This window comes from Bdellovibrio reynosensis (genome assembly GCF_022814725.1).
Taxonomy (GTDB): Bacteria; Bdellovibrionota; Bdellovibrionia; order Bdellovibrionales; family Bdellovibrionaceae; genus Bdellovibrio; species Bdellovibrio reynosensis.
In genome coordinates this window covers 920,092-1,035,200 of record NZ_CP093442.1, presented here as the reverse complement: position 1 = coordinate 1,035,200, position 115,109 = coordinate 920,092, and the positions used below count along the sequence as shown (strand labels likewise).

At 42.0% G+C, this 115,109-nt stretch carries 109 protein-coding genes, 3 tRNA genes, 3 rRNA genes and 1 pseudogene (1 of these 116 running past the window's edge); 76 read left to right on the top strand and 40 right to left on the bottom strand.

The window, feature by feature from the left end; genetic code table 11:
• Positions 1-67: 67 nt before the first annotated feature.
• The 3 genes from pstC to pstB are packed head-to-tail and all read left to right on the top strand — an operon-like array spanning position 68 to position 2,675.
• Positions 68-943: a phosphate ABC transporter permease subunit PstC gene (gene pstC, locus MNR06_RS04820; protein WP_243539330.1), complete on the top strand. Its 876-nt coding sequence runs from the start codon at positions 68-70 to the stop codon at positions 941-943.
• 59 nt (positions 944-1,002) lie between these two features.
• Complete coding sequence (gene pstA / locus MNR06_RS04815; protein ID WP_407933207.1) at positions 1,003-1,902, top strand: phosphate ABC transporter permease PstA; 900 nt, start codon at positions 1,003-1,005, stop codon at positions 1,900-1,902.
• A 5-nt stretch (positions 1,903-1,907) separates the two neighbouring features.
• Positions 1,908-2,675, top strand: a complete 768-nt coding sequence (gene pstB / locus MNR06_RS04810; RefSeq protein ID WP_243539326.1) for a phosphate ABC transporter ATP-binding protein PstB — start codon at positions 1,908-1,910, stop codon at positions 2,673-2,675.
• 75 nt (positions 2,676-2,750) lie between these two features.
• On the opposite strand, the gene MNR06_RS04805 is transcribed toward pstB, so the two are convergent.
• Genes MNR06_RS04805 through MNR06_RS04795 form a run of 3 tightly spaced genes read right to left on the bottom strand, consistent with a single transcriptional unit; the run spans position 2,751 to position 4,604 of the window.
• Complete coding sequence (locus MNR06_RS04805; protein ID WP_243539311.1) at positions 2,751-3,233, bottom strand: hypothetical protein; 483 nt, start codon at positions 3,231-3,233, stop codon at positions 2,751-2,753.
• Between the two features lie 56 nt (positions 3,234-3,289).
• Positions 3,290-4,240, bottom strand: coding sequence for a hypothetical protein (locus MNR06_RS04800; protein ID WP_243539300.1), 951 nt, complete (start codon positions 4,238-4,240; stop codon positions 3,290-3,292).
• Positions 4,227-4,604 carry a hypothetical protein gene (locus MNR06_RS04795; protein ID WP_243539290.1) on the bottom strand — a complete coding sequence of 126 codons (378 nt, stop codon included), beginning with the start codon at positions 4,602-4,604 and terminating at the stop codon, positions 4,227-4,229. The genes MNR06_RS04800 and MNR06_RS04795 overlap by 14 nt, the downstream gene beginning before the upstream one ends.
• Positions 4,605-4,702: 98 nt before the next feature.
• On the opposite strand from MNR06_RS04795, the gene MNR06_RS04790 reads away from it, so the two are divergent.
• The 5 genes from MNR06_RS04790 (at position 4,703) to MNR06_RS04770 (ending at position 9,587) form a co-directional block, all read left to right on the top strand.
• Positions 4,703-5,014, top strand: coding sequence for a GNAT family protein (locus MNR06_RS04790; protein WP_243539287.1), 312 nt, complete (start codon positions 4,703-4,705; stop codon positions 5,012-5,014).
• Positions 5,015-5,023: 9 nt separating this feature from the next.
• The gene (locus MNR06_RS04785; protein WP_243539283.1) at positions 5,024-6,094 is read left to right on the top strand and encodes an NAD-dependent epimerase/dehydratase family protein; all 1,071 of its coding nucleotides are present in this window, start codon (positions 5,024-5,026) and stop codon (positions 6,092-6,094) included.
• A 29-nt stretch (positions 6,095-6,123) separates the two neighbouring features.
• Positions 6,124-6,954, top strand: coding sequence for a glycosyltransferase family 17 protein (locus MNR06_RS04780; protein ID WP_243539281.1), 831 nt, complete (start codon positions 6,124-6,126; stop codon positions 6,952-6,954).
• Between the two features lie 99 nt (positions 6,955-7,053).
• Entirely contained in the window at positions 7,054-8,400 is a 1,347-nt protein-coding gene (locus MNR06_RS04775) for an exopolysaccharide biosynthesis polyprenyl glycosylphosphotransferase (RefSeq protein ID WP_243539279.1), read from the top strand.
• A complete protein-coding gene (locus tag MNR06_RS04770; RefSeq protein WP_243539262.1) occupies positions 8,400-9,587 on the top strand; it encodes an O-antigen ligase family protein in 1,188 nt (395 codons plus the stop codon). The genes MNR06_RS04775 and MNR06_RS04770 overlap by 1 nt, the downstream gene beginning before the upstream one ends.
• On the opposite strand, the gene MNR06_RS04765 is transcribed toward MNR06_RS04770, so the two are convergent.
• Complete coding sequence (locus MNR06_RS04765; RefSeq protein ID WP_243539260.1) at positions 9,584-10,630, bottom strand: O-antigen ligase family protein; 1,047 nt, start codon at positions 10,628-10,630, stop codon at positions 9,584-9,586. The two genes, MNR06_RS04770 and MNR06_RS04765, sit on opposite strands and share 4 nt — an antisense overlap.
• A 311-nt stretch (positions 10,631-10,941) precedes the next feature.
• On the opposite strand from MNR06_RS04765, the gene MNR06_RS04760 reads away from it, so the two are divergent.
• From MNR06_RS04760 to MNR06_RS04740, 5 genes are all read left to right on the top strand, one after another.
• On the top strand, positions 10,942-12,168 hold the full coding sequence (locus MNR06_RS04760; RefSeq protein WP_243539258.1) for an MATE family efflux transporter: 1,227 nt from the start codon (positions 10,942-10,944) through the stop codon (positions 12,166-12,168).
• Positions 12,169-12,321: 153 nt separating this feature from the next.
• Positions 12,322-13,332 carry a UDP-N-acetylglucosamine 4,6-dehydratase (inverting) gene (pseB, locus tag MNR06_RS04755; RefSeq protein WP_243539256.1) on the top strand — a complete coding sequence of 337 codons (1,011 nt, stop codon included), beginning with the start codon at positions 12,322-12,324 and terminating at the stop codon, positions 13,330-13,332.
• Position 13,333: 1 nt separating this feature from the next.
• Entirely contained in the window at positions 13,334-14,491 is a 1,158-nt protein-coding gene (pseC, locus tag MNR06_RS04750; protein ID WP_243539254.1) for a UDP-4-amino-4,6-dideoxy-N-acetyl-beta-L-altrosamine transaminase, read from the top strand.
• On the top strand, positions 14,481-15,209 hold the full coding sequence (locus MNR06_RS04745; protein ID WP_243539252.1) for a glycosyltransferase family protein: 729 nt from the start codon (positions 14,481-14,483) through the stop codon (positions 15,207-15,209). Before pseC ends, MNR06_RS04745 begins: the two co-directional genes overlap by 11 nt.
• Before the next feature lie 3 nt (positions 15,210-15,212).
• The gene (locus MNR06_RS04740; protein WP_243539251.1) at positions 15,213-15,644 is read left to right on the top strand and encodes a GNAT family N-acetyltransferase; all 432 of its coding nucleotides are present in this window, start codon (positions 15,213-15,215) and stop codon (positions 15,642-15,644) included.
• Here the strand turns inward: MNR06_RS04740 and pseG are convergent.
• Entirely contained in the window at positions 15,624-16,643 is a 1,020-nt protein-coding gene (gene pseG / locus MNR06_RS04735) for a UDP-2,4-diacetamido-2,4,6-trideoxy-beta-L-altropyranose hydrolase (protein WP_407933198.1), read from the bottom strand. The genes MNR06_RS04740 and pseG overlap by 21 nt on opposite strands.
• 30 nt (positions 16,644-16,673) lie before the next feature.
• Between pseG and pseI the strand changes: the two genes are divergently transcribed.
• Positions 16,674-17,741: a pseudaminic acid synthase gene (gene pseI, locus MNR06_RS04730; protein ID WP_243539247.1), complete on the top strand. Its 1,068-nt coding sequence runs from the start codon at positions 16,674-16,676 to the stop codon at positions 17,739-17,741.
• 39 nt (positions 17,742-17,780) lie between these two features.
• Here pseI and MNR06_RS04725 read toward each other — a convergent pair whose 3' ends face one another.
• Positions 17,781-19,286 carry a capsular polysaccharide export protein, LipB/KpsS family gene (locus MNR06_RS04725; protein ID WP_243539245.1) on the bottom strand — a complete coding sequence of 502 codons (1,506 nt, stop codon included), beginning with the start codon at positions 19,284-19,286 and terminating at the stop codon, positions 17,781-17,783.
• Between the two features lie 416 nt (positions 19,287-19,702).
• Between MNR06_RS04725 and MNR06_RS04720 the strand changes: the two genes are divergently transcribed.
• From MNR06_RS04720 to MNR06_RS04670, 11 genes are all read left to right on the top strand, one after another.
• Positions 19,703-21,007, top strand: coding sequence for a nucleotide sugar dehydrogenase (locus tag MNR06_RS04720; protein ID WP_243539243.1), 1,305 nt, complete (start codon positions 19,703-19,705; stop codon positions 21,005-21,007).
• Positions 21,008-21,066: 59 nt separating this feature from the next.
• On the top strand, positions 21,067-22,182 hold the full coding sequence (gene wecB, locus MNR06_RS04715; protein WP_243539241.1) for a non-hydrolyzing UDP-N-acetylglucosamine 2-epimerase: 1,116 nt from the start codon (positions 21,067-21,069) through the stop codon (positions 22,180-22,182).
• A 119-nt stretch (positions 22,183-22,301) separates the two neighbouring features.
• Entirely contained in the window at positions 22,302-23,192 is an 891-nt protein-coding gene (locus tag MNR06_RS04710) for a Gfo/Idh/MocA family oxidoreductase (RefSeq protein WP_243539239.1), read from the top strand.
• Positions 23,193-23,204: 12 nt separating this feature from the next.
• Positions 23,205-23,783: an acyltransferase gene (locus MNR06_RS04705; protein ID WP_243539237.1), complete on the top strand. Its 579-nt coding sequence runs from the start codon at positions 23,205-23,207 to the stop codon at positions 23,781-23,783.
• A gap of 23 nt (positions 23,784-23,806) precedes the next feature.
• A complete protein-coding gene (locus MNR06_RS04700) occupies positions 23,807-25,195 on the top strand; it encodes a class I adenylate-forming enzyme family protein (RefSeq protein ID WP_243539236.1) in 1,389 nt (462 codons plus the stop codon).
• A gap of 20 nt (positions 25,196-25,215) precedes the next feature.
• Entirely contained in the window at positions 25,216-25,890 is a 675-nt protein-coding gene (locus tag MNR06_RS04695) for a 2-phosphosulfolactate phosphatase (protein WP_243539227.1), read from the top strand.
• A complete protein-coding gene (locus MNR06_RS04690) occupies positions 25,877-26,644 on the top strand; it encodes a phosphosulfolactate synthase (protein ID WP_243539225.1) in 768 nt (255 codons plus the stop codon). Before MNR06_RS04695 ends, MNR06_RS04690 begins: the two co-directional genes overlap by 14 nt.
• Entirely contained in the window at positions 26,635-27,042 is a 408-nt protein-coding gene (locus MNR06_RS04685) for a VOC family protein (protein ID WP_243539223.1), read from the top strand. The genes MNR06_RS04690 and MNR06_RS04685 overlap by 10 nt, the downstream gene beginning before the upstream one ends.
• Positions 27,043-27,172: 130 nt before the next feature.
• Positions 27,173-27,421, top strand: coding sequence for an acyl carrier protein (locus MNR06_RS04680; RefSeq protein WP_243539221.1), 249 nt, complete (start codon positions 27,173-27,175; stop codon positions 27,419-27,421).
• Positions 27,411-28,412: a hypothetical protein gene (locus tag MNR06_RS04675; protein ID WP_243539219.1), complete on the top strand. Its 1,002-nt coding sequence runs from the start codon at positions 27,411-27,413 to the stop codon at positions 28,410-28,412. Before MNR06_RS04680 ends, MNR06_RS04675 begins: the two co-directional genes overlap by 11 nt.
• On the top strand, positions 28,402-29,547 hold the full coding sequence (locus MNR06_RS04670) for an MBOAT family O-acyltransferase (protein WP_243539217.1): 1,146 nt from the start codon (positions 28,402-28,404) through the stop codon (positions 29,545-29,547). The genes MNR06_RS04675 and MNR06_RS04670 overlap by 11 nt, the downstream gene beginning before the upstream one ends.
• Positions 29,548-29,566: 19 nt before the next feature.
• Here MNR06_RS04670 and MNR06_RS04665 read toward each other — a convergent pair whose 3' ends face one another.
• The gene (locus MNR06_RS04665; protein WP_243539216.1) at positions 29,567-31,951 is read right to left on the bottom strand and encodes a hypothetical protein; all 2,385 of its coding nucleotides are present in this window, start codon (positions 31,949-31,951) and stop codon (positions 29,567-29,569) included.
• A 116-nt stretch (positions 31,952-32,067) separates the two neighbouring features.
• On the opposite strand from MNR06_RS04665, the gene hisH reads away from it, so the two are divergent.
• From hisH to MNR06_RS04635, 6 genes are read left to right on the top strand one after another with little or no spacing between them, the layout of a single operon-like run.
• Positions 32,068-32,673 (top strand): imidazole glycerol phosphate synthase subunit HisH, encoded by a 606-nt coding sequence (gene hisH, locus MNR06_RS04660; protein ID WP_243539214.1) that lies wholly within the window; start codon positions 32,068-32,070, stop codon positions 32,671-32,673.
• Positions 32,670-33,431, top strand: a complete 762-nt coding sequence (locus tag MNR06_RS04655) for a HisA/HisF-related TIM barrel protein (protein ID WP_243539212.1) — start codon at positions 32,670-32,672, stop codon at positions 33,429-33,431. Before hisH ends, MNR06_RS04655 begins: the two co-directional genes overlap by 4 nt.
• A 1-nt stretch (position 33,432) precedes the next feature.
• On the top strand, positions 33,433-34,350 hold the full coding sequence (locus tag MNR06_RS04650; RefSeq protein ID WP_243539209.1) for a lysylphosphatidylglycerol synthase domain-containing protein: 918 nt from the start codon (positions 33,433-33,435) through the stop codon (positions 34,348-34,350).
• The gene (locus MNR06_RS04645; protein WP_407933197.1) at positions 34,343-35,482 is read left to right on the top strand and encodes an N-acetyl sugar amidotransferase; all 1,140 of its coding nucleotides are present in this window, start codon (positions 34,343-34,345) and stop codon (positions 35,480-35,482) included. Before MNR06_RS04650 ends, MNR06_RS04645 begins: the two co-directional genes overlap by 8 nt.
• Positions 35,483-35,508: 26 nt before the next feature.
• Positions 35,509-36,456: a glycosyltransferase family 2 protein gene (locus MNR06_RS04640; protein ID WP_243539204.1), complete on the top strand. Its 948-nt coding sequence runs from the start codon at positions 35,509-35,511 to the stop codon at positions 36,454-36,456.
• Positions 36,457-37,707 (top strand): lipopolysaccharide biosynthesis protein, encoded by a 1,251-nt coding sequence (locus tag MNR06_RS04635; RefSeq protein ID WP_243539203.1) that lies wholly within the window; start codon positions 36,457-36,459, stop codon positions 37,705-37,707.
• On the opposite strand, the gene MNR06_RS04630 is transcribed toward MNR06_RS04635, so the two are convergent.
• The 5 genes from MNR06_RS04630 to wecB (MNR06_RS04610) all read right to left on the bottom strand — a co-directional run bounded on the left by MNR06_RS04630 (position 37,676) and on the right by wecB (MNR06_RS04610) (position 43,543).
• Positions 37,676-38,821 carry a glycosyltransferase gene (locus tag MNR06_RS04630; protein WP_243539200.1) on the bottom strand — a complete coding sequence of 382 codons (1,146 nt, stop codon included), beginning with the start codon at positions 38,819-38,821 and terminating at the stop codon, positions 37,676-37,678. The genes MNR06_RS04635 and MNR06_RS04630 overlap by 32 nt on opposite strands.
• Entirely contained in the window at positions 38,808-39,923 is a 1,116-nt protein-coding gene (locus tag MNR06_RS04625; RefSeq protein WP_243539198.1) for a glycosyltransferase, read from the bottom strand. The genes MNR06_RS04630 and MNR06_RS04625 overlap by 14 nt, the downstream gene beginning before the upstream one ends.
• Positions 39,920-41,158, bottom strand: coding sequence for a glycosyltransferase family protein (locus MNR06_RS04620; RefSeq protein WP_243539196.1), 1,239 nt, complete (start codon positions 41,156-41,158; stop codon positions 39,920-39,922). Before MNR06_RS04620 ends, MNR06_RS04625 begins: the two co-directional genes overlap by 4 nt.
• 70 nt (positions 41,159-41,228) lie before the next feature.
• Positions 41,229-42,470 carry a glycosyltransferase family 4 protein gene (locus MNR06_RS04615; RefSeq protein WP_243539194.1) on the bottom strand — a complete coding sequence of 414 codons (1,242 nt, stop codon included), beginning with the start codon at positions 42,468-42,470 and terminating at the stop codon, positions 41,229-41,231.
• Positions 42,470-43,543, bottom strand: a complete 1,074-nt coding sequence (wecB, locus tag MNR06_RS04610; RefSeq protein WP_243540778.1) for a non-hydrolyzing UDP-N-acetylglucosamine 2-epimerase — start codon at positions 43,541-43,543, stop codon at positions 42,470-42,472. The genes MNR06_RS04615 and wecB (MNR06_RS04610) overlap by 1 nt, the downstream gene beginning before the upstream one ends.
• A 218-nt stretch (positions 43,544-43,761) precedes the next feature.
• On the opposite strand from wecB (MNR06_RS04610), the gene galE reads away from it, so the two are divergent.
• Together galE and MNR06_RS04600 are read left to right on the top strand one after the other, a co-directional pair.
• Positions 43,762-44,739 carry a UDP-glucose 4-epimerase GalE gene (gene galE / locus MNR06_RS04605; protein WP_243539192.1) on the top strand — a complete coding sequence of 326 codons (978 nt, stop codon included), beginning with the start codon at positions 43,762-43,764 and terminating at the stop codon, positions 44,737-44,739.
• A 21-nt stretch (positions 44,740-44,760) separates the two neighbouring features.
• Entirely contained in the window at positions 44,761-45,588 is an 828-nt protein-coding gene (locus MNR06_RS04600) for a class I SAM-dependent methyltransferase (protein WP_243539190.1), read from the top strand.
• Positions 45,589-45,594: 6 nt separating this feature from the next.
• Here the strand turns inward: MNR06_RS04600 and MNR06_RS04595 are convergent, their stop codons facing one another.
• A complete protein-coding gene (locus tag MNR06_RS04595) occupies positions 45,595-46,314 on the bottom strand; it encodes a hypothetical protein (RefSeq protein WP_243539188.1) in 720 nt (239 codons plus the stop codon).
• A gap of 28 nt (positions 46,315-46,342) precedes the next feature.
• Here MNR06_RS04595 and MNR06_RS04590 point away from each other — a divergent pair, with 28 nt between their 5' ends.
• Positions 46,343-46,951, top strand: a complete 609-nt coding sequence (locus MNR06_RS04590) for a hypothetical protein (RefSeq protein WP_243539186.1) — start codon at positions 46,343-46,345, stop codon at positions 46,949-46,951.
• Positions 46,938-47,975 carry a hypothetical protein gene (locus MNR06_RS04585; RefSeq protein ID WP_243539184.1) on the top strand — a complete coding sequence of 346 codons (1,038 nt, stop codon included), beginning with the start codon at positions 46,938-46,940 and terminating at the stop codon, positions 47,973-47,975. Before MNR06_RS04590 ends, MNR06_RS04585 begins: the two co-directional genes overlap by 14 nt.
• A 51-nt stretch (positions 47,976-48,026) precedes the next feature.
• On the opposite strand, the gene MNR06_RS04580 is transcribed toward MNR06_RS04585, so the two are convergent.
• Both MNR06_RS04580 and MNR06_RS04575 read right to left on the bottom strand, forming a co-directional pair.
• Entirely contained in the window at positions 48,027-54,095 is a 6,069-nt protein-coding gene (locus tag MNR06_RS04580) for a choice-of-anchor D domain-containing protein (RefSeq protein WP_243539182.1), read from the bottom strand.
• A 150-nt stretch (positions 54,096-54,245) separates the two neighbouring features.
• A complete protein-coding gene (locus tag MNR06_RS04575) occupies positions 54,246-54,710 on the bottom strand; it encodes a hypothetical protein (RefSeq protein WP_243539180.1) in 465 nt (154 codons plus the stop codon).
• A 232-nt stretch (positions 54,711-54,942) separates the two neighbouring features.
• Between MNR06_RS04575 and cysK the strand changes: the two genes are divergently transcribed.
• The 3 genes from cysK to MNR06_RS04560 all read left to right on the top strand — a co-directional run bounded on the left by cysK (position 54,943) and on the right by MNR06_RS04560 (position 58,977).
• The gene (gene cysK / locus MNR06_RS04570; protein WP_243539177.1) at positions 54,943-55,932 is read left to right on the top strand and encodes a cysteine synthase A; all 990 of its coding nucleotides are present in this window, start codon (positions 54,943-54,945) and stop codon (positions 55,930-55,932) included.
• A 4-nt stretch (positions 55,933-55,936) separates the two neighbouring features.
• Positions 55,937-56,707, top strand: coding sequence for an endonuclease/exonuclease/phosphatase family protein (locus tag MNR06_RS04565; protein WP_243539175.1), 771 nt, complete (start codon positions 55,937-55,939; stop codon positions 56,705-56,707).
• 203 nt (positions 56,708-56,910) lie between these two features.
• On the top strand, positions 56,911-58,977 hold the full coding sequence (locus MNR06_RS04560; protein WP_243539173.1) for a sodium-translocating pyrophosphatase: 2,067 nt from the start codon (positions 56,911-56,913) through the stop codon (positions 58,975-58,977).
• Between the two features lie 121 nt (positions 58,978-59,098).
• Here the strand turns inward: MNR06_RS04560 and MNR06_RS04555 are convergent, their stop codons facing one another.
• Positions 59,099-59,386, bottom strand: a complete 288-nt coding sequence (locus MNR06_RS04555) for an XRE family transcriptional regulator (protein ID WP_243539163.1) — start codon at positions 59,384-59,386, stop codon at positions 59,099-59,101.
• Positions 59,383-59,649, bottom strand: a pseudogene (locus tag MNR06_RS04550) (type II toxin-antitoxin system RelE/ParE family toxin); the annotation flags it as partial. The pseudogene MNR06_RS04550 and the gene MNR06_RS04555, both read right to left, overlap by 4 nt.
• Before the next feature lie 275 nt (positions 59,650-59,924).
• On the opposite strand from MNR06_RS04550, the gene MNR06_RS04545 reads away from it, so the two are divergent.
• Positions 59,925-60,476, top strand: coding sequence for a hypothetical protein (locus tag MNR06_RS04545; RefSeq protein ID WP_243539152.1), 552 nt, complete (start codon positions 59,925-59,927; stop codon positions 60,474-60,476).
• Here MNR06_RS04545 and MNR06_RS04540 read toward each other — a convergent pair.
• Positions 60,473-60,745, bottom strand: coding sequence for a TMEM165/GDT1 family protein (locus MNR06_RS04540; RefSeq protein WP_243539150.1), 273 nt, complete (start codon positions 60,743-60,745; stop codon positions 60,473-60,475). The genes MNR06_RS04545 and MNR06_RS04540 overlap by 4 nt on opposite strands.
• Positions 60,746-60,833: 88 nt before the next feature.
• Between MNR06_RS04540 and MNR06_RS04535 the strand changes: the two genes are divergently transcribed.
• From MNR06_RS04535 to MNR06_RS04525, 3 genes are all read left to right on the top strand, one after another.
• Positions 60,834-61,403: an exopolysaccharide biosynthesis protein gene (locus tag MNR06_RS04535; protein ID WP_243539148.1), complete on the top strand. Its 570-nt coding sequence runs from the start codon at positions 60,834-60,836 to the stop codon at positions 61,401-61,403.
• A 72-nt stretch (positions 61,404-61,475) separates the two neighbouring features.
• On the top strand, positions 61,476-61,856 hold the full coding sequence (locus tag MNR06_RS04530; protein ID WP_243539127.1) for a cysteine rich repeat-containing protein: 381 nt from the start codon (positions 61,476-61,478) through the stop codon (positions 61,854-61,856).
• 41 nt (positions 61,857-61,897) lie between these two features.
• Positions 61,898-63,121, top strand: a complete 1,224-nt coding sequence (locus MNR06_RS04525; RefSeq protein ID WP_243539125.1) for a permease — start codon at positions 61,898-61,900, stop codon at positions 63,119-63,121.
• Here the strand turns inward: MNR06_RS04525 and tsaA are convergent.
• The 4 genes from tsaA to MNR06_RS04505 are packed head-to-tail and all read right to left on the bottom strand — an operon-like array spanning position 63,093 to position 67,589.
• Positions 63,093-63,872, bottom strand: coding sequence for a tRNA (N6-threonylcarbamoyladenosine(37)-N6)-methyltransferase TrmO (gene tsaA / locus MNR06_RS04520; RefSeq protein WP_243539123.1), 780 nt, complete (start codon positions 63,870-63,872; stop codon positions 63,093-63,095). The genes MNR06_RS04525 and tsaA overlap by 29 nt on opposite strands.
• On the bottom strand, positions 63,854-64,636 hold the full coding sequence (locus tag MNR06_RS04515) for an RNA methyltransferase (RefSeq protein ID WP_243539121.1): 783 nt from the start codon (positions 64,634-64,636) through the stop codon (positions 63,854-63,856). Before MNR06_RS04515 ends, tsaA begins: the two co-directional genes overlap by 19 nt.
• Positions 64,636-66,702: a methionine--tRNA ligase gene (gene metG, locus MNR06_RS04510; RefSeq protein ID WP_243539113.1), complete on the bottom strand. Its 2,067-nt coding sequence runs from the start codon at positions 66,700-66,702 to the stop codon at positions 64,636-64,638. The genes MNR06_RS04515 and metG overlap by 1 nt, the downstream gene beginning before the upstream one ends.
• A gap of 11 nt (positions 66,703-66,713) precedes the next feature.
• Positions 66,714-67,589, bottom strand: coding sequence for a carbonic anhydrase (locus MNR06_RS04505; RefSeq protein ID WP_243539111.1), 876 nt, complete (start codon positions 67,587-67,589; stop codon positions 66,714-66,716).
• A 122-nt stretch (positions 67,590-67,711) separates the two neighbouring features.
• Here MNR06_RS04505 and MNR06_RS04500 point away from each other — a divergent pair, with 122 nt between their 5' ends.
• Entirely contained in the window at positions 67,712-68,704 is a 993-nt protein-coding gene (locus MNR06_RS04500) for an aminotransferase class IV (protein WP_243539109.1), read from the top strand.
• A gap of 40 nt (positions 68,705-68,744) precedes the next feature.
• Here the strand turns inward: MNR06_RS04500 and mreB are convergent, their stop codons facing one another.
• Entirely contained in the window at positions 68,745-69,788 is a 1,044-nt protein-coding gene (gene mreB / locus MNR06_RS04495; RefSeq protein ID WP_243539107.1) for a rod shape-determining protein, read from the bottom strand.
• A 1-nt stretch (position 69,789) separates the two neighbouring features.
• Entirely contained in the window at positions 69,790-70,404 is a 615-nt protein-coding gene (locus MNR06_RS04490) for a hypothetical protein (protein ID WP_243539105.1), read from the bottom strand.
• Between MNR06_RS04490 and MNR06_RS04485 the strand changes: the two genes are divergently transcribed.
• From MNR06_RS04485 to MNR06_RS04475, 3 genes are all read left to right on the top strand, one after another.
• Positions 70,403-71,254, top strand: coding sequence for a glycosyltransferase family 2 protein (locus MNR06_RS04485; RefSeq protein WP_243539103.1), 852 nt, complete (start codon positions 70,403-70,405; stop codon positions 71,252-71,254). The genes MNR06_RS04490 and MNR06_RS04485 overlap by 2 nt on opposite strands.
• Positions 71,229-72,203 (top strand): hypothetical protein, encoded by a 975-nt coding sequence (locus MNR06_RS04480; protein WP_243539102.1) that lies wholly within the window; start codon positions 71,229-71,231, stop codon positions 72,201-72,203. The genes MNR06_RS04485 and MNR06_RS04480 overlap by 26 nt, the downstream gene beginning before the upstream one ends.
• An 82-nt stretch (positions 72,204-72,285) precedes the next feature.
• Positions 72,286-72,361: transfer RNA gene (locus tag MNR06_RS04475), tRNA-His, on the top strand.
• Positions 72,362-72,551: 190 nt separating this feature from the next.
• Here MNR06_RS04475 and MNR06_RS04470 read toward each other — a convergent pair.
• The 3 genes from MNR06_RS04470 to MNR06_RS04460 all read right to left on the bottom strand — a co-directional run bounded on the left by MNR06_RS04470 (position 72,552) and on the right by MNR06_RS04460 (position 75,003).
• Complete coding sequence (locus tag MNR06_RS04470) at positions 72,552-73,160, bottom strand: YiiX/YebB-like N1pC/P60 family cysteine hydrolase (protein ID WP_243539100.1); 609 nt, start codon at positions 73,158-73,160, stop codon at positions 72,552-72,554.
• A gap of 143 nt (positions 73,161-73,303) precedes the next feature.
• Complete coding sequence (locus MNR06_RS04465) at positions 73,304-74,026, bottom strand: SGNH/GDSL hydrolase family protein (RefSeq protein WP_243539098.1); 723 nt, start codon at positions 74,024-74,026, stop codon at positions 73,304-73,306.
• A gap of 98 nt (positions 74,027-74,124) precedes the next feature.
• Entirely contained in the window at positions 74,125-75,003 is an 879-nt protein-coding gene (locus tag MNR06_RS04460) for a hypothetical protein (RefSeq protein ID WP_243539096.1), read from the bottom strand.
• A 62-nt stretch (positions 75,004-75,065) separates the two neighbouring features.
• Between MNR06_RS04460 and MNR06_RS04455 the strand changes: the two genes are divergently transcribed.
• A complete protein-coding gene (locus MNR06_RS04455) occupies positions 75,066-75,830 on the top strand; it encodes a substrate-binding periplasmic protein (RefSeq protein WP_243539094.1) in 765 nt (254 codons plus the stop codon).
• Positions 75,831-75,913: 83 nt separating this feature from the next.
• Positions 75,914-77,137 (top strand): PQQ-dependent sugar dehydrogenase, encoded by a 1,224-nt coding sequence (locus tag MNR06_RS04450; RefSeq protein WP_243539092.1) that lies wholly within the window; start codon positions 75,914-75,916, stop codon positions 77,135-77,137.
• A gap of 32 nt (positions 77,138-77,169) precedes the next feature.
• On the opposite strand, the gene MNR06_RS04445 is transcribed toward MNR06_RS04450, so the two are convergent.
• Positions 77,170-78,174 carry a hypothetical protein gene (locus MNR06_RS04445; protein WP_243539091.1) on the bottom strand — a complete coding sequence of 335 codons (1,005 nt, stop codon included), beginning with the start codon at positions 78,172-78,174 and terminating at the stop codon, positions 77,170-77,172.
• A gap of 298 nt (positions 78,175-78,472) precedes the next feature.
• Between MNR06_RS04445 and MNR06_RS04440 the strand changes: the two genes are divergently transcribed.
• From MNR06_RS04440 to MNR06_RS04400, 9 genes are all read left to right on the top strand, one after another.
• Entirely contained in the window at positions 78,473-79,207 is a 735-nt protein-coding gene (locus tag MNR06_RS04440; protein WP_243539088.1) for a hypothetical protein, read from the top strand.
• Positions 79,208-80,099: 892 nt separating this feature from the next.
• Positions 80,100-81,613 (top strand): 16S ribosomal RNA (locus tag MNR06_RS04435).
• A gap of 158 nt (positions 81,614-81,771) precedes the next feature.
• Positions 81,772-81,848, top strand: a tRNA-Ile gene (locus MNR06_RS04430).
• Between the two features lie 178 nt (positions 81,849-82,026).
• A 23S ribosomal RNA gene (locus MNR06_RS04425) occupies positions 82,027-84,967 on the top strand.
• 278 nt (positions 84,968-85,245) lie between these two features.
• Positions 85,246-85,362 (top strand): 5S ribosomal RNA (gene rrf, locus MNR06_RS04420).
• Together the 16S, 23S and 5S rRNA genes with 1 tRNA gene alongside form the textbook arrangement of a ribosomal RNA operon.
• 363 nt (positions 85,363-85,725) lie before the next feature.
• On the top strand, positions 85,726-86,469 hold the full coding sequence (locus tag MNR06_RS04415) for a complement resistance protein TraT (RefSeq protein WP_243539086.1): 744 nt from the start codon (positions 85,726-85,728) through the stop codon (positions 86,467-86,469).
• A 452-nt stretch (positions 86,470-86,921) separates the two neighbouring features.
• Complete coding sequence (locus MNR06_RS04410) at positions 86,922-87,359, top strand: DMT family transporter (RefSeq protein ID WP_243539084.1); 438 nt, start codon at positions 86,922-86,924, stop codon at positions 87,357-87,359.
• A 155-nt stretch (positions 87,360-87,514) separates the two neighbouring features.
• Positions 87,515-88,138 (top strand): NADPH-dependent FMN reductase, encoded by a 624-nt coding sequence (locus tag MNR06_RS04405; RefSeq protein ID WP_243539075.1) that lies wholly within the window; start codon positions 87,515-87,517, stop codon positions 88,136-88,138.
• A 62-nt stretch (positions 88,139-88,200) separates the two neighbouring features.
• The gene (locus MNR06_RS04400) at positions 88,201-88,512 is read left to right on the top strand and encodes a hypothetical protein (RefSeq protein ID WP_243539073.1); all 312 of its coding nucleotides are present in this window, start codon (positions 88,201-88,203) and stop codon (positions 88,510-88,512) included.
• Here the strand turns inward: MNR06_RS04400 and MNR06_RS04395 are convergent.
• Positions 88,490-89,128, bottom strand: coding sequence for a chalcone isomerase family protein (locus MNR06_RS04395; RefSeq protein ID WP_243539066.1), 639 nt, complete (start codon positions 89,126-89,128; stop codon positions 88,490-88,492). The genes MNR06_RS04400 and MNR06_RS04395 overlap by 23 nt on opposite strands.
• 113 nt (positions 89,129-89,241) lie before the next feature.
• Here MNR06_RS04395 and MNR06_RS04390 point away from each other — a divergent pair, with 113 nt between their 5' ends.
• Positions 89,242-90,603, top strand: coding sequence for an HD-GYP domain-containing protein (locus MNR06_RS04390; protein ID WP_243539064.1), 1,362 nt, complete (start codon positions 89,242-89,244; stop codon positions 90,601-90,603).
• A gap of 204 nt (positions 90,604-90,807) precedes the next feature.
• Here MNR06_RS04390 and MNR06_RS04385 read toward each other — a convergent pair whose 3' ends face one another.
• Positions 90,808-91,437: a L,D-transpeptidase family protein gene (locus MNR06_RS04385; RefSeq protein WP_243539062.1), complete on the bottom strand. Its 630-nt coding sequence runs from the start codon at positions 91,435-91,437 to the stop codon at positions 90,808-90,810.
• Between the two features lie 166 nt (positions 91,438-91,603).
• Here MNR06_RS04385 and MNR06_RS04380 point away from each other — a divergent pair, with 166 nt between their 5' ends.
• The 7 genes from MNR06_RS04380 (at position 91,604) to MNR06_RS04350 (ending at position 96,928) form a co-directional block, all read left to right on the top strand.
• On the top strand, positions 91,604-92,086 hold the full coding sequence (locus tag MNR06_RS04380; protein WP_243539059.1) for an organic solvent tolerance protein: 483 nt from the start codon (positions 91,604-91,606) through the stop codon (positions 92,084-92,086).
• Positions 92,087-92,101: 15 nt separating this feature from the next.
• A complete protein-coding gene (locus MNR06_RS04375; RefSeq protein WP_243539058.1) occupies positions 92,102-92,479 on the top strand; it encodes a RidA family protein in 378 nt (125 codons plus the stop codon).
• Positions 92,457-93,041 (top strand): YdcF family protein, encoded by a 585-nt coding sequence (locus MNR06_RS04370; protein ID WP_243539056.1) that lies wholly within the window; start codon positions 92,457-92,459, stop codon positions 93,039-93,041. Before MNR06_RS04375 ends, MNR06_RS04370 begins: the two co-directional genes overlap by 23 nt.
• 72 nt (positions 93,042-93,113) lie before the next feature.
• Positions 93,114-93,938 (top strand): MlaE family ABC transporter permease, encoded by an 825-nt coding sequence (locus MNR06_RS04365; protein ID WP_243539049.1) that lies wholly within the window; start codon positions 93,114-93,116, stop codon positions 93,936-93,938.
• Entirely contained in the window at positions 93,938-94,648 is a 711-nt protein-coding gene (locus MNR06_RS04360; RefSeq protein ID WP_243539047.1) for a cell division ATP-binding protein FtsE, read from the top strand. The genes MNR06_RS04365 and MNR06_RS04360 overlap by 1 nt, the downstream gene beginning before the upstream one ends.
• On the top strand, positions 94,645-95,598 hold the full coding sequence (locus MNR06_RS04355) for an MlaD family protein (protein ID WP_243539045.1): 954 nt from the start codon (positions 94,645-94,647) through the stop codon (positions 95,596-95,598). Before MNR06_RS04360 ends, MNR06_RS04355 begins: the two co-directional genes overlap by 4 nt.
• 79 nt (positions 95,599-95,677) lie before the next feature.
• Positions 95,678-96,928, top strand: coding sequence for an FtsX-like permease family protein (locus tag MNR06_RS04350; protein ID WP_243539032.1), 1,251 nt, complete (start codon positions 95,678-95,680; stop codon positions 96,926-96,928).
• On the opposite strand, the gene MNR06_RS04345 is transcribed toward MNR06_RS04350, so the two are convergent.
• A complete protein-coding gene (locus MNR06_RS04345; protein WP_243539030.1) occupies positions 96,929-97,750 on the bottom strand; it encodes a 2,3,4,5-tetrahydropyridine-2,6-dicarboxylate N-succinyltransferase in 822 nt (273 codons plus the stop codon).
• Between the two features lie 20 nt (positions 97,751-97,770).
• Positions 97,771-98,421, bottom strand: a complete 651-nt coding sequence (locus MNR06_RS04340) for a M14 family zinc carboxypeptidase (RefSeq protein WP_243539028.1) — start codon at positions 98,419-98,421, stop codon at positions 97,771-97,773.
• A 44-nt stretch (positions 98,422-98,465) separates the two neighbouring features.
• On the opposite strand from MNR06_RS04340, the gene lysA reads away from it, so the two are divergent.
• Positions 98,466-99,641 (top strand): diaminopimelate decarboxylase, encoded by a 1,176-nt coding sequence (gene lysA / locus MNR06_RS04335; RefSeq protein ID WP_243539026.1) that lies wholly within the window; start codon positions 98,466-98,468, stop codon positions 99,639-99,641.
• Here lysA and murI read toward each other — a convergent pair.
• From murI to MNR06_RS04320, 3 genes are read right to left on the bottom strand one after another with little or no spacing between them, the layout of a single operon-like run.
• Positions 99,638-100,444: a glutamate racemase gene (gene murI, locus MNR06_RS04330; protein WP_243539024.1), complete on the bottom strand. Its 807-nt coding sequence runs from the start codon at positions 100,442-100,444 to the stop codon at positions 99,638-99,640. The genes lysA and murI overlap by 4 nt on opposite strands.
• A gap of 2 nt (positions 100,445-100,446) precedes the next feature.
• Positions 100,447-101,496 (bottom strand): guanosine monophosphate reductase, encoded by a 1,050-nt coding sequence (locus MNR06_RS04325; RefSeq protein ID WP_243539022.1) that lies wholly within the window; start codon positions 101,494-101,496, stop codon positions 100,447-100,449.
• Positions 101,480-102,160 carry a hypothetical protein gene (locus MNR06_RS04320; protein WP_243539020.1) on the bottom strand — a complete coding sequence of 227 codons (681 nt, stop codon included), beginning with the start codon at positions 102,158-102,160 and terminating at the stop codon, positions 101,480-101,482. Before MNR06_RS04320 ends, MNR06_RS04325 begins: the two co-directional genes overlap by 17 nt.
• Before the next feature lie 109 nt (positions 102,161-102,269).
• On the opposite strand from MNR06_RS04320, the gene MNR06_RS04315 reads away from it, so the two are divergent.
• Complete coding sequence (locus MNR06_RS04315) at positions 102,270-103,169, top strand: NmrA family NAD(P)-binding protein (protein ID WP_243539018.1); 900 nt, start codon at positions 102,270-102,272, stop codon at positions 103,167-103,169.
• A gap of 14 nt (positions 103,170-103,183) precedes the next feature.
• Positions 103,184-103,813: a UdgX family uracil-DNA binding protein gene (locus MNR06_RS04310; protein ID WP_243539016.1), complete on the top strand. Its 630-nt coding sequence runs from the start codon at positions 103,184-103,186 to the stop codon at positions 103,811-103,813.
• A gap of 25 nt (positions 103,814-103,838) precedes the next feature.
• Here the strand turns inward: MNR06_RS04310 and MNR06_RS04305 are convergent, their stop codons facing one another.
• The gene (locus MNR06_RS04305) at positions 103,839-105,077 is read right to left on the bottom strand and encodes a hypothetical protein (RefSeq protein WP_243539014.1); all 1,239 of its coding nucleotides are present in this window, start codon (positions 105,075-105,077) and stop codon (positions 103,839-103,841) included.
• 334 nt (positions 105,078-105,411) lie between these two features.
• Here MNR06_RS04305 and MNR06_RS04300 point away from each other — a divergent pair, with 334 nt between their 5' ends.
• Together MNR06_RS04300 and MNR06_RS04295 are read left to right on the top strand one after the other, a co-directional pair.
• Positions 105,412-106,563: a cytochrome-c peroxidase gene (locus MNR06_RS04300; RefSeq protein WP_243539012.1), complete on the top strand. Its 1,152-nt coding sequence runs from the start codon at positions 105,412-105,414 to the stop codon at positions 106,561-106,563.
• A gap of 136 nt (positions 106,564-106,699) precedes the next feature.
• A complete protein-coding gene (locus MNR06_RS04295) occupies positions 106,700-107,305 on the top strand; it encodes a hypothetical protein (protein ID WP_243539003.1) in 606 nt (201 codons plus the stop codon).
• On the opposite strand, the gene MNR06_RS04290 is transcribed toward MNR06_RS04295, so the two are convergent.
• Complete coding sequence (locus tag MNR06_RS04290; RefSeq protein WP_243539001.1) at positions 107,302-108,168, bottom strand: S1 family peptidase; 867 nt, start codon at positions 108,166-108,168, stop codon at positions 107,302-107,304. The two genes, MNR06_RS04295 and MNR06_RS04290, sit on opposite strands and share 4 nt — an antisense overlap.
• Before the next feature lie 443 nt (positions 108,169-108,611).
• Here MNR06_RS04290 and MNR06_RS04285 point away from each other — a divergent pair, with 443 nt between their 5' ends.
• Both MNR06_RS04285 and MNR06_RS04280 read left to right on the top strand, forming a co-directional pair.
• Positions 108,612-109,433: an SGNH/GDSL hydrolase family protein gene (locus MNR06_RS04285; RefSeq protein ID WP_243538999.1), complete on the top strand. Its 822-nt coding sequence runs from the start codon at positions 108,612-108,614 to the stop codon at positions 109,431-109,433.
• Between the two features lie 81 nt (positions 109,434-109,514).
• Positions 109,515-109,606: transfer RNA gene (locus tag MNR06_RS04280), tRNA-Leu, on the top strand.
• 173 nt (positions 109,607-109,779) lie between these two features.
• Here the strand turns inward: MNR06_RS04280 and MNR06_RS04275 are convergent.
• Genes MNR06_RS04275 through MNR06_RS04265 form a run of 3 tightly spaced genes read right to left on the bottom strand, consistent with a single transcriptional unit; the run spans position 109,780 to position 111,805 of the window.
• Positions 109,780-110,214, bottom strand: coding sequence for a GNAT family N-acetyltransferase (locus MNR06_RS04275; protein WP_407933196.1), 435 nt, complete (start codon positions 110,212-110,214; stop codon positions 109,780-109,782).
• 41 nt (positions 110,215-110,255) lie between these two features.
• On the bottom strand, positions 110,256-110,930 hold the full coding sequence (locus MNR06_RS04270) for an RluA family pseudouridine synthase (protein ID WP_243538987.1): 675 nt from the start codon (positions 110,928-110,930) through the stop codon (positions 110,256-110,258).
• Positions 110,927-111,805, bottom strand: coding sequence for a GmrSD restriction endonuclease domain-containing protein (locus MNR06_RS04265; protein ID WP_243538985.1), 879 nt, complete (start codon positions 111,803-111,805; stop codon positions 110,927-110,929). The genes MNR06_RS04270 and MNR06_RS04265 overlap by 4 nt, the downstream gene beginning before the upstream one ends.
• Before the next feature lie 244 nt (positions 111,806-112,049).
• On the opposite strand from MNR06_RS04265, the gene MNR06_RS04260 reads away from it, so the two are divergent.
• The 4 genes from MNR06_RS04260 to MNR06_RS04245 form a co-directional block, all read left to right on the top strand.
• Positions 112,050-112,229: a hypothetical protein gene (locus tag MNR06_RS04260; protein ID WP_243538984.1), complete on the top strand. Its 180-nt coding sequence runs from the start codon at positions 112,050-112,052 to the stop codon at positions 112,227-112,229.
• A gap of 145 nt (positions 112,230-112,374) precedes the next feature.
• Entirely contained in the window at positions 112,375-113,022 is a 648-nt protein-coding gene (locus tag MNR06_RS04255) for a TetR/AcrR family transcriptional regulator (RefSeq protein ID WP_243538982.1), read from the top strand.
• A complete protein-coding gene (locus MNR06_RS04250) occupies positions 113,019-114,449 on the top strand; it encodes a TolC family protein (protein WP_243538980.1) in 1,431 nt (476 codons plus the stop codon). Before MNR06_RS04255 ends, MNR06_RS04250 begins: the two co-directional genes overlap by 4 nt.
• Before the next feature lie 2 nt (positions 114,450-114,451).
• Positions 114,452-115,109: the start of an efflux RND transporter permease subunit gene (locus MNR06_RS04245; RefSeq protein WP_243538978.1), read on the top strand. It continues 2,444 nt past the right edge of the window; the window shows 658 of its 3,102 coding nt (coding positions 1-658); the start codon lies at positions 114,452-114,454; the stop codon falls past the right edge of the window.

Here is a 115,109-nt window from a genome sequence, read left to right as displayed (position 1 = left end):
TCTCGTGAGTAAAAACCAAATTAAAAAACTTTCTGAATTTACATCCGCCGACCACCCTGTTCGGCGGATGCGTCGTTTAAGAGAACGCGCTATTGAAGCCGTTCTTTTTTTAGCGGCTGCTTCCTCTGTTCTTGTGACAGTGGGAATCGTCGGTATTTTAGTGACCGAAAGCTTGCCCTTTTTCTCGCACGTTTCGATCAAAGAATTTTTGACGGGGACAGAGTGGACTCCGCTTTTTGAAAATCCTAAGTATGGGATCATGCCTTTGCTGGCTGGCACCTTCTTGTCGACTATCATCGCATTGATTGTCGCAATCCCGCTAGGCACGGTGGCTGCAGCTTTTTTAAGTGAGTATGTGGGACCGAAAGCAAGGGAAGTTCTAAAACCCATGCTTGAACTTTTAGCGGCCGTACCGACTGTGATTTACGGTTATTTTGCTTTGCTATTTGTTACGCCTCTTTTGCAAAAAGTTATTCCAGAGCTGAGCGGATTTAACGTCTTAAGTGCAGGACTAGTTATCGGTGTGATGATTGTTCCCTATGTTAGCAGTCTTAGTGAAGATGCTATGCGCTCAGTGCCAAACCATTTACGTGAAGCTTCGTTTGCAGTAGGTGCTTCGCGGATGCAGACAGCTTTTAAAGTTGTTATCCCAGCGGCTTTTTCAGGGATCACGTCAGCTTACATCTTAGGTATTTCACGGGCGTTAGGTGAAACCATGGTGGTGGCGATTGCGGCTGGTATGCAGCCTAATTTAACTTTGAATCCCACGGAACCTGCGGCAACGATCACGGCTTTTATCGTGCAAGTAAGCTTAGGCGATCTTCCCCATGGGTCCATAGGCTATCAATCGATTTATGTCGCGGGTTTAAGCCTTTTAGTTCTTACTTTATGTTTTAATATCATTGGTCTTTATCTGCGTAAGAAATTTCAGGAGAAAGAGTAGTGGATTTGTCTCAAGAAATTTCAACTCCAAAAGCCTACAGCAAACCTGCGGTGGATGATATTTTAGCGAGTATCAAAAAGCGCAAATTCTGGGATTTTGTGTTTGCGATGTTAGGTCTGCTTTCTTTGCTTTTCGCTTTAGTCACCTTGCTTGCCTTGATCGTGGATCTTGCGTCAACGGGTGTGCCTCGTATCAATGCTGCTTTCTTTACAAACTTCCCGTCGCGCTTTGCTGAAAGAGCAGGGATTTTATCAGCATGGGTGGGGTCGTTCTGTATTATGATTACGACAGCTCTATGCGCGATTCCTTTAGGGGTTGCCGCCGGAGTTTACTTAGAAGAGTATTCAAAGAAAAACTGGGTGTCCCAATTAATTGAACTTAACATCATTAATCTAGCGGGGATTCCGTCGATCACTTACGGATTAATGGCATTAGGTTTGTTCGTTTATAAATTAAAATTAGGCCAAAGTATTCTGACGGCCGGTCTGACGTTAGGCCTTCTGGTATTACCGATCATCATCGTAACAACTCGTGAGGCGATTCGTACGATTCCAAATACGATTCGCGAGGCGAGCTATGCTTTGGGTGCAAGTAAGTGGCAGACCATTCGTTATCATATCCTTCCGTATTCTTCCGGGGGGATTTTAACGGGTGTGATTATCTCTTTATCTCGCGCGATTGGTGAAACAGCCCCGCTCATTACGATTGGTGCTTTAACCTTTATTGCTTTCTTACCTACACCTCCGGTGGAAGGGCATTTCCCGTATATTAACTTTACTTGGCTTTCGGATCCTTTCACCGTAATGCCTATTCAGATGTTTAACTGGCTTTCTCGACCTCAACCAGAATTCCACGTGAATGCGGCGGCTACCGGTGTGGTTTTGTTGTTGATGACTCTAATTATGAACGGTGGGGCGATTTACTTACGTTCCCGTTTCCGTAAGAAAATGAAGTGGTAATAGCTATGGAATTACAACTGCGCGCAGAAGTTAAAAATTTAGTGTTTTCTTACGGAGAAAAACAAGTTCTTAACGGCGTTACTTTGCCTATTTACGAACACCGTGTGACGGCTTTAATCGGTCCTTCTGGTTGCGGTAAAACGACACTTCTTCGTTGTTTTAATCGCATGCATGATCTTTACGCTAATGCGATTTATAAAGGTGAAATCCTTTTACATCCAGATCAGCGAAATATCTTAAGTAAAGATATTGATCCGATGGAAGTGCGTATGCGCATCGGAATGGTTTTTCAAAAACCAAATCCATTTCCAAAAAGCATTTTTGAAAACGTCGCTTACGGCCTCACCGTGCGCGGGGTGAAAAAGAAAAGTTTTATCGAAGAACGTGTTGAGCGTTCTTTGCAACAAGCAGGTCTTTGGACAGAAGTGAAGGACCGTTTGCATTCTTCAGCGACGGCATTATCAGGTGGGCAGCAGCAACGTCTTTGTATTGCCCGAGCTTTGGCGACAGAGCCTGAAATCTTGTTATTAGATGAACCTACTTCAGCCCTTGATCCTATTTCTACTCGTCATATTGAAGAGCTTATCCAAGATCTTCGTAAAGATGTGACAATTGCGATCGTCACCCACAGTCTGCATCAAGCAGCCCGTGTTTCTGATTTTACTGCATTCATGTATTTGGGTGATTTGATTGAATTCGGTGCCAGTGACCAGATCTTCACCAATCCTAAGGATCAGCGAACCGAAAACTACATCACAGGTCGCTTCGGCTAGCCCGCTATCGATGAAAACCTCCCATCCTCCGCCTTGCCTATGGGCGGTTTTGATCGATAGCTCGTTCTCAGTTTTTTAGCCTGGCGGGTTGATAAAGCCTGAAATTTTCTTTTCGATGAAATCAGGCTCCATGTCTTTGCTGCACTTTTTGCACGGGGACGTTTCGGGGATGTCTAATCTTTCTTTTTCGCCGTTATGTGGGTATTCGTATTCTTTTCCCCGTTGTAAAAGAAGATTTGCTTCAGTTCCGCATTCACACACGTAGGGTGCATAGAAGGATTCAACAGTCGCAGTCTTTGGTAAAAATCCATGAACCATATTGATTTGATTGATGATCACAAACGGGCAGCGGGATAGTTGCAGTTTGCAACCCGCGGGTATTTTCATCGTCCAACTAATCCAATTTTTTACGCCGATAGAATTAATGAACGTCACTTTGTCCATATCAACAACGACTTCCGTGGCGTTTTTAATCACGTAATCGTAAAGACCGGTTTTTTCGCTAATAGGGCCTTCAAGGAAAAATTCGTATTTGCTGCCAGTAGTCTTTACTTGCATGGATGTACCTCAAGAAAAAGGGTAAGTTCTTTTCCTTAGGCAATCAAATAAAAATCTTAAAGTATAAATCTTAATGAAAGCCTGCCGTAAGCAGCGTTTCCGATTTTGGTTTCCTCATCGGGGCTTACTTCATAGTTTTCAGCCTCAAAGAACGCTCGATCAAAGGCGTAACCTAACTCTAGATCAGCAAAGATGGTTTGGCTGACTGGGGATTTTAAGCCAACAAAGACTTTTTTATCGTCATAAAAAAGCCGTTCTTCTTTATCTTCGCGACCATAAAGGTAATACGTGCTTTGTGAAAAGTTAAAGCCCGTATAAAGCTTCGCAAACGGAGTTACTGCATAACTAGTGGAAACTTTTAAAATCCACGGAACCAGCGTGAATACTTCTAAAGAATACTTTTCTGCGTAAGTCCAGTTGATAGAAGCAAACGGAATCCCAAGGACTGCGCGAAACTCTTTTGACGGAGTGTAAAAGTAGGCAAATCCTGGCAATGGAATATTATTTAAAATCGGACGATTGTTAGAATAGTCCACAAGCAAAAGCCACTTACCCGCAGGATCATCTGACGGAACAGAATAAAAGCCAGTGACTCCAAGGGTACTGACATCAGCAGATTCAAACGGACGATCACTGGCTGATCCGTAGCGAGCAAAAACGGACCACATTCTTTGTTCATCCACGACGCGCGTATAGCCGGCGCCGATTTTTACATCATAAAGATGCGCAAAAGAACTTTGTTGAGGCGTAATTGAAAACTGCGAAAAGTTAGCAGTGACTGTGTAAGATTCTAAATCCGTTTTGTAAACCGGTGCAGAAAGATCTAAAGATTCAATTTTTGTCTGGGCTGTTGCTAACGGAAAATCAGACGCTTCATAGAAAATTCCAGAAAGCCCCAAGAAAGTTTTCTGCTGCTTTGGCGGCGTGAGACCCGTAGTCAGTTCAAAAGCTTGACCGTTTAAAGTAAAAACCAACAAGAAAAATGCGAGATACTTATTTAGATTCATTGGCTGGTTCGATTCTTACGACGCGGGCGCAGTTTTGGCAAATTTCACTAATAGGCCATTGCAGTTCCGCTTTTTGAACGACGATTTTGTTTTGGCAATGGGGGCAGTGTGTTTCCCCAGATAAAACCTGTCCCTGGCTTTGGTAACTACGATAAGCAAAGAAAAGTCCAAGCCCGAAAAACAAAGGTACTGTGACAAAGTGGAAGATAGGAATCAAAACGCTTACTAAAGCGATTCCCCAAAATAGGAACAATTTTTTTAAAGCCACTTGTGTGCGCTGGCGTGGTGAAAAATACTCGACTTCAACTTCGCCGGGGTTACGGCGCTCATCGCTGACATTAGAAAGAATTTTGATCTTTTCCATAGGGGGATTGTGAACTTGCAAAGCCGGGGCTGCAAGATATAGCAAGATGCTGACCACGTGCGTGATGACCTGATTATCTGCTCTGTTAGGCTTAAAGGATGAAAGCACTTCACGCCGATAAATATTTTGTTCGCGAATCGTTATTCAACCTGGTTGAATTGTCACTACTAGCTCGTCTTTATGAAGAGCACTGCACGCCCTCGGCGCAAAGTGGAAATTTAAATAAGGATTCCTTAGCGCAAACGCTTTTAAAAATGAAAGCAACCGAAAATGCCGGCGAACTTCGCGTGGCTATTTATGAAGCAGATCCAGTGGGTTTTTACTGGAAGGTGGGCGGTAAGGTCCTTGCTCATTGGGTGCATCCTGAACATCGCAATCAAGGCGTTGAAGATGCGCTCATCTCAAGATAAAAAACTTCTGTGGCGCTAAAAGAATTTTATAAAGGGAAAAGAGTTTTTCTAACCTATCCGACAAGCTTTTTAGGAGCGTGGACGGCTTATTCCTTAAAATATCTTGGCGCGGAAGTTTTTGGTTTTGCTAGCAAAGCCGCAGTCTCGCCAAATCTTTTTGATCTGACAAATCTAGGAAATGAAATCTCAATGACCTATGGGGACTTTCGTGACCTGCAAAGCCTAAAGCAGGCAGTGGAATTTTCCCAAGCTGATATATTCATTCACTTGGGTGAAAGCAGATCATTAAATGACGCGAAGGCCTTTGCCCACGACTGTTTTTCAGAATCCGTCCTAAGCACCATTAATATCATGGAACTTTTGCGTGAAACGGCCACGGTAAGAAGCATGGTAGTGGTTAGCTCTGACAAAGTTTATAAAGTTAAAAACAATGAACCTTTTTTAGAATCTGACCCCGTAGCCAGTGGCGACATATTGCCAACGGCAAGGCTATGTTCTGAAATGATCGCTCTATCGTATCGGCACAGTTTTTTTAATCCGGAAAAGTATAATAAACATAAAATTGCCATTGCGACCGCGCGCCTTGAAGCAGGTATCGGCGGGGGCGAATTTGGGGAGGGGTCTTTAATTGCGGATGCGGTAAAGGCCTTTAGTTCAAACGCCCAACTAGAATTGCGCAACCCCCAATCGCAAAGGCCATGGATTCATGTGGCGGATCAGGCGGCGGGAATTCTGTTGTTGGCGGCGCACCTTTATGGTCGCGGTCCGAAGGCTGCTTCGACCTATAATTTAGGTTCTAACTTGTATAAAAGTGTCGGCGAAACCATGAATGAGTTTGCGCAAGTATGGCAAGCCCCGTTATCCGAGCTTCCCCTTGATATGAGTCCCTCGTTGCATGGGCGATTAAACAGTGAGCTTGCAAAAAAAGATTTTAACTGGCAGCCGCAGTTAGACTTGCAGCAGACTCTGAAGGACATCACGCGCTGGTATAAGGCGCATCAGGCGGGTATGCCGGTTTCAGCGCAAATGAATAATACTCTAGAAAAGATTTTTGCTTTTAGCGATTCTGCGTTGTATTAACTTAGACCTGCAATTTTAAATAGGACCGTATGATTTACGATTGTTTTGTATTTTACGATGAACTTGATCTGCTTGAAATTCGCCTTAACACCTTAAAGGATGTCGTAGATAAATTCGTTCTGGTCGAATCAAAGAAGACTTTTCGTGGCATTGATAAACCTTTGTTTTATGCCGAAAACCGCCAGCGTTTTAGTGAATTCAACTCGCGCATTATTCATATCGTGGTTGAAGATTTCCCAAAAATTAACTGGAGAAAACTAAGACCCTTCAGCAATTGGGACAGAGAAGATTATCAAAGGGACGAAATGAAAAGGGGCTTGGTGGATTGCCAGCCTGGCGACGTCATTATGATCTCTGATGTTGATGAAATCCCAGAGCCCCAAAAAGTTAAAGAGTACAGCGATAAGCCAGGTATTAAAACTTTCTATCAAGAGCTTTACTATTATTATCTGAACTATTTGGCCTACCAGCACACGGAACCCAATAAGCCCTATAAGGACTATATCCCATGGCATGGGACGGTGATGGCGGATTTTTCTTATTTTAAAAAATACTCGCCAAATGACTTACGCACTTTGCGTTCGAAAAAAGATAAAGTGCAAACCATGGTCATGGATGGTGGCTGGCATTTGTCTTTTATGGGCGGGACACAAATGATCTTAAAGAAAATGAAGGCGTACAGTCATACCGAGTATATGACTGAAGATATGTTCAAGCCAGAGTGGGTTGAGTCCCAAGTAAGAACGGGAAAAGATATTTTTAATCGTCCGATGGCCTTTAAAAGGGTTTCGATAGATAGACTTCCGGCCTACATCCAAGCCCACCAAGATAAATTCGCGCACCTTTTGCTTAAAGAATAGCCTGCTATTTTGGCTTTGCGTCTAAGAATTCTGCTAGGTGCAAAAGCGAGTGAATGTTAGGCTTTTGAAAATTAGGTAAAACCCCTAAGGGTGTGATTTATGAAGTCAATTGGGCCCTTTTTAGACAGAAAATATAAACTTGCACTGATCTGCTTTGACCTTATGGTTTTAGCATTTGTTTCAATCGTGGTTAATCAATTGCGTTTGGGATTGGGACCACAAGAGGTCTTAGCGCAAACTCAGTTCTGGCTATTGGGTATCTTTGTTGTTTTATCTTTTTATATCTTTGGAAGTTATAACTTAGATCAGGGCTTAACGAAGTCATCGTTGTTGGTGAAGCAGTTGGGGGCGGTCTTAGTCGCGCTAAGCTCTGTTGTTGTGATCAATTACATTTTGTATATCGATCGTTCAGGTATTTTTGGGCGTGGTATCTTGTTTGGTACGGTCGCAGGCTTTTTCGTTGTTTCTTTGCTGTCGCGAATCCTGGCTTTAAATATGGTGGATTCCCTGCGCAGTAAGTTGAGCTGGCTTGTCCTGATTGATGAAAAAGAAAAAGCGTATTTTGAGCAAGATTTAAAGCGTTTTGGTTTTTCCGGTAAAATTCATTTTTTCAATCCGCTGACTTCGACTGTGGCGCAGTTAGATGACTGTTTAAACAAGGCGTGGTCTGCAGTGGTTGTGGGTGTGCCCGCTTCGCAAATGCCAAAAGACTTTTTAAGTATATTGGTAAAGGCAAAGTTTGCTGGTCACGGTGTGATTGACCTTGGCAGATTTTATGAAAAACATTGGCTAAAAGTGCCTGTGTTTTTTTTAGATCCTGAATGGTTTATTTCTTCTGAAGGTTTTGAATCGATCACTCATCCGATGGCCCTAAGAATTAAGCGCATTTTTGATATTTTACTTTCTATTTTGATTTTTATCCCAGCATTACCAGTGATGCTTCTTGCAGCAATTATCATTAAATTAGAAAGCCCAGGGCCCGTCGTGTACAGTCAGGTACGTACAGGCAAAGACGACCGCCGTTTTGTGATTTATAAATTTAGATCCATGCGCGTGGATGCAGAAAAAGCGGGTGCCCAGTGGGCGCAAAAGAATGATTCGCGCATCACTCGCGTGGGTAAGTTTATCCGTTTAACCCGCATTGATGAATTGCCGCAGCTTTGGAATGTTCTAAAAGGGGATATGAGCTTTGTCGGCCCTCGCCCTGAGCGTCCTGAATTCAACGAAACTTTGGCAAAAGAAATTCCGTACTATAATTTGCGCCACATGATGCGCCCGGGATTAACTGGCTGGGCCCAGGTTTTATACCCTTATGGGGCTAGTATTGATGATTCCCGTGAAAAGCTTCAGTACGAGCTGTATTATGCCAAACACTATAATCTTCTGATGGATCTTTTGATCTTCGTAAAAACCATTCGTGTTGTCCTTTTCGGACAGGGTCGCTAATGCTTTATCTTTTAATTTTGGCGTTTATTGGAACTTTGACTTCGCAATCGGCGATGGATCTGTTCGTGACACTTTATGCGTTAACATTATTGGTGCAAGGTCTGCGCAAGAAAGGCCCTGCAGGCTGGAAGCTTTTTGAAAAAATGGGCCTAGAATATTTTTGGCCTGTTTTTGTAATAACCATCATCTTAGGTTTTTTGGTGAACGGTCATTATGAAGGCCCGTTGTTTAAAAGAATGACGGAACTTTTATGGATTTTATCTTTCTATTTCACTGTTTCTTGCTATCGCTATGTGGATCTGGATTTAAAGAAAGCCATGAAGTTCAGTCTGATCGTGGGACTTTTAGTCAGTATCGGTTCGATCATCGTTTCAGCAGTTAAAGGCGAGCCCCGTGTTGGTGGGATTTTAAATAACGCTATGACCACGGCCCACTCTTATGGGTTGGTTTTTCTAACTTTGGCTGGGGTTTTCTTGTCGCGCTGGCAGCAGATGTGGAAGGAAGATCGTAAAGAATTTTATCTTTGGGTGTTTTCTTTAGCTGTTATGGGGGCGACGCTGATCTTAACCATGACCCGCGGTGTTTGGGTGGGCATGTTTGTGGGGCTTGTTGTTGTCGCGGCTGTATTAAGTTTAAGATTAGCTTCCGTCGTCATTGGCTTAGGTATCGCTATCGTCACGGGAATGTTTTTTCTTTGGCCCAAGTTTCACGATCGCATTTTGTTAATTTTTAATTACGAACACACCTACGACAGTCAGCGTATCATTTTATGGAAAACCAACTGGATGATTTTTAAGGACCATCCTTGGTTGGGCGCTGGGTATGGCGAAAACTATACGTTGCTTCCTAAGTATTACGCTATGCAGGGTCTGCCCGCAGATCAATTCGTGGGGCATGCGCACAATCAGTTTCTGCATATGCTGGCGGGGACGGGGATTGTGGGTTTGCTTTGTTATGTGTTTTTATATTTTTTCTTTGTGGTGAAGGCGTGGGGGGTTTTTAAGGTAGCCCCGCCTAACTCTTGGGAAAAAGCTGTTTCGTTAGGGATTTTTGGATCTCTTATTGGATTTGCAGTGGGTGGCTTGACAGAATCGAACTTTGAACATGCAAAGGTGCGCATGGTTGTTATTTTTCTATGGGCGCTTATATTCTTTATGAAACAGAATTTAGGTCTTCGTAAATCCTAGTTTCTTGTTTTTTCTATCAATCCAAATTTAATATTTTCGCTAGCAATTTTTAGTGCGTAGATAAAATAAATGATTGTCGCTGTTTGCGCCATCATGATCATCTCAAATTGTCCGGCTATAAAAACAAAAAGTATCACAGGCAGGAAAACTTGTTTTTCAAACTCTGTGCCTCGGTAAACTTCTTTTGCCCAAAGCAAAAGCCATCCAACAAAAAAAACAAAGCCAAGGATTCCAGTGTTTGCGAGAATTTCTAAGAAAATATTATGTGAGTGTTCGTTTTTGAATTCAGGGTGAGCAATATCATACTGTTTTTTCACTCGCTCAACTTGGAACTTAAATTGATTCGGACCTGCTCCAAGAATAGGATTTTCTAAAAATAATTTCCATGCAGCTTCAAACTGACTTACGCGAATCGTATTTGAAGAGTTGTCTGCACTCATTAAGAAACGCGATTTTTCACTACCACCACTAAGAACCACGGCTAGGATGCCAGCAACTAGTAAGATGGATCCAGCCAGCAAAACTTTGGCTAAATTTTTCTTAAAGAAAAAGAGAGAAAAAGGTATTCCGAACAACAAGCCTAGCATAGCTCCACGAGTGTATGAAAAATAAACGCCGGCCACGGCAACTACAACAGTCAAACCAGCTGTCACCCAGGAAACTCGAAGTATGTCCGTACGCTTTCTCAATACTAACGGAAGTATCGCCAATATGACTATAGCTGTACCATAGCCGTAGCGCATAACATCCGTGAATCCGCCGATGCGTTTACCATAATCGCCAGCAGTCCAATATTTCAGATCAAAGCCCAAATGAATTCGGATCATGCTGTAAATAAATGCAGCGAAAATAGACGCTATAAAAATGAAAATGGGCCATTTCAACCGGTCATGATATTTTTGATTTTTTAGCAATACTGCTAAAGGAAAAATACTTATTACGGCAATAATGGGATATTTTGCGCTTCCAAAACTTTTCGAAGCCTCTTGAAGATGTCCAAGGTTTACTAGGCTAGAAAGAAGAGTCACAGCTGCGTAACCCAAAAGCGCGATACTGCTCGGAGCCAACTTTACTTTGTATCTGCGTAAAAATAATAAGAAGGCGATAAGGGTGAAGATGTGAAAAGGTCCGATCAACGAAACTGAAACAAATACCGCAGCAGAAAGGATCAATAAAGATATGAACGTAAAAAGGCTAATTCGATCTGAATGAATGGTCATAGCGGTACCCCAATATCTATTCACGGATTTTTAGCTTTTTTCTGAATGATTTCAATGATAATTCTTGTTTCTTTCTGCCTTATTCGGGAATAGCATTCTTGGTGACGGTAATAAGCGTATTTTAGGATAAATTCTTGAGCAAAAAAGCAATTCTTAGCAACAGCATGTGGGGAAATCTGAATGTTTTATTTAGATACGGCCTTTCATTTTTTGCGACCGCTATTATTGCCAAAAAATTTGGTCCAGAAGACTTTGGTGTTTATCAGCTTGCATTAGCCTACGTGGCTTTATTTGATGCCCTTTCGTTTATCAATCCATCCCATGTAAAAAATCATTTGGTCGCGAATCCTGATGATGAAGCCAAAGTTGTGCACTCTTGGAAAGTGGTGAATTGGCTGCTTGTAATTGCAGTGATGATTTTCATAACTGTCATGTGGTTATGGGGTTCCGACAGAGCTTTTTACGTTTTACTTTTATATTCATCGTTACGACTTTTTTTCCGAGTCTACGATTTTCCCCAAGTTTTAATGGATGCAAGGCTTCGAAGCGATCTTAATCAGAAAAGCCAAATGGTATCTACAAGCACCTTTAATATTTCTAGAAGCATTTTAGCGATCCTAGGCGGGAATCTAAACCTAGTTGCAGCAGCGTCGTTCTTCCAAGGATTAGGAACGATGCTTTATCAAGTTTGGGCTTCAAAAAAAATCAATTTGGCGCTTAAAGGCAAGGTCCAAAAAGGCTTCACGTGGTTTTTAGTAAAACAAGGATTACCCTTAACATTCATGACTTTCCTTACTGTGGCGCAACTTCGAATATTTGGAGTTTTGTTGCCAAATAGAATGACATTGGATGAATACGGTAGCCTACAGCTAATATTAAAATTAATAGAGCCAGTAACTTCCATCGGAACTATTATAATCAGTGCCAATTATACACTTCTAGCGAAGACCTTTACCGAAAATAAAAGAAATTTTTTGTTTAGATTTATGAAAGTTTCACTTCTTACAATGGCTTCAAGCTTTCTTATGTCTATAGCTTTAGTCGTCTTTCCTCAAGATTTACTTTTAAAGGCCTTTGGTTCTGCTTATAAAACGGGAATAGAACATTTGTGGTTAGGTCCTGCCATCGTGGCGGCGAATGTTTTATTTTCCTTAAGCGTCCAATTTGATATGTTAACCTTAAGTTACTCTCGTACAGTATGGAAATGCTGTATGTCGATCGCGGGGTACGTTGGCGTCATAATGCTACTTGAAAGAGTTTCTATCCTTGAGGCGCTAAGTCTTAATGTCGCTATCCCTATGTTCACGGTTCTAATTTGCTTTCCATATCGTCGGTTGAAGAAATTTTTTAAGTACACTTAGTTAGAATTTCTGTCAGAACTCCAGAAATAACTCAATGAGTTATTTCCTTAAGCTCCACCGTCGTAACTGCTGAAAATGGTTTGCGATAAATTACGCTTTTCTGATAATCATCTATCTGATTTTGCGTCGAAGTTTTGTAACGTTAGGGTAGAAATGTTGAACGGTAAAAGAATATTAGTTACGGGTGGTACTGGGTCTTTTGGTAAGAAATTTACAGAGCATATTTTAACCAAATATCCAGAAGTAAAGCGTTTGGTCATTTTCTCTCGTGACGAATTAAAACAGTTCGAGATGTCTCAAGTTTTCTCTCCGTCCAAGTTTCCACAAATTCGTTACTTCATCGGGGATGTGAGAGATGCAGAACGGGTCAAGCGTGCTTGTGAAGGCATCGATATTATTATTCATGCAGCAGCTTTAAAGCATGTGCCTATTGCTGAATACAACCCTATTGAATGTATCAAAACTAATGTAATTGGTGCTGAGAACATTGTGAACGCAGCTATGGATTGCGGTGTAAAACAAGTCGTTGCGCTTTCTACCGACAAAGCAGCTGCTCCGATTAATTTGTATGGGGCAACAAAACTTTGTTCTGACAAATTGTTTATTGCGGCCAATAACTTTAAAGGGAAGCGTGATCTTAAGTTTTCAGTTGTACGATATGGAAACGTGCTTGGCTCACGTGGATCGGTTGTACCTTTCTTTTTGTCGAAGCGTAAGGAAGGGGTTTTGCCGATCACTCATATGGACATGACTCGATTTAATATCACTTTGCAAGAGGGTGTGGATATGGTCATGCACGCCGTCGAACATGCCTGGGGTGGGGAGCTTTACGTTCCAAAAATTCCTTCTTATAAAATCGAAACCGTTGCTAAAGCGGTGGCCCCAAGTTGCAAAATTGATGTTGTTGGAATTCGCCCTGGCGAAAAACTTCATGAAGAAATGATCACTGAAACAGACTCCTTAAATACTTATGATTGTGGAAAGTACTACGTAATCGTTCCTGCTGCTCCTATCTGGAACGAAGAAGAGTGGGCAAAAGCTTTCGCAGCTAAAAAAGTTCCCATGGGTTTCCGATACAACTCTGGAGAGAATGCCGACTGGATTACGGTCGAGGAGCTTAGAAGATTGATTAAAATACATGTCGATCCAAAATTCGAGGTGTAAGATGAGCAAGCATTTGATCCCTTATGGCAGACAGACGATTTTACAAGAAGATATAGATGCTGTCGTGCAGGTCCTTAAGTCAGATTTTTTGACTCAAGGACCTATGGTTGAAACTTTTGAAAAGAAATTTTCTGAATTCATTGGCTGTGAAAACTCGATTGCTGTATCGAATGGGACGGCAGCATTGCATTTGGCAGCAATGGCATTAGGGGTTAAAGAAGGCAGTAAAGTTCTTTGTACTGCCAATTCATTCGTCGCATCTGCAAACTGCATTCGGTATTGTGGTGGAGATGTTGAATTTGTCGACATCAATCCTGAGAATTTCTGCATCGATTATAATTTACTAAAAGCTAAATTAGAAAAGGCTCCTATAGGTACATATCAAGGTATTGTCGCAGTGGACTTTGCCGGGTTTCCAGTTGATTTTGAAAAGCTTAGACTTCTTGCTGACCAATATGGCCTATGGATTATCGAGGATGCGTGTCATGCCCTCGGTGCGGAGTTTTTGGATTCAAAAGGCCAATGGAACATTTCTGGCAATGGCAAGTATGCGGATATCGCTGTTTTCTCTTTTCATCCAGTGAAACATCTTGCGACTGGCGAAGGCGGCATGATCACCACGAACAGTGCAGAACTCAATGATAAACTAAGAACTTTAAGAACTCATGGAATTACCCGCGACAAGACTCGTTTCACTCGTGAAGACGGTGCGTGGTACTATGAGATGCAGGAACTTGGTTTTAATTATAGAATTTCAGATATCCTTTGTGCACTAGGCGTCAGTCAGCTGCAGCGCATGCCGCAAAACCTACTTAAACGTCGTCAAATAGCGGTTAAGTATCGCGAAGCGTTTAAGAATCTTCCTATTAAGATGCAATATGAAGATAAGAACCTGAAAAACGCTTATCACTTATTTACGATTCAAACCGAAAAAAGAGCGGAACTTTACGATTTTCTAAAATCTAAGGGCGTTTATTGTCAGGTACACTATATTCCTATCCATACGATGCCTTATTATCAAAATCTATATGGCAAAATGGTATTAGAAAATGTGGAATATTATTATGCTTGTGCCTTAAGTCTACCGATGTATCACGGTTTATCGGACAGTGACTTGGAATATACCATCGCGGCAGTTAAAGAATTTTATGGCAGTTAAAGCAGGGATCATCACTCAGGCGCGAATGACAAGTACGCGCCTTCCTGGCAAAGTACTTAAGGAAGTTCGCGGCGTACCTTTATTAAAATATCACATCGACAGACTTAGTTGGTCGCAACTGCCCGTTGTTGTAGCAACAACAATCAACCGAGAAGATGATCCAATTGTACAAATGTGTCAGCATCTAAAAGTTCCCTATTTCCGGGGTTCTGAACAGGACGTGCTAGGAAGATTCTACGGCGCCGCTGAACAAGAAAAGCTCGATATTATTGTACGTGTAACTTCTGATTGTCCTTTGATTGACGGCCATCTTATTTCTAAAGCAGTTCAAGATTTTAAAAGTAAGAATAGTGAAAATATCTATTTATCAAACTGTCTAAAAAGATCTTTTCCGCGCGGAATGGACTTTGAGGTGTTTTCTTTTGCTGATTTAAAAACCGCATTTCATGAAGCGGATAAGGCATTTCAAAGAGAGCATGTAACTCCATTTATAAATCAAAATGTGACGGGCATGATAAAACAGGTCGATTTTACTTCAGACGATGATTACAGCTCATGGAGATTGACCGTTGATGAAGAATCAGACTTTGCGCTGATCAAAAAGATGATCGAAGATTTTAGATGTGATGAAATGACGTTTGATCAGCTTAAAGTTGTTTTAAAAACGCACCCTGAACTTAAGCTTATCAATGCTCATATTGAACAAAAGAAGCTTTAAAAGATGATTTTCCGCTTAGCAACTATCAATGATGCTGAACTTCTTTTTCAATGGCGAAATGATCCAATAACTCGAACGCAATCTATTAAACAAGACGAGATCACTTGGCCCACCCATCTTAAGTGGTTCAAGGATTCTCTCAATAATAAATTCCGCAAAATATACATTGCCGAAATTGACTCAGAACCTGTCGGTACCCTTCGCTTCGATTTCGGTGAAAAAGATGTCGAGCTTTCGTGGACCGTAGCCCCCTCGCACAGAGGTAAGGGAATTGGGACGGTTCTTCTTCAAGAAGGTACAAAGTTAGAAAGTGGCTTTTGTTTTATAGCCCGTATAAAAGGAAGCAACAGCGCCTCGATCAGAATGGCTGAAAAAGCTGGCTTTACTTTCTTAAAAACCGAAGGTGATGTTTCCTTATTTACTAAGGTTGTTTAAGATATCGTCAATTGTAAGCCGGCCAATAAAATGCATGCATTTATCAGCTTTCGTTTTTAATGCAACTCTATCGGTGGTTAAAAGCTCAATCCTTTTTAATATTTCTTCGTATTGAATTTTAGAAGCTTCACCACAATAGGTGTGAAAGCCCTGGGTGGCTAAATCAGTCGCAGACTGGATTTGATTATCTGCAACCGCCACGACGAAACCTGTAAGTCCCAGGCACATTCTTTCCCAAGTAACAGTCCCACCGCTTCCGAAATAAAGATGACATTGCGCCATCAATTCCGCCATCGAAGGCGGTGACTCATGAAGAATGTATAGATCGCTAGCTGGCATCTTCTGAATTTCAGCATACTCGCTATTCGCCTTCGTATAAACAATCACGAATTGTAAAGAACTTGAGGCGGCTTGAGCATGCAAAGTTCTTATTAGTTTTAATGTTTCGCCGCTAGGATCAGTTCCTCCAAAAAAACAAAAAACTTTTAAAGCGCTATGGTCCGGGATCGTGACTTTTTTAGTCGTATAGAATTCATTTCGAATAAGAGCATAGCGGGGACCTAAAAGTAACTTGCAATTTTCCGGTACGAGTGAACTATAACGTGAATACGCGTTGTGGTAATAATTTGAGTCGATTAGTATTTTGCAGTCGTGGTTGCGGTTGGCAAGATCATCTATACAAACGACAGGAGCGACGCCAGAAATAGTTTTTTCCCAGAGAATATCTAAATAATAGTTATCAACAACTACCAGATTGATGTCGTGTTGATGACATAGGTTCACGCACTCCTGAGCGTCTAACGTCTGGTTCAGTTCAGAATTAATTGTAATAATGGTATAACTACTCGGTATTAAGGAATGCAGCTTTTCGGGAAAAGCCTTGCATACAAAAATGCAAGTGTGACCCGCCTCTTTAAATGCATTAGCTAGGGTAAGGCAGCGCATAAGGTGGCCTAGGCCAATCTTTGTGCTGGTGTCACAGCGAAAAAGTATATTCATTTCCTAAGGTTAGCATGTTAGACTTTCGGGATGAAGTTTTTTAATCAAACTATTAAAATTGGCAATCGTAATGTCGGCCCTGGTGAAACTCCGTTTATCATTGCGGAAATGTCCGGCAATCATAATCAAAGCTTAGATCGTGCATTAGAAATCGTTGATGCTGCGGCGAAAGCTGGCGCCCACGCCCTTAAGTTGCAAACATATACTGCAGATACTATGACTTTAGATATTAAAACGGACGAGTTTTTTATCTCTGACGAAAAAAGTTTGTGGAAGGGGAGTTCGCTTTACGATTTGTACAAGCAGGCATACACCCCTTGGGAATGGCACAAGCCTATTTTTGATCGTTGCAAACAGCATGGTATGTTGTGCTTTAGTACACCGTTTGATGATAGTGCCGTTGATTTCTTAGATGACCTAGGTGTCCCTTGTTTCAAAGTCGCTTCTTTTGAAAACACCCATTTACCTTTGATTAAAAAAATTGCTTCAAAGGGAAAGCCGATGATTGTCTCAACGGGAATGGCGACACTCTCTGATCTTCAAGATATCGTCGCGACTGTTCGTTCTGCGGGATGTAAAGATTTGATACTTCTTAAGTGCACCAGCACATACCCTGCGACGCCTAAGGACAGTAATATTCTTACTATCCCTCACATGCGTGAAATGTTTGGTTGTCAGGTGGGACTTTCTGACCACACGATGGGAGTGGGCGTATCAGTAGCCAGTGTCGCATTAGGTGCTACGGTTATCGAAAAACACTTCACTTTAAATCGTGCGGACGGGGGAGTTGATTCTACGTTTTCATTAGAGCCAGCCGAATTAGCTTCTTTAGTTGTTGAAACTGAGCGGGCAATGCAAGCTTTGGGTGTAGTGAACTATGCGCCGACGGGTAACGAACAGAAGTCCCTTGTTTTTAGACGTTCTATTTATGTCACAAAAGACATTAAAAAGGGCGAGGCGTTTACAACTGAAAACACAAAGATCATTCGTCCAGGCTTAGGATTAGCGCCTAAGTTTATTGATAAAGTATTAACTTCTAAAGCTTCCCGGGATTTAAAACGAGGAATGCCGATGAAAATGGAGTTTCTTGGAGAATAAAAAAAAGCCTACTTAAAGTAGGCTTTTTTTATTTAGCACTTAAGCTTCCGGAATTCTCCACTTTAAGATAACTCGCTGTAGATATCGCCAAGCTCTCATAGCCACGATCAAATATTTTTCAAACGGAGCAAGTTCCTGATCTTCCATATAAGCATTTGGAGTTTTGCGGCCCAAGATCTCGATTCTTTTGCAGTTGAAGTTATAGTGGGCATAATCCATGCCTTTATCAGACATGATGTAGTTTCCGTATTTCACTATATTTTCGTTCACAAGCGGTTCTAATTCTTCCGTAAAAATGAAATCTTCCGCTTGCGTTTTAGTCTTAGGTTCGTGGCAAAATCCAAGGCCTTTATAAAAAGAAGAGCCTAAAAGCACCACGGGTTTGTGCGCATATGCAGCCTCAACACCGACAGAAGTACCAAAGCTGACCACCACATTTGCAGCGTCAACCATGGCATAGGTGCTCACCTTAGAATCACTGGGAATAACGTGGATACGCGGGTGGTTTTTTAGACCATAAAGATTGGTGTGATATTTATAACGAATCTTTTTTAAGTTCGGATGAACACGCAGATAGATGTTGCTGTTAGGATATTTATCGACAAGGTTGAATATGTACTCAATGCCTTCAATTTGTGAGGCAAAAAGTTTATTCTCCCATTCTGCGCCAATAGCTGCGAACTCATCTTCGGAACTGTTAAAGATAACGATATTTCGCGCTTCTTTGTTCCAACTGTTGGGTAATAAGTCAGGAGTTTGATCTTTGGTATAAATCTTATCCCCTGCAAATTCCGCTTTTCTCCTGTTTTGAAAGAAGGATTCGCCGCGTTCCCGCGCTTTGACGGGATCTGCGTCCCAAAGGTCATCAATTTGCTTTCTGAAATACTCAATGGAATGGGGTAGGGAATTTTTAAAGACAAATTTACGGAACCCGCCATTAAGATCTTTGGGAACAACTTCCATGATATCGACAGGTATTCCCTTTTTTTGGAAATGTCTTAAGATAGGTCTTGTCTCTGGCATTCTGCCATTGAAGATAATGACTTTGTCAGGTCGTTCTGCTTTTTCGATTTCAACGCAAACACGGCTCATTCTTACTGCTGTTTTAAGCATTGTTGTAAGAACCTTTTTCGTGAAGCCAGTCATCAGCGGATTCATATTTCGTGTATTTGAGATAAACGAAGACAGGGCTGCGTACCCAACATCGGTGCCATTAAAGAATTTTTCCTTTAATTGCTCGGTGGATGAAAATTCGTAATCGAATTCTGTGATGTCAGCGTCAATTTCAGCAGTATGGTAATTCGCCAAAACTTTATGGCGAAAGGTGTCGCTCTCAAGCGGAGCAAGGTTGCGACTGTAACCTTTAATGCAAACTTGACAGCAGAGGTTGTTTTTCAGAGGGCTGCCATAGCAGTTATCGAGATAGGCTCCGCAGGTGATGTACGTTATTTCGTGGCCTTCCTTTGACGCAGCAATAGCCTCGTCAATCATGACTCCCATATGGGGAATCATTGTGGAATTCGCATCGATAATAACAATTTTCATCAAAATCTCTTTTTGCTGTTAGATCAAAAGCTACGGCGTACCGGGTGCCAAATAGCAGATGTTTGTCATAATGGTCTGATTTAATGCCCATAGGAATGGTTTGCAAGGAAATCAGGCTCTTTTTTTGATGTTAGTCCGGGAAAATTTCTCGCTGTTTCGCGAAGAATATCAAACTCATCGCGTCAGACGAAGTGGAGTAGCTGAGGTCAGATCTTTAAAAAACTTATTCCCCGCTGCAGCCATTTTTTTCTTAGGTTCAGAGTAAATTATTATTTCACTAGCAGCCTTCTTTTTAGACTCTAAAAGTGCCGCTACGAGAGGAAAAAGTGCTCATTTCTAGGATGGAAAGTTATTTACAACAGTAATAAGATATGAATAGTATCCTTAATCTTTTGAAAAGAAAAAAGGACACACAAATGACAAATGATCTTGTGCAGAAGCTTAAATCCAAGAATGCAAATATTGGTATCGTTGGATTGGGATATGTTGGTTTGCCTCTTGCACTGCGCTACGCCGATGAAGGTTTTAAAGTTACCGGTTTTGATATTGATAATTCAAAAGTGGCAATGATCGCTGAAGGAAAAAGTTATATCGAACATATTCCAAGCGAGGGCATCGCTAAAGCTGTTAAAAATGGCTTCGTAGCAACGACTCATTTTGAAAACATTAAAGATGTTGATGCAATTATCCTTTGTGTTCCGACTCCTCTGAATAAGTATAGAGAGCCTGATCTTAGCTTTGTCCTTGATACTACGGATAGCATCGTGCCTCATCTTCGCTCAGGACAGGTTGTTTCCTTGGAAAGTACAACGTACCCGGGAACAACGGATGAGGAGCTTAAGCCTCGCATTGAATCTTCAGGACTTAAAATTGGTGAAAACGTATTCTTAGTATTCTCTCCGGAAAGAGAAGATCCAGGTAATCCAAATTTTAGCACAAAAACGATTCCAAAAGTTGTTGGTGGTTATTCTAAGAACTGTTTGGAAGTAGGTGTCGCTCTTTATAATGGTGTTATTGATAAAGTTGTTCCAGTAACTTCAACAAAAGCTGCTGAAATGACTAAGTTGCTAGAGAATATTCATCGCTCAGTTAATATCGGTCTTGTGAATGAAATGAAAATGGTTTGTGACAAAATGGGCATTGATATCCATGAAGTTATCGATGCTGCGGCAACGAAACCATTTGGTTTCGTTGCATATCGTCCAGGCCCGGGTATCGGTGGGCATTGTATCCCTATCGATCCGTTCTACCTAACTTGGAAAGCGCGTGAATACGGCATGCACACTCGTTTCATCGAGCTTGCGGGTGAAATTAACAGTTATATGCCTAATTTCGTGATGAAGAAAATTGCGGTTGCTTTGAATGATCGCGAAAAATCAGTGAAGGGTTCCAAGGTTCTTGTTCTAGGTATTTCATATAAAAAGAATATCGACGACATGCGTGAATCCCCATCCGTTTTCTTGATGGAAAAACTTCGTCATGACGGTGCGGTATTAGATTACCATGATCCCCATGTGCCAGTGTTCCCAAAAATGCGTGAACATAATTTTGACCTTAAGAGTGTTGAATTGACTGCGGAGTCGCTACAAAAATATGACTGCGTAGTACTGGCCACTGATCATGATAAATTTGATTATGATTTGATTGTTCAAAATTCAAAACTTTTGATCGATACCCGTGGGAAATTCCGTCAAGAGGCGCCGAATCTGGTTAAAGCCTAGTTTTCTTTTTCAGGCGCAGGACATGAATTGCGCCTGAATTTTGGTTTATGGAGAGAAATTTGAAGAAATTGTTGTTTGTCTTCGGAACTCGACCAGAAGCCATTAAGCTTGCACCCGTTATACTTGCAGCTAAAAAAGATCCACGCTTTTGCGTCAAGGTGCTCGTAACTGGTCAACACCGTTTAATGCTTGATCAGGTTCTAAATCTTTTTAACATTGTTCCTGACTACGATTTGAATTTGATGAAATCAAATCAGAGTTTGAACGATATCGTTTCCGGCGTCATTCAGGGTGTCGATACTATTTTAAAAAGGGAAGCCTTTGATTATGTTTTAGTTCAAGGGGATACCTCTACAGCGATGGCCGGGGCGCTTTCGGCCTTTCATCACAAAGTTCCAGTTGCACACATTGAAGCGGGCCTTAGAACGAACAATCTTCACTCTCCATTTCCTGAAGAAATGAACAGACAGGTGATTACTCGACTAGCAACGATTCATTTTGTTCCTACAGAATCTGGGCGCTTAAATTTACTTGCTGAAAATGTTCAACCCGGAATAATTCAGGTTACGGGCAACACTGTGATTGATGCTTTATTAATTGTTCAGAAGACAATTAAAGAGCAGCAGGACATCTATAAGTCGCTCAAAGAGCGATTCAGTTTTATTGATCCTGAAAGAAAAATGGTTCTTGTGACAGGACATCGTCGCGAGAATTTCGGTGAAAATTTTAAAAATATTTGTTTAGCTCTTAAAAAGATTGCAGACACTTTTCCTGACGTACAACTGGTTTATCCAGTTCATTTAAACCCCCAGGTTCGTAAGCCAGCCCTAGAGATCTTAAGTGGCGTAAACTCAGTACATCTGCTTGAACCTCAAGAGTATCTTCCTTTTGTTTTCCTGATGATGAATTCTTACCTTATCATTTCTGATTCCGGTGGAATACAGGAAGAAGCACCCTCCTTAGGAAAGCCCGTTTTGGTTACACGAAACAATACCGAGCGCTCTGAAGCTGTTAAGGCGGGTACTGTAAGGTTGGTTGGCGCTTCCGCTGAAAACATTTTTAATGAAACTAAAGAGCTTCTGGAAAATTTAAAGGTCTATCAAAAAATGGCTACGACAGAAAATCCGTATGGTGACGGCACTGCCTCGGGGCGCATTTTAAGTGCCCTCCATTAACTAATTTCCCTCGGAAAACTGATACTTTTTGCTCCTAAAATTGAATTGCCATAGATGCCTTTTTATTATCTATTATGACTCGCAAATAGATTTGGTTTTCGCAAATAAAGGTATTAGACATGGCAAATTTCGCAATTATTGGAGTCGGCGGATACATCGCTCCTAGACATCTTGAAGCAATCAAAGAACTTGGTCACACCCTTGTTGCTGCTTACGATAAAAATGACTCTGTTGGCATCATGGATCGTTACTTTCCTGATTGCCAATTTTTTACAGACTTTGAACGTTTCGAGTCTTTTGTAGATTCTTGTAAAAGTACTTCCAAGCAAGTTGAGTATGTATCAATCTGCACGCCGAATTACATGCACTCATCACACATTAAATTTGCTCTATCTCATGGGGCGCATGCTATCTGCGAAAAGCCATTAGTATTGCATGAAAGAGAAATCGACGAACTAGCAGCCTATGAGAAAATGTTTGGTAAAAACGTTTACACGGTTTTACAGCTTCGCGTTCACGATGCAATTTTGGCACTGAAAAACAAAGTGGATTCTGCGCCAAAACAAAAATACAAAATTGATATGACTTATATGACTTCTCGCGGGCAGTGGTATCACGAGTCTTGGAAGGGTGATGTAAGAAAGTCTGGCGGTTTATCTACGAATATCGGCGTGCACTTTTTCGATATGTTAACGTGGATTTTCGGTGACGCCGACAAAATCGAAATGAAGGAAAAGAATAATACAGTTGAAAGCGGGTTCGTAGCGCTGAAGAACGCCGATGTGAACTGGTATTTAACTGTGGATCGTGGAAATCTTCCGCCTGAGGCAGCGAAAGCAAATAAAACGACATTTCGTTCAATCAAAATCAATGGCGAAGAGTTTGAATTTTCTGAAGGGTTTACGGAGCTTCATAAAAGAGTTTATACCGATATTCTTTCTGGAAAAGGTTACGGCTTGGATGCGGCTCGCCCTGCCATTCGTATCGTCGAAAAAATTCGCACGGTTTAATTAAGGAATATCATGGCTTCATTTTATAAACATGAAACTGCAATCGTTGATGAAGGCGCGCAAATTGGCGAAGGCACAAAAATTTGGCACTGGGTCCATATCTCTGCAAAAGCAAAAATTGGTGCGGGGTGTTCTTTCGGACAGAATGTTTATGTTGGTAACAACGTCGTCATCGGGAATAACTGTAAAGTTCAAAATAACGTTTCTATTTATGACAATGTGTTTTTGGAAGATGATGTATTCTGTGGTCCCAGCATGGTCTTTACCAACGTAGTTAATCCACGTTCGGGCGTGATTCGTAAAAGCGAATACAAAGACACTGTTATTAAAAAGGGTTCGACCATTGGCGCTAACGCTACAATCGTCTGTGGCGTCACCCTGAACGAATATGCATTCATTGCGGCTGGTGCTGTCATCACGAAGGACGTACCGAAATTTGCACTAATGGCAGGCGTTCCGGCAAAACAAATTGGTTGGATGAGTCGATATGGTGAAAGGATACCCCTTGAACTGGAAGGTAGCGGTGAATACACCTGTCCCTACACCAAGGATGTGTATCGTTTGACCGGCAAAGCCTTGTCAGTTGAATAGTGAGTATGGACGCAGGAGCGAGTTTGATAAATCAATTTTTTCGTTTTGTAGAGGAAAATTTTAACTTACCGTTGTTGATTACAAGTAATGGAACGATTACTTACGGGCAGCTTTTGCTAAAAGCGAAAGTGAAGGCAGAAGGTCTGGACCAATATAAGAAGTGTAGAATCGGTATTTTTGCTGATGATATTGAAAGTTTTTGGGCATCATTTTTTGCCTGCTGGCTCTCAGATAATATCCCTGTTCCAATTCCAAAAGGTTCGGACAATGATTATCAATCACATATTTTAAAATCGGCTGGTCTCGTTGGGTATTTTAAAAACCATAACTTTGTCTTGATTAGTAACGAAACCCATATAGGTGAAGTTGATGCTATATTGAATACCTATAATGTAGGCGCCATTCTTTTTACTTCCGGTTCTACCGGGAAGCCTAAAGGGGTAGTTCTCGGTAAAGACGCATTGTTAGTTAATGCGTATTCTACTAAAGATAAGCTGAACATTCCAAATGGTTCAAAAATTCTTATTCCAGTTCCATTTCATTTTGTATCAGCTATTAGCCACTTTTTTGTTTGTGCATTATCCCGTGCTACTATTCACTTTAATGATGCCTGCTCTTTTCCTCAAACATTTTTAGGGCTTATCGAAGAATACAAGATTAGCGGTGTCGGTGGTTCTCCGATTCACGCTAAATGGTTAGTTGAATCAGGCTATCATCTTAAGGGGATCAATTGGTTAATGTCATCGGGCGATAAGTTAGGCCCTTCCATTACAGAAAAAATTATTTCAGAAACATATGAGTTTCAGCTTTTTCAAGTTTATGGCCTAACAGAAGTAGGTGGGCGGGTTTGTATAGCAAACAGAAGTGAACTTAAGGTGAATTCAAATACCATTGGCCATTCAATTTCTTGCTTGAGTGCTAAGGTTGACAATCACGATGGGGGCAACGAAGGAAGTCTTCTGGTGAAAGGAGAATCTTTGATGCTTGGATATCTCGATAACTTAAAAAACGGCGAAGTCTTAAGCTCTGAGAGTTACTTTAATACGGGGGATCAGGCCAAAGTGTCCGATAATGGTTTTGAAATATTGGGAAGAAACGATGATGTCTTTAAAGTTTCGGGCATTAAAGTTTCTGGCCCTATGGTTTCTGATATTGCTATGAGTTCTGGTATGCTAAAAGATGCATGGGTGTCGCCTATGGTACACCCGTTGCTCGGTACGGTCCCCTGTTTGCTGTTCACACCCAAGGCCGAAAATTTTGATCTTATCAAGTTAAAGCAATTTTTGACTGGTAAGCTTTATCCCCAGGCTCGTCCAAGAGCATTCAAGTGTCTCGAGAATATTCCTCGCACTGGAAGTGGTAAAGTTATCCGCCGGGAAGTGCAAGCGATCGTAAGTGAATTAACAATATAACTTTAGCTATGAGAGTATTCGTGCCCAGTATATTTCAAGTTAGTACTTATCCAGAAATTCCCGATAGAGAGTGGATCATTGTAGTTGATGTTTTGCGTGCTTTTACCACCACCCGGGTTTTATTAAAAAATCAAGTTAAAAGAATTCGCATTTCGAATTCAATAGATGAGTTACTATTTCTTCGGCAAAGAAAGGAGCGCTTTTGCATCTTTGCCGAAAATAAAGGACGCAAGGTTGAACAAGCAGATTTTGGGAATTCACCGTTTCGAGCGAGTAAAATCGAAGGATTTTCGGAAGTCGGGCTGTTGACTACAAATGGCGTGAAATCAATTTTGGCGGTTCCGAGTGGACGTAAAATTCTTGCAGCTGGAATTCTGGACCTAAAATCTGTTTTCACTTATTTTAGATGTAATAGTATTCCATTCTCGCAAGTTGGCGTCTTATTATCTTCGGATGGTCCCGAGGATTTTCTCTTTGCAAGTCAGTTAGAGCAGCTAACTAATGGTCACGGAATTGATTTAACAGTATGCAAATCAATTATATCAACTTCACCTGCTGCTGAACGACTTCGTAATATTCAGGTTGACGAGGAAGATATTTTTCTCTCATTCGATAATGATGAGGAAAAATTTTTACAGGTTGTTGATAAAGATGAAGAAGGTTATTTCATAAGGAGAGAAGATGTTTCCGCTTAAAGTTAAATCACGTCCCCATGAGAAGAAAAATCGAACTGGTAAAACCTGCGTTATTGATTCAGGTTTACCAATAGGATTGTTTCGTGATTACGTATCGTCATTCTCCGATCACGTTGATTTTGTTAAATTTGGATGGGGTACAAGTTTAGTTACTAAAGATATAAAGCTTAAAATTCAGATTCTCATCGAACATGGTATCGACTTTTCTTTTGGTGGATCTTTGTTTGAGGTTGCCTGGAAGATGGATGCAGTTGAGCAATACTTTAAGTGGTGTGCAGACATGGGGCTAAAACATATTGAGGTATCAGATGGAACATACAAAATTCCTCATGACGTTAAATTAAAGGCTATCGAACTTGCTGCAAAACAATTCACAGTTTTGTCCGAAGTAGGGCTTAAGGGGCAAGAAGAATCGCAAATGATGCATCCTAAGTTATGGGTGGAACAGATAAACTCGGAGCTTTCGGCTGGGAGCGATTTTGTAATAACTGAAGCTCGCGAAGCTGGAAATTCTGGAATCTGTCGTCCCAATGGCGAGCTGAGATTCGGATTGATTGAAGAAATATTGGACGCTGGAATCCCAACCAACAAGCTTATATTCGAGGCACCCACTAAAACACTGCAAACATTTTTTATCAAAAGAGTCGGTAAGACTGTTAACCTCGCAAATATTCAATTCCACGATGTAGTTGGCGTAGAGACATTAAGAAGAGGTATAAGATCAGACACAATGGATTTACTTGAATGGAATTAAAGAATATGAAGGGAATCATTCATATTGCAATCCCCTGTAATAATTTAGATGAAGCACATTCATTTTATTCCACTAAGTTAGGCGCGGTGGTAGCGAGAAGATATGAGGACAGGGTAACTTTCAATTTTTTTGGACATCAAGTAGTGTGTCATTTAGATGATTCGTTCCGAAATTATCCGACGTCACTATATCCCTTTCACATCGGCTTTACCTTTGTTGATCAGCTTGATTATGAAGCGTTTCATGCACATTTAAAATCTAATGACGTAAAGTTTTACATGGAAATGAATGAGCGATTTAAAAATTTACCAGAGGTTCATAATACCTTTGTTATTCTGGATCCCAGCAACAATTTATTGGAATTTAAACATTATAAAGACAACAGCTTTATTTATTAAGCGAGCGATGAATGAAAATAGTCTTTAAGGATCTGATGAAGCTTTTAGTCGCAACTTTAACTTTAACTTTAGTTATTCTAGCGTTTGCTTTTTCCTCTAATTTTACAACCTTTCGGTACATGGGGTTTTAATGTCTGACATTAAGATAACTTTATTTCATTTTATTATGGAACGTATGGCAAACGAAGGTCAAAATATTGATGAGAACACGTCATTATTTAAAGACCATCTGCTAGACTCTTTAGCCTTTACTGAACTTATTTTAATGATTGAAAAAAAATGGAGTATTCAAGTAGAGCCTTTCGAGATGGTGTTCGATAACTTCGATACAGTAGAAAATCTCGAGCAGTATATTTCTGAAAAAATAAATGGGACTTAACTATAGAAGATTTTTTTTCATAATCGGTGCCGGATTAATAACTTTTCTGCTTTTTACGGTCGGGCAAGTTTTAACTCCCTTTCGCCTAAATAGGCATTTGATTCTTGCTGGATCATTTGACGATATAGCTCTTGCAGCTATTAAAATACGTGAGGTTAATTCGAAGCCAGCCATTGTATTCATTGGTGCATCTTCTTTCAGGGAAGGCTTGTTGGACGAATTCATGAATCCGGAGTTGGCCTCAGCCTATAAAATGGTTAAAGCTTCGTTTAGTAGCCAAAGTTTGCTGGATAGCCTTAATCTTTGTCATACAATCTATGCGCATCAAAATTACCAGGCAATCTTATTAGGTGTTAATATTTCTCGAATAACCTCAGATAGAGAAAAAATCTTAGCCGTTGCTAACTCAAAACCTCCTATTAGAGATTATTATGGAATTAGGGGAAGAAATATATTTTCATTTCGCATGTTTGATTTGTTTCTATTCTCTGAACAGTTACGTAAAAAGTTTGAGATTTTCAAGAGTGATTTGACTACCGGGCATAAGTCAGTTCTTAATTTAAATCCTGAGTATGCTTATGAAACTGAAGTAAAAAAATCCGCACATGAAATAAAGTTTGAAGCGAATCAAGTTGAAAGACTTTGGCTTGATAGAACTAATGATACTGAGTTGCTAAACAATTCCTACCTTAAGGAAATTGTTGACTGTGCAGAGAGTAAAAAAATAAAATTGTTTTTTGTCGAAATGCCGACAAATCCTATATTAGCAAACGACCAGAACAAAGTTTACCAAGATTATACCACTGAGATTGCAAATATTTCGACAGGGTTAAATGTAGTCTACACAAACTACATAAAAGATGTGAATATCAAGCTTGAGGGCTCAGATTTTTACGACCTTTTACACTTAAATAAAGACGGACGCGCGAAATATCAGTTTATCATTGAGAATTTTTTAATACAGCAGCTGAGGACCCCAAGTGAATTATGATTTTTATTTCTACATTGGGTTATATTTTTTATTTTCTGTTTTTTTGTCAGTTGCTCCAGGCATAACCTTTTATCGCAAATATATTTTTTTCGTAATTGGCCCTTTATTCGTTTACACTGTGTCCCCAATTTTACTATGTGTGGTGATTTTATTTATAGTGGCCAATTGGTTTGGGCTTAACCACTCAGTTCAGTCTAATTCAAAAAAGTATAGTTTTGGTTTATTGCTTCTCTTTTTGGTGATCTTTCTGGTTCTTAGGTTTTATGAGACTTCTGGTTTGACAAAAAATATATTCGTTTTACCGGGTTTAAGTTTTATATGTTTTAAATTTATTGAAAGCTATTTTTTCATGTTGCGGACCAAGCAAAAAAGGTTTGATGTTTTAGAGTGGGTGATGTTTTATACTTATCCACCTCTTTTCTTTGCCGGTCCTCTGATTACCCGAAAGGCTTTTGCTGATATAGTCACTCAACCTTATCCTCAATATGACTATACTCTAAATTTTTTGAGGCTCGGTTTTGGTATTTTTCTAAAGGTCATCGTTGTTGACCAATTGTTAAAAGGGCTTTGGCAACCTGTTCTTGGAAAAGATCCTTCTTACTTTATGCTTGGCCTAATGGCATATATGATTGCGTATCTTGATTTAAAAGCCTATGCGGACATCGTAATCTCATTATCTAGTCTGACTGGATATAAATTACCTGAGAATTTAAACTCACCTTGGAAGGCCACCAACATCAGTGATTTCTGGGGAAGATGGCATATAACAGTTTCAAACTGGTGCACTCAGAACGTATATTATCCGTTTTTTGGCAAAACCAAAAAACCATACCTCAGTATTCTAGCATCGATGTCTTTTATGGGTCTTTGGCATGGTTTCCGTGCAGGGTGGATTTTTTGGGGATTGAGTCACGCGATCGCCTTAATAATATATAGCGAGTATTCAAAGCGAAGTTTCAGTAGAAGCCTGAAAAGAAAAAATAATTTTTCTGTTAAGATGTTGGGATGGGCCGTTACACAAATTTTTATTATTTTTATTTATGGTATATCTTGGTCATTAAATTCAATGTCTAGCGACCGATTTCTGAGAAACCTTATTGCTTCGCTCTTTACTAACATTAAAAATGTTATTTGATATTCATCTAAGTATAGACTTAGAGTTTAATTCTCACCAACTCAATTTTTCGAATATTTATCTTTGCAGGAAAAGCGCTCTGAATTCCCACGCGAATTCTTTTAATATTAGGTGAAATGATAAAACGCCCAGTGATGTTATGATTGATCCCTGGTGAAAAAATACTAGAAGACATAATTTCACGACTGACGATTTCGGTCGAAGCATATTCATAAATAAGGGGTGCTAGTTGTCCAAATCCATCAAAATAAATTTTTACAAGATATTCACCGGTGGCATCAACGTTAATATAGTCTTTTTGCTCAAAAGTACTAGGGGAGTCAGCACCAAGTACAGTTCTAGTGTATCGCCTAGTGGATTTATTAAAGATATTATCTGCCTCACTCGTGATGGGATTGGTTTCCGGTGATTGCTGCATTTTTTTTACGTAATGAGGCCTGATCATTTTCACTATACCTTTTTTTAGGCGAAAGAAATCAGTATCATTTTTGGATGTCCAAAACTTAGTTTTATCATCAATATTATAATACTTTATTAAATGTGTCTTAATGTCCCGCGTATGAATGTGGTATAGAGTGTATCCACCACTTTGAAAAGTGATTTCTGATAATCTTGGATCTGACGTAATCTTCTCTATTATTGAGTTATAAATAGCTGGTTCGGGATAATAGGGAGTGATCAGATATTCGATTCCTTTTTCTTTTAAGAGAGCCAATGCTTTTTCGGTTGAGCTTGATGTGAACACTTGAAGTAGTTTATGGTCAAGGTGGCTGAAGACAAAGTGGGGTGAGTAATAAGCGAAATCACCCTGGCGAAAAGATAGCAATTTAGTGCTTACGGGAATATTTCTCGAAATATAATTGATAATTTCATGTGAGCCTATCGTTGAATCTTTTATTCTCTCTATGTTGTTGCTGTGATGTTGAAATACGGATGGATATCTCCAAAGGTGATAGTTAACCTGTTTTTCCAGGTACCACAGATTGAAGAAGATTCCAAAAATTATAAAATAATGAAGTTTCTTAAGTTGGTTTCGTTCGAGCTTATCGAAGAATTCGCTCGTGGAAAAAAATAACAAAGGAACAATCGTGAAAATGTACCGATCATTTTTGATAAAGCTATTGGAGCCCAGTAAGGTAAAGCCAAGAACTATGAGATAAAAAATAACAACTATCTCAAGAAATTTTGATCTAAACTTGATTTTAAACTTCCACATGAAAAATAAAACAAAAAGACTTAGCCAGTGACTGAGACTAAAAAAATTAAAATTCAGGAAGCCTCGAAATAGACTTACTCCTTTGTCGAAACTTGAAAATATTCCCCTCATATATTCAAAGTAAAATGTATAATTTAGCGAAGAAACTTTATAGATTGGTACCGCTCCAATGTCTGCAACTGGAAGCCTAAACTTTTTGAGATTAGCTATTAACTGGGGCGTAATCGGAATCAGTGCGATGGAACTCGTGATAATTAAAGCCCATGCTCTATTTATTTTAGAGCGCCAACCCCTTTCGCCGACTGTTAAGTAATAAACAGCCACCAGGGTCGGCGCGATTAAAGACAGTGAATGGGTATATAGCGCAAGACCGCTAATAATGCCATTAATGAGTATAGATTTTGGGTTTCTGAGGAAAGTTCTATCGAAGAAAAAATTCATTATAGGAAGACAGAAACCCACGATTCTTAAAAGTTCAATATGTCCCGAAATTCCTTTAAGCATTAGTAGGCCAGTAGTGCTCATCAGAAAGAAATTTAATAGACCTACGCTATTTTTTCGGAAGAAAAGTAAATTGAAAATTGCTAAAGTCGCCAAAAAATATACTGAAATTATGCGGAAGTTATTTGAATAAACATCTTTGGATAAAAGGAAGTCGAAGGTTATTAGTAGCGGGTATGCTGGTGGATGACTCCATGGGCCGTAGTAGCCATTCGTTTTTTCAGAATCAATGAAAGGGTAATTTTCGGTAGTTTTTTCTTTGTAAATTTGACGTGCGGAGATTGCATACTCAAGACCATCATTTTCGTAAAACGGTGTTTTGAGCGCGATAATAGCTAAAATTGTAAAGTAAACAATTGCTGCGGTAGCAATAAGGCTAAAGGTCTTTCGTTTTTTTCGCCAAATAAGTTTTGTGGCTCTGATTATAAAAATACGAGCTAGATTAATTTCAGTTCGGAACTTCCAGTAAAAAAAGGTGTATATTGCTGCATAAATACTTATATAAAAGTGGTTTATCCTGCCGGGAAGAAAGCTAAACAGAATATTTAGCGTAAGAGCGCTTACAATTGGTGCACAAAGTAGGCTGAGATACAGAGCTACTAAATTTTTTTTATAGTAGGTTTTGAAAAAACCTAACGTAAATGCAAGAGGCAAAATTAGTATAAATATGAGGTACAAAAATAACATTTAATATCGTTATCATAAGAAAGAGACTCATACCAGATTGACGCATTGTAAGAATAAAATTGCTGGAAAAATGCGCTAACAACTGGAAGATTTGTGCCTTGTTTGGAAGGAACTCAATGATCGGCATTCTAGATTATGGCGTAGGAAATATAAGATCCATCGACAATATCATCCGAAAAGTAGGCGGTAGTACAATTCTTGTGAAAGATTTGGCGGATCTTAAAAATGTACAGAAGTTGATTTTGCCTGGGGTCGGTCATTTTGCCAGCGCCATGAAAGAACTTAAATCTCGCAATGGCGATGGTCTTATTCGCGAATACGTAAAAGAAGGAAAACCTCTTCTGGGAATATGCCTGGGGATGCAGCTTTTATTTGACAGAAGCGAAGAGGGTGATGCCGAAGGCCTAGGGATCATTTCGGGGGAAGTGAAGAAATTCAATCTTCCGCCTAAGTTGAAAGTTCCTCATGTTGGATTCAATAGGGTTAATTTTAAGTCCTCAAAGCTCATGGATGAAGAGAGTGTTTCTAATAATAAATTCTATTTCACTCATTCTTATTTTTGTGTTCCTACTGATGCTCAGAATATTCTTGGGACAACCAATTATGGAATAGAGTTCACTAGCGCTGTGCAAACGGGCAACGTTTATGGCGTTCAGTTTCATCCGGAAAAAAGTCACGTGTTCGGAATGAAATTGATGAAGGCTTTCTGGGAGATGAAATGATCTTCACACGTGTAATTCCAACCCTACTGATTCGCGGAAATAAAGGCCTCTATAAAGGAGCTAAATTCAAAGACCGTAGGTACGTCGGCGATCCTTTTAATGCCATTCGCATTTTTAATGAGAAACAAGTAGATGAACTTTGTCTTGTCGATATTGATGCGACAAGTGAAGGTAGAGTGATTTCCAATAAATTGGTTTCCCAGTTTTCAGAGGAATGCTTGATGCCATTTTCTGTAGGCGGCGGTATCAAAACCGTTTCAGATATTGAGTCCTTGCTTTCCTGTGGTGCAGAAAAGGTCATCATTAATTCAGCTTCATATGATTATGCTCTGATTGAGTCGGCGGCAGCAAAGTTTGGCAGTCAGGCCATAGTGGTTTCCCTAGATTATAAAAAGAACTGGCTGGGTAAGTTAGAGCTCTTTAGTCATAGCGCTAGCAAAAAAGAAAAGGTTGATCTTCAGACCCATTTAAAAAACGTTGAGAATGCCGGCGCAGGCGAAGTTATTTTGACTTCAATTGAGCATGAAGGGATTGGTGAAGGTTATGATCTTCCAGTCCTTGCAAAAGTCGCAGTGGATTTAAAAATTCCTGTTATTGCAAATGGAGGCTGTGGCAGCATTCAAAATATGTCGGAGGCTTTGAAGGCTGGCGCCCATGCTGTAGCAGCTGGAAGTTTTTTTGTTTTTCATGGCCCGAGAAAGGCTGTTCTTATTTCCTATCCAACCGAAGATGAACTGGCATCTGTGGAGGGTAATTAGTTTGAAGTATATTAAGCCGATCCTATGTATTTTATTAATTTGCGGACTTGCCTGGTTCTGTATAAGTAGGGACTGGACAGGGGAATTTAATGCATTAAAACTTGTAGGTTTAAAAAGCACCCTCGCCCTGTGCTCTGTTTATTTAATCTATATTTTTACGCAGGCAAAGATTCTTCAGTTTTCACTACGTACTAAAGGGTTAGATCTTGCTCTGGAAGAATGTTTTTCGCTTCAAGTATTGACTCTTTATTTTAATACATTCATTCCGGTATCGGGATTAGGCGCAAGAGCTGTCTATTTAAAAAAGAAACATGGCTTTGATTGGTCAAACTTCACTTCAGTCCTTATTACTCTTTATGCTTTGGAAATTTACGTTTTTTCGATTTTGGGCGTAGTGAGTCTTTTGCTTCTTGGTGAGATTCCAGGTCGCTCCGTATTCATGGTGATTTTCTTAACTTTTATTTTGGGATGGCCTGTTTACCTTGTACTTTCTCGTTTAATAAATTTGCCCAAATTGATTCCGATCAAAAAGCTCGATATTGTTTTTGATGGCTTGAACTTTAGTGCTCGGAATGAAAATATGAGAAAGTTATTGTATTGGACCCTGGCGCAGGGTGTTGTTTATGTGTTGTTCGTTTACTTTACGATCGCACAACTTTCTTCGAGTAGTATCATTGGATCCACATTTGTAGCTTCTCTAACCGACTTTTCGTTCTTCTTTAAAGTGTTGCCCGCTTCACTTGGAACATTTGATGCGTCTCTTGTTTTTGGACTCAAGTTAATTAATGTGCCTTCTGAGTCTCATTACTCTATTCTTCTGTTATCCCGCATTATTAGCTTGGGTGTTGTTTTTTTATTTGGTAGTGTCTATGCGTTCAAATTCTTTAGGCGCACTAGGGGTGAAGTGTTAAATGGTTAAAAATTATCAAGTTTGCAGTCGATGTGTCATGGACACAACCGTTCCAGAAATAGTATTTGATGACAAAGGCGTCTGCCAATTTTGTGGTCTTCATGATGAGCTGGTAAAAATTTATCCCGATGATCGAAATAGTCGCAAAGAAAAGCTCGAACTATTGTTAGAGGAAATAAAACGTACTGGCAAAGGTAAAAAGTACGACTGCGTCTGTGGAGTTAGTGGCGGACGGGATAGTTCTTGGCTATTGCTTAAGGTTGTTGAGTTGGGTTTACGTCCATTAGCTGTCCATTTTGACAACGGTTGGAATAGTGAAATTGCAGTTTCAAATATTAAAAAGACTTGTGAGAAATTGAATGTTGACCTTGAGACCTATGTCGTTGATTGGCATGAATTCAGGGATATACAGCTTTCAATGTTAAAAGGTTCTACGCCAGACGTTGAAGTGCCCACGGATGTCGCTATCCACACGGTGCTGCATCACTATGCTGCAAAAGAAAATATAAAATTTGTGCTAAATGGGCATTCATTCCGCACGGAAGGTATTTCGCCGCGAGGATGGACATACATGGATGGGCTTTATATCGAGTCTGTTCATAAAAAGTTTGGTTCGGCTAAGTTCGAAACCTTCCCTAATTTTAAAATGTGGGACTACTTTTACTATTCTTACGTTAAGCGAGTGAAAGTTTATCCAATTATCAATTTGCTGGAATATGAGCATGAAAGCGCAATGAAGGAATTGGAGCAGAAGCTTGATTGGAAGTATTATGGTGGTCATCACCATGAAAACTACTATACCAAATTCATTCAATCTTACTTGCTTCCAAAGAAGTTCAATATTGATAAAAGAAAAACAGAACTTTCCGCTTTAATTCGTTCAGGACAAGTTTCCCGAGACGAAGCCATTGCTACATTAAGCAAATCTGAATACGAATTCGATAAAACGTTAATCGATTATATTCTGCCTAAGCTTGAGATAACTAAAACTGATTGGGATAACATCTTCAGTATGAAGCCTAAAAGCTTCCTTGATTACAGAACTTATTATCCATTAGTTCGGTTTTTAAAGGTTCCAATCAGGATTGCTGCGCAATTAGGTCTTGTTCCACGATTATTATACTTTAAGTTTTTAGGTTAGATTTTTTATCTATATAGTGGTGTAAAGTGTATAAAAATAAAATCATTTCAGTCGTAGTACCAGCGTTCAATGAACGAGTTCAGATTCGCAAAGTCATCGAAACGATGCCTGAATTCATCGACAAAATTATAATCATTGACGATTGCTCCAGCGACGGAATGTCTGATGTGGTTAATGAATATGTCGCAAAATCCGACAAAGTTGTCCTTATAAGACATGAAGTCAATCAGGGTGTGGGCGGCGCGATCGCGAGTGGTTATAAATGGTCTCGGGATAATAATATTGACGTATCAGTAGTCATGGCCGGCGACGGTCAGATGGATCCCAAAGATTTACCTGCAATCTTAGATCCGGTTGTAAACGGGGAATGCGATTATTCAAAAGCCAACCGTTTACTTTCTCCTGGCGCGGTAAAAGAAATCCCAACTATTCGTCTCTTTGGTAATTCTGTTTTATCATTGCTTACCAAAATCGCTTCCGGTTATTGGCATATTTCTGACTCTCAAACTGGCTATACAGCTATCAATCGCGAAGCCCTAATGGTCATTGACTGGGATTCAATGTATAAGCGCTATGGTCAGCCAAACGATCTGATCGTAAAACTTAACATCCACAATTTTAGAGTACGTGATGTAATCACTCGTCCAGTTTACAACGTAGGTGAAAAATCCAAACTTAAAATACGTCGCGCTGTTTTTACGATCAGCTGGTTACTGTTAAAACTTTTCTGCTATAGACTTAAAGAAAAATATATCTTGCGGGACTTCCATCCTCTGGTCTTTTTCTATGCGCTGGGCTTGGGAATGATACCTGTCACGATAGCATTCTTTGTCAGACTCGTTTATTTGTGGGCTGAGCAAGGTTCAATACCTCAAATTTCATTTTTGACTTTATTATTCTGTATCACAACGACCTTGAACTCTCTGTTTTTTGCGATGTGGTTTGATATGCAAAGTAATAAACATCTGAAATAGATGCTTAAAAAAATATCCAGTCATCCAATTTTCAAACTTGTAGTTGGATCAGGTGGCGGTCAGATAATTTCTGTGATCGCCTTGCCTTTTATCACGCGGTTATACTCTCCTGGTCAGTTCGGGGAAGTAGCACTTATAAGCGTTCTGCTTGGCATTGTTTCATCGTTAGCATTTTTTCAGGCGGACAGACTAGCTGTAGTTGAGTCAGAACAAAGTTATACAGGTTTGTTTTCATTTGCACTGTTGAGTGCGCTGGTTATTGGAGTAATAGGATTCGGCGTTGCCATTTCAATGCGATATCTTGAAGTCTTAAGGTATGAATCTGTTTCTTACAGTCTGTTTCTTTTTTTGATTCCCGCTATGGCCATTGCAAGTGGCTATAGACTGATTCGCATTCTTGCGTTAAGAAATTTTTTCTATAAACAAGTTGGAATTTCTTCGTTTTTAAACTCAGCATTTTCTGCTGTTGGAAAGTTAAGCTTTTCCGGTATCGGTTCATTAGGGTTACTAGCGGGGGATGCGCTGGGCAACTTAGTGACTCTTTTTTTTCTAAGGAGAAACTTAAAGCTCAGTTTTGGATTTTCATTTAAGGCCGCCAAAGACTTTTATACCAAAAACCAAGCTTTCCTTCGGGATTCTCAAGTTTCAACATTTTTGAATTCTATAGGCAGTGCCCTGCCTTCTTATATTATTAGTTCTCGATTAGGTGTGGCTCAGTTAGGCCTGTTCGCAATTGCGTATAGAATTGTATCTCTTCCCGTTGTCCATTTAGGAACTGCTAAGTCAGACTTTTATAATTCAAAAATTTCAGAGTTCATTCGAAATGGTCAACCGAAGGAGTTGCTTCAATTTTTGAAAAAGTGGGCTCTTAGAGATTTTCTTTTGGGAATTTCTGGATACCTTTTAATAGCCATTGTTTCTCCGTATGCATTTCCAATTATTTTTGGCAGCGCTTGGAGCGGTGGAGGACAGGTTGTCCAGATTCTGTCTATTTGGATGTTTGGAGCTTACCTGGTGGTGCCGTTCTCACACATTTTGATCCTGACTAAAAAGATCAGACTTAAAATGATCTACGACCTTTTTAACCTTATAACTTTGTCCGCTTTTTTCTTTGCTTCCAGTGGAAAGAACCCGATCGCTCTTTATTGGGGTTTATCCATTGTTCAATCGCTGACTTATGTCGTTTATTTCGTATTAATTTTGTATGCTGTGAAGTCTTTCACTTATCAAAAAGACTCTGAACCTGCCTAATGAATTTCTCGCCCTCCTTTTCGGCGCAGTATTCAGGCGCTGCGACGAGGGAGGCTTTTTTCATTTCAAGGATGTTCGACGTATTTAAGGTTTTGATCGCATTAACTACAGTCAAAACTTGAAAACTTTCAGCTACGATCGTGTTGCCTATTTTTTTACCCAGCCTCTGCATCTCAGGCGAAGGCCCAATGACTATTCCCAGGCCCGCTTGCATAAATTCAAAAAACTTATTGGGCAAAGTATACAGATAATTTTTTGTAACCGGTGGAAGAATAAAAATACCCAAATCGTACTTAGCCAAATTCGCAACAATAGATTTAGTGGGGACTGGAGGCACAATATTTACATTGGGTAAGTCCAAACAAAGCTTCTTAAGTTCCTGATAATACTCCGGCTCGTTTTCCGTTAACATAAGATCAAGCGAATAGTGTTCCCCGAGCTCTCTGCCGACTTCGATCATAATTTCCAGTTTTCTAAGTCTAATGGCGGCGCCATGATGAACCATTTTTATTGGGTCTTGCGCAACGGGAATACTTGAAGAAATTTTTTTAAATTCCGGAGCATTATATATAACTTTCGCGCGGGTACGGCAGTCCTTGAAATATTCATCGGCGATACCCTCGGATACTGTAAGAAACATGTCAGCCTGAGAAATGAACTTCCTAGCTATCCATTTATAATAGGGTTTAAATATCACCTTAAATTTAAAGGTATTAAACTGATCCGGATAATATTCGTGGGAGTCAAAAATTATTTTGGCGTTGGTGAAATGCATAACTGCGGCAGGAAGATTTGCTAAATCATTAACTATAACAATATCAAAATTCTTTTCAGCTAATGAATTGAAAGCATTTTTGGCTGCAATAAATTTAGGATCATGACGAAGGCAAAACCCGAATAAATTTCCCACGCTCATTATGAAAAAAAGTATTTTAGAAAAAAGGGTAAAACCTTTCTTTTCTAGAAGATTTGATCGGACATTATCTTCGGCATACTTTCCATACTCTAACAAACTGATTGTAGAAAAAGACTTTAACCATTGAATTTGCCTTAAAACGCGAGGGTCGGATTCAACAATGCTGTTCGTAACAATTAAAACCCTAAGGTTTTTCATGAACCAGCTCCATGAAAAAATCTAGTTCTGCGCCAATAGTATACTTGAGACTGAATTTTTGATTTGATTTCGCTTCTTGATTTTCTGTCTGTGAAAGTAAATTAGCATCAAGCCTTGGTCTTTCGTTATCCAGAAAATAAACCCGGTTAAAATCAGAAAGCATTTCTTTAGCAATGGATATGTTAGAAGTGATAACAGGCATTCCATAAGTGGCCATTTCGCACACCATGACGCCTTGTGAATCCAGACGGGTGGGCATTAGAGCGAAACGATAATTGTTCAGCAGTTCTGGCATTTCTTTCTGACTAAAATCTTTGATAAAGAATTTCAGATTTTGAGGAGGTTTGTTCAATTCGAAAAAATTTCCAGAGCCGTAAACATGGAATTTATATTCAGGATATATTTGCGCCAACCGAAATACTATGTCTAAACAATATTTGGGGCTGTCAAAAGGCCTGATAGTAATGAAATCTGCCTCCGGACGTTCAGGTTTTTTATAAGTAAACTCTTGAAAAACGGAGTTTGCGCAATTGTGTATGATTCTATGTTTGTTTCCAAAAAATGAATCGTTAACCCGTAAGTTGTTTTTTAATTCAGAATACATCCAATCGCTAACTGAAACGAAGTATCCCTGACCGCCATTAATCAATTTCTTAAAATAAAGCCTTAAAAACTTTAATTTTAGGAGGTCATAAAGATCTCCAATCAAAGAATTTATTAGACCTTTTAAATTAAAAGTTTTGTTGTTTGGGTTCGGAGTAAATTTAAACCTATCGTTATAATAGTTCTTTTTTCTTAGAACTTCATGTCCATGAAAAAAGAAGACTATTTTTTTAAACAGCCTTGAATGTCTAATTAAAAAACGAATGTGATTTTTTAAGTTAGGGGCGTGAGCGCAAACAATTTCATAGTTTTGCTTATTGCTAAAATCAGCTTCAGGAATTACCAATATTCCTTCATAGGTATACTTTTGATGAGCTTTAAAATTAATGACAGTTACATCATGGCCCAGGCTTTTATAATATAAAGATCTGCTATGCACATAGGACATAGCTTTGCTATTGATAGAAGGATAGGCCTCGGCAAGTATAAGAATGGTCATTGTTGTTCTATCCATTTTTGCAGTAGGTTCGTTTGTACTTCCCGATGATATGTTTTAATAATTTCCCATTTTTTTTGTGGAAGCCTGTTTGCATCTCGATCTAAATAAAAGGAACGTAAAGTCCTAACAATTCCGTCAATATCTTCATTAGCACTTATATAACCGCTCCCAGTTAATTTAATCATTTCACCGGCGACATCGTTTGGATCGACGAGCCCTAGGATAGGGCGATTGATTGCAAGATAATCGAAAATTTTTGAAGTGGTATTGCCTTTTTGCGGTGTCGTTGGATGAATTAACAGGAATGAATCCATTTCCTTCATTTTTTGGATAGATTCCTTGTAGGTCACGACACCATGTTGATAAACCAAGTTTGTTAAAGAAACGGGAACTTTTAATGAACCCGATCTTCCGTAGAAGTGGATTTCAAAGGGAAGATCTCCATACATTTTCGAATAGTGATCTAAAGCCTTGAAGAAATTGTTAGGATTTATTTCACCGTAAAGTGTTCCGAAATATCCAATTTTTATTTTTGAGGAAGACTTAACTTCACAGGGACTGGCATCCAATTCGAAATCGAAACCGTTTTTAATCTCTAAAAATTTGGTTTTAGGATTTTTACATTTCGTTCTATAGCCATTGAGAATCGGAGTCGACACTGTGCTTAGAAGGTCAGCATGAGCCAGTGTTTGGTTTTCCCAACTCAACAATCTCCGTTTTGAAATTGAATCAAGATTTGGATTGTCGCTCATCTCGTCCCGCATGTCTGCAATCCAAGTGATTTCGGGATGTTGTTTTTTGAAAGCAATTCCAGATTTTAATACGGCGAGGGGAGCGTAACTTGTGATCAGGATTTCTATCGGTTTTTGTCTGTGAAGCTTATCAATTTCTATTTTAAGTTTTCTTCCAAAGCCTAACTGTTCATCAACTGCTAATTTAGAAAGCAGCTTATTGAAAATAGCCTTCATAAGATGTGTCACTCTTGAAGAAGACTTTTTCATGTCGAAATAGCCCAAGCAGAAAGCGTTCGAGACTTCTATAACCCTGCAATCGAGGTTCTGTTGGATCTCGGCAGTATTTCGTTCATGATGTGTGGAAGTTACAACACTAATATCAAATTTGGACTTATCTAAATATTTAACCAGGGCAGCATTGCGTTGAACGGCCGTGTGACGCATTGGCGGAAAAAAAGATGTCACCAATACTATATGTTTCTTTTTTTTAGTCGGCGTCATTTCCAAACTTTGCTGAAGATTTACTTTTTGCAGTAGGATTGTAGATTTCTATGCTGTATTTGTTCAACTATTAAGTCAAATGTTTGCCGGCGAGAGTATCTTCCATTCTTGTTAGAAGTACCGAATAAGAAATATTTTTTTCTACCCAATCTTTTCCTTTTTGGCCTTTAGAATGCAGTTCATCAATAGGCTTTGAGCAAACGTCTATAATAGCTTTGGCTAGTCCATCTGGTTGATCCGAAGGAACCTTATAGCCACAATTGCTTTCAGAAACGGGATCTCTCTCAGTATCAATGGCATATAAGATGGGTTTGCCCATGGCCATATAATCAATGAGCTTATTCGGACTTACACCAAATTTAAAAACCGTGGATTTTTTCAATCCGATATATGCGATATCAATAAAATCTAATACTGAAGGTATTTGATATTTGGATACAGGATTTAAAAAAAGAATGTTATCCAAGCCTAGCTTTTCTGCTTTGGATATAAGCATTTTTTTCTCGGATCCATCACCCACTAGCACTAATCCTATCTTTGATTCTTTAGGAATGAGGCTAAAAGCGGTGATGATTGATTCAAGTGAATTAGCCGCCCCATGTGCGCCGACGTAACCCACAAGGCAGCAGTGCTTCTCTTTGAAATGAGCCAGGTCAGTTTGCAATTCTGGAGCTAGAGACTGCCTATTTTTTATAAAATCATCATCAAACCCATTAGGTATAAAGACGAATTTTTCTTTTTTTAGTCCGCGACTCTCCATATGTTCAAAAGCATATGGCAAAAGAGAAATGACCTTTTTCGAGTTTTTGTAAGCATAGTCTTCAGCCATTTGGCATAAAATATAAAAGGGGTGCTTTTTATGCATGCCACCAATTTCGCCCATGGAAAGTGGCCAGATGTCCCTAACTTCAAAAAACAAATTTCCGCCAGCTTTCCGTGCTATTTTGTGCGCTCCCCAGATTATGAAAGGGTGGGGACTGGATGCAATGACAGCGTCGGCTTTAAGAATTTTCGCAAAATACGATGAATACCACCATAATTTGAATGAAAAAAGAAACATGCCTAAAGCCCTTTGCAGGGAGTTTCCGGAAAACTTAAGGGATTTTAGCCAGTGATATTTGATTCCTTCGACCTGACTGCATTCCAAATCATTTTCAATTGACGGATTTACTCGACGTACACGAGAGTAACTTGCGGTGATAATTTCGACTTCATGCCCGCGGGATTTAAGACCTTGCGCAATATGATAGGGGCGAAACAGCATGCCCATTTCTTTAGAGCCCACATCGTGCGCAATGATCAGGACTTTCACTATATCTGCTCCATAAGATGCGCTACGATTTTTTTACTCGCATCACCGTTACCATAAAGACCTTGAGGCCAAACTCGTTGATCAGTGGCCTGATGATAGGCCTTCAGTATTCGATCTGAGTTTGCTCCTGTAATAACATTTTGCCCTATTTCTACAAGCTCTGTCCATTCCGTTTCATCGCGCATTGTTATGCAAGGTTTATCAAAAAAATACGCTTCCTTCTGCAGACCACCACTGTCGGTAAATACGAATGAAGCATTTTTCAACAATTCAAGCATATCGAAGTAACCCACTGGGTCTATGATCTTAATATTTTTAGTTTCAATTTTATATTGTTCGATAAATTTACGAGTACGAGGATGTAACGGAAGAACAATGGACTTTTCCAGACTTATTTCAGTGAGAGCTGAAAAAATTTGGTTCAATCTTTCCGCTGAATCTGTGTTTTCGGCTCTGTGAATAGTGCACAATCCGTAATCAGAAAGCTTAAGATCCGCTACAATTTTCGATCTTTTTTCGCTTATTTTTGAATAATAAAGTGCAGCATCCATCATAACGTCGCCGCTGTTCAGCACCTTGCACGCAAGCGTATTATATCCTTCTTTTGCAAGATTTTTCATCGCGGATTCTGACGGGCAGAATAGGTATTTTGAAACCCTATCGGTAAGAACACGGTTGATTTCTTCAGGCATAGTCATATTAAAGCTTCGAAGGCCTGCCTCAACATGCGCTATAGGGATTTTAAGCTTTGCAGCTGCTAATGCGCCGGCAAGTGTTGAATTGGTATCGCCGTAAACTAGCATTAAATCTGGCTGTTCGCTTACGCAAAGTTCTTCAATCTTTATCATCATCTCGCCGGTCATCGCGGAATGAGTCTTGCCGAAAATCCCCAAATTAAATTTAGGCTTTGGAATTTCCATCTCTCTAAAGAAAACATCAGACATGTTGGCATCGAAGTGCTGACCAGTGTGAACCATGATTTCCTCGAAAGAACGCTGCATTGCGATCTCTCTGCTAACTGCGGCAGCTTTAATAAATTGAGGTCTTGCGCCAACTACTGTGATTATCTTCATATTTTCCAACAAAATTATTCCTTAATCTAAATTGTGTACGCGGAGGTGCCAATCATTTTTTTCCAACCTTTTTTTCTGTTTCATTTGTCTTTTTCAGTATTTTTACGATAGGGATATTTGCAAAGGGATTGTGTCTTAATAGTTGAGATGAGCGGTCGAACTAAGTATAGTGCATGGCGCATCATGACGATATCTCGGTGGGAATTAGGTAAACAACAATGAACGTATTGGTCACAGGTGGAGCCGGCTACATAGGCTCTCACGTTAGTCAGAAATTAGTGAACTTAGGGTATTCCGTGACCATCCTTGATAATCTTTCCACTGGATTCAAGACGGCTGTTTCCCCGAATGTTGAGTTTATTCACGGAGACGTGCGAGATATTTCGCTTGTGAGCAGTGTATTAAAAGGGAAAAACTTCTCTGGGGTGATGCATTTCGCAGCAAAACTCGTCGTTCCTGAATCGATTTTAAAACCAATTGAATATTATGAAAACAATGTGGGCGGCGTCATGACCGTGGCTAAGGCATGCGATAATGCTGGGGTCAAAAATTTCATTTTTTCTTCTACTGCTGCGGTTTATGGCAGTGAGCCAATGGGTCTTATTTCAGAATCAACTCCGACAGCTCCGCTAAATCCGTACGGGCAGTCAAAGCTTATGAGCGAGACCATTCTTAAAGACTGCGAGAACGCGTTCGGATTAAGATCTGTGCGTCTGCGTTATTTTAACGTAGCAGGTGCTGCACAAGATGGATCGAATGGTCAACGTACAAAAACAACTACGAATCTCATTAAAGTAGCGAGCGAAGCTGCGTGTGGAAAGCGTGATTTCGTCGAAATCTACGGGACAGATTATAATACTCCTGATGGCACTGGAATCCGGGATTATATTCACGTTGAAGACCTCGCCGATCTGCATATTATGGGCCTTCAGTATTTGGAAGAGGGCGGTGCGTCCGATACTTTCAATTGTGGCTATGGTCATGGTTATTCCGTCAAAGAAGTATTGGAAGAGATTAAAAAAGTAAGTGGAAATAATTTTTCGGTTGTTAACAAACCCCGCCGGCAAGGTGATGCTGAACGGTCTGTTGCTGATTCTGCTAAAGTGCGTAAAGTTTTTAACTGGTCACCTAAAAGAGATGACCTAGCAATCATTTGCAAATCTGCCTACGACTGGGAAAAATCACTGAAAACTTAATACCCTAATCGGAGAGAAATTATGTATCTACTCGGCTCCAAAGACATAAAATTCTACATAAAAAAATGGATCGCCGACCGAAACGACTTCTTCAAAAATAAAACCGTTTTAGATCTCCCGGCAGGCAATGGTCTTTCTTCGAAGCAACTTCACGACATTGGCGCTAAAGTCATTGCAGCTGATCTTTTCCCAGAATTCTTCCGTGTGCCCGAGCTAAAATGTACTTATACTGATCTTGCTGAAACTCTTCCGTACGCTGATCAATCGATGGATTTCGTTCTTTGCCAAGAGGGAATTGAACATGTAACAGATCAGTACCGTGTTTTAAAAGAATTCGCACGCATCTTAAAAACTAACGGAACTCTTGTAATCACAACGCCAAATTATTCAAATCTTCGCTCACGCATGTCTTATCTTTTAAACGAAAGCGAGCTGATGGGAAAAATCATGCCTCCCAATGAAGTGGACAGTGTGTGGTTTAATCCAAGTCAAAAAAATAAAATTTACTTCGGGCATGTGAATTTGATTGGTATTCAGCGGCTTCGTCTGTTTGCAAAGTTAGCAGGATTGAATCTTGTGCAGGTGCATGCAAATAGAGTGAACTACACCTCATTAATGCTTTTCCCAATTCTTTATCCGCTGATCAGCTATTTTAGTTGGGCCTCGTATCGTCGCATGAAGCGAAAGCAGGGGAAAGAAGCCGCAGAAAAAGTAAAAGAAAGTTTTAAGCTCGCACTTTCACCAAGCGTGCTTTTGCAAAATCACTTAATCGTTGAATTTAAGAAAGTGTACCAAGCAGAAACTTCGACAAAAGAATCCTTAAGCCGTGCGGAACACTTTGTAACCTAAGAGCGATCACTTCCGATTATAAAACCAACGCCCAATAATATTAAACGAAGTACTAACAACCGAATGTGCTTGGCCCACGGCACTTTCTTGATAAAGCATTTCACCAGAAACCCCGTAGCGTGAACCTTCACCAAAAGACTTACTGACCTGAATACCCAATCGATAACTTAAACCCATCGGGTAGCTTTCTGAAAAGCCCACGGCGGTCGATGCTGCCGGTGCATCAGTGTCAACACTGGTAACTTCCATGGTTGTCATTGTTAAACCCATACCCGCATGAATATCTATGTAGCGCATAAGTCCATAACGTCCTGCCACGCCAAAGTTTCGGATCGTCACAGCACTTTCGCGATTTTCATAATAGCCAGTGTTGGGATAGGTGAAAGATTCAGACAAAGAAGAAGTCATCTGCTCAATAAAAGGCCCCCACTTAAACGAAGGGGTTTGTGACTTTTCATAACCGATTTCAAAGTGTTGGGTTTTTTCCGTTAAGGCTTTACTAGCAGTCCCAAACCCCACCAGACCATAGACCAGCGAGTGCTTCTTTTTATATCCAAGAAAGCCTTCCTCTTTCGGGACGAGCGGCGAAGGCGTAGACGTAGGGGCTTCAATCACCTCATCATTATCCGCAAGTTCAACTGCATCCTGTGACCAAGATTGAAACGTCCAGAATTGAAACAACAAAATGATAAAAAGTCGATTAAGGACTTCTTTAAAAGGTATCATAAACTAAGGGTAGTTGAAGATCACATAAATGCGTAGATATTTTATTAAATTCTGGATTTTTGCTGTACTATTTTTTCCTTTTCTAAGCTTAGCGCAAGAAGGGGGAAAAAGATTTTCCGTTGCTTTAGCCGGCGGATATACCAACACGCCCTTTTCAGGCATTCAAGGTTCTGACTTTTCAGCCTTTAATCATTATGCCGTCGATGTCTCAATGAGATATCGAACAAAAAGCATGAATATCACTTTAGGTTACGCTTACACCCCGCAAATCAAGCTCGTCGATATCCGTTGGACTGACGGGGAAACGGGTGATTACAACCTCGATTTCATGACCCCTTACATAGGAATCGGCCCCATCAGCAAAAAATTTCTTTTTGATTTTTTAGTCGGGATAGAAAGCATGCGCTTAAGTGGTACGCCCGAGGTCGGCTTTAACGGTCCAAGCAGCACACTGATTGGTTTTCGCGGCGGATGGCATGGTCACTATAAAGGACGTTTATCATTTCCGATGTATGCTCGCGTGTGGTTAAAGCCTGTGCGCGAATTGCAATTCACAGAAAAACCTTCTGAAAATTCTGAAGTAGCAGCCGGAGCCGGCGTAGATTTAATGATTGGAGTTTCCTATGAACTTTTCTAAAGCTTCACTGGCTCTTTTAGTAGCTTTAACGACGGCGAATTGTGAATACTCTTTAAAGCGTTATGCGTCTGAAGAAGAAGCTCCGGCAGGGGATTTTATTTTAGATGTGGATGATCTAGTGATTGAGGATGCTACCAAAGCCGGCGTATCTTCGAATGAGTTTCAATTGTTAACGAATGGCACGACTAACCTTGGTTGTACCGAAGGGGCGGATGGTCAGCCGACGACGGGGTTTGGCACTGTTAACAATTCAGTTTCTTTAAATTCTTTCGCGGTCTATATGGGCGAGACTTTTAGCTTTCCCTTTACGATTAAGCCTACAGCAGTTGTTTTGCGTGTAAAACGAACAGGAAATCCTTCTGCCAATGCTATCGTAGAACTTACAGATTTGGCTGCAGGGGCACCAGACGAATCAGACGTAGTTGCAACCAGTAGCACGATAGCAATGTCGGGATTTGCAACAGGGTCGGGCAGTGACCAAACATTTACCTTCGCAACAGCACCAACTTTAAATGCATCCACTAGTTATGCAGTTGTGCTGCGTGGGGTGAATGGTTCAGGGACCGTCGACGGAAGTAATACTATAAACTGGCGCCTTGGGAATGATACAAGCGATTGTAGCGATTTTGATGTCTTGCAAAACTCGTCGAATACGGGCAGTACATGGGCCAACGATGCCACAGGCGCAGTGCCGTATTTTCATTTCGTAGTACCAGCGTTTCAGGCCACAGGCGCAGGCTACTGGATAGTAGATGGCGGGTCCTCTACCTCATGGGATATGGCTAGTTTTGATATTGATGAAAATCCCAACGGAGATAAGCCAGGAACGATAACCTACGACATAGGGGTTGGGGCTGACTCAAGTACTCCATCTTATTCGCAGACAGGCTTGTCACTGGCACAAGTAAAAGCTTTGACAGGACTTACCGGACGCTATCTTTATGTGCGCGTAGTTTTAAATTCCGCCTACACCAATATGAGTAGCTCTGGAATCGGTAACGGCGCAGTGTCTGAAGCGGACTAGCTTAATGCCGGTTAGTGGAGTATCCACATATCCCGGCATCTAACTAAGATTTTAAAGTTCCGGAAGCAGTCCAATTGAAAATACTCCCGTTCGATATATATTAGAAGTAAACGGAATCGTAATAATATTTTTGGTCGTATCAATTTGCATTTCTCGAGCGTAAATTGCGCTATCTCCGAATGTTGGCTGCTGATAGTAAGCGGTACAAGGGGTGGCCCAATTCGTTAAATCGCAATATGACAGGGTGATCGATTTATTACTATTTGCGGGATCTGCATAGTTGCTGAAGCTTACTGATTGAATCCAAGCTATTCTACTTGAACCTCTTTGTACGACTTTTATACTTGGATTTAAACCAAATCCATTAGTTCCAGTCGCACTTGCAACAGTCTTATTGTCTTCACAATCAAAAACATTAGAAGCAATATCGCACTTGGCTAGTCTTAACCCTTGGGCCATATCACTATCTTGTTGGCTTGCTATTAAAACGCCAGAGCTATCCATCACAATATAAGGGTGTGCGCCGGCGTGCATAGTGTCCGCTCCGTTAACGATTGTACCGTCATCAATCAGGCTGTAACTTCCGCACGCGAGCGTATTATCTCCAGCAAGTGTGCACGATACAGCATAGAGTCCCGTATTTAAACGATGTCCTGCCATTACTAAATTGGTGCCATTAAATGCGACATCCGTGTATTCGGCCTGGTTGGAACCTAATCCAGAGTTCTGATGTGTTTTGCAGCTTGATAGGGCACTTGCTGGCAAGGCGCTATCATCGAAGCTACATGCAGTAATTATGTATCCGTCTGGTGTTTGCGAGCTAAAGACGATCTTATTACTCTGAACATGCATCGCTGTAAATTCGCCTAGGTTTTCGATAGAACCGATCCCAGCTAAAGTGTGAATGTTATGTCGTGCACATGAAGTCGCGAAATCAATGATTTTAGATCCATTAATACCGCTTTTATCACACACGAGTAATGTACTGATCCCTTTGTTGGCTGCAGTTTTGTCAGCTTTTTGGTTAGATGAAGCAATCAATATTTTATTCGTGGTCACTTGAGTATTGAGTTTATATCCGGCTAAAGCTCCCGCCCAGTAGGGTTCTCCTGCTACCGTTAGGATATTGTTTCCACAACTAGCAGAATTTATATTTCCTGTCGCAGATGTCTTATCGCAAATCTGCAAGTGCAATCGTGTGAAGGTTCCACCATCGGCCTTACTAGAGATATAATAGTAGCTGGAATCTGACGCAATTTCTGGCTCAAAAACATCAGTGGCAGAAGAACCAAGGGCGCCTTGATAGTCAATATAGGATGCTCCCTTAAACGTAGCAAAATTAGTAAGACTATCCTGATTCGAAGTCACACTCATAGTGTGGCCATGGGCTACAGCCACGTTCGCTGGCGTAAATTTAACTTTAAAGCTGCACGTTGCACCACCTGCAAGCGTAACCCCACAAGTATTATTAGTAGCTGAATAGCTCGTCGGCGATCCCGAGAATGCTAGCGCGAAGTTCGTTGCAGTTAAATCCCCATCATTAGCAATCGTAATGACACCAGTTTCATCTGTCGCAGAAGCGGCAATAAGTCCAAACGAGTGAGTTGTCGCAACAAAGTCTTCAGTTAAATCAACACCCTTATAAGAACGACCACGAATTTCAGTAACTTCAAGATCCACCGGTGTACCATCGTCTTCACCAGTAATAGTTAATCTATAGTTCGACGGTGTTTCACGCACAGCTTGTGGCGTATACGTCACAACAACTGTACAGGTTTCGTTATACTCTAACTCTTCACCCGTACAATTATCCGTTGTAATTGCAATTGCAGTTCCAGCCCCTGCGATCTTCACAAGATTCAAAGATAAATTCGAAAGCGGGAAGGCCGGCGCTCTATTGTTTTTAATTGTGAACGTCACAGAGCGAGAACTAGGGCTAAGGTCAACAATGTTTTCTGCCGGAATATCAATCGCACCCGTGATATCAGTTAAAGCAATATCATTTGAAGTGTATGTGGTCTGCGCGCGATCATCCTTAACAGCTAAAAGCGGAGCATCCCAAGTGGCACCTGTGATCGCCACGTTCGTGGTGTCCGTATCAGACTGTTGGGTTTCAGTAATTACAAACGTTGTATCATGAATAGCCGCTGAACCATGGGCATGGCTGGTAATTTCATATTCACAAGAAGCCCCGGCCACAAGTGTAGCGCCACAAGTCCCACCCGTAGTCCACGGAGCCGCCAAAGCAGAGTAACTCAAATTCGCCGTTCGATTACCATTATTAGTAATCGTCACAGTCTTCGTTTCAGTATCCGCATCACCAACTTTGATCACTGCGAAATTTAATGTCACCGGAGTTACATCTAAATCCATGATCGTTCCAGTACCAGAAAGATTCGTAGCAAGATTTCCTGTTTTACCGCTGCCATCCACCGGAACTGTCAATGTGCCAGCCTGGCTGCCAGAAGAAGAAGGATCAAAAGCCACAGACACAGTACAAGATGCACCATCAGCTAAGGTCGCAGCACAAGTAGAGCCTGTGATCGTAAACGCACTGGATCCCGTGATCGCCGGGGTGCCAATGTTGATCGTGCTGCCGTTGCTGTTTGTAATAGTAAACAGACGGGTCAGATTACCATTATCTAAATCCCAATCAGCAAACTGAGGATCGCCAGACATATTTGCTAAAGGCATATCTTTCACATTTGCTTTTAATAATACTTCCGCAGTGCCACCCACGGCACATGCCACAGTCAGTTTTTTATCTGTATAAGTAATATCACCTGCCGGAGCCGTTAAGCGAACCACCACATCACAAGTGTCATTCTTATTTAGGGCTGCTGTACACGTTTCAGATTGCACCGTGAACGGAGCTTCCGCAGACAACAAGCAACCAGAAGCATCATCTAAAGTACTTGGATTGCTAATTGCGATAGCACTTGAATCACGAATACCATTTCGTGGTACATCCCCAAAATTATACTCACTAGGGCCTGCAATCTTAGTTGCCGTTCCAGAAAGTGGGAAGGTCTTTGAAGTGTTCGTGGCATTGACTTTTAAATTCGCAGTCGATGTTCCAACTGTGACAGGGGAGTAAGTCACGGTTAAGTTACAAGTGTCAGTGATAGCTAAATTAGTCCCATCACAGCCCGCAGTTGACCACGGACTTGAAACCGCTTCAACATCTAAGTTACCACTGCTTCCTGTAGAAGCTTCATTTTCTAAGACGATAATCTGATTATGGGTAGATCCCACCAGTGCCGTTGCAATACCCACTGAAGTCGTATCAGAAGCAATACGCTTCGCTGGATCCACACCCGTACCTGTTAAGTTCACAATCACAGGTGCGATATTACTAGTCGCAGTTAAGGTCGCACCTGCAGCGCCTTCAACTAAAGGATTAAAGCGCACGCTGACTGTACAGCTTGCTCCCGCACTTAATGAAGTCGGGCAGTTATTGCTTATAACAGAGTAAGCACCCACAACCGGAGATAAATCAATCAACACATTAGTAGCAGCCAAATCAAGGCCCACCCCTGTGTGTGTCAGTGTAAAGATCTCTGTTTTCGTAGGACCAATATCCACGTTGCCAAAAGCTGCAGTGCCCGACCAAGCAAGAATAGCGGCTTTTCTGATTTGCGCCGTCATAGTGACGGAAGCTTTTCCGCCGACACTGCAAGTGTAGTCTAAACTTTCGCTAAGATTTGCAGAAGCTGCATGGGTATTAGGAAGTTTGACTAAAACAGAGCAATCTCCCTCAGGCTCTAATTCTGATCCGCACGTGGTGTCTGCCACTTGAAAGTTAACAGGTATAGAAAGAGCACACGTCGAAGCCGTATCCACAGTCGAAGGATTGGTGAAGTAAACACGAGTGCTAGCAAGCACTTCAGTGCTATTCGCAACTTCGCCAAAGCTTAAAGATGACTGGCTGCTTGTGATTTTTTTAGCTGTTGCCGCAAAGCTAGCCGCCGCATTTGAAACACCAGTTCCTGAACCCGTGATGGTCCCAGAAGTCGTTCCCGTTTGCTCAGCTCCCGGTGCTGCAGAAGGGGCATAAGTTAAAACATACTTACAAGATGTTCCCGCATTTAAGGTCGCACCACAAGCATTGCTTGTTTCGCTCCACGGGCTGTTGACACCTGATTTAGAAAGACCAAACCCAGCTAGATTCGTTGAATCTTGATTCATAAACGTAAATTCAACGTTTTCAGATATACCGACAAGGCGATCTGACCAATTTACTTCCGTTGGCGGAACTAAAACAAGTTGTAAACTTGAAGTCACTTCTGCACTTAAAGGAATAGTTAACGTACCACCTTTAGTACAAGTCATTTGCAAGTTTGCAGAACGTGAACCCACTGTTGAGTTTGCAGTAAATCTAGGAACGATAGTGCAGCTAGCATTCGCAGCCAAGCTTGTCGCATCTAAACACGTTGAATCTTCATCAATAGAAAATCCGGTGCCTTGAAGTGAACTTGATAAAATCGAACAACCCGTCGCAGTGCCAGACGCTTCATTAGTCACAATGATCGGTGCACCCGGGCGGTCATTCTTCGTTTTTACGAAACCAAAATCCACAGATTCTTGAGAGCTCGTAAGGCCCTTACCTTGGCCAGTGACACCGATAGACGGAACTAAAGAACCATCACTGCTAGTGTTAGTTAAATTGTTTTGTGATACACCAGATTCTGTCGGCGTGAATGTCACTTGAACTGTACATGAAGCAGAAGGGGCTAAAGTCTCAGTACAAGTGCCACCTGTGATGCTATATCCTTCGCCCATACTAGTAGAAAGATTATTTAAAACATCCGTCATGGTGTCAGTGGTTGAACTATTTGTTAAAGTGATTGTTTTTGTCGCTGAATCGCCAATTAGGACATCACCAAAATCAAGATTGCTCGTGTTACTTGTAATCAAAGAATCCGTTGAAGCCGCCGTAACAGGAATTCGCAACTCACCACCACGGGAATCACAAGATACAACTAAATCTATAGAATGAGATTTCACCGTCGCTGCAGGCGTATAGGTAATATCGACAGTCAAGTCGCTTCCCGCAGTGACCGTGCCGGGATTGGCATTTGAAGTTATCGCAAAAGCCGCATCGACTGGATCTAATGCGACTGTACAAGAACTTGCATCAACAGGGATAGAATCTGTGCCCACAGCGACCGTTAAGCTTTTTGGTACAGCAGCGCTTGAAGTTTTCACAATTCCATAATCAAGAGTCTTAGTTGTGGAAGTCAGACCAACAGAAGTACCTGTGAAAGTATAGGTTCTGTAAGTCCCGTTAGTTGCAAGAATTTCTAAGATACAAGAATGAGCGCCCGTTTCAGTGGGCTTAAACGCAACCTTAATGTTACAAGTCGCCAAACTTTGAGCAGTGAGAACGCTACCAACGATGCATTGCGCACTTCCTGGTGCTACAAGTGAACAGCTGCTGCCAGGTTTAAAGTCAATGCTGGCAATCGTTAAATCCTGACCCGCAGTACTCGCTGTATTTTCAACAACAATATCACCGGTATTAACTGCACCCGCAGCACCGGAATAAACCATCGTAGTCGCAAGATCTAGTTCGTTTTCATCAATGTAAAAATCAGGAATCAAAACTGCAGGATCAAAAGAACTTTTAAAAATAAAATCAGAACCCGTCAGGGTTTTAAACTTAAAAGTCAGTTCAATGATATCTGGAGGAACTTTTCCCGGAGCGTACTTAATCGCCACAGAACAAGTTTCGTTATAAGTTAAAACATTATCAGCGCATGACTCAAAAGAAATCCCATCAATCACAGTAAAAGCTGCGTGATTAGGATCCATAGTTAATTCAAAATCTTTAAGGGGATTGAAGCGGGGATTTTTGATTAAAAACTCAATAACTGCGTTTTCACCATAACGAATGCTTTTTACAGTCACTGCACCAACATCGCCACCAGAGCCATCAGCACTAACACTTTCGCGATCTTCATCATCACCACCAACAAGATCAATCGTCGTTGTCGGACTTGCGCAGTTTAAGTTTTCGCGCATACATGCTTCAGTTGCGAAATCTTTTCCTTGTTGCGTACAAGAAATTAGAACTCCAGAAAAGAAGGTAATAAGTAGAAGAATATTTAGTGTTTTCAAATGCCTACCTCAGCAATTAGTGCCCAATAATTTATCGGTAGGTTTTGTTAATTAATTTAGCAATTCACGGCAAAACCGTTTCATCCTGAGACGGTTTTGCCGGTTTAGTTTTAAAATTGTTTATAAGGGCTTTTTTCTATTACTTATGTCCTAAAAACGCAGGCGAACACCAACTCCTACGTCTAGGTCCACATCCGTTCGTGGCACCACATCTAATGCCAAAGCAATTTCTCCGAACACTTCAACATTAGGGTTTTTAAAATGATAAACAAGTCCTAAGGGCGCGCGCGGACCCAGTGCTGTGTCGCCGTCATACTTACCTTTATCAACCGAAATCAGACGCAGACCTAATCCATAGTAAAGTTCAATCGGTCCTTCCGTGGTTGCAAAAGTTCTGGCGCGATCACGCAAGTAAGTCAGGTGAAGGTGCAAGCCTGAATAGGTTCCAGAGTTATAAGCTAATGCGCCATCAACAGAATGCTGACCATCAATAGCAGTTCTTGCTGATAAGCCCGTCGGGTCCCCAAGCACAGCACCCACGGCAACTTCTGCTTGGGCAGAGTGATAAATCATCAACACTAGAAGAACAGTTATATAGGCAAAAAACTTCTTCATGTAGTTTCCTCCGTACAACAGTATGCCGTGATTAAAAAAATCTGTCATAGCTTCTTGAAATGTGTTTCAAGCAAAGTCAGTGCCCTGTCAAAATCCTTAACAATAAATTGAACTTCTCACTGAGCTTCCGAAACCAAGAAGTGCTAGCTGACATGTGTTAAGAATTCTCATGGCACTTACAAAGTGAAACCCCTTTTTGCAAATAACTATGAAAGGCGTATGATTTAAATCTATGAAAATTTATTCTGATATCACAAAAACAATAGGCCAAACTCCGTTAATAGAAATGCAAAGAGTCGGCAAAGGACTGCCAGGCAAATTAGTGTTGAAGTTAGAGTTTTTTAATCCACTTTCCTCCGTCAAAGATCGTATCGGTAAAGCGATGATTGAAGATGCCGAAAAAAACGGTTTGCTTAAGCCGGGTATGGAAATACTTGAACCAACTAGCGGGAACACAGGGATTGCCTTAGCTTTTATCGCAGCGGCGAAAGGATATCCGATAACTTTGGTCATGCCAGAAACGATGTCCCAAGAGCGACGTACGCTGTTATTACTTCTTGGCGCAAAAATCATTCTTACTCCCGGGGTTCTTGGTATGAAGGGCGCGATCGCCAAAGCCATGGAGTTGTCAGAAAAAAACAAGAATGCTTGGATGCCTTCGCAGTTTGACAATCAGTCAAACCCCAAAATCCATCGCGAAACCACGGGACCAGAAATTTGGGAAGACACCGATGGAAATGTCGATATCGTCGTCAGCGGCGTAGGCACTTCTGGTACCATCACAGGCGCAGGGCAATTTTTAAAAAGTAAAAAGAGCACCATTCAAATGATCGCGGTGGAACCCGCAGAAAGCCCGGTTCTATCTGGCGGAAAACCGGGCCCCCATAAAATCCAAGGCCTTGGCGCAGGCTTTATTCCAAGTGTGATGGATAAATCCATCATGGATGGGGTAGAACAAGTGTCCTCAGAAGAATCGCTGAAAACAGCCAAAGACATTATAAAACTTGAAGGCATTCCCGTCGGCATTTCTTCAGGTGCGGCGGTCGCAGCAGGTTTAAGAATCGCAGCTAAACCTGAAAATCAGGGCAAGCTGATTGTGGTGGTTATTCCAAGCTCTACGGAACGATATCTTTCCACGCTGCTTGCTGAACAAGAAAGACAAGAAGCTCAAAATTTAAGTGTCTCAACAGTTGAAGAAAGTTATTTAAGTCGGGTAAAGTAAGAGTATGCCATTTATAGTTCCGGCCCAAGATAAAGTCTTACTCAAAATCGGGGAGGTGAACAAGGATCACCGTCCTTCTTCGGAATTTGATATCTTTGTCTGGAATGTCTACAAAGGACAAAAGGCGCATATCTTTGAAAAAGATTTTTGCGCTCTAGGTGGTGGCAAGGACTTCATATTGATTCAAGAAGCTCTGCTTGATGATAAAATGCCCATGATCTGGAAAAATGATTTTGCCCCGTATGAGTGGCATGTCGCCCAAAGCTTTCACTACAAAAAAAATCTGCACAGCACAGGCGTAGCAATTGGTTCTAAGATCGCTCCCGAAGCCGTGGATTTTATTCGTTCAAAAACCCGTGAATTTTTCTGGCTCACTCCGAAGCTGACTCTTTTTTCTGAATATTCCATCGGCGGCACCAAAGTTTTATTCGTATGCACTCACGTCCTCAATTTCGTAACATTAAACGCATTTACAAATTCACTCTATGAAATCGCTGAAAAAATGGCGGACTTTAAAGGGCCTATTGTTTTAGCCGGGGACTTCAATACCTGGAATTTTAAACGCTATATGATCATGAAAAGCATCTTTCGCGATCTGGGCCTTGAACATTTGGACTTAGAAAATGACGGGCGTCTTTTAAAACTAGATCACGTTTTCGTTCGGGGCTTCGATGTTTTAAAAGCCCAAGTTCACCACACAATTCTTAGCTCTGATCATTTTCCTTTAGAAATCCGTCTTAAATGCCAAGAAAAAATCGAACCTTCAAATTCTTGAAGCCAGCGACTCTTTTTTATCGCATGTGCCTGCATTTAAGGCAGAATCTTCTCTTTTAGCTAAAATAGCGCCGCGTCAACCGATCATCCTCTACCTCTCCATTGACTAAAAACAATGAAGACATGTATTTCTAAGCCTTCGTAATTTAAACGATAAATACCTTTTCCGACAAATCGGAAAGGGGACAAACACGGAGTGCAACAATGTTTAGTAATTCTTTGCTAATGTCTCCTGTAATTGCAGGGGTTGTTGGTTTGCTCGTGGCTGTGGCTTTGTACCTTCGCGTGAAGGCACAACCTGCAGGCAACGAGACAATGAATCGCATCGCGAGTTACGTGCGCGAAGGTTCGATGGCTTTCCTTGTACGTGAGTACAAGGTTCTTTCTGTCTACGCAGTTTTCGTAGGCGCGGCTCTTTTCTTCGCATTAGGCGGAATCGCAGCAGGATCATTCATCCTGGGTGCTTTCTTGTCTTTGCTTGCGGGCTTCTTCGGTATGAAGGCGGCAACTTATGCCAACGTTCGTACTTCTCAAGCAGCAGCTGGCGGATCTAAGCCTGCAGCTTTACTTGTCGCTTTAGACGGTGGCGCAGTCATGGGTCTTTCTGTGGCAGGTCTTGGTTTGATCGGTCTTGGAATCCTTTACATGGTTTTCAAAGATGACCATGAAAAAGTAGGAACTATCCTTCACTCGTTTGCAGTGGGTGCTTCATCTATCGCTCTTTTTGCGCGTATCGGTGGTGGTATCTATACTAAAGCTGCTGACGTAGGTGCAGACATCGCTGGTAAAGTTGTTGAAAACATTCCTGAAGACGATCCTCGTAACCCAGGCGTTATCGCAGATAACGTGGGTGATAACGTTGGTGACGTAGCAGGTATGGGTGCTGACATCTATGAATCAATGGTTGCTGCCATCGTTTCTGCAATGGCAATCGCTCTTACAATTCCAGTAGAAGGCTTGTCACAATTAATGACGGGCGCTGATGCTGAGACAACTCGTCTTGCGGGTGTGACTCTGCCACTTCTTCTTTCTACATTGGGTCTTGTGATTTCAATCATCGTGATCTTTGCAGCGCGCGCGTTTAAAAACGGCAAACCTGCAACTGTTCTTCGCAATGCTTTGATCATCCCACCAATTCTTTTAACAATTGCTTCATACATCTTGATGCCAATGTTTGGTTTAAACCAAGGTATCACAGTAGCTTTAGCTGCGGGTGCATTCGGTGGAGCATTGATCGGTCTAGTGACTGAGTACTACACAGCTCATCGTCCCATCCGTCTAGTTGCTGAAGCCGCTTTGACTGGTGCTGGTACTGGTGTGATCCGTGGTCTTGCAGTAGGTATGGAATCAACTGCAATCCCAATGTTGATCGTTGTGGGTGCAGCTTACATCGCTGACCAAGCTTTGGGTCTATATGGTATCGCAATGGCAGCAGTAGGTATGCTTGCAGGTACTGCAGTTGTAATGACTGTAGATGCTTACGGTCCTATCGCGGATAACGCTGGTGGTATCTCTGAAATGTCAGGTCTTGGTAAAAACGTTCGCGACATCACTGACGAACTAGATGCAGTTGGTAACACAACAGCAGCTATCGGTAAGGGTTTTGCGATCGGTTCTGCGATCCTGACGGTTCTTGCTCTTTTCTCTGCATTCAACATGGAAGTAAACCATGTGCGTGAAAAAGCGGGTCTTGTTAAAATGTCTTTAGATTTAACTTCTTCAGGCGTTTTGATCGGTATCTTGATCGGTTCAATCCTTCCATTCCTTGTTGGTTCAACAACAATGACTGCGGTAGGTAAAGCGGCTCAAAAAATCGTAACTGAAATTGCTCGTCAATTTAAAGATATCCCAGGTCTTCGTGAAGGTAAGGCAGAACCTCAACCAGCGAAAATCGTTGATATCGCAACTCAAGCAGCTCTTTGGGAGATGATCCTTCCAGGTATGATCGCTATTCTTGCTCCAGTGGTAGTGGGATTTGCGATGGGACCTCAAGCTCTTGCAGGTCTTCTAGCTGGTGGTTTGGCAGTAGGTGCGACGATGTCTCTATATATGGCTAACGCCGGTGGAGCATGGGACAACGCTAAGAAATTCATCGAAAAAGGTGGATTGCCAGGTCATCCAAAAGGTTCTGACGCTCACAAAGCGGCGGTTGTTGGTGACACTGTAGGTGACCCGTTCAAAGATACTTCTGGTCCTGGTATCGCGATTCTTATCAAAGTTATGTCTGTCGTATCTTTGTTGATCGCTCAATTGATCGCAACTATCGGTTAAGCCTGTCTACACTCCGGTTTCACCGGTCTGTTCTGCACTCCGGCTGCGCCGGAGTGGGGGCATAACCAATTAAGTTCGATAAAACTGAACCCATAGTTCTCAAGACTATGGGTTTGTTTTTTTAAGCCGACCTTTTTAATGTAATCTGTGCTTTAAGTCCCACAGCTTCAGCCATTCGTAATAATCGATCTATCGTCACTTTCTGCAGGCTTCCGGACAAAATGCCCGTGACGGCACTTCGAGGTAATTTTGACTTCAACGCTATTTGGGCGTGTGTTAATTCATCTTGTTCCATTACTTTTAAAATTGCCGAGATGATTTGTGCTTTCATAATGGCCTCGACGCTTCTCCCATGGGATATACCGAACATTTTCGAAAGCTCTTCAGCAGTTGTCTTTTTCTTTTTCATCGTAAAACCTCTTTAAGGCGTTTCTTTGCAAGTTCAATGTTCTGTGCCGAAGTTGCTTTAGTTTTCTTTTTAAACGCGTGAAGCAAGAAAATACCCTCTTGGGCAACAAAAACATAAAACACTCTATAAATACCTGCGCGGTCCTTGAGCCTCAATTCATGGACACCTTTGCCAACCGTTGGCATTGGTCGTGAGATAGGCATACTTAGCTTATGTCCATTTTCGAGCCGGGACATAAGCTCTGCTAAATCTTCCCTTACCTCTAGAGGAAACTCGGCGGACCTCTTTTTCGCAGCTTTTTACTATCCGGATCAAACTTCCCCCAATGTCTCAAAAATGAGACATAACATCAATATGTTATTTTTACCTGCAAGATAAAGGTGGGAAAGGCTTCGAAGCTTAATATTTAAAACTGCATAGGGTGTCCGAAAGATGCCTTGAGTGCGGAAGCGAGATTTTGTGGCAAGACTATGGGTTTGTTTTTTTCTGCAAGCTCGACAAGAGGCTCGAATCAAAAACAAATTCTATGACGTAACGGGTGCGCAAACATAACAATATGTTTATGCGTATTCATCTTGGTTTTTTCAGCACGTTTTTGATGTTAAGCCTTACTTCCTGCGGAGAATTAAATTCTAGCTTAGAAAGCATTTCTCCCGCGATACCCCATGAGCTGATTTATCAAACGCAAGGGGACTGCGAAACTGGCGACCTTTCGTTTAATTATCTCGTCGCAGCCGGAACGCAATTATGGACCGATCCAGCACAAATCCTTACGGCCCAGTCTGAATTATACTTATCAAAAGACGGAACATACTTAATTCGATACCGTGAATTTCAAAACGTTGAAGGCACCACAGTTTATGATTCAAATTTTAGCGGCAGATATTTTAACTCTTCAGATAACGGTCGAATCCGTTTTGAAAATCTCGGCGAAGGCAAAGTTCAATCATGGCAGGGAAAATACTATTTGGATTTCCAGTACACTTCACGCATCAACTCTGAAGCTCTGGTAGGGAAAAAGGCCCGGTTCCGAGTGATGTCCTCACTAACAACATGGAACAACGACCGAGCCCAATACTGCGGTTATTAGCTCTTAGCAGCTAAAACCCAAATACCAACAAGTATAAACAAAGAACCAGAGACGTACTTCATAACCACGGGGCTAAGTAATGTTCCCAAGAATCTTCCAAAGATAACCCCTAAAGCACCAGCTAGGCCCAAGGCCAAGACGACTGCTAACAAAACAGTTAAAGTCGATTTTGTCTGTGAAGATGCAGCTAAGGCTGCGAATTGGGTTTTATCTCCCATTTCCGCCAAAAAAATTGTTATAAAAGTGCTCGCAAAAATCTTCCAATCCATTCCCAGTGTCCTTTAAACTAATTGATGTCATTATTGATAAAGTCACCACCTAAGGAAGGCAAGTTTGAAAAGTCGATTTATTTCCGCAATGGATCTTTTGCAAGCTGAGGCCTCCAAACAAGATCTCACTTTGCATCGCGTATTTGCGGTTCTAGGGGAGGAAGGTCATGCCCTGATCATGATCTTTTTCTGCCTTCCTTTTCTTCAGCCCATACCAATTCCGGGTTTGTCGACGCCTTTAGGGTTTATGATCGCTCTGGTGGCCATATTTCTTTATTTAAGAAAGCCGCCTCAACTTCCAAAACGATTTGAAAATCACAAGATTTCCTCGGAAGTGGTTTTAAAAGTTTCAAACATCGCCGAGCGGATCTGGACCTTTGCTGCCAAGGTCATTAAAGAGCGTTGGGCTTTCTTTCACGACCACTGGTTTTTCCGCCTTTTAAACCTCATAACAATTGTAGTGAACGCAGCCCTTTTATCGCTCCCGCTTCCGATTCCTTTTTCAAACACCGTCCCCGTGATCGCTATTATTCTTAGCGCCATCGGCCATATGGAAAAGGACGGATTCTTTATTCTAGCCAGTTACCTGTGGTGTTTTTTAGTCGCATCGTTTTTTACGACTCTCACACTAGGCGCGATTTTGTTTGCTACGCCCTAGGTCCCTAGACCACACAAATTTTGAATGCTTCAGATCTCCTTTGCTAGAATGAATGAAAAGGAGAATTCATCAATGATTAGAATCATCTTAGTATCTGCTTTAACTCTTGGCTTAAGTTCATTTGCAAATGCCCACAATCACGAAAAACACGAAGCTTGCGCGAAAGATCGCGAAACGTTGTGCGCGGGTATGGAGCCAGGAAAAGGTCTTCACAAATGCATGAAAGAAAATAAAGAAAAACTTTCTGCAGAATGCAAAGCCCATGTTGAAACAATGAAAGAGCACATGAAAGACATGAAGGATGCGTGCCAAGCTGACAAAGAAAAATACTGCGGCAACGTAGAGCAAGGCAAAGGCAGAATCATCAAATGCATGAAAGAAAACAAAGATAAACTTTCAGCAGAGTGCAAAGCTGAAATCGAAAGCGCAAAAGCGGCGCGCAAAGGTAAATAAGGAATAGATCCGTTTTGAGAGAAAGAAGTTTAAGACTTAGTTTGATCGACGCTTTTTTAAGCGCCTTAGTTATCGGAGCTGGCGAGACCTACTTGCCAGCTTATTCTTTATCTATTGGTATGGGCGAAATCTTCGCCGGAATCTTAGCAAGTTTACCATTGGTAAGCGGCGCTATCTTGCAACTGATCACTCCACGGGGTTTGCAACAGGTTCAGTCCCATAAACACTGGGTCGTGGCTTCTGCGATTCTTCAAGCCCTTACGTTTATTCCGTTAATTTATTTCTCTGCCACTCGCGCGCCGAACTTTTGGACTTTATTCTTTATTCTGACTTTGTATTGGGGCTCAGGCTTTTCATCAGGTCTTGCATGGAACTGGTGGATGGGACGCCTTGTGAACGTTGAAGAAGGAAACACCTTCTTTTCAAAAAGAACAAAAATTTCTCAGCTCGGAATCTTGATCGGTCTAGTGGCCGGAGGCGTAGCTCTTCATAACAAAGTAGAAATCGGACCATTCACAAGCGTCTTTACATTATTATTCGCTTTCGCTTTTGCATGCCGTTTATTTTCTTCCTACATTCTTTCTAATCAGTATTTTGATCCCGCATGGATCAACGAAAAGAAATTGGGATTTAGAGAATCCTGGAAGGTTTTTTGGAGCAACACTTCAAAGCGCCAATTTTTCTTTTTCTTAGCGCCGTTTCAAGCCGCCGTATTTATCTCGTCACCATTTGTCACCCCCTACATGCTTGCGCAAGCTAAGATGGATTACGGCACCTATATGGTGGCCATCGCCATCTTATTTATCGGAAAAATTGCAGCCATCACAGCGATTGAAAGATTCCGTAAGTCTGCTTCAGGTTTTAGTTTGTTATTATTCGGAGCAGGCGCCGTGGCGCCACTGCCAGCACTGTGGGCTTTAAGCAGCAGCCATCTTTACATTTTCTTTTTACAATTAATCAGCGGACTTGCGTGGGCCTTCGTTGAAGTAGGTCTTTCGTTGATATTCTTTAAAGACATCAAGCAAGACGAAAAAATCGCGGTGTTGACTGTTTATAATCTTTTAAACTCAACAGCGATCATCTTAGGAACGTACTTAGGTGGAAAATTCCTGTGGCTTTTAGGTGAACACTTAACGGGCTATTATTGGCTATTCATCATCGGCAGCGTCGGCCGTATAGTCGGGTTTATCCCATTATATCGATACATCCGAACGCAGATGGCTCTTACGCCACCAACTACGACAGAGGCTGAAAGAGCTTCTTAAACTGCTTATGAATGATTTTATCTGCATAGGGATCATCCGCATTTTCTAAATCTGCAGAACTATATCCTGAAAAAATCTCTAAGACCTGCACTTGGTCTTTCGCGACAGAAAAACGCGCGCGCCAAGTGCGATAGGCAATAACAAATTCTTCACCAGCAGCCTTCACACGTTTTTTTCTAGAATTCGTAGGCTCATACTCTAACTGATGAAGTAAAAATCCACGAAGTTGAGTGACGCCGTGACTATCAAGATAGCGCAAACTTTCTTTAGCGCGCTCGGAAAAAGAAATCACATGTTTCTCAGCGTTTTTTAACCAGGCAGGTTCAACTCCTGGAAAGGAATCCGCGTAAGCCACGTAAGGCTTAATATCAAGCACAGGACTGCCATCAAGAATATCTGCACCAGAAACAAAAATCTTTAATTTCTCAATGCGTGCGACCTTTACGCAGCTCATACCAATGCCATTAGGGCGATAAGGCGAACGGGTAGCAAACACACCTAACTTAGTATCACTACCACGAGGAGGTAACACCATCGGCTGCCAATCAGGATTATGATGAAAATGAAAAATGATCCAGATTCTTTCACAACCATCAAGACCCGTAAGAGCCTGTTCAAAATTGTGTCCCGATTCTAGCTCAATACATCCTTCTGCATGGAATTCATCAGGCTGCCTGCCAGCCTCATAGGGATGCACCTGCGAAGTTCTGAAAATACCGATTGGGGAGATTTCTATTTTTGCTGACGCCACTGTCTCATCCATTCAAAGCCAGCAACAGCCGCCGTGACACCCACATTTAATGAATTCTTCATTCCACGCAGAGGAATAATGCGAACTTCATCGATGACTTTTAAGATCTCAGGATCTAATCCAAAACGTTCGTTACCAAAAACAAAAGCTGTCGGCTCTTGTTCAAAATTTTGATAAAGGTCCACGGCACTGGCTGCCGTTTCTAAAGCAATCACGCGATAGCCTTCATCTTTTAGTTCCTCAAGGCATTCTAAAAGTTTACCACCTTCAGCCCAAGAAACATTCTGCTCCGTCCCCATGGCGGTCTTTTCAACCTTCCATTGATCGGGCGTGGGCGTGTAACCACAAAGATAGATTTTTTCGACACCCAAGCATTCCGCGGTTCTAAAAATTGAACCCACATTAAATGCTGAGCGCATATTATCTAAAACAAAAACCAAAGGAATTTTTTCAAGCTGGGTTTCAGTTTTGTCGTTTTCGACGATCAGAAATTCATCATCTTGCAAATTCTTATGCAGAAGTCTTTCAACGGGAACAGCGAAGCTGACAAAGTGCTTAAGACTCATTCCCTCAACTAAATGCTTTTGCAGGTCAGTTAGACGGGAAACGTCAGGATTTTCGGAATTTTTTAACAATGACAGTTTGTTTTTTAAATTCTTTAAAGCATCCGCATCAAAAGAAAAATCCCTCGAGGATTTTTCAAGCTCTAAAAAGAGTCGATGAATTTCTTCGAGGGATTTTTTATCCTGGGGATTTAAAGCCATTATTTCACGCGTTGGCCAACTTGGGCGCCATCATCTGCAGCCAATACAAATAAATCACTGCCACCGCTGCCAGCAGCAAGCACCATACCTTCAGACATACCAAACTTCATTTTGCGCGGTTTTAAATTCACGCAAACCAAAATCTTACGTCCCAAAAGTTGCTCAGCTTTATAGGCAGTCTTAATCCCTGCGATAATTTGGCGAACCTGGCCGCCACCAATATCCACTTTTAATCTCAAAAGTTTATCTGCTTCTTTGATCTCTTCAGCTTCAATAACCTGACCAATGCGCAAATCTACTTTTTCAAAATCAGCAAATTCAATTTCAGTCGGACGGTCGCCATTTCTATCTTCAGCTGCTTTTTTAGAATCAGCCGGCGCTGCAGGTTGAGGCCCACTCTTAGCCTTAGCCGACTGAATCTCTTCATTGATCTTGCGGCTTTCTTCCACCATGGCTTTTACTTTATCAGCCTCAATGCGAGTCGCAATATGCTCATACTCATTGATCGGGTGATTTGTAAGAACCGTTTCAATGTCAGACCACTGATAATCTTTTTCGCCCAAAAGCTTCGCCACTTTCGCAGTGTAGTGAGGAAGAACAGGCTTTAAGTAGATCGCCAGCATACGGAACATATTCAAAGTCGTAGTAATGACCTTCTTAGTTCCAGCAGGATCTGTCTCTAATGTTTTCCACGGAGCTTTCTCATCAAAGTATTTGTTAGCATCATCAGCTAGTGAACGAATTTCGCCGACAGCTTTCGCAAAATCACGAGCTTCAAAATGACCAGCAATAACTTCACCACGAGCTTGAGCCTGCTCAATAAGTCGCAAGCCTTCCTCATCCGGTGAACTCATCATGCCATCCATTTTTTTCTTAAGCATTTGTCCACCGCGGGACCCAAGATTCGTGATTTTACCCACAAGTTCTGAATTCACACGATTCACGAAATCTTCAAGATTTAAATCCATATCATCAACAGAGCTATTTAACTTCGTTGAATAATAATAACGAAGGTATTCAGGATTTAAATGATTCAAATAAGTTCTTGCTGCGATAAATGTTCCTTTAGATTTAGACATTTTTTCGCCGTTCACCATCAAGTGACCGTGAACGAATACTTGATTCGGAGATCTAAAATTCGCCGCTTTCAAAAACGCGGGCCAGAAGATTGTATGGAAGCGCGCAATGTCCTTACCGATGAAATGGTATATTTCACGGGTTGGGTCCTGCCAAACATCCTTCAGGGAAAGATTTTGTTGTTTCGCCCAACGCTCAGTTGTGGACATATACCCCATCGGAGCATCCACCCAAACATAGAAAAACTTTTTGCCATCAGTGCCTGGAATCGGGAAGCCAAAATAAGGCTCATCGCGGGAAATATCTAAATCCAGCAAATCCTCATTAAACCATTCAAGCATCTTTTTAGAAATTTCCGGGGCACAATGCTTCGGAATCCACTCTTCCAGATATTTCTTAAAGTCATTCAACTTAAAGAAAATACTTTGGCTTTCCTTCATCACTGGCGTGTTACCGCATAATGAACAGTGCACACCCTTCATATCCGCAGGGGAGTAAGTGGACCCGCACACGTCACAAGAATCACCATATTGATCTTTTGCGCCACACTTAGGGCAAATACCTTTTACGAAGCGGTCGGGTAAAAACATTTTATCGAAGTTACAATAAAGCTGCTGAATCGCTTTAACGTTCGTGTGCCCACCATCAACCATGCGTTGATAGAAAAGTTCACACAGTGCTTTATTTTCCGGCGCATTCGTAGATCCGTAAAAAGAAAAATCAACTTGGAAGTCAGCAAAGTCTTTAGAGTGCTCGTCAAAGCTTTTCGCAATTAAAGCTTCCGGAGTAATACCCATCTCGCGGGCTTTCACCATGATCGGTGTACCGTGGGTGTCATCGGCACAAATATACACGCACTCATTACCGCGCATTTTTTGAAAACGTGCCCAGAAGTCAGCTTGAAGGTATTCCATCATATGACCAAGATGGATATATCCATTGGCATAGGGAAGAGCACAGGTGATTAAAATTTTGCGGTTCTGATTCATGAATTGCCTTTCTAGCGCCAATCAACTTGGCCAGAGTCGAGATGATACATGGCTTTCACGATCTTTACATCCCCCGACGCTATAGCGTCACGAAGGATTGCTGAGCGCCCAATCAAATCAGCAGCAACTCCATCCGTATTTGCCCAGCTCTCGTCAACTAAACCTTCTGAAGGGGCCATGGTCGCAAATTTTTGAATTCTTGGCTTAATATCATTAGCCAAAGCCTCTAGTGCAGGGCTTCCCAACCCAGAACCACGCAAAGAAGCAAGGGTCGCAGAAATTGCCCCACAAGAGTCATGGCCCATTATGACCACTAAATTTGCGCCCAAATGTTCAACCGCGTATTCAACGCTGCCGACGACGTTGTTATCCATAGCTTCACCAGCCGTGCGAATCACAAAAACTTCACCCAATTTTTGGTCAAAAACCACTTCCGGAGGCACTTGCGAATCACTGCAAGATACAATCACAGAATGCGGCGTTTGGCCTGAGCTTAAACGCGAACGATCTGCCCGCGAAGCTCCGTCGTTACGAAAGCGCCCCCTTGCAAAGCGGGTGTTGCCATTTCTAAGCCAACCCATGGCTTTTTCAGCAGCGACGGGACCGGCGCGACGCGTGGATTTTTCCGAACCTTTTTCGACATGTTGAGTGGCAGCAGCAACCGCTTCTTTGAGCTCTTTAGTTTGTGCTTCTGAGTCAAGATCCTTCGAAGAAATGCGGGTGATACCCTTTTCATCATTGCTAGTTGCCTGTGCTGGAGCTTCTTTTTTATCTCCCTGTTGGTCTTTCAGCATTACTTTAGTATCTTCTTGGGAGGGGCTTCTGCGTAAAGATGAGCAGGCGCTCATTGATAAAAGAACTAAGCTCATTATGAAAAGTCGTAACATTTTGTCCTCCCCGTGGGTGGTTCTATTGTCAGGACCTCCATCGAGGCAGGTCAAATTAAAAAGGAAAAAACTTTTTTGCTATTAAGGCTTTCTTTAGAATGAATAAGTCATAGGAGAAACCAATGTCCGTCACGGTTTTATCGCCTTCAGAAATTCAAGCAAAACTTCAAGAGCGCAACTATTCTGCGCAAAAGACTTACCTAGCTATGTATAGCACCTGGTGGGGCGGCATCGTAAAAGATCCAGGCATGATGGTAGTACCCGTAGATGATCATCTTGTTCATCGCGGAGATGGCGTTTTTGAAGCGATTAAAGTGATCGAAGGAAAAGCGTTTCTGCTGCAAGAACACTTAGAGCGCCTAGAAATTTCAGCAGGTCTTATTGGTCTACCAATGCCGATGCCGCTGGATGAAGTTAAAAAGATCATTATGGCGACAACCCAAGCCACTGGTGCACAAAATGCGATGCTTCGCCTTTATATTTCCCGCGGCCCAGGTGGATTCACGACAAATCCCTATGACTCCATTGCTTCGCAACTTTATTTGGTAGTGACTTCCTATGCGCCAATCGCTGCTGAAAAATACCAACAAGGGGTTAAAGTCGGTCGCAGCCAAGTCCCGCCGAAAGAACCATGGTTAGCAAAAATCAAAACCTGTAACTATCTGCCAAACGTTCTAATGAAAAAAGAAAGTGTCGATAGAAAAATCGATTTCACAATCGGTGTTTGCGGTAACGGGTTTTTAACTGAAGGCAGTACAGAGAACATCGTACTTATCGATAAAAATAAAAATCTAATCCGACCTCATTTACGTCACATCCTAAAAGGAACGACCATGATGAGATCTTTTGAGCTGGCGCAATCCCTAGTGAAAGAAGGTCACTTAAATTCAGTGATTGAAAAAGACCTGACTGAAAGCGATATCCTTAACGCTCAAGAAGTGATGATGATCGGAACAACGTTAGATGTTTTACCGGTCACAGAGTACGAAGGAAAAGTGATTGGATCCGGTAAGCAGGGACCGATAGCAGAAAAAATGCTGAAACTTTTAAGAGCTGATATGAAAGAGGGGCCCAAAGCGACCCCTGTCTATCACGCCGACGCCGTTGTAGTTTAAATTGTACTCCGGCGAAGTCGGAGTAAACGCCAACGAGCGACTAAACTTCCAATTGAATTTTATCTAATAACTCTGGATCACTTAAAACAGCTTCGCCGCCTTTTGCAATGGCTGTCAGTGGACTTTCAGCAACTCGCACAGGCAGGCGAACTTCGTTTTGAATACGCAAATCAAAGTCACGAATCAGCGCACCACCACCGGCAAGCACAACGCCAGTTTCAATGATGTCAGAAACAAGTTCCGGCGGAGTATGTTCTAAAGCCTTGTGAATAGCATTGATAACTTCTTGAATACAGTTATTCATCGCTAGGCCAACATCTTCAGAGCTGACTTCCATGGTTTTATTCATGCCAGTATCAGCATCGCGACCAGAGATTTGCGCCGTGCGAATGTCTTTTTTAGGAACCGCCGTGCCGATTTCAACCTTCAAATATTCAGCCGTGTTGTCAGAGATAATTAATTTTTTATACTTGCGGAAATAATCAATGATCTGGTCATCAATTTTATGACCACCTACGCGAACCGCTTCACAGTACACGATATCTGCAAGTGCGATAACGGCCACCTCCGTCGTCCCGCCACCGATATCGATGATCATATTACCTTGAGCTGACTTCACGTTAAGACCAGATCCAATCGCCGCAGCCATTGGTTCATCAATCAAGAAAACTTCTTTCGCGCCAGCCGCTTTACAAGACTGAATAACAGCTTTCTTTTCAACTTCAGTCACGCCGTAGGGAAGTGAAACCACTACGCGCGGGCGAGAAAAAGCATTTCTCACGCCAGGTTGGCTTAAGAAATGTTGAAGCATCACTTCTGAAGTTTCAAAGTCAGCAATGACGCCGTCACGAATAGGTTTCTGGGGAAAAATGCTTCCTGGGTTGTTCGCTAATTTTTCTTTAGCGTCATTACCCACAGCGATCACTCTTTTTTTGCCAGGACTAGTTTGTTGGTAAGCGATCAAAGAAGGCTCATTAAGAACGATTCCTTTTCCGCGAGCTGCGATCAAAGTATTCGCAGTCCCTAAATCGACATAAAGATCAGCAGCGGTTCCAGCATCGTCTTTAAACAACCATGAAAACATATTAATTCCCGAATCCTTTTTGGCTTTCAAAAGGGAAAGTAGCAAAGATTGAAATGTATGAATAAGATTTATTCAAGTCTACTCCCGCTTCCGCGCCAAGAGTCACTTGATCCCAATCTACATAGTGAAATTCACTGCCGATGGACAGATTTGTCGCTACAAGATTTTCTTCTTTTGTATTTAGGAACGTGAAAGGCACAGCCAGGTAAGGAACAGCTAATCCGTATTCAGTATCAAACTTTTTGCTTACAAGTGGTGAAAACTGCAATTGCAAAAGATTTTGCTCTTCATCGCGAGCAATACCTGCCCCTGCGCGGAAACCCATCGACGGTTGGTTATCGACGTCAGGAAATGGAATGAATTTAAAGCTAGCAAACGCATTAAAATCCACAGCCCCAGCACCCATAGAAACGCGGGCACTTGAAGATTCACTGATGGCTGTATCGATGAACACATTTACGTTCGCACCGCCACCTTTGTTGGTTAGAAGTTGCGGTTCTACTCCCACTTGATATTTTCCTTGCGGATCTAGTTCGCCAGATTCAGCGATACTTAAATAGGCATGGGCGTTAGAAGTTAGAAAAAGACCTAAAACGAAGTATTTAGCAAAATTCATGAATAAAAACCTTTCAGCTCAAAAAATGGTATCCAGTTGCGAATCGTTTGACAAGACCTTGATCCAAAGAGAATCTGAAAGAGTGACGAAATTGCCCATATCTTTAGTAATCATCACTTTGAACGAAGAAGCTCATATCGAGCGTTGCATTCGCTCAGCCCCCTTTGTCGATGACGTGGTGGTTGTTGATAGTTTTTCGACGGATCGCACTGTCGATATCGCCAAAGCCTGCGGAGCCCGGGTTTTCCAAGAAAAGTGGCGGGGATTTGGCCTACAAAAGGCCTTTGCAACAGAACAAGCAAAAAATCCTTGGGTGCTTTCCTTAGATGCCGACGAGGCGTTAAGCCCCGAACTTGCTGCTGAATTAATCACCAAATTCCGTTCGTTAGACGAAGAAGCGGGCTACCTGTTTCCACGCCGGTCTTATCACTTAGGCCGATGGATCGATCACGGGGGATGGTATCCCGATTATCAGCTAAGACTGTTTAATAAAAGTAAATCGCAATGGAATTCCGCTGATTTGCACGAAAAAGTCGAAGTCAGCAAAAAACTAAAAATGGAAAAAGATCTGCACCACTGGGTCTTTGATAGTCTTAGTGATCAAGTTATCACAAATGATCGATACTCTACACTAGGAGCCCAACAGCTTGCAGCTAAGGGCGCAAAATTCTCGTACTTAAAGTTGATCTTTAAGCCCTGGGGTAAGTTTATTGAAACTTACTTTTTTAAGGCAGGTTTCAGGGATGGACTTGCAGGATTTATAATCTCTGTGGGGGCCGCTTATTCCTTATTTTTAAAGTTCGCTAAATTGTGGGAGATGGAACGTGTGCAGAAAAAACAGGTTAGTTAAAGTTTTACTTTTACTTTCTCCGTTGCTTTTAGCGTTTACTGGCGAACCGACTCCGCCGAAATATCCTGCAATTCAAGAGTGGCAAGGCCCAGCCTGGGTGACGGGTAAAGATGGCATTCGTCATCCCGTTAAGAAAAAACTAATCCTTCGCGAAAAAGCCTTATTAGAAACGGGCCTTAATTCTTTAGTTAAAGTAGCGCTTGATGAAAAACGCAGCGTTATTCTGTTAAGTCAAAGCGTACTATCCCTGCCGGTGATTAGTTGGGAAAGTGGTGAAGCCCCGGTCCTATTATTAAAGAGCGGATCTTTAAACTGGCTACAAAAGCTAGAAGATAAAGGGCGCTATAACATTGCCTTAAGATCTGATCTTTTTGAATTCATCGCGCCCCCTGGGGATTTCATTTATACCATCGACCCAAAAAATGCCTATGCCGAAGTGAAGGTATTAAACGGAAGCATCGAGTTTTCAGCCCTTAATTTTGAAGAGTCAGTCAAGGTGCAAGCCGGTCAACAGTCAGGGTTTCAAGGAGTTCTTGAAAGCGGGGAAATCGCCTACGATGTTCTTTTGCAGGGAAAGAAGATTCCAAAGGGAAAATTACTTCCTGTGAAGACTCTTGAAAGCTCGCAGGCGGATCAAACCGCCGTGGCTGAAAGAAAGCGCCAGGATAAACTGGCAAAACAAAAATCCAACTCTTCAGATCTATCTAAGGCAAGAAGCGCAGGAATGATTTGCCAAAGTCCCTTAGGAAAATTCAATCAGTGCGCGTGGATATGTCTGAACAATCCATCGAAAGAAAAAAAGAAGTGCCTTCTAGCGAATAAAGAAGTTTCTTGCGTAAGAAAGCGCTGTAACGCCAACGGGGATTGGGCCGAGGAAATGGCACTAGATGCTGAAAAAGCGAGCACCATTTGTAAGGCGCAGCCTGTCGTAGCTCCTTGTGATTACTAAGTTTTTTAAAATTCTTAAAAGGTAGGTTCAAATCCTGCTTGCACTTTGCCCGGTAAGGCCCTATAACGGACCTTCCTTTGTGGTGGCCGTAGCTCAGTTGGTAGAGCATCGGATTGTGATTCCGAGTGTCGCGGGTTCAAGCCCCGTCGGTCACCCCAATTTTTTCTAAAAGCTCCATGGGCTTGAACCTTCGGTCACCCCAATTTTTTCTCTAAAATCCAAAAAAATTTAAGTTATTGGTAAATCCACTGCTCTAGGTGCGCTAGAGGAGATTCGCTATTAAATTGATTAAAAATAAAAAAGGCAGCTCCATAGCTGCCTTTTTTTACTTTTACGATGATCTGACGCCTACTTAACTTCTTCCACCAACTTCAGTTTCGCATCTTTAATCTGCGCCACTGGCGTAATAATTGGCTCATTCAGATCAAGCTCTCTGCCAGTGTTCTCTAAACGATTTTTAATCAGCGCCTTCACGTAAGGTCCACCAAGATTTAGATCACGAAATTTTTGAACATGTCCCACCTCAATGCCCGTAGCCTTTTTAAAGACCTTGTAAACAAGCTCAGAACAGTAAATCAAATCATCCGTCCACTCAAAATAAATATCATAGTCAGCACCAACAAATGGAGCTAGTTGCAAGCGCAGATCTTTTCTGTTTTCACTAGTTAAGCCGGGAACGCGATAAATTCTGTAAGCTTTGTTCTTTCCGCGAGAAATAAATGAACTCAATGAAGTAAAGCGGACCGGCTGAACAGCCTCGGCCACTTGCCACTGACCCTCTTTATAAAACAACATTCCGACATGGGTCCATTTAGAGCCAGTAGCTTCTTGAATGGCTTTTGATTGCACGCCTTGGCTTTCATGAAAAATGATATCGCCATCTTGATAAGTGGCTGCAAAAGAAGAAAAGCTAAAAAGAAAAGAAAGGAACAGCATTGAAAGGGCAGATGTTTTCATTTTTTATTCCTAATAAAGTTATAGTTATTTAAGAAATAAGATGTAAGCGATAAACTTTGCAAGACACTTCTACGTCATAGAACACCATTCCGACGCTCGGACAAGAACCTGCAGATTAACTGTTTAATGGCATCTCGCAATGACTAACGAACGCCGTTAGGTTGAGATTTTTTATCCGTCGGCACGGAATCGCTTGAAGGTGGACTCAATTTTAAGCCTTCAATTTTTTTCACTACAGCTTTTCCCCAGGCGGCAGAATCTTTAGGTCCATAATGAACACCGTCTGATTTTCCAGCGGGATATTTTGTGATCGCCGTCGAATCAATGAAATGACATTTATTTTCTTTCGCTAAACTCTTTAAGCTCTCAATTCCCAGAGGAAGGTTTTTCTTAAACGGGTCCTTAGATAAATCCGGAGGCCCCACCCAAACGCACTCTGAACCTTGCGCGCGAATCGATTTCATCATCGTTTCGACATGTTTTTTTTCTGAAGAAATATTTCCGGTGCTACCAAGAATATTCGTCCCTAATGTGATCACCGTAACTTGCGGTTGAAGTTTTTGAATTTCTTGATCAAAGGAAGGAAGCTTGTGACTTTTAACTCGAATCTCGCGGTCAGCACTGCTTTTCTGCCAAAATCCGCAATTTGTAGATTTAAAATTAGCGGACGTCGTCATCCAAGTTGAAGGCGAAGATCCGCAGCTAGAAAATGAAGTCACCTGTTTTGCATTTTTGCGAAAGTGAGCATCCAAAACCTCACCGTATTTTCCATAGGCGTGGGAGTCGCCCAACAAGAGAACTCGCTCAAAAGAGTTCTCTGCTGAAAAACCAAGATTCAGTAGAACTAAGAATAGTAGGCTAGTCATAAACTTCCTTATTTATAACGGAGTTTGCCTAGCAATTAGATCAAGAGTTTAGCGGGCGTTCAAGTGATACATGAAACAAAACAATCACCTGAAATAAATTAATCGAGGTGAACCTTAAATAGGCGAATTGGTGGGGACTCATCTTTATAGCGCTCTAACTCTAGGACAGGAATTTTGATATTTTCTTGTTCTTTAGTGATTTTAATAGTTCCCCATTTGCCTTCAACTTTAAGGCCTGGGATTGATGCTAAGAATACTTCTAAACTTAATGTTTCACCATTCACCCGGAACTGAGAACCATAGGCACTAGTGCTAATGTAAAGTTCTCCATTTACTTTTAAAAGATCAAAATTCTTCTGCAAGGTCGTACCTAAATCGGTCGTATAAGAAAATACTCCCATCACATCTGTGATCACGTCAGCCTTACGCCACTGGTGGGTCGGTTGATGCTCAAAAATTCCTTCATGGGTTTGCAGTTTTCCCTCAAAATTTGGCATTCCAAACCAGCGATCAATTTTGAAGGCAACAGCCGTCGTATAAGGACGAGCTTCTGAGTCGCGGGACTTCATAAATTCAATCAAAGCCTTAGCTTTGCCAGCGCCCATATCAATCCAGTGACTTTCTGGAGTCATTCTTTCTAAAGCTTTCGTAAAATCAGGATGCAGATCATGGGTATAGTCCCATAAGGTGCGGTCTGTAATAAAACTATTCTTTGCAACTTTTTCAGTGATGGTTGCAGTGGCAGGCCGAGGAATTTCCTTAAACAAATCCTCGCAGCGAATTTGTGCATGGGCATCATTTAAAAATAAAAAACAAATGATAAAAAGTGCAGACAGCATCCAGTGTCTCATATTGAGATTCACCAACAATTTACGCCAACGACTGACCAAAGATTTCTGTTTTCTTTGTTCTATAGTCCACTCAATTGATTTGTACGCATCTCTGTAAGCCATGAAATTACAAGATTCAATCTTCAAGCCAACTTCCGTAACTTGACCGATTCCTATACGATAAAGTACCGAATCTGTGGAGGGTTACTGTGAGATTCTTTTTAAGATTTGGAATATTGTCGCTAATAGCATGCCTCTTTGCTCTAAATGCTCACTCCGCCAACGATAAAACGCTCACGGTCATCACACACGAAGCCGCTCCCTGGATGGCGGAAAAACTTCCCGACGGCGGAGCTATTTTCTATGCTCTAAAAAAAGTTCTAGAAAAGAAGGACTACAATTTAAAAGTTATATTCGCGCCATCATGGATTCGGGCAAAAATGGATGCCGTTAAGAAGTCCGAAATCGATGCTTACTTCCCAATACGAACCATTGAGCATGAAGATGTTTTTATGTTTACAGATGTGATGTTTGAAAGTCCCTGGAGTATTGCAGAAAGAAAAGATCATCCAATCCTATTTCGCGATCTGCAGGATCTAAAAAGATATACGGCAGGAAATGTTCAAGGTGTTGAGCTTCGTCCAGGAATCGAGGATCTAGTCAAACAGGGATTAAAAGTCGAAACTACGTCGAGCCAAGAAAACAACCTGTTAAAATTAGCTACGGGTAGGGTGGACTTTATTTTTATCGATAAAGGAGTGTATCGTTTCACACTGGCGATGGAGCCATCACTGAAGCAATACCGTGACAAGTTGCAATTGAATGCAAAGCCCATAGTGGTTGAAAAATACAAGCTAGCTTTAAAGAAAAAAAACGTCCCCAAGGAATTTGTCGCTTTCTTTAATTCTACACATGACGAATTTAATAAGCACCTAGAAGATTATTATAAAATGTTAGAAACAAAAAAGCCGTAAGCTTTGTGTTAGCACACCTCTACAAAAAGAAAACCTGACGATCCCGCCGTCATTGCTTATGCTCCTTTTTTCGGGAGGTTCAAATGATAAAAATTCTTCTCGCCTTGATAGCTGTAGTCGTACTTGTTGCGTGCAGAGACGATGACACAAATTCCCTCAATCCTCCCTTAACTCAAAAACCAGGCGTCCCAGTAGCTACCCCCGATTTTTCTAGAACCGACTTCATGAGAGACCTAGACGATCCTTGGGACATGGCCTTCACATTGGATAGCACGATGTTTTTCACCGAAAAATGCAGAGGCCTCTCTGTTCGAACTCCCGATGGAAAGGTAACTAAACTTTTCGGCGGAAACGGCTACAACACCTTCGTTCCAGATTTCTTCTGTGCCGGTCAATCCGGCATGCATGGCGTAGCTATCGATCCAAACTTTGCAAGCAATCGCCGCATCTACGTCTTCATGCCCTCTGAACTAAGTTCACCAAGAACAAACCGAATCGTAAGATTAGTTGTCGATGCAAACTTTACTTCCGTCTCTGAAAGAACCGACATCATCACTGACATCTCCTTTAAAGACCGCAGAAACCTCTGGGGAGGAGTCGGCACCCATAGCGGAGGTCGCATTAGGTTCGGCCCTGACGGATATCTTTACATAACAACCGGGGATAACCACAACGGTCCTTTGCCTCAAGATTTAACTAAACTAGGCGGAAAAATCCTTAGAGTCGACACCAACGGAAAAGCAGCTCCAGGCAACAACACTCCTACAGGAGGCGACCCGCGCATTTACGTTTACGGCCTTAGAAATGCCCAGGGCCTAACGTTCAAACCGTCAAACGGTAGGCCCTTCATTGCCGAACACGGCCCTAATCACAGCGACGAAGTCACAGCCTTATCTCCTGGAGGAAACGGCGGCTGGGACCCAAAACCAGATTCCGGAGTCAGTTGTGCGGATAATTACTGCGGCTATATTTCTAACAGAAAAGACGGCAAATTAACTTCGATGACTGACACTGATAAATTCCCTCAAGCCTTAAAGCCTCTATTCGTGATGCCTGATTCGCAAGGAATGGGTACCGCAGCGTTTGTGGTTGGTCAGCAGTGGAAAGATTGGAACGGAATATTATTAGTAAGTCTAATGGCCTCTGAAAAGCTCATCGCCTTAAAGGTCAACGACCAAGACGGATTATCATCAATAACTCCAGTGAACGTTCCAAGCGAAAGAATACGTTCCATCGTACAAGGTCCCGACAGCAACATCTATATGGCACTCGATGACGGCACGATCTGGAAATTTACTCCGAAATAAAAAGGGAGCCTCTAAAAGGCTCCCTTTTTATACTACAGTCTTGATCTTTCCCAACCTTCATCATTTTTGTAGATAGCTTTATACTGCAACGGAGCCAGACCAAATTCTCCCTCAACTTGGCTCTGCAAATTAAGTGGGACGCCTTGATTTTGAAGAACTTTACTAACAGTGATCTCTGAAAGCCGTTTTGCACAAGCTTCCGAAGCCTCTTCAGAAAGATTTTGGACATAGAAACGCTCTAGTGTGGGATCTTTCGGAGAATAAAGAACAAAAGAATTTTTCTCAGCTAAAACGACCTGGATAGAAAAAGTCGCAGAAAATCCGCAAATCTTATTTTCAATTTTCATTATATTTTTTCGAGAATCAAAAGTAATTTTGTCAGAAATTTTATCGCCGTTTTCGATGGCTGCTACTTTTGCGTTGGCAAAAAGAGGCAGAACCATCTTCGTCACATCAACTGGTACTGCGTTGGTTCTGTAAATATGACCGAACATAGATGAAGAACGGGTGAGCGGAGCAAAGGTAAAAGTAGTGTTAGAGGCTGCTGCATTTGCTACACGATCTAAGTCTGCGCGAAAGACGCCCTGAGCGATGTATTCGAAGGGCTGTAAGTCCAAATTCTTTTTACGATATTCTAATCCATCTAAACAAATGGATTGCGCTTTGTCCTCCGGTAGGGGATTTTCCTTATCATCCCTCATATTAGCATTTAGCAATTCATAGCTTTTTACTTTCATTACTATATTAGTAGTCTCGATTTTATCAAAACTAAGCTGGCCTTTTTCATTCCAAACACAAACCCCGGAATAGATTAAATCAGAAGAGTTTCCATTCTCTCTATATTTTGCAGTTGTCGCCTCAGAGCGCATTTCGTAGGTGCCATTTTTTTTAATTTCGATGGTTCGACTTGGGGAAGAGTATGTACCTACCATTTTAGGCAGGTATTCTGCGGTATAATCGGTTTTGCCGCTGCAGCCATTGATCAAAACAGAAAACAAAGTTAACGACCCGATAAGTAATTGATTACTGAAATTCATAAACGCTCCTTCTTAAGCAAAGCCTTCAGTTAGCAAGTGGTATACCAGGGGTCATTTTTCTTGAAATGGTCTTAAAAGCGATCTGAGGTCCGGTGGTCGATTTTTTTCTTTTTTTTGAGAAAGCTTTTATTAGAAAGGGAATTGCACAGACTTTAGGTACCTTTCCTTACCTACTTTTTAGAAAAAGTCTTATTTTTCCTCCGTCAAACCTCTAGTTGTCACGGCACAGGGGTAGATTAAAAAACTGCAATCCATCAACCTAGCGACTCCTTACCGCAATTTCTAACAGGGAGATGGAATGAAGTTAAACGCTTACACTATGATGATCGTTCTTTCCTTAGGTCTCGCAGCCGGTTGTGCGCCGGGCGACTCAGGAGAGGGAACACCAAACGAAGCAATCTCTTCACAAACAAATTCAGCAATCGAAGACGGCGCTTCAGAAGATATCGCAGACCACATTCACAATGACAGCTCAGAAACACAATTAGATTCAGAAATCGAAAGCCTTGGCTGTGTTAGAGCAAGTTCTTCACAAAAATCAGCTGTAAATCTTGGCAACACCAAAAAAGATGAATTCCTACAAAAGTGCGCGCAAGAAACAAACAACTCTTTTTACTGCGCTCAACTAGTCCGTCCTAATCCAAAAAGCTCCAGCACTTTCAGATGTACATACGGATCATCGCAAACTCACTCATTAGTTCATCCCGACGAGAACACGTGGAAGTACCCAATTGAAGCAGTTAAAGTTCTTCAAGATCTTTCTGCTAAAGGAATCAAAATCAGCCACATCTATAACTGGTGGAGACCAGAACCCTACAACAAAAACGTAGGCGGAGCTAAAGGTCGTCATCCCTATGGAACATCTGTGGACGTTCGCTTCGGCAGCGAAGGTGAAGCTAACAAAGCCTTCCGTGAACTATGCAAAATGCGCGCGAAAAAACGCATCAGAGCCATCGGTCACTACGGAAGCGCCTCTTTACACATCGGTGTGGGTGATCGTTTAGCCAACACTTGGGGTAAACGCTGTAACTAAGATCTAAATATTAAAATAAGAATGTAGAATAGGGAGTCAGCGTAGCAATACGCTGGCTCTCTGTGCTTTTAGAGATTAAGCGAAATAATCATGACGCTAAGATGGCACGGGCAAAATGAAATCTAAGATTGGTAGCTACAGACGAGTTACTTTCAGTGGGGTATTCTCAACCAAGATGTGTATAAAAATCGAAGCCTAATTTAGTTTCGAAAATATGTGGTCTTCTTTAAAAGTTGTTTCTTCATTATATATGGAAGGTCTTCTGAGAGAGTTTTTAAAAATTCCCTCGAATCTTTAATGTGATATCGAATTAGATGGCTGCCGAGATGATTCTTTGAGGGGCAATTTAAAAAAATCGCTAATTATTTTGTGCTAAGTGAAGCAGCACACTAACGGTCGGTTTAAGAAAACGAGCAAAAAATACCTGGACTGGGTTGATTATGCTTAAAAACTAAGCATAATATCCGGTGTGGTGCTGCGAAGATTAGCAATAAAAAACCTTGCACACTCAAGGTTTCCCCACTATAAACCGTAATCTCTTCGGCGATACGTTTGATCTTCAAACAGTAACACCTTCCAAAATTTGATTTGTATTCAAATAGTGGAAGTCATGTTGCATCGCGGAAGAAATGAGATGGGAACTTTTTTTAAAAAAGATTTTTTTGAAAAAAGTTTTTCTGAAGTGTTGACAAGCCGAACGGGCTTCGATAAAACTTCCACCTCGTCGCTAAGAAACATTAACGACGAGTAATTTCGCTCTTTGAAAACTGAATAGCTAGATATGATAGATTTTTGGGCTCTTTGAATGATGAGTAATTATCATTCACAATTTCAAAAAATATATTCGAACAAACACAGCGTAAGCTAGTTGTTTGCTTAGAGAACAGAATTATAACTGGAGAGTTTGATTCTGGCTCAGAACAAACGCTGGCGGCGTGCCTAATACATGCAAGTCGAACGGGGAAAGCTTTCGGGTGAGTACTAGTGGCGCACGGGTGAGTAACGCGTGGATAATCTGCCTTGAAGAGGGGGATAACTAGTCGAAAGATTAGCTAATACCGCATAAGACCACAAGAACTGAGGTTCAAGGGGTCAAAGGTTTTTCGCTTCAAGATGAGTCCGCGTAAGATTAGCTAGTTGGTGAGGTAATGGCTCACCAAGGCGACGATCTTTAACTGGTCTGAGAGGATGATCAGTCACACTGGAACTGAGACACGGTCCAGACTCCTACGGGAGGCAGCAGTAGGGAATATTGCACAATGGAGGAAACTCTGATGCAGCGACGCCGCGTGAGTGATGAAGGCCTTCGGGTCGTAAAGCTCTGTCGCAGGGGAATAACACAATGAATGTACCCTGTAAGAAAGGATCGGCTAACTTCGTGCCAGCAGCCGCGGTAAGACGAGGGATCCTAGCGTTGTTCGGAATCATTGGGCGTAAAGCGGGTGTAGGTGGCTATGTAAGTCAGGTGTGAAAGCCTAGGGCTCAACCCTAGAAGTGCATCTGATACTGCGTAGCTTGAGTGCTGGAGAGGATAGTAGAATTGTTGGTGTAGTGGTGAAATACGTAGATATCAACAGGAATACCGGTGGCGAAGGCGGCTATCTGGCCAGACACTGACACTCAGACCCGAAAGTGCGGGGATCAAACAGGATTAGATACCCTGGTAGTCCGCACCATAAACGATGGATACTTGTTGTTGGAGGTATTGACCCCTTCAGTGACGAAGCTAACGCGTTAAGTATCCCGCCTGGGGAGTACGGTCGCAAGATTAAAACTCAAAGAAATTGACGGGGGCCCGCACAAGCGGTGGAGCATGTGGTTTAATTCGATGCAACGCGAAGAACCTTACCTAGGCTTGACATGTACTGGAAGACTGGCAGAAATGCCGTCGCCCGCAAGGGTCGGTACACAGGTGCTGCATGGCTGTCGTCAGCTCGTGTCGTGAGATGTTGGGTTAAGTCCCGCAACGAGCGCAACCCCTGCATTTAGTTGCCAGCATTCAGTTGGGCACTCTAGATGGACTGCCGGTGTTAAACCGGAGGAAGGTGGGGATGACGTCAAGTCCTCATGGCCCTTATGCCTAGGGCTACACACGTGCTACAATGGTGGTCACAGAGCGAAGCTAAGCCGCAAGGTAGAGCAAATCGCTTAAAAGCCATCTAAGTTCAGATTGATCTCTGCAACTCGAGATCATGAAGTTGGAATCGCTAGTAATCGCGGATCAGAATGCCGCGGTGAATACGTTCCCGGGCCTTGTACACACCGCCCGTCACACCATGAAAGTCGGCTGTACCAGAAGTCGCTGCGCTAACCGCAAGGAGGCAGGCGCCCAAGGTATGGTCGATGATTGGGGTGAAGTCGTAACAAGGTAGCCGTAGGGGAACCTGCGGCTGGATCACCTCCTTTCTAAGGATTATCCGGTCAATCTTCATTAAGACTTGTTCTTAATAAGTTAAAATGACCCAATCTTAGGTCAACTCACTCTTCCCGAGTGGGTGAGTCCCAAAAATCTCATCTAGCTATTTAGTTTTGAAAGAGTGATTTCTCACTCGAAAATCCCACACGGGCCTGTAGCTCAGTTGGTTAGAGCACACGCTTGATAAGCGTGGGGTCGGATGTTCAAGTCATCCCAGGCCCACCAACTTAGTCGCAGAAGTGTGATCGGTAAACGATCCATGGCCTAAGTTGCCGATTCACTCCGACTCCGTCGGAGTAGATTTGTAAGGGATGCGCGAGAGAGAATTTGCTTCGAACGATTTTCGTTCTTTGACAACTGAATAGATTGATTTAATTGATTTTTAGCGAGGTTAGTTCCATTTTTTTAAGCTACAAAGGGCTTACGGTGGATGCCTTGGCACTAAGAAGCGATGAAGGACGTGGTAAGCTGCGATAAGCTTCGGGGAGTGGCACACACACTTTGATCCGGAGATTTCCGAATGGGGAAACCCACCATTTATGGTATCACTCACTGAATTCATAGGTGTTTGAAGCGAACGAGGGGAAGTGAAACATCTCAGTACCCTCAGGAAGAGAAATCAAATCCGAGATTACCCTAGTAGTGGCGAGCGAACGGGTAACAGCCTAAACCTTAATCATTTATTTGATTGAGGGGTCGTGGGACCACAATGTGGGACTTAAGAAGTTAGATTAACAGTCTGGAAAGTCTGGCGAAACAGGGTGATAGCCCCGTAATCGAAAACTTCAAGAGCCCTAGTGGCATCCCGAGTACCACGGAACACGTGAAATTCCGTGGGAATCTGCGAGGACCACCTCGTAAGGCTAAATATTCCTTAGTGACCGATAGAGGACAAGTACCGTGAGGGAAAGGTGAAAAGAACCCCGAGAGGGGAGTGAAATAGAACCTGAAACCGTAAGTCTACAAGCAGTTAGAGCCCTTTATATGGGCGATAGCGTACCTTTTGCATAATGAGTCAGCGAGTTATGTTTGCATGCGAGGTTAAGCCGTTGAAGGTGGAGCCGTAGCGAAAGCGAGTCTGAATAGGGCGATTTAGTATGCAGGCATAGACCCGAAACCCGGTGATCTAATCATGGCCAGGTTGAAGCGGAGGTAACACTCCGTGGAGGACCGAACAAGTTGAGGTTGAAAACTCTTTTGATGAGCTGTGATTAGGGGTGAAAGGCCAATCAAACTGGGTGATAGCTGGTTCTCCCCGAAATATATTTAGGTATAGCGTTGAGTAAAAAGTATCGTGGAGGTAGAGCACTGAATGGGCTAGGGGTCTTTACCGGATTACCAAACCCAAATAAACTCCGAATGCCACAGATATGTTCCTCAGCAGGCAGACGCAGGGTGATAAGGTCATGCGTCGAGAGGGAAAGAGCCCAGACCAACAGCTAAGGTCCCTAAATGCACGCTCAGTGGAGAACGTTGTGGAGTTACTTTGACAACTAGGAGGTTGGCTTAGAAGCAGCAATCCTTTAAAGAAAGCGTAATAGCTCACTAGTCTAGTGACTCTGCGCGGAAGATACAACGGGGCTAAGCGTGTTACCGAAGCTTTGGATTAAGATATTTTATATTTTAGTGGTAGGGGAGCGTTCTAGTGTAGGATGAAGATTGACCGGTAGGACAGTTGGACGAACTAGAAGTGATCATGCTGACATAAGTAGCGTTGAACTCGGGTGAAAAACCCGGGCGCCGAAAACTCAAGGATTCCTGGGCAAGGATAATCCTCCCAGGGTTAGTCGAGACCTAAGATGAGGCCAATTGGCGTAATCGATGGCAAAACGGTTAATATTCCGTTACCTAGCAAATTGTGTTTAAGGAATGACGGTGTAGGATATCACAGCCTCTTATTGGATTGAGGTGTAAGCATGTAGGAGGATCAGTAGGCAAATCCGCTGGTCGTAACTCTGAGGTGTGAATGCGAGGGACTTTGTCCCGGAAGTGTGAAAAGCCATGCATCCAAGAAAAGTTTCGTAAATTTAGATTTGTTAGCTCGTACCGTAAACCGACTCAGGTGAGTGGGGTGAATATCCTAAGGCGATGGGGTGAATTTTGGTCAAGGAACTCGGCAACTTAACACCGTAACTTCGGGAAAAGGTGTGCCTAAGAGAGTGTAAGGGCTTGCCCCCCAAGCTTTTTTAGGTCGCAGAGAAATGGGAGTAGCGACTGTTTATCAAAAACACAGGTATGTGCAAAGTCACAAGACGAAGTATACATACTGACGCCTGCCCGGTGCTGGAAGGTTAAGAGGATTAGTTAGCGCAAGCGAAGCTGAGAATCGAAGCCCCAGTAAACGGCGGCCGTAACTATAACGGTCCTAAGGTAGCGAAATTCCTTGTCGGGTAAGTTCCGACCTGCACGAATGGCGTAACGACTTCTCCGGTGTCTCGACCAAATGCCTCGCGAAATTGAATTCTCGGTGAAAATGCCGAGTACCCGCAGAAAGACGGAAAGACCCCGTGAACCTTTACTGTAGCTTGGCAGTGATTTTAGAGTTGGCATGTGTAGGATAGGTGGGAGACTTTGAAGCCGGGGCGCTAGCCCCGGTGGAGTCAACCTTGAAATACCACCCTTGGCAACTTTGAAATCTAACCTGCTGCTCTTTACGAGCAGAGGGACACTGTCTGGTGGGCAGTTTGACTGGGGCGGTCGCCTCCCAAAAAGTAACGGAGGCGCGCGATGGTCCCCTCAGCCTGATTGGAAACCAGGCGTCGAGTGCATTGGCATAAGGGGGCTTGACTGCGAGACCTACAAGTCGAGCAGGTGCGAAAGCAGGCCAAAGTGATCCGGTGGTCCCGCGTGGAAGGGCCATCGCTCAACGGATAAAAGGTACTCCGGGGATAACAGGCTTATTCCATCCAAGAGTCCATATCGACGATGGAGTTTGGCACCTCGATGTCGGCTCATCACATCCTGGGGCTGGAGCAGGTCCCAAGGGTTTAGCTGTTCGCTAATTAAAGTGGTACGCGAGCTGGGTTCAGAACGTCGTGAGACAGTTTGGTCCTTATCTTCTGTGGGCGTATGAGATTTGCGCAGACCTGTCCTTAGTACGAGAGGACCGGGATGGACGAACCTCTGGTGTTCCTGTTGTCGCGCCAGCGGCAATGCAGGGTAGCTATGTTCGGAATTGATAACCGCTGAAAGCATCTAAGCGGGAAGCAAACTGCAAGATTAGATCTCACTGGGGCTTCGGCCCCCTAAAGACTCCTTGGAGACTACGAGGTTGATAGGCAGAAGGTGTAAGTGTAGTAATACATTCAGCTGATCTGTACTAATAGGTCGTGAGGCTTTTTTAAATTTTTTCTTCTTAATTTTATTAACGAAGATTTCGTCTCTAAGACTTCTTTGAAAAAAGAACGAGAGACTAGCTCTCTGAATAAGTAAGAGAGTGATAATTGGAACTAACAGAACCTTACTCTAACGAAGTTAGAGTGTATAAGGCTCGCTAAAAATCAGTTAAATTAATCATTCGGTTGAATAACCAAAGTTCTATCCGGATCGCGAGATCCTGGATAAAACAAGAGGGAGAAATCCTCTTGGAGAGCTAAGAACACTTTGTTTTAATAAACGCTTTGCTGGTGTTTATAGCAGAGGGGCCACACCTGATCCCATTCCGAACTCAGAAGTTAAGTCCTCTTGCGGCGATGGTATTGCATGGGCGACCATGTGGGAGAGTAGCACGATGCCAGCTCTTTTTTACTCGAACCCGGGTTACGAAAGTAATCCGGGTTTTTTTTTGTCTTCTTCGGGCCGGTCGTCGATAAGGGCTCAATCGACTGCGTTGGAATCCTCTTGTCCTCGCTCCGATGTGGCGCTGCCACACCTGCGCTGCGGGAAGAGGCTTCCGCCTTGCGCTTGAACCCTTCTCGCCAACCTTTGTTCCTCGGTTGGTTCTTCAAAAATTCCCTTTGGTCATTTTTTTCTAATTCCTCTTTTTTGGATTTTGGATTCACGCGAAAAGAATAGATGAGATTAGATCTAAATAGATTAGTTATGAACCACTAATGGGGTCGGTCCGATAATTGAAATAGGGGACGGAACCTAGTGGAGGTTTATGATGTCATCTAATTTTTCAAAATTTTTTTTGCTAACGATCGGTCTTTATTTTCTTTCTGGTTGTGCGGCTACTCATGTTGCTGTCTCTAAAAGAAATCTTGATGTTCAAACTAAAATGAGTGCGAGTCTTTTTGTTGAACCTATCGAGAACGAAAAATTAAAGAAGGTCTACATTCAGGCTAAGAATACGTCTGACAAACAAGAGTTTAGAATTTCCCATGAATTGGAACAGGCATTTGCAGCGAAAGGTTTTAAAGTTGTTTCAAAAATGAACCAAGCCAACTTTGTAGTTCAAGTGAATATACTTCAAGTTGGAAAAATGGATCCGAGTGCAGCCGAGGCTTCAGTTTACAGAGGTTACGGTACTGACGGAATCGCGTTAGGTGCTAGCTCTGCTTACTTAGCTGGTGGGGATAGTAAACAAATGGTTGGTGCAGGAATTCTTGGTGGACTTGCTTCTGTAGTTGCCGACTCTGTCGTAAAAGATGTTCACTTTAGTGTAATTACTGATGTGCAAATTAAAGAACGTCTCAATGGACAGGGAAAAGTTGAGACGACGTCCCTTCATCACAATCAATCGGGTACTAGCGGTCATTTAATTTCAAAATATTCTGAGAAAACAAATTGGAAGGTTCAGCAAACTCGAATTTTAAGTTCAGCTAACAAAATGAACTTAGATTTTAATGAGGCTGCGCCAAGACTTCAGACTTCTCTTGTTCAAAGTATTGTAAATATCTTCTAGCTACTTCAAGCAAAATGAATCGATCAGGCTCCGGAGGCTTCTTTGCCTCTGGAGTGCTTGTCCTCGCTCAAACGGCGCCCTTTCTGTTACATAAAATTTCTTATTTATGGTTCTGGTTTTTCAGAACTCTGCGAGTTTTTTCGTCTTAAAATTAGAAAAAGCATAAACAAAATATTGTGGTTTTAAACATGTTTTTGATTGTTTTTCTGGACGGTGTCTCACTCGTAAGGTGTTGAAACTACGAGCTAATCTCATTGGAGTCGAGTGGGTGGAGCTTTTTTTATGCCCCTGTGGTATTCTAATCATATCAATTAACAGGAATCACTTCCTGTGAGCTTTTTAAGTCATTTTTTGACTGATCAAAAAAAGATTCTCTCGGGGCTTCGCTCGAGAAACGGGATGAAAAAAACTAAATAGAGTTAAGAAAGGGTCGAGATACGACAGGGTGTCTTATGGCTATGGCATATTTATATCTTGCGATGGCGATTGTTTTTGAGGTTATTGGTACAATTACGATGAAGTATTCAGAGGGATTCACAAAGGTGCTTCCAGTGATAATGACAGTGATTTGTCATGGAATCTGCTTTGTGGCGCTCGCTGTAGCACTAAAATCTTTACCGGTCAGTTTAGCTTATGCAATTTGGGCCGGCGTGGGTACGGCAATTATGGCGTTGATTGGATTATTTATGTTCAATGAGCCTTTGCCAATCCAAAAAGTTTTAGCGACTAGCTTGATTATTGCCGGTGTGGTGATGTTGAACTTTGCAGATACTAAGTCTGAAAAAGTTGAACAAGTAGCGAAGATTGAATCTTCAAGTCTTTCTCCAGAGAAAAATGTCGTGGTGGAAGAACCTACTTCCCCCTATCAGCAGGATCAAAACGCCGGTTAGCATTATTCAAATCTATATTTTTAAAGGCCTTCCAGAATGTCTGGAGGGCCTTTTCTTTATTGTAAGCTGACATCGCTTCTGTTGTTTTTAGAAATAAGAGTCTGAAAACCTTTCTCAAGCAATTTTATACGGCAAACAATGACTATGAGGTGGGAATGAAAGTCTTTCTTTTCGCAGCTTCGTTACGTAAGGGATCTTACAACAAAAAACTCGTTCGAATTGCAGCGGACCTGCTTAGTGAACACGTTTTTTGCGAAGTCGAAGTTTGTGAGTTTAATGAATTTCCCATGCCGATGTTTAACGCCGATATTGCCGAAGAGTTTGGAATTCCTGATTCCATCGCTAAGTTAGGAAATAAGATTCAGGAGGCCGATGCCGTTATAATTTCAACCCCAGAATATAACGGAAGTATTCCTGGAACCTTGAAAAATGCCATTGATTGGTTATCGATGTTAGATCCCAATCCTTTGGCGAAAAAATATGTTTGTCTTATCGGAGCTTCTGATGAACGCCTAGGTGGAGTCCGGGGAAATATACATTGTCGTGTCCCGTTCCATATTCTTGGAGCATATATGTATCCAAATTACTTCGACGTCGCTCTTTCAGACACAGCGTTTGATGAAAAAGGTCAGCTTAAAGATCCTAAGCAGGTTGAAAAACTAAATGATATTTTAGGGGATTTTCTTCGCTTTGCTTCTAGAAAAGAATCACCATTTGATGTGTTGGATGACTTTATCGGCAATCGTGATTTCACTCGTTCAAATAATGCTAATCACTGATACCTGGATGCCATCAATGATTAATCTTTTGCTCTATCAAGCTGAGATTGGTTGAGTAAAAGTTGCCAGAGAACCCACTGCAGAAATTTGTGCCTCGGGAAGAAAGAAAGAAAGAAAGAAAGAAAGAAAGAAAGAAAGAAAGAAAGAAAGAAAGAAAGAAAGAAAGAAAGAAAGAAAGAAAGAAGAAAGAAGAAAGAAAGAAAGAAAGAAAGAAAGAAAGAAAGAAAGAAAGAAAGAAAGAAAGAAAGAAAGAAGAAAGAAGAAAGAAGAGAGAAGAAAAGAAGAAGAAGAAGAAGAAGAAGAAGAAGCCTGTCAGAAGAACTTCTTCTTTTTTATTTTGTATGAATAGAATTACTTCAAGATTGATTTCTTAAGATCCGCAACGCCATCGTCGGATGGTTTTCCTAACCAGATCGAGAATACTTTTTCGATAAGGCCAGCTCCGCCTTTGATTTCTGATACTGTGCCTGCAGTTGATTCGTAAGAGATGACTTCAGTATTGTCAGCTAGTTTTGTGCCCAGGATGGAAAGGGCCTTGCCTTCTTTGGCTTCTCCGCCTTGGGAGACTGCGGAAAGGAATTGCTTAATGCCTGCATCGTCAGTGTTTACTTTATTTGCCTTGAAGGCTTCAACGAAGGACTGCTGAACTTTTTCTGCCTCAACGTTTCTTAAGAAGTGCAATTGAACTGCGGCCGCTTTTTGAGCTTTTAGAGAAGTTAATGCTTCGGCATCAGACTTTTTGAATGACTCAGGATTGCTTACAAAAAGTTGTCCTACGTAAACTTTTACGTTTACGAAAACTACTTTTTTGCTGCGTAAACCAGCACCGACGGAAGATAACGTGGAAGCTTGGCCTTCAGTGGTTGCAGATACTGAGGCTGGTAAAGAAATGCCTTCGATTTTTGGGCCAGCGCCCGTCGGAGTTAAAAGAGCAGCCATTGATGCAGAAGCCATCAAGCTTACCAAAGATGCGACAAGAATGTGTTTCATAAGAATTCCTTTCCGTTCCTTCCATAAAAGGATTTGCTTGGGGCGGGTTATTGTCAACTTGGAAAAGTTTTGTTGGCAGCCAAAAGGCCTTAATTTAAGCTCAAAAGGAAGCAATGAGTGACAATAGTAAAAATCTTTTTAGACAAAAACTGGAACTGCTGATCGTAGATGGCACGGAAGAGGTGTTGAATCGAGCGAAGCAGGTTATCTCTCGACATTACCTTACTTTTCAGTCAGTCAATTCTAAGGATCTTGTCCCAGGATCGTTAGGCGAATTGCTGCGCGCCCAAGTCATTCTTATCGCGCAAAATCAGGTGGAGAGTTCTGAAGCTTTTATTCAGCGTGCTACTGGTGTCCTAAAGGTTTTTCCAAGATCACGAATGATTGCCGTAGGCTTACCCGGATTTCAATGGAGTGAAGCTGTTGCGAATGTATCAGTGTTGAGTTCTTTTGAGTTTTTGCAGACCTTGAAGTTTGAATATCTTTGCCTTCTTCGTTGTCGTGGTCAATTTCAGTCGATCAGTTCTTCTGATTTATTTCCTATGACATCGATGAGCTTTCCGGCGTTTATCAGATTAAGTCTAAATCAGCGCTACCTCGCTGTGGTTTATAGCAATACGGTTTTATCAGATGATAGGTTCCAACGCTTGGTGAAAGCAGAGGGTGGCCTTTATATTCAGAACAAAGATTCTGAAAAGTATCTTGAATATATCAAAAACTATTTTGATACCTCTGGCAAAAGCATGCACAAGAGAGCTCGTGCGAGTTTCTTAGCGATTTATAGTCAATGTCTGCAATTGAATGAATTTCTTTTGTTTGATTTGGTACAGCCCAATGAAGTCCGCGTAGGACAGCTTTATCAGGATCTGAAGAAATTGATTGAAAGTCTCTTTGACGCTTTAAAGAGTGATGCGGATTTATGGGATGTATTTAGAGAAGCTCTTGAAGAGGAACCTGCAAATTATTGGCGCGCGCCTTGGATTGCAACTTATTCTGCATTGATTGCGATTAAGGGTAATCAGGGTGATCCGATGGTGGCTTTTCTAGCTGCGCTGTTTACTGATCTAGGAATTTTCGATCTTGAGGATAGTGTGACTCGCGAATATCTGTTTTCCTCAGAGAGAAAAGTTTTAGAAAATCAGCAATCGCAATTTGAAAAGCATCCGATTCTTTCTTTGAATCGTGCTTTGATTAAAAAACTTCCTATTGAAGATTCAGTAAAGTCAGTCTTGGTTTGCACCCATGAAAGGGCAGATCAAAAAGGTTTTCCAAATCAAGTGCCAACAGAAATGCTACCAATCGAAGCGCAGATCGTCATGTTCGCTGAAAAAATCGATCAAGCAGCTTTAACTAAACTTAAAGAAACTGGAACCGGTTTTCGCTTCCAACGGGAAAAAGTTTGGGAACACGAAAAAAATAATCTAGGTAATTTCAGTTCGGAATTTCTCGATAAAATCGCCGAAGCTTTAATTTAACTTCGCCACAGCGTATTTATCACTACGGACATTTGTCACATATCATTTAAGTTGTAACTTTTTAAGATTTTATCAAACTTTCCAGTTTAGCGGGCTTTATCGAGCCACACCCTCTCAATTATGAGGAACTTCATTATCATCTTAAATATCAATTGTGATTAAATTAGTTGTTATCAAAAGCGTGGCGTAGATTCTAAAAGAATGTCACGGGCAGATTTCTATGAGGGTGCCTAGGTCTACGGCTGTGAAGATGTATTCGATTTCGTAGTCACGGACGGCCATGCATCCCTTGGTCCAATCTCTTGGGTGTTTGATGACTTTGCGTTTAAGCCACCCGTTGGGAAGACCGTGAATCATGATGTCTTTACCTGGAAAGTTTATGCCTTTTTGTTTTGCTTCTTCTATATCTTTTGAATTGGGATAATTGATTCCCAGGCTCAAGTGAAATTCGCTTTTCCTATTTTTTAGATCGATGAAATAGACGCCTTCAGGTGTTCGTGCGTCGCCTTCTGCAATTTTATCTCCCACGGGGTTTGTTCCTAAGGCCATGCGAAAGCTAGCTAAGACTGTTTCTTGGTTTATGATGTGAATCAGGCGGCGTTTTTTATCCACCAAAATGAAATCTGCTTTTTCTTTAAGCGGAGCGTCCCAACGGGCTTTTTTAGCGAATTCTGCCGTGCGCGGGCAGCGGCTTTCTAAAGTACTTTCGTTAATGCCATTTTCTAACAAAAGTTTTTCTGTTGGGGTTAGGTATTCATAATGTTCTGTTCGACCAACAGCAAAAGAAATCTTAACAGAAAGTAGGGCGAAGATGATCACAAGAAGCTTTAACATCACCGATCAGTCTCACAATTTTTTAACGTTATCAAGAGGGCTTATGACACCCTTTGTAAGATGCAGAATCTTTTTGCCCATGATGACGGTTTTGCATTTAATGAATCTGCAATAATTAAGTCGTTATTTCGCCTTGGGGCGAGGTAAGAAGAAAAAGGGAGCAGAAGTGCTTAAAAATATCGCAGTTTTATTTTGTATGATTATGGCGGCGGGCACCGTTCAAGCTAAGGAATTAACAAACCGTTTGGGCGTCGGAGTGAAGTCCAATGCTTCTATCGGCATTGCAGAGCTTGCTGCTGTTTATTATCCAGTATCAGAGCTAGCAGTTGTTGGTGGTTTAGGTATCGATACTGAAAAAGATAATTCAAAATTCACTGCAAACGCAGGCGTTCGTCGCATCGTTTTCAAAGAAGACAACTTGAACTTCTACATGGGTGGAGCTTTAGGTCTTGTGAATCTTGAAACTGGTGGCAATAAGGAAAGTGGTTTTGAAATCAACGCACTTTTCGGTGCTGAGTTCTTCCTACCTGGCTTAGAGAATCTTGGATTTACCTTCGAAGGTGGCGTTGGTGTTGTTTCTTTGGATGACGTTCGCTTTAAAACTATCGGTAACGGCCCGTTCAGTGCTGGAATTGTTTTCTACTTCTAATAAAGGAATTTAATAATGAAAAAAGTTATTCACACAGACAACGCTCCTAAAGCAGTGGGTCCTTATTCTCAAGCAGTGCAAATGGGTGACTTTTTGTTCTGCTCTGGACAAATCTCTATTGATCCAAAAACCAATGAAGTTTTCACTGGCGATATTAAAATTCAAACTGAAATGGTTATGAAAAATATCGATGCAGTTTTGACCCAAGCGGGTCTTAATTTTTCAAACGTCATTAAGACAACGATCTTTATCACCAACATGAATGATTTTGCGACTGTGAACGAAATTTACGCGAAATCTTTTAAAGAAGCTCCTCCAGCTCGTTCGACAGTGGCAGTAGCAGGTTTGCCTAAAGGTGTTAACGTGGAGATTGAAGTCATTGCGCATCGCTAGGGCCTTGCTTCGTTCTAAGACTTTTTGGGTGATGGCGCTTTTTAGCGCCATCGTCGTTTATCGCTTTTATGATGAATATAAGAAAGTTCAAAGCGAAGTGGTTCAATCATGGCTAAAAACGCCGGCAGCAGATTGCGCTGTGGTCTTAACCGGCGGGCCGGGAAGAGTGCGTGAAGGTTTTGATCTTCTTGCGAATCAACGAGTTAAAAAATTAATTATCTCTGGAGTTTATTCCAACGCACGCTTGCGTGAGATCATGCCGGTGTGGCCCTTTTATGGAAATCTTACGGAGAATGATGTTGTCTTAGACCGTCGTTCTGAAACTACTTACGGAAATGCTCAGCAAAGTCTTCCAATTGTTGAAGCGTTGAAATGTCGTGATGTTTTATTAGTGACTTCAAAGCTTCATATGTATCGCGCTTACCATACGTTCCGGGCCGCGTTCCCTGAGAATATCTATATTCAAAAGCACTCCATCATAGGGGGTCGTTACGAGTCCTTGGTCTGGGAAGCAAGCTTTGAGGCCCTAAAATCTTTGTTTTACTCTGTGTGGGCCTACTAAAACAGGACCTTCCTCTAAGCAGATTTAATATATGGAAACCGATAAGTCCTTTAAGAAAACGAGGGCTTAATTATGACTTCTTTACTGGCGCACATCGATTCGCTAGGAAGATCTGTTACAAAGAATTTGGAGTACACGGCACGTGTCCTTCTAATGGTCTATCTTGCTCTTCGTGCGACTTTACTTGATAAAGCTCAAGGTTTCCGCCAGATTTTCGGTGTTATTTCAGCGCAAATTTATTTCACTGGTTTTCAAGCCCTGCCATTGATTTCTGTTCTTGCATTGGGTGTGGGATCGATCATGATCCTTCAATCTCTCTCAAACTTAACTTTACTGGGTGGAACGCAGATGATCGGGAACTTCCTGATCGTCATGGTGTTGCGTGAAGCGGGACCGTTGTTGGTGGCGCTGGTGGTTATTGCAAGATCGGGAACCGCCGTGGCGTCGGAAGTCGGCAACATGCGCGCAAACCGCGAGATTGAAGCTTTAGAAAGCATGGGGATTAATCCTTTAAGTTTTATTGTTTTCCCACGTGTTGTTGGGGGAATCATTAGCGTTCTGGGATTGGCCTTCTATTTTAATTTTATCGCTTTGATTGGCGGATTCCTAATTACTCGTTTCCTGCAAGATATGCCTTTGGGTTTTTATACCGATTCGTTGATGAAGGCGATTGCGAAGGAAGATGTTTTAATTTTCGCTCTTAAAAATGGTTTTAGCGGGATGATTATTTTCGTTGTGTCGTGCTATCAGGGGCTTTCGGTGAAACGCAGTCCCCATGAAGTACCGCAAGTGACTACGCAAGCCGTGGTGAACAGTATCATCTTCGTTGTGATTTTCAATTTGATGGTTTCAGCCTTGTTCTACTTGAATCAACTTCGCAGTCTGGGGGTCTTGTAATGAAAATCGAAAGTCTTAAATTTGAGGGCGTGTCTTTCAGTCATGACGGACAAGATCCTATCGTACAGAATGTTGAGTTTGATTTTCCAATGAATGAAATTCTTTGGATTAAAGCCGAAGAGGGTGCAGGTAAAAGCTCGCTTTTACAAATTCTTGCGGGTTTACAAATTCCTCAATCGGGCAAATACACGATCAACGGCGAAAACGTTGTTGATATGAGCTTTGAAGAGTTTTTGCCGTACAGACTGCAAATTGGTTATTCCTTTGATTACGGTGGCCTTTTAAGCAACAGAACTTTATTTGATAACTTGATGTTGCCTTTGCTTTATCACCATGTGGTGACGCCAAAAGAAGCAAAGGAAAGAGTCGACAGTCTTTTTAAAGAATTTGGTGCAGAGAAATTTGCTAATGAAAGACCGGCCCATGTGCCAGGTCGGATTCGCAAGCTGGCCTGTTTACTAAGAGCCCTTGTGATGCGTCCGCAAGTTTTGTTGCTGGATGATCCAAGTGTGGGTCTTGGTCAAGATAGCATTTATCTTTTTGTTGATCATATTCATCGTCTAAGAAAAGAAGGCTTCTTCAAGCACGTTTTCATCAGTTCTTACGATGAGAAATTCATGAATCTTTTTGAATATCAAATCATCCATTTAGATGAGGGTCAGCTTTATTATCAAGCAGTAGACCCTGAGAAAAGAGTAGTTCATCTATGATGAAGGTTAAGTTTAATAAATTCGAAAGAGTCGCCGGACTGTTTGTATTGCTAGCTATCGGCGGAGTTATTTTAACTGCGTTGAGTGCCGCTATTAAACAAGGTTGGTTTGAAACGAAGGTTCACTACTTTACGACATTTGAAAATGCCGACGGTATCCATCAAGGTACTTTGGTGCAAATGTCAGGTCTGCGTGCGGGGGCTGTGGATTCCGTGGAACTTGAAAGTGACAATCGCATCCGTGTAGGTTTTCACGTGTTAGGTAAATTCCAAGATAGAATTCGTGAAAATAGCACAGTGCAATTGATCCGTCCTTTCATCATCGGTGAACGTGTTCTTGAAGTGGCCGTGGGAAGCGAGCAGTTTCAACCACTTCCTGATCAGGCCCATGTGAAGTCTGTTGAAACTGTGGATTTAATGACTCTAATGAGTGGTAAATCCATGAACAATTATCTGTCTAAATTAGGTGGTATCTTAGAAAGCATGCAAGTCATCGTCGACGCTTTTGCTGATAAAAGCCGTGCGGAAAGCATGGTTCGTGTTATTGATCGTTTAGATCCGTTAATGAAGAACTTAAATACTATGTCGACAGAGGTTATTAAACTTTCTAAGCAAGCTACTAAAGACGATGGCGTGCAGAAGTTGGTTGGCAACTTAGCTGTAACGACGACAGAAATTAATAAAATTTTGCCAGAGCTTAATAATCAAAATCCAGAGTTGGCTAAAGACCTAGCGGTTATGACTCAGAATCTAGCGACTGTGACAAAGGCTTTGGGACCCGCTGTGCAGCACGTAGAAGCGGAGCTTCCGGGTGCGAGTGTTCGTTTGGTTGAAGCTCTTAACGAGACTGTAGTGGTTCTTAAAGCCATGCAAAAAAGCTTCTTTATGCGTTCGAGCGTTCAAGAAGTTCGTGAAGAAGAATCTAAGCGCGTTCCTGCCAACAGCAAATAGTTAAAGTATTTTATCATGTGCCATGTTCCAAGGAGGGTTTTCACTTGAATCCTCCTTTTGTCCTTTTATGATAAAGGACATGTTAGTAGGCCATCTTTTCCGTCATTTCATCTTTTCTAAAAGAGCCGGTGCTTTAATTAAGCGTATTTCCTGGTTATCCATGATCGGGATCAGTATTAGTGTGACCGCATTCCTGGTGGTTCTTTTTGTGATGAATGGAATGAATGCCAGCATCAAAAAACGCATCATGGGGCTAGAGCCTCACTTGTACGTTAAAGTTCCCACGATGACGACAGCAGAGACTTTGGAATCCCATCCTGTCTTTCAAAGAATCAAAGAAAAGCCTGAAAACAAAGCCTACGTTTACGAAACCCAAGACATTATTGTGCGAAGTCAAGATGGTCAGTTTCGTGGCGGAATTGCGCGGGGAGTTTCTAAAGAGTCCCTAGAACACTTTATTGAACAACTACAGAATATGGACCGCAAAAAATCTGAAAAAGATTCCTTGGGCTATTTCTGGGATCCGCAAGATGTTCCGGGTGAAGGTGAAATCATCATGGGCGTGGACTTAGCCCAAGCCCTGGGGGTTTTTGAAGGGGACTACGTTACCATTGTATCGCCATCGGGACTTTTGCTTCCTCCAGGGGAAACGCCGCGATTTGAGCGGGTTAAAATTAAAAAGATCATGACGACAAGTCTTGCTGACATTGATGCTCAGTACATCTTTTATCAACGAGACAAGGCTTTAGGTTCACTAGCTGTCGAAGGGCTAAAGACGTTAGGCATTGAAATGTGGCTCGCTGATGAGTCCCAGTTAGATGATGTGAAGGATGATCTTTCAAAGTTTGAAGACATTAATGTTGAAACTTGGATGGATCGGAATTCTGCACTTCTTTACGCGTTGAAATTAGAAAAGCTAACTATCGGGACGTTCTTGGGTTTAGCCGGGATTATTGCCGCTAGTTCCATTTTAACGGTGCTTGCACTTTTATTATCGCAGAAAAAACGCGATATCGCGATTTTAAGAACCATTGGTTATTCGGCAAAACAAACTGTGCGAACTTTCACGCAGCTTGGATTTATTCTGGCTTCAGTGGGTGTATTATCAGGTGTGATTTTAGGGACTGGAATCAGTCTTTATATTCAAGCCAATCCTATTCAACTAGCGACATCAGATATTTATTATGACCCATCCATTCCAGCTTTGGTGGATTATGGTTTGGTTTTAGGAGTTCTGATTATCAGTGCTTTGATAGCCTGGTTTGGATCTTATATCCCGGCAAGAACAGCATCGGAAGTAGAGCCTTCCGACGCCTTAAGAATGAAATAATTAAACGCTCACTTGATAGTCACGTAGAGCATCCGTCAAAGATGTCTTTAGATCAGTGCTTGGTTTTCTTTTACCAATGATCAATGCGCATGGAACTCCGTAAGTGCCAGCAGCAAAATCTTTCATTTGTGTACCAGGAATGACGACACAGTTTGAAGGCACGCGACCTTTGTATTCAACTGGTGAAGAACTTGTCACATCAATGATTTTTGTAGAAGCTGTGATAGTCACACCTGCGCCTAATACGGCACCTTCTTCGATCACTGCACCTTCAACCACGATACAGCGACTGCCGATGAAAGCATTGTCTTCAACGATGACAGGGGACGCCTGGACCGGTTCTAGGACTCCGCCAATGCCGACGCCACCAGAAAGATGCACGTTTCTACCGATCTGAGCACAAGAGCCTACAGTGGCCCAAGTATCAACCATTGTTCCAGAACCAACATAAGCACCGATGTTCACGTATGAAGGCATTAAGATCGCGCCTTTTTCAATGAAGCAACCTTTTCTTGCTAAGGCGTGGGGAACAACGCGAACACCGTTTTCTTCGCTCCATTGTTTTACTGGAATTTTATCCCAATAAGTAAAATCTCCGGCTTTCATCACGTCCATTTTTTGGATGCGGAAATAAAGTAGGATGGCTTTTTTAATCCAGTCGTTTGTGACCCAACCGTTTGCCGTTTTTTCAGCAACACGCAAGCGGCCTGCATCAAGACCTTCGATCACTTCAAGAACGTATTTAAGTTCGTTGGTATTAAGTTGATCAACGGTTTTGCCATTTTGAACGTCTGTATAAATTTGATTTACATCGTTTTGCATTTCACAATCCTTTTTAAAAACTAAACTTCCAGCGCTTTCAAAGATTCCATAATTGCAGGTACGTGAATCTCGATGATTTTTTCTGCTGAAAGGCCTCTTTCAATTTCATAGGTGATAGTTGGAAAGCCTCTTTCAAGACCTGTGTAAGTTCCTAAGCAGCCCGGAGTTGGGTAACCAATATCGTCATCGATTTTGTAACCTGTCTTAGCAGCTAAGATTTCAGCCACTTTGCGGCAGTCACCGTTGACGTTCAATACAGGATGCCAAGAGTGAAGAGATAAAACGAAGGCTGGTTTCTTTTCTTCAAGATACTTCATCAAGCCTTTGTTTTCGCTTTCGCTGCCTGCAGCAGGCCCCGGATGATAGCGTGGAGTTTTTACTTCAGGCGACCAATCCTTAGTAGGAAGGTTGCGGTTAAGGTCAACGCCATTGCCATTGCCGCGGGTTTTGAAAATAACTCCCTCAAAATTAAACTGAGGAACTAACGTGAGATTCAATTTATACGGAAATGCAGAAGCGAAATGTTTTAGCAACTCTTGAGCTGCGATAACGCCTTCAACTTCATCCCCGTGCACGCCGCCTAGAATTAATACCTCAGGCCCGCCATTCTTAAATTCATAAGCAACAACAGGCATGCCTTTAGAAGTGTAAGTAAAAATAGAAGTTTTCATGACAAACAGTCCTTCCTGGGCGATGATGCTAGCACGAGGTCTTTATGGAATACATCAATAATGAGCTTTGCCTAGGTCCGTTAAAAAAGCCCTTAGCACCGTTGTGTGCTAACTATATGCGACCTATTTACGTTTATGATTTGGATTTCGTGACGCAAAGATTTCAAGCTATGGCCAAAGCTTTAAAAGGTGTGCGTTTGTTTTATGCGATGAAGGCGAATCCTAACGCTGAAGTTTTACAAAGACTTAAAACTTTAGGGTCTGGAGCTGATGTTGTTTCCTTAGGAGAAATTAAACGTGCCTTGGAATCGGGATTCAGTGTTCAAGACATCGTTTATAGCGGAGTAGGTAAAACTGTTCACGAGATCAATGAAGCCCTTCGCTTGGGAATTTATCAAATCAATGTGGAAAGTCTGCCAGAGTTAGAGCGCATCGGAAAGCTTGCTCTTGAAGCGGGAAAGAAAGCCCAAGTGGCTTTGCGTTTAAATCCCGATGTGGATATCAAAACACATCCTTACATTGCCACAGGTTTAAAAGATAATAAGTTTGGCATGGAGCTTTCGTTAATTCCTGACTTAAAGAAATGTTTAAAGAATTATTCTGCTTCCATTGAACTTGTAGGAATCAGCCTACATCTGGGTTCTCAGATGCTTGAATTCACGGGATATCAAGAAGCATTACAAAAATTAAAACCTGTCTTTAAAGATCTGCAAAAAGAATTTGCGACATTAAAGCGTTTTGATTTCGGTGGCGGTCTTGGAATTTTCTACGACCGTTTGGATTTGGAACTAGAAGAGTCCCTTTTGCAAGAGTATGCAAAAATCACTTTAGACACCTTAAGTGATCTTGATTGCGAATTGCAATCTGAGCCGGGAAGGTGGTTGCTTGGTCATTGCGGAGTTCTTATCACGCAAGTGCAATACATTAAAAAAACCAGTGCTAAGACTTTTGTGATTGTCGATGCAGGTATGAATCACCTGATTCGCCCTTCGCTTTACGAAGCAGATCATATGATTTTGCCATTAGGAAAATCATTAGAAAACATGAAGGCCGACATCGTAGGTCCTATTTGTGAATCATCAGATTTTTTTGCCAAAGACAGAAGCTTAGGTTCGGTGAAAGAAGGCGATTTTGTTGCCGTGATGGATTCAGGGGCCTATGGTTACTCTATGGCCAGTGTTTATAATTTGCAGGAGCTTCCTTTAGAAATCTGTATCTAAAGATCAACCACTCTAAAGCCATCCGCTTTAACTGGTTTCAGAATTCGCATTGCCGCTTCAGTGAAATGGTCAGAGTGATCCGTCGTCATGATTTCAATACGACGTGGTTCCACTCCAGGGCTTGCACCCAATCTATTTTCTTTCATATCGCGGTCCAACCATCTTGCGATGGCTTCACCCGAATCAACAAGCTCAACCGATGAGCCCGTCACTCTTGAAATGGAATTTTTTAAAATAGGATAGTGAGTGCAGCCCAAAATCAACGTGTCGATGTGATTTTGCAAAAGGGGAGTGAGATATCTAAAAACAATTAAGTTTGTGACGGGATCTGAATCCCAGCCCTCTTCCGCTAGCGGTACAAATAATGGACAAGCTTGATCAAAAACCTGCGCTTTTGGATCAAATTCCATGATCTTTTTCGTATAAGCTTTAGAGTTCACGGTGGCGCGGGTTCCAAGCAGACCAATGCGTTTGGAACTTGAAACTTCCAATGCTCTTTGCGAACCGGGCTCGATGACATTATAAATCGGAAGACCATCAAACTCATGCTCAGTTAATTGGCTGGAAGCCGTATTACAAGCGATGACGATGGCCTTCACGTTTTGTTTTTCTAGGAAGATAATATTCTGTTCAGAATATTTGCGGATTGTAGAAGGTGATTTTGAACCATAAGGAAGTCTTGCTGTATCTCCAAGATACAGAAAACTTTCCTGTGGAAATTGTAGAGCAAGTTCCTTAAGAACTGTGAGCCCGCCAATTCCAGAGTCAAAAACACCAATAGGTCTTGAATCCGCCTTCGACATTATTAATTTTTTACCCCGTGAGCACGTGACTCGGCAACTCCGTTTGCAGACATTTCCATAAAGAGTGCTTTTTCACGTATTTCAGCAATAGTGGATGCGTTAACGTAACTCATTCCTGAACGGATGCCGCCAGAAATTTCTAGTATCACGTCTTTCACATGACCTTTAACATTCACTTGGGTTGCTTCTCCTTCGGGAGCCATACCTTCTGGAACTCCACCGCGCCAAGAATCTTGAGCTGCGCGAGAAGCCATACCACGATAATGCTTTTTACCGTTTTTAATTTCCCCCGGAGTTTCGATCGTACCTGAAAGCATACTTCCAAGCATCACGCAGCTTGCGCCCGCAGCGAAAGCTTTCACCATATCTCCAGAAGTTCTGATACCACCGTCAGCGATAACAGGAACTCCATAGCTATCAGCGATTTCTGCACTTAATGCTACGGCCGTTAATTGCGGAACCCCACAACCTGTGATGATTCTTGTTGTACACATAGAACCAGGACCGATGCCCACTTTGATGGCATCTGCACCTGCTTCGATTAAATCGCGAGCAGCGTCTGGTGTCGCAAGATTCCCCGCGATGATGTCTACGTTTGGATAAGTGTCCTTAAGCCATTTCATAGTTTCGATCATTTGCACGGAGTGACCGTGGGCAATGTCGATAGTAATAATGTTTACGCCCGCTTCAACAAGAGCCTTTGCGCGCGCTTTAAGTTCTTCACCCACGCCAACGCTGCCAGAAATATTTTTTACGCCCGCGGCTTTCAAGCGGCGAGCTTGATCGGCTTGTTCATCGATTGTGATAAAGCGGTGAAGGATTCCCATTCCGCCCAACTGGTGCATAGCAAAGGCCATGTCGTGTTCCGTGATGGTGTCCATGTTAGCACTTACGATCGGCGTTTCCAGAGTCACGTTTTTTGTGACCTTGCTGGTTAAAAGCGGATCTCTGCGCGAACGGATATCTGAGCGTCCTGGGACGATCAGTACGTCATCAAAAGTTAATCCGCGTCCGCGGTTTTTAATATCTTTCCAGTTAAACATGAGCGTCATGTTGTTTTACCTCGCGCTTAAAAATATTGAACAAAATATGAGTTGATACCAAAAGCAAATACGTGTCCAGGGCTGAGAGCATTAAACTCTGCACTGGGGTTTTCCAGATCAGTCGATAGGAATCAAATAGTGTAGTGACCATCATCGGAATGAAAAGATGGAATAAAAAAAGAATACCGAGAATCTTACCCCAATGTTTGTTGACGACCTCTGCTGAACGTTGAAGGGCGTCTTCTTTTCCCAAGTCATAGCGTTGTGATGAGGTTACTACAAATGGGACAAGGCTGTACTGAAGATACTTCCAGAAACCCGGGAGTATAAACAGCAAAGACCATAGCAGGGTTTTCCCCCAGGCGCGCAGGCTTTCGATATACATTTGGTTCAGATGTTTTTTTAAGAAAACCTCAAGATCATCGGCCCAATTATAAAGACTGTTCAAAGCATAGAGGCAGCAGCCAATCAAAAGCACAGGAAATAAGATGCTGCTTAAAATGGCAAAAAATCCATAAAACAGCACCTGTTGCTGGGCTCCCGTGGGATCTCTCAAGGCATTTTCAATATGTAGATTGAGGTATTGGTCAAGGTTACTAGACAAGACCACTAAAGCGAATAACGGAAAAAAGATTCTTTTAAAAACCTTCAGGTTTTCTGCAAAAAAATTCACTTAAGTATTTAGATCGCGAAAAATAAGGGCAGTCAAGCGGACTCTTGCCAAGAAACAGATCTCCGTGCGCCCTGGGAAACGGCATAATATTAGGTATATGAGGTGTCTTATGGGGCTTAAAATCATGGTCACCGGTGCTGGTGGCACAATGGGCCAAGAAGTCGTAAGTGCTCTTCATCGGGCGGGTGCCCAGTTTACCGCTGTGTCGCGCTCTTTAGAACGTCTTCCGTCCCATGTAAAAGGTCTGCAGCTTGATTATGACAATCCGTTGTTATTGCAGGAAGCTTTACGAGGCGTAGATATTTTATTTCTTTCCCAGCCTTATGAATCTAATATGCTGGCCCAAGCAGAAAATATCGTCAAAGCAGCCCGAAAAGCGGGGGTCGAATTTATTGTTCGGCTCTCAGGTTTAGGGGCAGACGAAAGATCGTCTTATCTTTACCAAAGAATTCAAGGTGAGGTGGATGCATTGGTGGAGTCTTCAGGAATTCCCTTTACTATTTTAAAACCAAATATCTTTATGCAATGTTTTGTAAAATCCTTTGGTGATGCCATCCGCCAAGGGGTTTTGTTTTTACCACAAGGAGAAGGTCGAACTTCCTATCTGGATGCTAGAGATGCTGCTGATGTGGCTGCAAATATTTTGCAGAATCCGTGGCATCACTCTCACAAAACTTTTACATTGACCGGTGAACGTCCTATATCGAATGCCGAGGCAATCTCTTTAATATCGCATCAGGTGCGGCGACGCTTAGCCTATGTGCCGGTGACTGAGGAAGTTGCGGTTAAGGAAATGCTGAAAACACTGGCTGACCCTTGGGTTGTCGACGTGGCGATGAGTGTCCACAAAGCCGCTAAAGAAGGAGCGATCGAATCTGTTTCCGAAACATTAGTTTCTTCTTTCGGTAAAGCTCCAAGAAAATTCGAAGACTTCTGTGTTGAAATGAAAGAACACTGGGAAGTTCCGGGCAAGATGCCGCAAAACAACTTGTCTGCTGGTATTCTTTAGCTCGTGATCAATAAATGGCCAAAAAACCCCAGCGACAGGCAAATCCGCCTGATACGACTTCGTTAAAAAAATTAGCTCAAGCCGCGCAGGAATGCACGGGGTGTGATTTATATAAAAACGCTAGCCAAGCAGTGTTTGGGCAAGGATCTAAAAAAGCAAAAATCATGATTGTGGGGGAACAACCGGGAGATAAAGAAGATCTTGCAGGCTTACCCTTTGTCGGCCCCGCGGGGGAACTTTTGCGTCACTGTATTACTGAAGCGGGACTTTCCATTGATGATATTTATCTTACAAACGCCGTGAAACATTTTAAGTGGAAGCCTGCGGGGAAAGTGCGGCTTCATCAAAAACCATCATTAACTGAGATCAGAGCCTGTCATCCTTGGTTAGAAAAAGAAATGGAAGCGATAAAACCAAAAATAATTATCGCGCTTGGCGCTACAGCTGCGACCAGTGTTTTAGGGCGTGTGCCGAAAATATCGACTGAAAGAGGAAAAGTTATTCAGGATGATAAAACAGGAGATATGATTATTATCTCCTGGCATCCTTCGGCTATTTTGCGTGGATATGATCTTGAGGACAGTGATCTAAAAAGAGCCCAATTGATTGCAGATCTTAAGCTCGCAAAGAAAAAACTTACTTAAGATCCGATGTTTTAAAACTCTTTGATTATAAAATTTCTTTACCTGCAACGATAGCTGAACTTTTCTCGCTCGCGCCAGGTTTGCCATCTTGGCCTCGGGCGCCTGGGTCACCGTAAGGGCCATCGGCACCGGGGGTGACGTTGCTGGAACATTCAAAGATATCATATCCAGGAGCTCCGCCTTTTCCGCCCGGGCCACCATCACCGCCATCTCCACCTTCGCCGGCTCTTCCAGGAAAACGATTTACGGTGAGGTTAAAGTTACTGACGGTTTCAAAGAATAAAAAAGCTGATCCCGAATTTCCGCCGTTTCCGCCGTTATGGCCTGGGTCTCCGTTAGGACCTTTTTGTCCAGGTAAGCCACTGGTCGCTTTTTTCGTACAAACTAGGCGGGGAGGGAATCCCCATTCAGTTCTCCATTCGGCACTTGTACCGTCTGCTCCGTCAGCCCCTTTTTCGGAGGAAGTACGCGAAGTTCCTTTTGCACCTTTGCCACCCCTGGTGCCGCGCAGATTTACCGTCAGCTTACCAACGCCGGTTTCAGCTGTGAGCAAAATCTTTCCGCCGTTTCTTCCGTTTTGTCCCGCTGGGGTTGCTTCAGCATCGGAGGCGGAGAATGTTTCAATAGCGCCGTCGTTTGCAAAAACACGGGTGGCTACGAATTCAATGTCTGCTCCGTGGGTTCTTAGGCTTGCTCCTTTTTCAAAGACGATGTCGTCGAATTCATATTTTTTATTATTCAAACCAAGCAATGATAGGGAAATACCATCCTTAATGATAAGATCAGGAACTAAGATGGCTTTTCGTTCACCGACATTCTTTCCATTCACTGTTATGATGTAGCTCACCGTTTTTTTATTAAGATCCTTCGCCCAAAGATTCAGTCTTTCTCGGATCACGTAGTAACCTTTAATTAATTGGGCCGAAGATTTTGATAAGACATGATAGGTGGGTTTTTCTTCTTCCGCATTAAAGCTGCGACGAATTTCTAAATTGTCAGAGAAGTTTTCCTTACGAATGGAAATCATCGCTTCGTAGATGTTGAGATTGTTTTTGAAACCCGAAAAGTTTTTTTGCTTTTCATCGAGCTCTTCAACCTTGTTAAGTGAAACAGCGATGCCCTCTGGGTAAATGTTGCCGTCGGGATTGTTCTGTGATTGATTGTCCGTCCCGACATTGATCTTCTTAGTCAGCCCCGAATCGGAGCAGCCAAGAGCCATAAAAACTAAAAACCCAAGAACCGTGTTGGAAAAATTGAGTTGCATAAGCGCTCCTTTAAATCCAAGGCATACTTTCAGCAAAACAACGCGCGTGAACCTGAGATTTATTAGATGCTCGTTTGTGAAGATTGAGTACTAAAAAAATCCTTTCTAGGACTTATGATCCTATCGCTTTTCAACAAAGTGTTTTGGTTAACAAAAGCTATGCATGTCACCTAAAACAAGCATTTCGTTTGACAATGTGCTGAGTGCGCTAAGTATATGTCGAAGAATTTGACGGGGAGATAATCGCTACAAGTAAAAGATATAAAGGGGCGCTGCTATTGACCTTAAACCCTTTTTTACATTACTTATGAGTCCAAAGTAAGCGAGGATCCCCATGAGAAGTTATGTCTGTATCTTTCTATTGGCGTTAGTAAGTTCTGTAGCCATCGCAGCTCCTGCAAAAGCTCCAGTGAAACAAGTGACTTTGACGGAAGAAGAACTTCTTGGCGCGCGCATTTTCTCTGATCCAAGACTGTCTTCGCCGCAAGGGCAATCCTGCATGAGTTGCCATCACCCCAGAGCGGCTTTTTCGGACCCTCGCCGTGGTTTGCCGGTATCACAAGGAGCGACTGAATCTAACTTCGGTGGTCGTAATGCGCCTTCAGCGATGTACGCTCAGTTTGTTCCTGAACTGACACTTATCGAAGAAGACGGCGAGCAGTCCTATATCGGTGGACTGTTCTGGGATGGCAGAGCAAACAACCTTATTGAACAAGCTAAAGGACCTTTCTTGAATCACTTGGAAATGGGATCTACGAAAGAATACGTTGTCAGCCAAGTGTGTTCATCACCTACCTACGGTGATTTAGTTAAAAAAGTTTTCGGTGAAAAAGCCTGCGTTAAAAATTGGACAGCGGCACGCGTAGATAAGGTTTATCACTTAGTTGCGAAAGCTATCGCAAGTTTTGAATCGACTGAGTTCTTTTCTCCATTTGCCTCGAAGTTTGATCGAGTGATGGCTAAAGAAGACACTTTCACGGAAGAAGAACTGCGTGGCTTTCAAGTATTCCAAGATGAAAACAAGGGAAAGTGCGCAGCCTGCCACGTGCTGGATACTGAAAATGCAGCAGGCAAAGCGTTGTTTACTGATTTCACATACGACAACTTGGGTATTCCGAAAAATCCAGAATTAAAGTTCCTAGGTCACACAGCAGTGGATGTTGGCTTAGCGGCTACGACGGGTCGTAAAGAAGATAAAGGCGCTTTCCGCGTTCCTACCCTTAGAAACATCGCTTTCACGGCTCCATACGGGCATAATGGTTATTTTAAAACCTTAGAGCAGATCGTGGATTTCTATAACAGCCGCGATGTGAAACCAGTTTGTAAAGGAAACTTAACAGCTGAGGAAGCCACCGCCCAAAACTGCTGGCCAAGAGCGGAAGTGGCTGCGAATAAAAATACAGAAGAGCTGGGCAATTTGAAGATGACAGCCCAAGAGCAAAAAGACCTTATCGCCTTCCTAAAAACTCTGACTGACGGAAGATAAGATCTTTCGTTCATCAAAGAACTGTAAGAGTAAATTTAAGAAGACTCGGAACTAAGCCCGAGTCTTTTTTATTTTTTAACCGTTTGTAATAAAAGATCCCATGACAGAAAAACGACCTCTGTGACATATGTCTGCCATGACAAACAAAATCAAAGATCCATCCCCATTAGTTGAAGCCGTTTTAAGATTAGATAGCTATCTTTCAGAGATCGTACGCCTTGGCGATAAAATCCAAACCATGGATTTAAAATCTGATTTCGATTTCGAGCAGGCGCAAAAACTAATGAGTCGTTTCGCTGAATGCGGGCAGGGTGTTTCTGATCAAGTTGTCCACTTATCACAAACCTTAAATGAAGCCAGAGCCAAAGCAGAAGCCGCAGCCGAGCAGGTGGCAGCCCGTGCCGCGATCCTTGAGGCAAGACACAACGAACACCAACAAAAGATGGATGCGTTTCGTATTCTAGGTGAAAAAGTGAGTGAGCTCACGCTGTCTCTTAGCGATTTAAAGCGCCCAGAAGGCTCTACGTTAAGCGATGAAGATCGCGTGAGTCTTTCTAAGCGTCTAACAGATTTTGATGTGCAATTAGAGCCTCTCATTCAAGAAGCGAGAGACTTAAGAACAAGTGCCCAAGAATCTAAGATTAAGACTCTCGAGCACAGTGCTGACTCTTTGGTGCAAAGACTAACAGCCATTAGAGCTAGATTAGAAACCTTCCAAAAAACAGAGCTGACGTTAAATTAACGATCGTATTTAGCGTGAACTTGATCAATCCAGTCAGCGAAGAAGGCTACCTTCATCGCTGTTGAACGGCCCTCAGTGCAAGGAACGTGACCGAACATATCTTTTTTGCCAGTCACAAACGAAGTTACACCAATCACGCGGGTTTTGCCGTTCACTTTTACGAATTGACCAGAACCAGAATCTCCGCTGCAAATGAATTGAGTGTTTCCTTTGCTCATAATTTGATAACGATCTTGCATCAATCCATAAGCACCGTTTAACGTAACTACCGCTTTACGTAGGTCACCGGCGCTGCCGTGGCCGATAGCAAAGATCTCGCGAGAGTCTCTTTTCTTACCATAGCCATAGATGCTTAATGTGCTGTTTTGGTAGTTCACGGTTTTATCGCGTTCGATTTCCACAGGTGCAAAACCCTCAGGAATGCCACCATCAAAAAAAGCAACAGCGACGTCATTTAATAAGCCAATTTTAGTGGTGCGGAAGTTTTCATGAATGATGACATCTTCTCTACCTCCTTCGCGCTTATAGGCATCGCGAGTCGCAATGCCTTTGTGATCCGCGAAGATAATTTTAAAGCCAGCAATTGTTTTGCTAGATTTATCAAAACAGTGTGCCGCTGTAAGAATGCTGCGATCACTAATCAAAGTCGCAGTACAAATTCCCACTGCCATTCCCAAACCATTTACTGGAAGAAACAGCACCACTCCACGGGAGCCGTCATCAGCACGGGAAGTAACTTTGGAGCCATTAATAATAGCAGATGAATTGCCATCTATTTCAAGGTTTGAATAAACAGCGCCCGGAGCACAAGCAGTAAGAAGGGCAGCTACAGCAACAATGAGTGAGGTATAATGTTTTTTCATGAAGCTGGTTATACCGGAAAACCTTCGGGGACAGGTGTAAAACTTGGAAATTTTTACTTCCCCAAAAGAAGGCCCGTGTAAGTCTTAGACAAAGTTTTATTAACCTAGCGGAATTCAAGGCAAAAAAAATCTGTCGATCTTTTAGACGATCCTTTACTTACTTCCCAAGCTGACTACCGACATTTGGTTTTAGCCTAATCTAGTTCAGGAGCAGGGTTGATGAAACGGATAAAATCAATCCCAAAGCCCTTCTTACAGTTCACCAATTCCCCCATATAATTTCGACCGTACCGAATTAAAACGTAGATTTTTAGCATAGAGCGAAAGGAAAGTGTTTTTATGTCAGAACCCCGTAAATAGATATGCATCTTAAAAAACTAGAAGACATTTATTTCATCTTTGGACTATAAGTCGCTACTTTGGTTCGTATCGGAGAGTTCAAAATGATCAGAAATAGTTTCGCGCTTGTTCTTACGTTACTCCTATCGGCAGTTGCAGTAGCGAATCCTATTAAGATCTTATTTATCGGAAACTCTTTTACCTTCGTTCCTGGCGGAACAACGAATCCCGCTTTACCTAATCACTTTAAAGATATCGCGCTAGCCTTAAACACAGAGGTAGAAATCGATTTCGTAGTAAAGCCCGGTCAAACATTGAAGAAACACTACGATGAGGGCGAGGTAGCTATGAAGCTTTCATCAAAAAAATACGACTACGTAGTTTTGCAATCTCAAAGCCTTGAAGCCTTAGAGTTACCAAGATGCTTCCATGAAAAGGGTGGCCCCGTAGGACGCCCTGAGTTTCTAGAATACTCGAAAAAATTGTTGGATCTTATCGCCCTTAACGGAGCTAAGCCCGTTATTTTTGCCCATTGGACTTATAAGCAAGATCACCCTTTTTTTAAAGATGATTTTGTGTGCTTGAAATTTGAAAGTAACGAATTCAACGCCGGGAAAAATTGGTACGGTATTAATCTGCTAGAATACCAGCTGATGCTTAACGAGGGCTATTCCTTAGCCGCAATTCACAGTCCCAATGCCATAAAATCCTTGGTGGGCACTAAGTGGCAAGCGCTAATGACAAAGATCCCTGATTCCACTCTGTACCACCCTGACAGCTACCATCCATCAGCCCAAGGTTCATTCTTCAGTGCCATGGTATTAGCAAAAGACATCCTAAACCTAAATGTTCATCTTCTAACTGAACACCCGTGGGAAATCACAGCCCATCAATTCGAACAAATGAAAACAGTCCTAACTGACTAGCATTGACTAAACGCGGCTTGGCGAAGGGGTCAATTCATTGACCTTTACCAAAGAAATGATTAGTTTTGTTCTTCACGATGTGCCCCGGTGGCGAAACTGGTAGACGCACAGGACTTAAAATCCTGAGCTTCCTTTACAGGGGCGTGCCGGTTCAAGTCCGGCCCGGGGCACCATTTCCTCTTCTTTCGCTTCAGACAGTCCTCGCTCTTTTTTATTTGTACTAATTAAGGTTTATACTGGTTCGTCGGTATTCTTTGGCTTCGTTTAGCTGCGCATTGCTGCGGAACTTGCGAAAGAAGAGGAAATGGTGCCTGGCTTTTTTTGGGCTGTGCTTTGGTCTTTTTTGTTAGATTCTCATTTGATAGTGGGTTTTGGTTTCGTTGAATGTTTTGAAGCCTAATTTTTCGTAGAGGGATTTAGCTTTGGTGTTTATTTTGAAAACGCCGAGTTCTAGGGTCATGTTTGCTGATTTTGTTTTAGCTATGAGGTCTTTTATAATGGTTGTGCCTAAGCCCTTTCCTTGATGTTCCGGAAGTATCAAGATATTTACGATTTGTACTTTTTCTTCTGTCTTGGCCAGGTGTAAATAGCCGAAGTCTGTATTCCCGGCTTGAATAATTTCAATTCGTCCTGTTTCGAATTCTCTTTTCACGAATTCATCCTGTATGGATTCTTCCCAGTGCCAAATTTTTTCTACGTATTGTTTTAAAGTCGTGTGATGAACTTGCGTTAAAAAATTCAGGTCCGACGAAAGGGCCTTACGAGTTGAATAAGGTGGCATTCTTAAATCATATAATGTGAATTTGTTAACTTCAAAATGTTTTAACTTAAGGATTTTTGGAAATCTTCCATGTCGGGGGGAAGGGGACATTCAATGTTCATTTTTTCTTGGTTGAAGGGATGGGTGAATTCTAAGCGCAAAGCGTGTAACATAAGTCTTGGCGGAGCTGGTTTTTTTGGAGCAGCATAAATATCATCGCCATAGATTCCAAGGCCTTGTTCGGCTAAATGAACTCGGATCTGATGCATTCGTCCTGTTAAAGGTTTTGCCTCAACCAGCAATGCCTTTGGAAATTCTTGAAGCTTTTTAAAAAGAGTGTGGGCTTTGACTCCGCCCGAGCGAACCGAGTGCATTTTCATTTTCTTTAGTTCGGCATCGCGGGTTTCAGCTAAGTGGTTTTTTACTTCCCAAGCATCTGGGCATTTTTGTTTTTTGGTGAAGCAAAGATAGGTCTTCTGAATCAGATGCTTTTTAAAAAGGTTCGCTAACGGTTCGTTGGCTTCTTTGACCTTCGCAAAAATCATCAGACCTGAAGTATCGCGGTCTAAGCGATGATGCAGACCCAAGTAATTCGGGCCGCGTTCTTCAGTCAGTTGCTTTTTTAATTGCGTGAAAAAATCAGGACGACGCTTGTCCACTGTGGGCTGTGAAGGAAGTCCTGAAGGCTTTTCTGCGACGAGGAAGTATTCATCCTCAAAGAGGATTTTAAACATCATCGTTTGTTGATCATGCAGAATTCAAGATTGTCTTGAATATATTGGCGCTGCTGGGAAAGTTCTTCTTTGCTGACTTTATAGCGGCCGGCATCGCAGCCATAATTAGTTACAACTTCGTGGATGGTCTGAGCCTCATCCATGGTCATGTTTAATTGCCAAATAAGTTTTATCATCAGCCAATTTTTTACGTATTCGCAGCGATAGTTTAATTCAGGCGGAAGATATTGTTCAGGGCCGCGATCACCTTTTGAAGTGTTTTCGTGGACTGTTGCTGGCACAAGATGATTTTTATATCCAAGGTAGTTCGCATAAAGGCAGCGAGTTTTATAATCCCATTTCCACGCACCCGCCATATAGGCATGCTTTAACGGAACCATGTGATCGATTTGAATCTCGCGGGAATCAGTGGTTTCAATACTTGAATACGGATCTGTCCAACGTCCCGTATCGACCACGCATTGTTTATTGCCACGGTAGGTGACGTCGTCTGCGCTATCACGAACCAATACTTTAGCTCGCGTGTTCATGCAGGTGTCATCGGTAGGATCGTTAATCCAACGGCCGAAATGAAGTTTTCGAATGTAGGCTTCGGTTGGAATAGGGCGTTGTAAATTATGAAGTTGCCAGTTTAACAAACTGATGACTTTTTTTACTGTCGTCACAAACTTTTCAACAGCAAACTCTGCAGAATAATCAAAAGCATTTTCTGTGGTTCTTTTTTTTGAATCCACTTCTGATTGAGTTTTTTCGTTGATGGTCAGGTATTCGTTATAGACTGGAACTGGTCGGGCAACATGTGCAGTGTCGGAAGGGCGGGCATAGGCGGACAGTGCTGAAAACACTCCCCATAAAATCAATCCCGTTAGTTTAGTCATTCCGGTCCCCTCCGCGAATCGAAGTCATTAAGCCTTAGTTCGTAGATAGTTTCAACAAATCATTATGTTAGGGTTTCGTTACCATCGTGGGCTGTGCATTAAGTCCATTAAAGACGCCAAATATGCTTAAGCATTGAACAATATATAGGCCTGGGATGTCCAAAAAAGGCAGGGTGCAACATTGTATTTATTGTTCAAACCAAAGCATTTCGTTAAGCTTTTGATGTCTAACAAGGAGTAAGGCATGAACTTTAAAATGATTCTTTTGGCAGCTTCGGCAGTATTTATGATGGGCGCATGTGCGCATAAACATGCAGGTCATGAAGGTTGTGATTGTGCACAACACAAGACTGCGAAAAAGGGCTGCTCTGGAGAGTGTGAGACTGGGAAAACCTGCGCAGATTGCGCGGCTGAATCTAAATAGTTCTGGCCAAATAAAAGTGCGATTTCAATAAGCCCCCATACAACGGGGCTTTTTTTGAATGCGCGCGTAAATAAAAACATGTATATATTTAATCGTTTGATTTAATCAATTGATTAACTTTTTTCCCTGACATAACGTTAATGCCATGAATTCCAACAAATCCTTCAGCCCTGAAGAGTTGGGCGCCCGACAAAAAATAATGGACGCTGCCATTGAGCTTTTTGCTCGAGATGGACTTCATGGCGTCAGCACCCGGGATATTGCCAAAGCTTCGGGATTAAATCTAAGTCTTATAAGTTATTATTTTGGTGGTAAAGAAGGCTTGTATAAAACCGCCATTCAAGAATTCAGCGGAAAAATATTTGCCCAGATTCAAGAAGTCACCGACGAATTCGAACAAGATGAAGTCAGTGCAAAGTCCATTCAGCGCGCCATCATGACCCTGGTAAATAATTTTATCGATATGCGGGTTGCAAATCCTAACATGGCTAAAATCATGACTCGCGAAAAGCTAGAAGGTTTGCCATTTTGTCGAGAGATTCAAGAGCATCTTCTGACGAACGCAGGTGATAAAATGATTGCCATTATCACAAAGGGACAAAAAGCCGGCGTCGTAAGTAAGAACATCAATCCGCATTTTTTCATGGTGTATCTGGTGGAAGGGTTGTTGGGATATTTTAATATGTTTGACTGTAAGTGCACCTGGAATAGCAAGCTTTATAGTTTGCCGCAAAAAAAAGAACAGTTTGTTAAGCAAGTATCATTGTTGTTTGTAGAAGGGATATTGAAATGAAAAAGGGAGCCTTTGTAGGAATACTATTAGCACTATGGCAACCTCCAGCTCTTGCAATGAATCTTCAAGAGTATCTTAAGGCTGTCGAAAGCAACCATAGATTGATTAAGTCTTTCTCTGTTTCTACGGAGGCTGCGCAAGAGCGCAGACTTAGCGCAGATTTAGAGCTCAATCCGCGTCTGACAGCGGGTTTGGGTTATTTAAGTGACAAGAGCCCATTAGGACAATTTGCGATGTTGGGGGCCACAGAGACGACGGCTAAAGATCTAAAGCTAGGACTTGCCAAAAAGTTTTCAACCGGTACTTCAGTCAGCGTAGATGCCGCCGCCAATGAAGTTGAAAATGAAGGAACTTTGTTTGTTCCTTCATTACAGAAGTTTTCTTATGGCTCTTTGGGAGTCGGTATTTCCCAGTCACTTTGGAAAGATTCGTTTGGTCGCGCTACAAGACTGCGTTGGGAGCGTCAGGATGCCGCAACGGAAGCTGAAGTCGGTAGCTTTGACCTAAATAGAAAGCAGCTCTTGATCGAAGCGGAAAAAGCATATTGGGATTATATTTATTTAGATGAATATTTAAAAATCGGGCGTGCTTCCTTAGAGCGTGCGAAACGCATTGAAGCTTGGACCCGACGCCGAGTGAATGATGGGATCAGTGAGCGTGCCGATCTTTTATCAACACAAGCTTTGGTGGGGGCCCGCCAATTGGCGGTTATTTCTGCTGAAGATGATTTTGCAGCGGCTAAAAGAAAAATTCGGGATTTTCTTGAACTTTCTGATTCAGAAAATTTGCCTGAAATAACCGGGGATATTTCTTCATCTCGCAGTTTAAATTCAATGGTGAATGCAAAAGGCGGCAAAGTTATGGCTCTGGATGCCTACTTGGCTGCATTAACTGCAAAAGCGCGAGCTTTAGAGTCCCGCGAGATCGAAGATAACTTTCGGCCTGATATAGTCCTTTCAGGCTCCTATAATACAAATAATTTGCAACAGGATAAGACGATTTCTGAAGCAACTGCAAAGTGGACTGATTCATCTCTTCCGACATGGAAAGTGGGTTTGAACTTGACGTACGATTTCGATACTGACGTTAAAAACTCTGCTCAATCCGCAGCCCGTAAGAACGCTTTAGCGGCCAAACTGCAAAGCGAAAGAAAAATGCTCGACAGTGAAAGCGCTTGGATTGAACTCAACCGCCGTTATTCTGAAATGAGCAAAAGAATTGAAACAGCTTCTGAAATTGCGAAACTTCAAGTGGCAGCAGCAAAAGCCCAGGCAGATTTATTTAATAAAGGCCGTTCAATCACGGCCAATGTTATTAAAGCTGAAGAAGACGCTGCCGAAGCGGAATTGATGCTGACACGACTGAAATCTGAACAAAGAAAGATGGAGGCTCAAGGACGAATGTTTGTCGTCATTGAGGAGAACTAAAAATGAATTTGCCTAGTCTGTCGATTAAACGACCTATTTTTATTACTTGTATCGTATTGTTGATGCTGATCCTGGGTTTTTTCTCGTTAAAGAAAATGCCAGTGGATATGTTTCCGGATGTGACATTTCCGGTTCTGTTTGTGCAAGTGACTTACCCTGGTGCTTCGCCACTGGATTTAGAAAAGCAAGTTTCCAAGCCCATCGAAGATGAAGTGGGAAGTATATCAGGTCTTAAAACTCTGACTTCAAACAATCTTGATAGCGTAGCGGTTATAATCTTGGAGTTTAAGTTAGGCACGGACATCAAAGAAGTTGAACAAGAAGTTCGTAACCGTATCGGCAATATCCGCAGAGATTTGCCAGCGGATATTTATGAGCCCGTGATCCGCCGCTTTGACCCTGCCGATCAGCCCGTAATTACCTTGGCTGTTACTTCTGAACTTCCAGAAGGTGAAGCTTACGATATTGCGAGCGAGCTCATTAAGCCCCAATTTGAACGCTTAAACGACATCGGTCAGGTGGATATCTTCGGTGGTCGTAAGCAAGAAATTCACGTTCTTATTGATAAAAATAAACTTCAAGATCGTAAGATTTCGATGCTTCAGGTTTCACAAAGAATTATTGAAACCTCTAAAGATATTCCTATTGGGAAAATTGAAA

What these genes read in the sequence shown, in the direction of transcription:
- pstC (WP_243539330.1), top strand. Translation starts at nt 68, where the DNA reads ATGCGTCGTTTAAGAGAACGCGCTATTGAAGCCGTTCTTTTTTTAGCG.
- pstB (WP_243539326.1), top strand. Translation starts at nt 1,908, where the DNA reads ATGGAATTACAACTGCGCGCAGAAGTTAAAAATTTAGTGTTTTCTTAC.
- MNR06_RS04805 (WP_243539311.1), bottom strand. Translation starts at nt 3,233, where the DNA reads ATGCAAGTAAAGACTACTGGCAGCAAATACGAATTTTTCCTTGAAGGC.
- MNR06_RS04800 (WP_243539300.1), bottom strand. Translation starts at nt 4,240, where the DNA reads ATGAATCTAAATAAGTATCTCGCATTTTTCTTGTTGGTTTTTACTTTA.
- MNR06_RS04795 (WP_243539290.1), bottom strand. Translation starts at nt 4,604, where the DNA reads ATGGAAAAGATCAAAATTCTTTCTAATGTCAGCGATGAGCGCCGTAAC.
- MNR06_RS04790 (WP_243539287.1), top strand. Translation starts at nt 4,703, where the DNA reads ATGAAAGCACTTCACGCCGATAAATATTTTGTTCGCGAATCGTTATTC.
- MNR06_RS04780 (WP_243539281.1), top strand. Translation starts at nt 6,124, where the DNA reads ATGATTTACGATTGTTTTGTATTTTACGATGAACTTGATCTGCTTGAA.
- MNR06_RS04775 (WP_243539279.1), top strand. Translation starts at nt 7,054, where the DNA reads ATGAAGTCAATTGGGCCCTTTTTAGACAGAAAATATAAACTTGCACTG.
- MNR06_RS04770 (WP_243539262.1), top strand. Translation starts at nt 8,400, where the DNA reads ATGCTTTATCTTTTAATTTTGGCGTTTATTGGAACTTTGACTTCGCAA.
- pseB (WP_243539256.1), top strand. Translation starts at nt 12,322, where the DNA reads ATGTTGAACGGTAAAAGAATATTAGTTACGGGTGGTACTGGGTCTTTT.
- pseC (WP_243539254.1), top strand. Translation starts at nt 13,334, where the DNA reads ATGAGCAAGCATTTGATCCCTTATGGCAGACAGACGATTTTACAAGAA.
- MNR06_RS04745 (WP_243539252.1), top strand. Translation starts at nt 14,481, where the DNA reads ATGGCAGTTAAAGCAGGGATCATCACTCAGGCGCGAATGACAAGTACG.
- MNR06_RS04740 (WP_243539251.1), top strand. Translation starts at nt 15,213, where the DNA reads ATGATTTTCCGCTTAGCAACTATCAATGATGCTGAACTTCTTTTTCAA.
- pseG (WP_407933198.1), bottom strand. Translation starts at nt 16,643, where the DNA reads ATGAATATACTTTTTCGCTGTGACACCAGCACAAAGATTGGCCTAGGC.
- pseI (WP_243539247.1), top strand. Translation starts at nt 16,674, where the DNA reads ATGAAGTTTTTTAATCAAACTATTAAAATTGGCAATCGTAATGTCGGC.
- MNR06_RS04725 (WP_243539245.1), bottom strand. Translation starts at nt 19,286, where the DNA reads ATGAAAATTGTTATTATCGATGCGAATTCCACAATGATTCCCCATATG.
- MNR06_RS04720 (WP_243539243.1), top strand. Translation starts at nt 19,703, where the DNA reads ATGACAAATGATCTTGTGCAGAAGCTTAAATCCAAGAATGCAAATATT.
- MNR06_RS04710 (WP_243539239.1), top strand. Translation starts at nt 22,302, where the DNA reads ATGGCAAATTTCGCAATTATTGGAGTCGGCGGATACATCGCTCCTAGA.
- MNR06_RS04705 (WP_243539237.1), top strand. Translation starts at nt 23,205, where the DNA reads ATGGCTTCATTTTATAAACATGAAACTGCAATCGTTGATGAAGGCGCG.
- MNR06_RS04690 (WP_243539225.1), top strand. Translation starts at nt 25,877, where the DNA reads ATGTTTCCGCTTAAAGTTAAATCACGTCCCCATGAGAAGAAAAATCGA.
- MNR06_RS04685 (WP_243539223.1), top strand. Translation starts at nt 26,635, where the DNA reads ATGGAATTAAAGAATATGAAGGGAATCATTCATATTGCAATCCCCTGT.
- MNR06_RS04680 (WP_243539221.1), top strand. Translation starts at nt 27,173, where the DNA reads ATGTCTGACATTAAGATAACTTTATTTCATTTTATTATGGAACGTATG.
- MNR06_RS04675 (WP_243539219.1), top strand. Translation starts at nt 27,411, where the DNA reads ATGGGACTTAACTATAGAAGATTTTTTTTCATAATCGGTGCCGGATTA.
- MNR06_RS04665 (WP_243539216.1), bottom strand. Translation starts at nt 31,951, where the DNA reads ATGTTATTTTTGTACCTCATATTTATACTAATTTTGCCTCTTGCATTT.
- hisH (WP_243539214.1), top strand. Translation starts at nt 32,068, where the DNA reads ATGATCGGCATTCTAGATTATGGCGTAGGAAATATAAGATCCATCGAC.
- MNR06_RS04655 (WP_243539212.1), top strand. Translation starts at nt 32,670, where the DNA reads ATGATCTTCACACGTGTAATTCCAACCCTACTGATTCGCGGAAATAAA.
- MNR06_RS04645 (WP_407933197.1), top strand. Translation starts at nt 34,343, where the DNA reads ATGGTTAAAAATTATCAAGTTTGCAGTCGATGTGTCATGGACACAACC.
- MNR06_RS04635 (WP_243539203.1), top strand. Translation starts at nt 36,457, where the DNA reads ATGCTTAAAAAAATATCCAGTCATCCAATTTTCAAACTTGTAGTTGGA.
- MNR06_RS04630 (WP_243539200.1), bottom strand. Translation starts at nt 38,821, where the DNA reads ATGAAAAACCTTAGGGTTTTAATTGTTACGAACAGCATTGTTGAATCC.
- MNR06_RS04625 (WP_243539198.1), bottom strand. Translation starts at nt 39,923, where the DNA reads ATGACCATTCTTATACTTGCCGAGGCCTATCCTTCTATCAATAGCAAA.
- MNR06_RS04620 (WP_243539196.1), bottom strand. Translation starts at nt 41,158, where the DNA reads ATGACGCCGACTAAAAAAAAGAAACATATAGTATTGGTGACATCTTTT.
- wecB (WP_243540778.1), bottom strand. Translation starts at nt 43,543, where the DNA reads ATGAAGATAATCACAGTAGTTGGCGCAAGACCTCAATTTATTAAAGCT.
- galE (WP_243539192.1), top strand. Translation starts at nt 43,762, where the DNA reads ATGAACGTATTGGTCACAGGTGGAGCCGGCTACATAGGCTCTCACGTT.
- MNR06_RS04600 (WP_243539190.1), top strand. Translation starts at nt 44,761, where the DNA reads ATGTATCTACTCGGCTCCAAAGACATAAAATTCTACATAAAAAAATGG.
- MNR06_RS04595 (WP_243539188.1), bottom strand. Translation starts at nt 46,314, where the DNA reads ATGATACCTTTTAAAGAAGTCCTTAATCGACTTTTTATCATTTTGTTG.
- MNR06_RS04590 (WP_243539186.1), top strand. Translation starts at nt 46,343, where the DNA reads ATGCGTAGATATTTTATTAAATTCTGGATTTTTGCTGTACTATTTTTT.
- MNR06_RS04585 (WP_243539184.1), top strand. Translation starts at nt 46,938, where the DNA reads ATGAACTTTTCTAAAGCTTCACTGGCTCTTTTAGTAGCTTTAACGACG.
- MNR06_RS04575 (WP_243539180.1), bottom strand. Translation starts at nt 54,710, where the DNA reads ATGAAGAAGTTTTTTGCCTATATAACTGTTCTTCTAGTGTTGATGATT.
- cysK (WP_243539177.1), top strand. Translation starts at nt 54,943, where the DNA reads ATGAAAATTTATTCTGATATCACAAAAACAATAGGCCAAACTCCGTTA.
- MNR06_RS04565 (WP_243539175.1), top strand. Translation starts at nt 55,937, where the DNA reads ATGCCATTTATAGTTCCGGCCCAAGATAAAGTCTTACTCAAAATCGGG.
- MNR06_RS04560 (WP_243539173.1), top strand. Translation starts at nt 56,911, where the DNA reads ATGTTTAGTAATTCTTTGCTAATGTCTCCTGTAATTGCAGGGGTTGTT.
- MNR06_RS04555 (WP_243539163.1), bottom strand. Translation starts at nt 59,386, where the DNA reads ATGAAAAAGAAAAAGACAACTGCTGAAGAGCTTTCGAAAATGTTCGGT.
- MNR06_RS04540 (WP_243539150.1), bottom strand. Translation starts at nt 60,745, where the DNA reads ATGGATTGGAAGATTTTTGCGAGCACTTTTATAACAATTTTTTTGGCG.
- MNR06_RS04535 (WP_243539148.1), top strand. Translation starts at nt 60,834, where the DNA reads ATGGATCTTTTGCAAGCTGAGGCCTCCAAACAAGATCTCACTTTGCAT.
- MNR06_RS04530 (WP_243539127.1), top strand. Translation starts at nt 61,476, where the DNA reads ATGATTAGAATCATCTTAGTATCTGCTTTAACTCTTGGCTTAAGTTCA.
- MNR06_RS04515 (WP_243539121.1), bottom strand. Translation starts at nt 64,636, where the DNA reads ATGGCTTTAAATCCCCAGGATAAAAAATCCCTCGAAGAAATTCATCGA.
- metG (WP_243539113.1), bottom strand. Translation starts at nt 66,702, where the DNA reads ATGAATCAGAACCGCAAAATTTTAATCACCTGTGCTCTTCCCTATGCC.
- MNR06_RS04505 (WP_243539111.1), bottom strand. Translation starts at nt 67,589, where the DNA reads ATGTTACGACTTTTCATAATGAGCTTAGTTCTTTTATCAATGAGCGCC.
- MNR06_RS04500 (WP_243539109.1), top strand. Translation starts at nt 67,712, where the DNA reads ATGTCCGTCACGGTTTTATCGCCTTCAGAAATTCAAGCAAAACTTCAA.
- mreB (WP_243539107.1), bottom strand. Translation starts at nt 69,788, where the DNA reads ATGTTTTCATGGTTGTTTAAAGACGATGCTGGAACCGCTGCTGATCTT.
- MNR06_RS04485 (WP_243539103.1), top strand. Translation starts at nt 70,403, where the DNA reads ATGAATAAAAACCTTTCAGCTCAAAAAATGGTATCCAGTTGCGAATCG.
- MNR06_RS04490 (WP_243539105.1), bottom strand. Translation starts at nt 70,404, where the DNA reads ATGAATTTTGCTAAATACTTCGTTTTAGGTCTTTTTCTAACTTCTAAC.
- MNR06_RS04470 (WP_243539100.1), bottom strand. Translation starts at nt 73,160, where the DNA reads ATGAAAACATCTGCCCTTTCAATGCTGTTCCTTTCTTTTCTTTTTAGC.
- MNR06_RS04465 (WP_243539098.1), bottom strand. Translation starts at nt 74,026, where the DNA reads ATGACTAGCCTACTATTCTTAGTTCTACTGAATCTTGGTTTTTCAGCA.
- MNR06_RS04450 (WP_243539092.1), top strand. Translation starts at nt 75,914, where the DNA reads ATGATAAAAATTCTTCTCGCCTTGATAGCTGTAGTCGTACTTGTTGCG.
- MNR06_RS04445 (WP_243539091.1), bottom strand. Translation starts at nt 78,174, where the DNA reads ATGAATTTCAGTAATCAATTACTTATCGGGTCGTTAACTTTGTTTTCT.
- MNR06_RS04440 (WP_243539088.1), top strand. Translation starts at nt 78,473, where the DNA reads ATGAAGTTAAACGCTTACACTATGATGATCGTTCTTTCCTTAGGTCTC.
- MNR06_RS04415 (WP_243539086.1), top strand. Translation starts at nt 85,726, where the DNA reads ATGATGTCATCTAATTTTTCAAAATTTTTTTTGCTAACGATCGGTCTT.
- MNR06_RS04410 (WP_243539084.1), top strand. Translation starts at nt 86,922, where the DNA reads ATGGCTATGGCATATTTATATCTTGCGATGGCGATTGTTTTTGAGGTT.
- MNR06_RS04405 (WP_243539075.1), top strand. Translation starts at nt 87,515, where the DNA reads ATGAAAGTCTTTCTTTTCGCAGCTTCGTTACGTAAGGGATCTTACAAC.
- MNR06_RS04395 (WP_243539066.1), bottom strand. Translation starts at nt 89,128, where the DNA reads ATGAAACACATTCTTGTCGCATCTTTGGTAAGCTTGATGGCTTCTGCA.
- MNR06_RS04390 (WP_243539064.1), top strand. Translation starts at nt 89,242, where the DNA reads ATGAGTGACAATAGTAAAAATCTTTTTAGACAAAAACTGGAACTGCTG.
- MNR06_RS04385 (WP_243539062.1), bottom strand. Translation starts at nt 91,437, where the DNA reads ATGTTAAAGCTTCTTGTGATCATCTTCGCCCTACTTTCTGTTAAGATT.
- MNR06_RS04375 (WP_243539058.1), top strand. Translation starts at nt 92,102, where the DNA reads ATGAAAAAAGTTATTCACACAGACAACGCTCCTAAAGCAGTGGGTCCT.
- MNR06_RS04365 (WP_243539049.1), top strand. Translation starts at nt 93,114, where the DNA reads ATGACTTCTTTACTGGCGCACATCGATTCGCTAGGAAGATCTGTTACA.
- MNR06_RS04360 (WP_243539047.1), top strand. Translation starts at nt 93,938, where the DNA reads ATGAAAATCGAAAGTCTTAAATTTGAGGGCGTGTCTTTCAGTCATGAC.
- MNR06_RS04355 (WP_243539045.1), top strand. Translation starts at nt 94,645, where the DNA reads ATGATGAAGGTTAAGTTTAATAAATTCGAAAGAGTCGCCGGACTGTTT.
- MNR06_RS04350 (WP_243539032.1), top strand. Translation starts at nt 95,678, where the DNA reads ATGTTAGTAGGCCATCTTTTCCGTCATTTCATCTTTTCTAAAAGAGCC.
- MNR06_RS04345 (WP_243539030.1), bottom strand. Translation starts at nt 97,750, where the DNA reads ATGCAAAACGATGTAAATCAAATTTATACAGACGTTCAAAATGGCAAA.
- MNR06_RS04340 (WP_243539028.1), bottom strand. Translation starts at nt 98,421, where the DNA reads ATGAAAACTTCTATTTTTACTTACACTTCTAAAGGCATGCCTGTTGTT.
- lysA (WP_243539026.1), top strand. Translation starts at nt 98,466, where the DNA reads ATGGAATACATCAATAATGAGCTTTGCCTAGGTCCGTTAAAAAAGCCC.
- murI (WP_243539024.1), bottom strand. Translation starts at nt 100,444, where the DNA reads ATGTCGAAGGCGGATTCAAGACCTATTGGTGTTTTTGACTCTGGAATT.
- MNR06_RS04325 (WP_243539022.1), bottom strand. Translation starts at nt 101,496, where the DNA reads ATGACGCTCATGTTTAACTGGAAAGATATTAAAAACCGCGGACGCGGA.
- MNR06_RS04315 (WP_243539018.1), top strand. Translation starts at nt 102,270, where the DNA reads ATGGGGCTTAAAATCATGGTCACCGGTGCTGGTGGCACAATGGGCCAA.
- MNR06_RS04310 (WP_243539016.1), top strand. Translation starts at nt 103,184, where the DNA reads ATGGCCAAAAAACCCCAGCGACAGGCAAATCCGCCTGATACGACTTCG.
- MNR06_RS04305 (WP_243539014.1), bottom strand. Translation starts at nt 105,077, where the DNA reads ATGCAACTCAATTTTTCCAACACGGTTCTTGGGTTTTTAGTTTTTATG.
- MNR06_RS04300 (WP_243539012.1), top strand. Translation starts at nt 105,412, where the DNA reads ATGAGAAGTTATGTCTGTATCTTTCTATTGGCGTTAGTAAGTTCTGTA.
- MNR06_RS04295 (WP_243539003.1), top strand. Translation starts at nt 106,700, where the DNA reads ATGACAAACAAAATCAAAGATCCATCCCCATTAGTTGAAGCCGTTTTA.
- MNR06_RS04290 (WP_243539001.1), bottom strand. Translation starts at nt 108,168, where the DNA reads ATGAAAAAACATTATACCTCACTCATTGTTGCTGTAGCTGCCCTTCTT.
- MNR06_RS04285 (WP_243538999.1), top strand. Translation starts at nt 108,612, where the DNA reads ATGATCAGAAATAGTTTCGCGCTTGTTCTTACGTTACTCCTATCGGCA.
- MNR06_RS04275 (WP_407933196.1), bottom strand. Translation starts at nt 110,214, where the DNA reads ATGCCACCTTATTCAACTCGTAAGGCCCTTTCGTCGGACCTGAATTTT.
- MNR06_RS04270 (WP_243538987.1), bottom strand. Translation starts at nt 110,930, where the DNA reads ATGATGTTTAAAATCCTCTTTGAGGATGAATACTTCCTCGTCGCAGAA.
- MNR06_RS04265 (WP_243538985.1), bottom strand. Translation starts at nt 111,805, where the DNA reads ATGACTAAACTAACGGGATTGATTTTATGGGGAGTGTTTTCAGCACTG.
- MNR06_RS04260 (WP_243538984.1), top strand. Translation starts at nt 112,050, where the DNA reads ATGAACTTTAAAATGATTCTTTTGGCAGCTTCGGCAGTATTTATGATG.
- MNR06_RS04255 (WP_243538982.1), top strand. Translation starts at nt 112,375, where the DNA reads ATGAATTCCAACAAATCCTTCAGCCCTGAAGAGTTGGGCGCCCGACAA.
- MNR06_RS04250 (WP_243538980.1), top strand. Translation starts at nt 113,019, where the DNA reads ATGAAAAAGGGAGCCTTTGTAGGAATACTATTAGCACTATGGCAACCT.